Source organism: Vibrio sp. 1-Bac 57 (assembly GCF_037546855.1).
Lineage (GTDB): Bacteria > Pseudomonadota > Gammaproteobacteria > Enterobacterales > Psychromonadaceae > Psychromonas.
In genome coordinates this window covers 115,344-230,686 of sequence record NZ_JALAAC010000003.1, presented here as the reverse complement: position 1 = coordinate 230,686, position 115,343 = coordinate 115,344, and the positions used below count along the sequence as shown (strand labels likewise).

Genomic DNA, 115,343 nt, shown 5'->3' with positions numbered 1-115,343 from the left:
GCGGGGCAACAGGTGCGGGTGGAGAAGCACCGAAACTTTTGTTAAGACGTAGTAAAGATGATCTTGTCTGGATAGATACCTATCAAGAAAATACAAATGTGGACGATATGTATTATCTTGTTAAATTTCCAAGAGGGAATAAAAGGGGAGTTAACGATGCGGTACTCGTCACCGAATACCATTATTATCATGAGTTAACCGATATGGGGTTTATTACTATACCTGTAGCAAACATGAAATTAGAACAAGGTGAAAACTATCATTCACTTTGGTTGCCAAGGTTCGATATAGAGACTCAAGCAGATGGGACGACCAAACGTTATGGTATGGAATCTGTGTATTCAATGTTAAGAAAACAACCTGGTGCTATTTTAGATCATGGTGAAACAATACGTGATTTGATTACGCTGATCACTGAAAGTAATACGGTGAAAGAGAAAAAACTGCACTTTGATGTAGAGGCATTTATCATCGAATGGGTTCGTCGTGATCTGTTAAATGTTGCCTTTGGTAATAGTGATAACCACGGAAGAAATACATCATTCTATAAAGATGAAAAAGGAATAAGGTTAACACCCATCTATGACTTTGCACCTATGAAAGCAGATCCAGAAGGTATACCTCGAACAACTAAATGGGCTGCGTCAACTTTAGAGCTTGGTGGTGCATTTAACTTTGTTGAGATTGCATACTCCTTGAGTGATTTAATTGAACCAGAACACTTATTAAGCGAACTAAAGTCAACAGCGCGTCAGTTAGTAGGTTTAAAGCAGAGGTTAATAGTGCGTGGTGTTCCCGAACTAATAGTTAATATGCCTGCAATTGGATTTGACTTTCTTGATGAAAAATTAGAACAGTGGGGCTTGTTGTGAAAAATAAAAGTTTAACGGATACCGTCAACTTCTTAAAAAAGCATAATGCAGATAGGAATATGAAATTTAATAGTGAGGGTGAACGCATCAATGCTAAAAATGATGAGTCACAGAGGAAAGTTAAATTATCCGGTGTGCCTGTTGTTGTGCATAGTGGGGAAGCCGATGAAGTTAAAGTTAGGCAACGTTCGTCTAATAATACTGCCATTAAAGATGCTCAGTTACGCAAGGCGGTCATTAATAGTGTTATTGCTAAATTACTATTTTCTGAGATTACTCAAGGAGATGCTTTAATTCAGCTACGCATTCAAGTACTAGGTTTTAACCAAGAAAAGTATGCAAAATTAGTTAATGTTTCTCGTAAAAAACTTTCAGATATAGAAAATAATAGAAGCAACTCAAGCGTGGAGATCTTGAATAAAGTGTTTAAGCCTTTTGGTTTAAACGTAGGGCTGATTCCAATATCACCGACAGTATTAAAAGATGTGCTTGAGGATTATAATAACTTTACTGCTTATCTACCCGAGTAGTTAATAAATAAATGGCTTAATTATTTCTATGATAATGATGCTTCAATGTTTGAATCAAGCTTCAGCACCACAATAAAAAAGGCCTCAAGGTCGGTTAGAACGACAACATATAAAGAGCTGGACACCTAAGAGCTGGAGACACCTAAGAGCTGGACACCCACAAACTTTAATCAAGATTTATGCTTTACTAATAACGACTTAAAAATAATCTGATATTAAATACTTAACCTTCTTCACCCTTCGTGCCTTCGTGGTTAAGCCGCTTTTGACCTTAAAAAAGGCCTCTAGGTCGGTTAGAACGACAATGAAGCCAACAGGGTAAGGGGCCTTTAGGAAAGTTATTTAACGAGTTTTTTCATGCCTGATAGCATTTTCTCTGCTGTCTCATAATGATCACCTTCCCATAGCTGATCATTTAAAAATTCACCGGAATAGAAACCGTCATATCCTGTAGATTGGATAGCATCAATCCATTCCTGTAGTGGGATTTCACCTTCACCAATTAAGCAACCTCGTAACTCTTTTTCATCTACCCAAGGTTGGTTTTCACCAGGTCTTAGACCATCGGAAATATGTATGTTGTAAATTAGTTCTTTGTCTACTTTAGCGACTTGCTCTAAGGTTGCGCCTCGGCAAGACCAAAGATGCCAAGTATCTAATACAAAGCCAAAATTATCGCGGCCAACGGCATCATGTAAACGATGATAATCATCTAATTTTGCAATAGGTGTCCACGCTGCACCTTCAAATTGAAAGCGAATGTTATGTTCTTTGCCGATATCTGCAATGTGTGCAATATTTTGCGCGGTGATTTTTATGTTGTCTTCAACTGATAGGCCATTGAGCCCTTCAAATGAGTTTACTTGAATCGTGGGAGCGCCAATCTCGCTTGCAAATTGACATAGGGTTTCAACTTGTTTGAACACACTTTGTTGTGTCGCTTTATCAGGTGCTTCAACACTGCCGATGATATCAATTGCAGAGGGCAAAATGCCTGCATTATCTAGTTTCGCTTTTAGGTCGGCACTGCTTAAGCCACTATTTATATAACGCCATAATTTTTCCGTATGGATTTCCAAGCCTTGGTAGCCGGTTTCTTTTGCAAGACGAATATCGCTTACAATATTGTTATGTAAAGAACACATGCCGTGTAATGCAAATTTCATACAATCACCTATTCATTATCTTGAACTTAAATCCAAGCTTTTTGATAGCAAATAAGAAAATAAACCACTGTTGATTTACCTTCTTTAATACCAGTAGTTAACCATGTTGTTGATGGTTTATTTTTAACGTTTTAGTAGCGCACTTTTTATAATGTCACTGTTTTGTTAGTCTGTAATGACTCTAGTGCAGCATCTGCTAACGCCAGTGCTCTTTCACCATCTATACCTGGTGATAATGACTCTGCTCCACCTAAGACTTCAACAAAATGGTTCCATTCATTTTTGTAGGCTCCTGCATAACGTTGTAAAAAGAAGTATTCAGGGTTTGCTTCAATAGTCCCTTGGTCACCGAATTGTTTGACTGAGTTTTCATTGATGTTACCTGCAGTTAAGAGGCCTTTACTGCCATGTACTTCGATTCGTTGATCGTATCCGTAACCTGAGCGTCGACTATTATTAATAGTTGCAATCGCACCCGATGCAAAAGTTAAAACAACCACTGACGTATCAATATCACCGGCTTTAGCAATTTCAGGATCAACCATACAACTACCGTATGCGGTAATGCTAGTAGGTTCTTCATTCATTAAATAACGTGCCATATCGAAGTCATGAATAGTCATGTCTCGGTACATGCCACCTGAGATCTTAGTATATTCTGCTGGTGGAGCAGAAGGGTCTCGAGAGGTAATGATCAGTGACTCAATTTGTCCAATTGCATTTTCACTTAAGCGACCCTTTAATTCGTTAAAGTGCGCATCGTAACGACGATTAAAGGCGATAAATAAGATGGTATCGTGTTGCTCAACGACTTTGAGGCAATTACGTACTTTTGCTAAATCTAGATCGATGGGTTTTTCACAGAAGACTGCTTTACCATTGGCTGCCGCTAATTCTATAAGGTTGACGTGAGTGTGCGTTGCAGAGCAAATACAGATGGCATCTACATTTGGATCTGCCATTGCTTCTTCTGTAGTTTGAATTTTGGCATCGTACTTTTCAGATATCTCTTCTCGCCCTTCTACGTAGGGGTCAATAACCGAATAAAGATTAGTTTGAGCATGATCATGAATGTTTTGTCCATGAATGCGTCCAATTCTTCCAACTCCAAATAATGCAATATTAAACATACTGTGTTCCTTAAAGTGTCAATGTGCTGTCATTTATGATTTTGTGTTTACGTTGCTTTCGTTTTTAATCTTTTCCTGCTCTAACTGCCATTTATAAGGCTTAGAGAGGGCTTTAACCCGTTTACGGCTTACTCGTTTCGGTAAGTGCTGTTTATAGGTCTTTTTAAAATAAAAATTAATCTCTATTACTGGGTGTGCAAATAAAGTTTTTCAATAGAAAAATATTTTTCATTTTTATTGGTGGGTTGATATTATTGTTTATTTTATCAAAGCGCTATTTCTTTACTGTTTATTTTTATTGAAACGTTAAGCTTATCACGGGGTGTGAATTTAACAAAAAATAAACAAATTAAGTTGTTGTTTTATATGCTTTTTATTTTTAAATGGTTTTTTATGTTAATTTTTTGTTTTGCTTGAAAATAGAAGGTCAATAAATTTTTTCCAAAAAAAGTTGATAAAGCACTAAGTATTAATGGAAAAATATTTTCATTATATTTTTTTTGACGTATATTCGATTTGGCTAGCGACAAGTCAATGCTCATTAGGATTTAAAGCTTGTACGCTCAATTCATTCAGTAACCACAATTAATCCGGAGATAAGTATGAGTAAAGTTCAATATGGTATTAGCCCTTTAACTTGGACCAATGACGATATGCCAGAGCTAGGTGGCGATATCCCGCTAGAAACGTGTCTAAGTGAAATGGCTGAAGCCGGTTTTACAGGCACTGAGCTTGGCACTAAATATCCAAGAGATCCTGAAATATTAGTTCCTTTACTTAAAAGTCACGGTTTAGTTCTCGCATCTGGTTGGTTTAGCGGTAACTTAATGACCAACACTGCAGAGCAAGAAATTGAAGCGATGCAAACGCATATTAAATTATTGAAAGCCGCTGGTTGTAAAGCAATGGTATATGGCGAAGTGAGTAATTCTGTACATGGTGATATCGCCATTCCTGTTTCTAAACGTGTGATTTTAAACGATCAACAATGGCAAGAATATGGTCAAAAAATCACTGTTGTTGCTGACTATTTATTAAACGAGCATGGCATTAAGCTGTCTTTCCATCATCACGTGGGCACTATTTGTGAGACCGAAAAAGACATTGATACCTTTATGGAAGTGACGGGGCCTTCTGTCTTTTTAACCTTAGATACGGGTCATATTACTTACGGTGGTGGTAACCCCGTGAATATTATTAACCGCTGGGGTGATCGTATTGGGCATATGCATTTTAAAGATTTACGTTTAGAAGTGATGGAAGCGGCACGTGCTGCAGATAAATCATTTTTAAGTGCAGTATTAGATGGTGTATTTACTGTACCTGGTACCGGTGATGTTAATTACGATGATGTTTTCACTGCATTAAAAGCACGCGATTATGAAGGCTGGTTATTGGTTGAAGCGGAGCAAGATCCTGCCAAGGCTAATCCATTAGTTTTTGCTAAAACGGCTTATCAAAATATCTCTGGTTACGCACAAAAGTTTGGCCTGTAAAGCGCTGACTGTGTAACAAGGTTCCTTTGTTTGTTAGGAAATGAATGCGTATAGAAGGTTTAACGAAGTATGTTAGGCCTTTCATTAGTCGCTTGTAGTCGTTTTGTTTCCTGCTATTTAATGAAATGTGAGAACAACATGTTTAATGAAGAAAGTCATTTAAAACAGCCTATTCGTTGGGCGATGGTCGGCGGCGGTCGTGGTAGTCAAATTGGTTATTCGCATAGAAATGCAGCGCAACGAGATGGTTTATTTAAGCTTGTTGCCGGCTCCTTTGATTTAGATGCTGATCGCGGTCGTGATTTTGCGGTGAATTTAGGCATTGACGGAACGCGTTCATATGCAACTTATAAAGAGATGTTTGCACAGGAAAAATGCCGAGAAGATGGTATTCAAGCTGTCTCAATTGCGACACCTAACAGCACTCACTTTGAAATATGTAAAGCAGCATTAGAAGCTAAATTACATGTTATTTGTGAAAAACCGCTGACTTTTACCACGGATGAGGCGTATGTGCTTAAAGCGTTAGCTGCTGAAAATAACTGCCTTATTGGTGTGATGTACGGTTATTCAGGTTTCCCTATGATCCACCAAGCCCGTGAAATGGTTCGTCGTGGTGATCTCGGTGATATTCGTGTTGTTAATGCGCAATTTGCTCATGGTTTTCATAATGAAGAATATGAGAAAGATGATCCAAGTTTAAAGTGGCGTGTAACACCTGCCGCATCCGGCCCTACTTATGTATTGGGCGACCTAGGCACACATACTCATTTTTTATGTGAAATGATTACTGAGATGGAAGTTGAGAGCCTATGTTGCATGCGTCAAAGCTTTATTAAATCACGCGCACCATTGGAAGATAATGCGCATGTGATGCTTAAATTTAAAGGCGGTGCTGTTGGTACATTATGGGCATCTGCAATTAATTCAGGCTCTATGCATCAACAAAAAATTCGCATTGTTGGATCGAAAGCATCGATTGAATGGTGGGATGAATTTCCAAATCAACTTCGTTATGAAATTCAAGGTGAAGCGCCTCGTGTATTAGACCGAGGTATGCCGTATCTATACCAAGATGATCAAGGTGTTTCATGTAATCGAATCGGTGGTGGTCATGCTGAGGGTTATTTTGAATCTTGGGCTAATCTATATGCTCGTTTTGCCTATGCATTTAATGCCGTTGCAGAAAATGATCAAGCCGCTTTAGATAGCATGTGGTTTCCAGGTATTGATGCTGGTATTGAAGGTACCCGACTCTGTGAGAAATGTGCTGAGTCCGCAGATAACGGTTCGCAATGGGTTAATTTTAAAGACTAAGGAATAAATAATGGCACAAGTGAATTTTTTACAAGACAGAACGTTAGATGCAATTGTATTAGGGCGTGCAGGTGTTGATTTATATGCTCGTGAAGCGAATACGGATATTGCCGATGTCTCTGGTTTTGAAAAATATGTCGGTGGTTCTGCGGCTAATATTGCCGTAGCGATTAATAAGCTGGGTGCAAAGGTAGGTTTTATTGGTTGTGTCGCAGACGATTCATTTGGGCGTTATGTACAGGGTTATATGGAAAAACAGGGTATTAACCTTGATGGCATGATGGTTGATGGTAGTGGTTCGCGTACTTCCGTCGCCTTTACGGAAATGAAACCGAGTGATTGTGATGTTTTAATCTATCGCAATAATGCTTCGGATTTAATGCTGAAAACAGAACAAATTGACCCTGATTATATTAAAAAAAGTAAAACATTAATTGTTACCGGTACGGCATTGTCAGCAAGTCCAAGTCGTGAAGCTACCTTATTAGCAATGCAATATGCACGTAGTGTTGGCACCGTCGTGGTACTAGATGTGGACTATCGTCCAATGACTTGGCGCAGCGATGTTGATGCCTCTATTTATTATGGTATTGCAGCTAATCTATCGGACATTGTGATTGGTAATCGTGAAGAGTTCGACATGATGGAAACAGTGGTCGCACCCAGTAATACCGATGATGATCAAACTGCGGCCCGTTTTTTACAAGGAAATTCACAGATTGTGATCATTAAAGCGGGTGAACTAGGTTCGCGTGTTTATTGCAAAGATGGTCATCAATTTGAACAAGGTATCTATAGAGTTGAGGCGAAAAAACCATTTGGCTCAGGCGACTCTTTTGCTGGCGCGCTTATTTGGACATTAACGGCTGGCGGTACTTTAGAGCAAGGTGTTAGTAATGGTTCAGCTGCGGCTGCTATTAACGTAAGTGGCACCAGTTGTACTGAAGCTATGCCGACTAAAGACGAGCTGGAATCTTTTATTGCAACATTTGAACAAGCTGCTCGTTAAAACAAACAATATGATTTTGATTCACTAACTAAAACTAATTAGGAATATTAATATGGGAAAGCACATCGCACCTTTTGACAATAAGAACCAACCAATTATTGATGTAAATGATGATACGACACCTTTATGTTTTTTTAATCCAGTTAAGTTAAAAAAAGGTGAAACATTTACGCATCAAGTTGCCGGCTATGAAAGTGTTATCGTTTTAGGCGGAGGCACTTGTTCTATCGTTGTTGGTGATCAAACTTTCCCTAATATTGGTAAGCGTGCCAGCATTTGGGATGGAGATCCTGAATCTGTTTATGTGCCTGTTGGTATGGTTGCCGAAATCACTTGTGATAGTGATGAAGCGAATATCATGATTGCAGGTGGCCTTTACGATGAAGTCCTAGCGCCTTTTGCTGTTACTACCGTAGACAAAATTCAATACGGCTCTGACGATACTAAAACGCACCGTAAAATAAAGCATATTTTAGGGCAGGCAAATGCACCGAAGCGTGGCCGTTTATTAGTCAGTGAGTTATTTACTGTGGGTGCCGGCGGCTGGTCTGGTTTTCCTGCTCACAAACATGATTGTGACCGTGGCGAGTTAGAAACAAATTACGAAGAAGTTTATCAGTTCCAGTTTAACCCAGGACAAGGTTTTGGTGCGCAATTCCTTTATGAACATGAAGATGACTGTGGACCGGTTTATCACGTTAAATCAGGCAGTGTTATTGCTATCGATAAAGGCTATCACCCAAGTGTTGCTGCACCGGGTTATGAGATGTATTACTTCACTATTATTGTGGGTAAAACCTCTAAATCATTAGTGCAACATTTTGACCCTCATCATGAATATCAAGTACATACTATTCCTGGTATCAAAGACATGATTAATAAATTTAAATAAAAAGGATTTTTTTATGCTTGTTAATTTAAATGATGTTTTGCCTGATGCGGCGAATAGTGATTATGCAGTACCTTGCTTTAATATCTTTGGTTATGAAGATGCAAGGGCCATTGTAGATGCTGCTGAGGAAGTTAAAAAGCCGGTTATTTTGGCATGCAATAAAGATGTGATTGATTTTTATGGGCCTGTGATTGCAGCCACGATGTTTAATGAGTTAGCTAAAAATAGCTCACAAAAAGTAGTGTTGCATCTGGACCACACCTATGAAGAACATATCGTTTATCAAGCGATTAAGGCTGGCTTTAGCTCTGTGATGTTTGATGGTTCGCAACTTTCACTGGCAGATAATATTGCCCGCACCAAAAAAGTCGCTGAAGTAGCGCACGCATGTGGTGTAAGTGTTGAAGGTGAAATTGGATCTGTTCCTTATCAAGAAGGGCGCGACCATATCAAAACAATTGATACCAGTCCTTTAGAAGCGCAGCAATATGCAGAGCAAAGTGATTTGGACTGTATTGCGTTATCGATTGGTAACGTACATCGTTTAACGGAACCAACCAGTGTCATTGATTTTGAGTTGTTAAAGCAGGTTGAAGCATTAGTGACTAAACCTTTGGTTATTCACGGTACCAGTGGTATTCGCGATGAAGATATTTTAAAACTTAAAAAAACCAGAGTCTCAAAATTTAATATCGGCACTTCTTTACGACAAGCATTGGGGCATAATTTACGCGATTATATGAATGCTGAAGCTGAAAAATTTGATCGCCTGTATTTTATGAAGAAAGCCATGCCTCATGTCAGAGAAGAAGCGATTCGATGCTTTAAATTATTGTCTTAGACTGTGTTATTGGTTAACCTTTACTAACACCTAAGTAGTGACTTAGGTGTTTTTTTGAGAGTAAAAATAATGCCGAATAAAATTGAAGTTGCAACAACATTAGACACATTCAAAGATATCCTTGCCGACCGTTATGACAGCTTAAGTAATCGCCTTAAACAAGTGGCTGATTTTATTACTGAAGAACCGATGGTTGTCGCTTTTGAAACCATGTCAGTCATTTCAGTTAAAGCCGGTGTTCCTATCTCTACCTTAAGTCGCTTTGCTAATACTTTTGGCTTTGATGGCTTTAGTAAAATGCAATTACTGTTCAGTGATCAGTATTTTCATAAACCGCGAGATTACAAAGAACGTATTAAACGAGCAAAGCAAGAAGGCTCAATGCAAGTTGACTCTATCCAAGGCATATTTGAAAGTTTAGGTGATTCAAATATTAGAGCCATGGAAGATGTGTTGGTGGGGATTTCACCCTCTAAGTTAGAAGATGCAATCAAGTTACTTGCAAATGCGAGAACCATTTATGTGCAAGGTGCGCGACGAGCTTACCCCGTTGCTAGTTATCTTTCATATATGCTGATAAAAGAAGACTTAAACGTCGTCCTGTTAGATGGCCCCGGTGGTATGAGTTCGCCGATGCTAAAACAGATGAAAGACAGTGATGTATTGTTGATCACTACCTTTAAACCGCATGCGCAGGAATCTATTTCTGCTATTGAACGTGCAGATAAAGTTGGCGCTAAGATTGTTGCTATTACTGACCATCAAATGAGTGAGTATGGCCGAAAAGCAGATATTTGTTTTGAGATTGTTGAAAACGATGTGTTGGGTTTTCGCTCTTTAACCTGCGCGATGTTTATTGCTCAGACGCTAGCCGTAGGCTTAATGCTATAACCTATAACCTATAACCTATAACCTATAACCTATAACCTATAACCTATAACCTATAACCCTATAACAGATAACAGCTAGCAGAGTTGTCTAATAGGCACTTCAACCTTGATGTGGCTAAATAGCCGGTTATTTCTTATTTATCATTTATAAAATAACTCCTTTACTGTAAGGAGTTATTAGTACTCTTTTCGCCTCTTTTTATACATCCATTTATCCTTTCGCTTAAATAGAACCTATATTTCATTCGATCTCAATATTTTTAATTTTATCTATTGAAAAATATTTTCTATTTTTTGTTTTTGATATGTTTATTATAAGCAGTTATTGAGCTTTTCTTTATTCCCTATTTTCTGTTAATTGTATTGTAGTTATTTTTAGATAAGTGCTTAATATTATTGTTACTTTAAATATATTCATTTAAAACAGTATGTTGCATTGTTATTATTTTGTAGTTGTTAATATAACATGATGCGTTTAACACTTTTATATCAAACCACTATTAATCAACCCATTTCGTTAATATTATGCATTACGTTTGAAATTTATTTTCTATTTTGCATTTTTAATGTTTTGTATGGTTTGTAAAAAGCCTATTATTACCCTGGAGCAAATATATGAACACCTTTCGATTAACTACCGGACAAGCCTTAGTAAAGTTCTTAAATCAACAATATGTTGAGGTCGATGGCCAGCAAGAAAAATTTGTACATGGTGTGTTTACTATTTTTGGGCATGGCAATGTACTTGGGTTAGGCCAAGCTTTAGAGCAAGATCCTGGCGATTTAATCGTACATCAAGGTTGTAATGAACAGGGCATGGCACAAATAGCTGTAGGTTTTGCCAAACAACATAAAAGAAAGAAAATATATGCCGTTAGTGCCTCTGTAGGCCCTGGTAGTGCAAACATGATCACGGCAGCTGCTACGGCAACGGCTAATCGCATTCCTGTTTTACTGTTGCCTAGTGATGTATACGCTTCGCGCCAGCCTGATCCTGTTATTCAACAAATTGAACAGTTTCATGATTATTCAATCTCAACCAATGATGCGTTCCGTCCTGTTTCTAAATATTTCGACCGAGTTGTACGCCCTGAGCAATTAATGACCGCCATGATTAATGCTATGCGTGTGTTAACAGATCCTGCTGATACGGGTGCTGTGACTATCTCTCTCCCTCAAGATGTGCAAGGTGAAGCCTATGATTTCCCTGAATATTTCTTCAAAAAGCGTGTTCATCGTATTGAGCGTCGCCCTGCTTCAGAAGCCATGATTGAAGAAGCTGTAGAAGCATTTAAAGGCAAGAAAAAACCATTGTTAGTTTGTGGTGGTGGAGTACGTTATTCAGAAGCTCACGATGCATTTAAGGCCTTTGCTGAAAAATTTAATATTCCATTTGGTGAAACACAAGCAGGTAAAAGTGCGGTGCCTTTTGATCATCCATTAAACTGTGGCGGTATTGGTTCAACGGGCACTTATTCTGCCAATGTTTTAGCTAAAGATGCGGATATTATTATTGGTGTTGGTACGCGAATGACTGATTTCACTACGGCATCAAAATCACAATATCAACATCCAGATGTGAGCTTCATTAATATTAATGTAGCCAGTTTCGACGCTTATAAACTAGATGGCGTTCGTATTATTGCTGATGCTAAAGTGGCTTTAAATGCATTGTCTGACGCATTAGAGAAACAAGGTTACCAGTCTGAGTATACTGATCAGATTGTTAATGCTCGTAGTGCTTGGGCTACAGAACTTAACCGTCTTGATAATGTTAGTTATGACCAAGATAAATTTGAACCAGAAGTAGAAGGGCATTTAGATAATACAATTCTGGATGAGTATGCTGAAGTACTACAATCTAAATTATTGCAAACACGTGTATTAGGGCTTTTAAACCAAGAGCTATCCGATGATGCAATTATAGTAGGCGCAGCAGGATCATTGCCTTCTGATTTACAACGAGTCTGGCGACCTAAACAAAAAGATACTTACCATATGGAGTATGGTTACTCGTGTATGGGCTATGAAATTGCTGGTGCAATTGGCGCAAAAATAGCTTGTCCCGATCAACCTGTGTATGCGGTATTAGGTGATGGCTCTTACATGATGCTGCACTCTGAATTACAAACGGCGATTCAAGAGGGTATTAAAATCGATATCGTATTATTAGATAACATGAGTTTTGGTTGTATTAATAATTTACAAATGGACAACGGCATGGGCAGCTTTGGTACGGAAAATCGCTTTAGAGATGCCAAAACAGGTAAGTTAACGGGTAAGTCTGTGCCCGTTGATTTCGCTAAGAATGCCGAAAGCTACGGTTGCGTCACTTATACTGTACGTAACGATGAGGAGTTAATTGCAGCAATTGCTGATGCTAAAAAACAAACGGTTGCGACTTTAATCGATGTAAAAGTACTGCCTAAAAGTATGACTCATGGTTATGAATCTTGGTGGCGTTGTGGGATTGCAGAAGTAGCTGATAAACCTGAAATTAACCAAGCTGCTGATAAGATGAATGCGATGGTTAAAAAAGTCCGTCAATACTAAGCTTTTTGCTAGTTAGTGTTTAATTCTTGATGCTCATCAACAACAACTCTTTATAAATTATGTTGAACTTAAGGTACATACTTTAAGTTCAACATTGTCTTTTTAAGGACCGCTGTTTTAAAGCGATCATTATCTAAACCGATTATTACCATTATCATTACCATTACCATTATCATTACCATTATCATTACCATTACCATTACCATTACCATTACCATTACCATTACCATTACCATTACCATTATTATTCATTTCATTAATCCAATCACTTATCCGATATTTTATATAAACTAGTCAGATTCAGCCTAAAAACCTAGATTTAATAATAAATAATCTGAATACTGTTAATACTTAAGTGTTTACGTAAGGAGTTGTTATTTTGTCATCTAAGCCTTTTTTATTTCATGGACAAACTAAACAGTGGGTCACTCAACAGGACGATACACTCGTCATTCGCTTGTTGTGTCATGATCCTGAGCATTTAATTACTTCTCATTTTATTCGTTGTGAACCAGACAATGAAGATAGACTTATTGCCCTTGAGCTTATTCAAAATGACTTTCACCTAGGTGATGATGTTAATAGTGAGGGGTATGGTGAAGAGGATGGTAAGTTGGATGGTAAGTTGGATGGCAATACATATCGCCTTTACCAAGCTTCAATTCCTATCAGTACTCACATTGATAATACTTATTATGCGTTTAAGTGTTTAACCGAAAAAGGCCAAATTTGGTTGACTGCGGCGGGGCAATTTGAGCGTATTCCTGGGCGAGAAACTCACTTTAAATTTAATACTCAAGATAGACCTCCAGAATGGATCAAAGAGCAGGTTTTTTATCAGATTTTTCCAGATCGCTTTTGCCAAGGAAATGCTGACATTTCGGTGAAAACCGGTGAGTACCTGTATCGTGGAGGTGAAAATGCCATTATTGCTAAGCAATGGGGAGAGCCTGTTGCTAGTGCAGGGCATCAGTCCACGGGGGCGAGTGAATTTTATGGCGGTGACTTACAAGGTATTCAAAATAAGTTAGGTTATCTACAGGAGCTTGGTATCAGTGCTCTGTATTTAAATCCTATTTTTACTTCCCCTAGTAACCATAAATACGACACGACGGATTATCTTAATATTGACCCTCACTTTGGTGATAATGCTGATTTTGCAAAACTAAGCGATGATATTCATCGGCGTGGCATGAAAATAATGCTCGATGCTGTATTTAATCATACATCCTGTGAACATCCTTGGTTTGGTCGCTATCAACATTTTAAAGATAGTGCTTATCAGCACCCTGATTCTCCCTATCGCGACTATTATGTTTTTTTAGGTGAGCCGAATAGCAAAGAGGATTATTACTTTGCTTGGAAAGGGGTTGATAACCTACCAAAACTGAATTTTTTAAACGAACAAGTGCAAAATTATATTTATAAAGCAGAGTCATCGGTTGTAAAACACTGGTTAAAAGCACCTTATCATATAGATGGTTGGCGTTTTGATGTGATCCACATGCTAGGTGAAGGCACCAATGCTTATAATAATGCGCACTATGTCAGGGCGTTTAGGGAGTCTGCCAAAGCGGTTAATCCTGAGGCGTATATCGTGGGTGAGCATTTTTATGAGGCCACACAGTGGTTGCAAGGTGATCAAGAAGATGGCGCGATGAATTATTATGGTTTTGCTCATCCCGTCCGTGCTTTTTTTGCAGGTTTAGATATTACCTATCATAGGGTTGAGATAGATGCTCAAGCCTTTGATCACTGGTTAACTGAAAGTCGCGCTAAGATACCTTGGTTAAATCAATTAGCGCAACTCAATCAACTAGATAGCCATGATACATCTCGGTTTATTAATCAATTAAACGGGGATCTAAATAGGCTAAAGGCAGCCAGTATGATGTTGTTTAGTTATCCTGGAACACCTTGTTTGTATTATGGGACAGAAGTTGCTTTGCAAGGCGGAAATGACCCCGATAATCGCCGCTGTTTTCCTTGGGGCGACCTTGATAAAAATAGTGATATTTTTACTTTTTACCAACGTTTAATTAATCTAAGAAAAAGCAGAATAGAGCTTCAGCAGGGCTGTTATCATACGCTTTATGCGCAGGACAAAAGCTTTGTTTTTGGACGTTTTGAGCAAGGTAAAACAAGTATTTATGCAATTAATCTTGGACAAAAATCGGTGTCATTTACTTTCGAACGATTCGAGTTGATGACCAATGCTCAGTATTTTTCAGGATTTGATAATCACAGTGAAGATTGGCACCTCGAGGCACAACAACAATTGAGTTTCACCTTACCCGCAGAATGTGCTTTATTACTCGCTAGCGAAGAAGGATAAGTGGGAACAGAAAAGATAATAAAGATGATAAAGTAAATTACAATATAACGTTGATTTACTTTATCTTTTTACCTTTGTAATTTTAACTTCTCGTTTTACAACTCTTCATTTTACCTTATTTCATTACACTTTTTTATTGTTAGTAAATGACTAAAAAGTGTAATGATGCGGTTATTATTAGTTATAAATAAAGCCTTTCTAGTTCATGTGTCGGTAGCGGTTTATCAAAGTAATAACCTTGCATTTTATTAATGCCTAGTTTGATACACAGGTTAAGGTCTGCCTCTGTTTCAATGCCTTCGGCAATAATATTTAACTTTAAGGACTGGAGCATAACAACTAAGCCCGCTAAGAAGGGCTTGGTATTTTCTTCCGGAGAGGAGCTAGGCATTAGGCTTTTATCCACTTTTACGGTATTAATTGGAAAAGTGTGTAAATGTGAAATAGATGAGAATCCTGTACCAAAATCATCTAATGAAATTTTACAACCTAAGTCACTGATGCTTTGGATCATCTTCGTACTATTTTCCTGTTCAACTAATAAAGCCGTTTCGGTTAACTCAAATTCAATATTGCTAGCATCAACAGAATAAGTGCTTAAGGTAGATTTGATAAATTCAATTAACCCTTCATCGGTTAACTGTACTGAGGATAAGTTAATCGACATAGTGAATGCGGGATTAAGTGTTTTTTGCCAAATACTCAATTGCATAATGGCTTCTACTACCACCCAACGGCCAATCTCTATGATCAATCTAGATTTTTCAGCAATGGGAATGAATATATCTGGGCGCTGACTAACACCTTCAACATCAAATCGTATTAACGCTTCCACACCTGTTATTTTTGCCGTTAATGAGTCAATAACTGGTTGATAAAGTAAATAAAACCCTTTGTTTTCAAGCGTAGTGCGTAACTGCCTTTCAATTAAGAAATTTTCTAAAAATGCTTCCTGCATTTTGGCTTCAAAAAAACAGAACTGGCTACGACCATCACTTTTAGAACGATACATCGCAATATCTGCAAATTTAAATAGCTCTTTTACCTCACCGCTGTCACCAGGGCAAAGTGCAATGCCAATACTTGCACCGGAAGTGATCACATGAGAGCCTATTTCGAAAGGCTGCTGTAATGCTTCTATAATTCGTTTTGCTACAGTACTAGCTCCATACACTGACTCTAAATTAGTTAATGTAATAGCAAACTCATCGCCACCTAAACGTGCAAATAACTCACTCCCGCGCAAGCAAGCAGTGATCCGCTTAGTTACTGAAATTAATAATTGGTCACCTACATCATGCCCATAATTATCATTAACATATTTGAAATGATCTAAATCGATTAATAAAAGCGCGAGTGTACTTTTATCTCTTTGTTGTTTTTTTATTTCATGACTTAATGATTCGTCAAAATAGTAACGATTAGCTAAGCCGGTTAGATTGTCGCGTTCTGCAAGCTCTTTTGTGCGTTGATGGCTTAGTAATAGCTCTTTTTCTAGTGAAGCGCGTACTTGTGCATTAGCAATGGCTCTTTGCAGCCTAAAGGCATCGATCTCTGTTTTAACTAAGAAGTCCTGTGCACCGGCATTAATGCTATTAACGGCTAAGTCATCCTCTCTGGATGTACTGGTCATGATCACTACCGCTTTTTGTTTCGCCGGCATATCTTTTAATTCAATTAATAGCTCGATTCCCTTACGTTGCGGTAAGTTGTAATCTAGTAATACGACATCAAATGCAGTGTGAGCTAATATTTCAAGCGCTTGATCGACCATTTCAACTTGGGTGATATTACATAGAATATCGCTGCGCTTTAATGCTCTTATGATCATCTCTCTATCGATCATATCGTCATCAACAATGAGTATGTTCATTTTGCTACCATATCCTTAAATCCTATCTTTGAAGTAATGACGATTTTAATTTTAGATTTTATTCTTCGGTTAAATGAACAATTTCAAAATAATTTTCTAGCATGCTTACTAAGCCAGAGAATCTATCTCCGGTCTGGCCTTTTACAAAGTATCCTGCAATATGCTCGCCATAACTGGATATGATGTCTGACTTTGCTTTTGAGGTGGTCAAAACAAAAACCACTAAATTCGATAATTTTGGATCAGCACGTAATGTTTTTAAAAATTCAATGCCGCCCATTCTTGGCATTTGTAAGTCTAGGATAATCACCAATGGTGGAGCGACTTCGCCTTTTTTTAATAATGTTAACGCTTCGAGGCCATCGTAAACCCTTACTATCGGATTAGTAATATTTTGTTTTTTGAAACTACGTTGAATGGTCATCGCGTCGATGTCGTCATCTTCAACTAGTAACAACGTTATTTCATTTGTATTTTCCAATATTATTTAACCTTTTTAATGGATATTTTTATTTTCTAAGCGCTTTTATTTTGTCACAAATATTGGCAATGCTGTCAATTTTTTGTCATTGTTTGGGCTTGTTCTATGTTTCTTCATTCAACGGCCATAAAATATTTATGGTGGTACCGCGCTTTCCATCAGACACAATATTCATCCTGCCACGGTAATGTTCAACAATACGTTTAATCATAGCAAGCCCCATGCCACTTCCTTCTACTTTATCTCGAGACTGTAAAGTTTGAAACATCTCCATGGCTTTATTATGAAACTCTTCAGGGATGCCTGGGCCATCATCGTATAACGATATTTCATGGAAGTTATCTTTTTCAGTATAAGAAAGGATGATCTGACCAGTTGCTTTGTCGTGATGTTTTATCGAGTTAGAAATTAAGTTTCTTAATACTATTTCAAAGGGGGCCTGTGGAATATTGATATCAATATTTGGTGCAATACAAGTAAAGTTATCGTTGGTTTCCAGCAATGATAATATGTCTTGTGCTTTTTCAGCTAAATTGACCTTATTATTGGTAATGGTAGCTAGATTCAGACGAGAATAAGTTAATAGATCATCGAGCAGTTTAAGCATACGTTTACTGCGCTGACGTAATAAAACTAAATGTTTTTTAGAGTCATCGGGCAGTAGCTCTTCACAATCTTCTTCTATCCAGCTTGCTAATTGCTCGATGGCATTGAGAGGAGATTTAAGGTCGTGTGAGGCAACATAGGAAAACTGCTCTAAGTCACTATTAGATTTTTCTAAATCCTTATTTGATTTTTCCAAGTCTGCGATAGATTGTGCTAAATCCCCATTCGATTTTTCTAAATGTTTGGTTTGATCTTTTAACTCTGCTGTCATTTGATCCGCATATTTTAATGCTTGTCTGTTAGCCTTGGTTAAAAACAAAAATAACATCAGTAGTAAGGCATCAATGACTAAGCCGCCCACTAGAATGACTGAAGACTGATTTAAGCTTGTGTCTTGTCTAAAGCTAATATTTGACTGGATTAAAAATGTCCAAGTACGACCGTATAAGGATGTATCGATTTTATTAGAAAAAAGTGGATCAGGATCTGCTTCTGCGGTGTTGCCATTAGAATGATCATCAAATAATAGGTTTTCTCCATCCCATATCTGAATACTCACATGGCGGTTTTTTTCAGCCAGTGTTCCTTTCATTAGTTTTTCCATAATAAAAGGAGCATAGGTGACACCTGCAATCAATTCTCGGCGTTGCTTTATATTGTCAGGTTTAAGCCCATTTTGGTAAAATGGCGTATAAAAAAGGAAACCTGGTGTTTGCCTATCATCTTGCACTAGAGTGATCGGTGCTGTTAGTAATGCCTTTCCAGAATCTCTTGCTTTTTTTATTGATGAGTAACGATTATCTTCAAAGGCAACATCAAGTCCAACCGCTTGTTTGTTTGTCTCAACCGGCTCAACATAGGTGATCGGCCAATACTCAGGATTATCATGAGTTGGGTGTACTTTATAGTCTGGTCTTTGCATGCGTTGTGCTTGTAAGTACTCATCGAAATGTTTAGGTTGTACATTGTAAATAATACCAAAACCATTGATGCCAGGATAATTAGTATCTATTTTCAAGCTGTTTGAATAGGCAGACCATTGTTGATGAGTGATACTTGAATGCGCCACATCACTTGGATTAATAACATTATCTGAATTCACAGCGTCGATATAAGCAACACCGCCCCATAATACATTCTCATAAAGTGTCATTCGCTCTTTTACTGAATTAACGACTTTCTCTGCTTCACGTTTAAATTGAATCTCAAGTTTTTGTGCTTGTTGAAACTGCGAATAATACCAGGCACTAAAAGTTAGTATCACCGAAAGTAATACAATCAACCAATGTACCGCATGCATTTTACCTGCGCGAAGGAGCTTTTTTCTTTTTTCGCTTTTTTCTAATGCATGGTCCATTAATCGTCTCCAGAGGGATTTTATTGATAGCGATAAATTTAAATTAAGTTGTTTAGTAGGTAATACTTATTTCATGAGATGAAATAAAAGAAAATATTGTTGCTGGTTTATTGCTTAAAAAAAATTATTTAATTATTGAAATTGCGACTATTTACAATTTTATTGTAAGCATGGCACGCTGTATTTTTTATATTTAATTTAATTACTTTTATTGATAGTAGATTAAAAGCTTTAAAGTTCAGCAGCCTTTTAGTACCTAACCTTATGAGCTTGAATGTTAGTTTAATAGTGCGATTATAACCACCTATAATGAGTTGTTAAACACTGTTTTTTTGATTAATAGTTGTTTAAATTTATTTTTTTGTGGTTTAGAAGTGTTTTTAATTAAAACTTGTATGTTGGGGCAAGTATATCTAAATGATATGTAAGTGGATAAATACAGTAATCTAAATACAGTAACTTAAATACATAAACCTAGGGATTGTTGATGGAATGGTTAACTTGTCGAAATGGTTGTAAGTTATGAATATTATTACTTATTTTTTTAAAGCGTTTGCTAACAAAATTTAAAGCATCTTGTGGTATCTATACCTTAACAAGATAAGCTCACACTTTATTAATCGAGTATCAATCAGTTTATTTTAGGAAGTCAGTTTTGGAAAAAGAAAATATTCAAAAAAATGCCGTTTTTAATCATGTAATGACCCTCTGTGCATGGATAGCTTTTTTTCTTATCTTGTTGGTGCTAGTAAAAGGTGATGAAATCTTGCAATCAGTGGCGATTATTTATCCTGACTTTGCATTACCTGCCTTTTTTATTCCTTGGTTTTTATTAGTCATTACTAGCGTACAAAAGTTACGAGAAAGCCTGTCAAAAGCGCCGCTGCAAAGTTGGATTTTAAAAACGACAGTCCCTATTTTTATATTTGTATTACCTTTTTTTAGTACCTGGCTAACAAGCTCGCTTGCAAGTAATCATGAGACTATTGGCTTTGAAGGGTATTGTGTTTATTTGGCTATCTTGGTTTTGTTTATGGTGCATTTTTTACCTATTTTTAATGCCAAACAGACATTGGAAAAATAGATGATAGGATGACCCTGACGACGTGCGTTGCAATTTTTGTAGTCACGTTCGTCTCCATTTACGTCCTCATTTATGCCTCCATTTTCACTATTTTTAGCATCTTATCTCTACCTTGAATTCAAGTGCTAAGTGTAACCTTCACTATATAATCATAAGCTAGATCTAATAATTGAAATTAACCCTTAGATGAAAAATTGTAATCGTTTACACTTTTATTTTGCAGTGTACAATTTAAGAATTATATTGCTGTTTAGCTGCTCCCTTTGATGTTTATTATGTATTGTTTGTGTCGATTATATTGATTATCAGCTGTACATGTTACGCAGAAAAGTAAGTGATTTTAATCAGCAAGATAGATCCAGCAATTATTATCATTGAGCAAATGAGCCTATTTGAGAGAGGAATAAAATGAGAGCATTTTCGGAAATAATCAAAGCACGTGATTGGGAAAACCAGCATGTAACTGCACAAAATGTAATGCCTGCCCATGCACCTCTTCATGCATTTCACTCTTCAGAAGCGGCTCGTCACAAACAAGATTCTGAATTTCAGCATTTATTAAACGGACAATGGGCATTTCAATTATTCTCTAAGCCAGAATTAGTGCCAAGTGATTGTATTGATGTTGCCTTTGATGATAGTCATTGGCCTGAAATTACGGTACCTAGTAATTGGCAATTACAAGGGTACGATAAACCCATTTATACCAATCTTAAATATCCCTTTGAAGATAAACCTCCTTTTGTGCCTGCAGATAATCCAACCGGAGTTTACCGTGTGAATTTTGAACTACCTAAAGCATGGGTAGGGCGCCAGCAACGTATCAATTTTGATGGTGTAAACTCGGCTTTTCATCTTTGGTGTAATGGTATTTGGGTGGGTTACTCACAGGATAGTCGTTTAGCCAGTGAGTTCGACCTTTCGGAACATTTACGTGAAGGTAATAATCAATTAACGGTAATGGTGTTGCGCTGGTCTGACGGTTCTTACTTAGAAGACCAAGATATGTGGTGGTTAAGCGGTATTTTTCGTGATGTGTGTTTGCTCAGTAAACCCGTTGTAGCAATACAAGATGTGACTATCACAACCGATTTAGATGCATGTTTTAATCATGGCACACTACATGTATCAACCCAGTTAAGCAGCTTCAAAAATACACAAACTGCAAACTGTTATGTGCAAACTCAGCTTTTTGATGCTGACTTAAATGCAGTTACTGAGCCTATTGTAGCTAACTTTGGCGAACGGATAATCGATGAAAAAGGAGGCTTTAACAACCTCGCTGAACATCATATCAATGTTCCGTGCCCGCACAAATGGAGTGCTGAATCCCCATACTTATATCGTGTGGTTGTTTGTTTGCTTAGTGAGGATGGTGAAGTCCTTGACTCTGAAGCTTATCAAGTGGGCTTCAGAGTGATTGAAATCGAGCAAGGACAACTTAAATTAAATGGTAAAGCGTTGTTAATACGCGGGGTTAATCGTCATGAGCATCACCCTGAAAAAGGCCACGCTGTTTCTTACCAAGATATGTTGCTCGATATTAAGTTATTAAAACAAAATAATTTTAATGCGGTGCGCACCGCTCATTACCCTAATCACCCTATGTGGTATGAACTCTGTGACCAGTATGGTTTATATGTAGTAGATGAGGCCAATATTGAAACGCATGGTCAGTTTCCTATGTCGCGTTTGTCTAACGATTTGAGTTGGTTGAATGCTTATATGCGTCGCATGACACGTATGGTTGAAAGAGATAAAAATCATCCCTCTATTATCATTTGGTCATTAGGTAATGAGTCTGGTATTGGTCATAACCATCATGCTATGTATCAGTGGACTAAACTGAAAGATCCAACGCGTCCTGTGCAATATGAAGGTGGTGGAGCAAATACTGCGGCTACGGATATTATTGTGCCCATGTATGCACGAGTAGATGAAGATGTATTGCTGCCTAATGCAGCACAGGTAGTGCCTAAACATAGCATTAAAAAATGGTTATCACTGTCTAATGAACAACGCCCGTTGATCCTTTGTGAATATGCCCACGCGATGGGTAATAGCTTAGGTAGTTTCGATAAATATTGGCAGGCATTTCGAGAATATCCACGTTTACAGGGCGGATTCATCTGGGATTGGGTGGACCAAGGTATAACCAAAACAGATCCAAATGGTGTCGACTTCTGGGCCTATGGCGGTGATTTTGGTGATCAAATTAATGATCGACAATTTTGTATTAATGGATTGATGTTTCCCGATAGAACACCTCACCCTGGTTTACTTGATGTTAAGAAAGCGCAACAGTTTTATCAATTTGAGTTAATAAATGGTGAAAACATCAGTATTAAGGTGAACAGCGAAAACCTTTTTATTGATACTAATAATGAAACCATACACTGGACGATCACTGAAGACGGAGAAGTGATTGCTAGTGGCGATGTACCTCTTCAAGTAAGGGCTGAAAGTGAGCAAGTACTTACTTTGCTTGATGTTTATCCGCCGCAACGAGCTGGCAGTGATTATTTTCTTAATATTGAGGTGTTGTTAAGTGATGATACCGCCTGGGCTGAAAAAGGTTTTGTGGTTGCCACTGAACAGATGCCATTAAAAGCGGCTCTAGGATTAGCAGATATTGCTATCGAAAAAGGAAAAGCGCCTGAATTAGTTGAAACAGACCAAACGATTACGATTAACGGCATTGGATTTCAGGTTGAAATAGATAAACAACAGGGTTTGATTAGCAAATGGGTCGTTGATGGTGTTAATAAGCTATTACATGGGCCGACGGATAATTTTTACCGAGCACCATTAGACAATGATATCGGTACTAGCGAAGCCAACTGTGTTGATCCTAATGCTTGGACTACCCGCTGGCAGAATGCAGGTTTAGCAAATTTGTCTGTGCAGTGTATAGCAATAGAAGCGGTTACATTTATACATGAGGTTATTGTGAAGGTGCAATTTGGTTATTATTTTAATGATAACCTGTTGATCACTAGCCAGTGGCAATATGCCTTCAATAATCAAGGTCGCGCGTTAATTAATGTCAATGTACAAGCCGCTAAATCATTGCCTCCTCTGCCGCGAGTCGGGATGCAATTAGTTGTTGAAGATATCAATGAAGAAGTTAAATGGTTTGGTCGAGGCCCACTGGAAAATTATCCGGATCGTATTTTATCTGCGCACATTGGTCGTTATGCAAGTTCAATTGAAGCGATGCATACAGGGTATATATTCCCGTCTGAAAATGGTTTGCGTTGCGACGTTAAAGAAGCTTCAATTGGTAATTTACTGATTGCTGGTGATTTTCACTTTAGTGTTAGTCGTCATAGCCAAGCAAATTTAGCGGCGGCTAAGCATACAAATGAACTGGTGGCTGAACAGAAACTTTATGTGTGTTTAGATGGTTTTCATATGGGCGTTGGTGGCGACGATTCTTGGAGTCCAAGTGTGCATAAGGAGTTTCTACTAGATAAAGCACATTACCATTATCAACTATCACTGTGCTTTAATTAGCATTAGTTTTTAATAGTTTAAAAATGAAACCAAACGTTATCATTTCCGCTTGGTTTCATCAGATCTAGGCTATTTATTTTACTTTAAAATGCTCAACTACTTTCACTAATTGTGTTTTGTTATTTTTAATTTCATTGCTGTTGTTGAGCGTTTCTGCATCATTTTTCGCAAGCCCTATAACCCTACTTTGAATCATAGTCATATTGTGTGATATTTCATTGCTGATGACACTTTGTTGCTCAACTGCGGCTGCTATTTGCATATTAAGCGCGTTTATTTCCACAATTGTTGTCATTGAATCTAATGACGTCGTGCTTTCTTGTGTGGCCTTAGCGGAAGCCTGACAACCCGCTTTGGTGCTTTTTACTGCATTCACCGCCGAAGAGGTGGCTGCCTGTAATTTTACTCGTTGGCATTGGGGTAAAAGGTGAAAATGGTGAAGTTGGAGAGGATAAGAATAAAAATTAAGACTGAAAAATTTTACCTTTAAAAGATATGTAACGATTTCTTTTAAAATAGCTAAGGGCAAAGGTATTTCCTTTGCCCTTATAAGGTCAATAGACCCAAGCTAATTTTTATTTTTGGTTAGCATATTTCATTGAATCTAAGGCAACCGCAAAGATGATGATGCTACCTTTGATAATGTATTGCCAATATGGACTAACACCAATATAGGTCATACCGTAGTTGATAATGGTAAAGATAAGTACACCAGTAACCACACCAAGTACGCGACCAACACCACCTGCAAATGAAACCCCACCTACAACACAGGCGGCAATTGCATCAAGCTCATACATAAAGCCTAAGTTATTAGTTGCACTACCGATACGACCGGCTTCTAACATGCCCCCAAAAGCATAAAAGATACCTGATAATGCGTAGATTTTAAGTAATGTAACAGGCACATTTACGCCCGATACTTTAGCAGCTTCTGGATTACCACCAATGGCAAAGATATTTTTACCAAAAACAGTTTTATTCCAAATTATCCAGACAATGAAAATAGCGATAGCGGCATAGAAGGTTAAATAGGAGAGTTTAAAGTCACCTAAGCGAATGAAGCCCTGCGCAAAGTTAGAAAAACGATCGTCAAAACCTGCAATCGGTGATGCACCTACCGTATCAAAGTATAAAGAGTTAACACCATAAACGATGATCATAGTGCCTAAGGTTGCGATAAAGGGAGTTACCTTTAAATAGGCGACAATAATACCATTGATAAGTCCAATTAACGCGCCCACCGCACAAACTGCAATAATTACGGCAACAATTGGAATATCACCTAGGTCTGGAAATACTTTATTAACATTGTCCGCAGCCTGTAATAAAGTGGCCGATAATACTGCCGCTAAACCCACTTGGCGACCCGCTGATAAATCGGTGCCCTGGGTGACGATTAAGCCTGCTACACCTAATGCAATAATAATACGTACAGAAGATTGAGTTAAAATATTACTTAAATTTCGTAAACTTAAAAATGAGGGTTCTTGAATAACAATAATTGCTAACAAAATAAATAAAACCGCGTAGATACCACCTTCTTTGAGGTATCGCATCCCGCCGAGTTTCTTCAGTGTGTCCATGGTTAAATCCTTTTATAAATAGAGTGCTGCGAGCGCTAAAATTTCACTTTGAGTGGTTTCTTTGGTATTCACAATGCCAGCAACGCGGCCATTACTCATTACCAATATTCTGTCTGTGATACCTAACAGTTCAGGCATTTCAGATGAAATAATCATGATGCCTTTGTCTTTATTGGCGAGGCTGAGTATCAACTGGTAAATTTCAAACTTTGCGCCTACATCAATCCCACGTGTAGGTTCATCAAGCATTAAAATTTCAGGGTTAGTTAATAGCCATCGACCAATGATTACTTTCTGTTGATTACCACCAGAAAGAGATCCAATATTAGTTTCATGCGTTGGTGTTTTAACGCTCATTGAATCAATTACCCACTGTGTATCGCTTTTCATTTTTTTGTTGCTGAGCAAACCACTTTTCGTTTTATATTGCTCGACATTCGCGACCAAAGCGTTAAATGTTATGTCTAAATTGCTATAAATTCCGGTTGCTCGGCGCTCTTCTGTTACTAGTGCAAAGCCATTATTAATTGCAGCATGCGCATCTTTATTAGCAACGGATTTACCATGTAAAATGATTTCGCCTGAGCTACGTTCGCGGATACCAAATAAGGTTTCTACTATATCTGTTCGTTTTGCACCCACTAATCCAGCAACGCCTAATATTTCACCTTTATGTAGATTAAAATTGACATGATTAATGGAAGGTTGGTTGGTGGCAGTGAGATCTTTTACTTCTAAAATAACTTCTTTAACCACGTTGGTTTTTTCTGGGAATCGATGTGTTAAGTCACGGCCAACCATTTTATTAATGATCTGATCCATATCTAGGCCCGCTAAAGGACGAGTTTCAATCCAGACACCATCTCGTAAAATGGTTATTTCATCGCATATTTCAAAGATTTCTTCCATCTTGTGTGAAATATAAACAATGCCGCATCCTCTATCTTTTAACTTATTAATTATTTTGAATAAATGTCTGACTTCTTTTTCGCTGAGCGAAGAAGTTGGCTCATCCATGATCACTATTTTAGCGTCATATGAAAAGGCTTTGGCAATTTCTAACATTTGCATTTGAGAAACAGATAATGTCGCGACTTTAACTTTTGGATCGATATCAATATCTAATTCTTCAAAGATTTTCTTGGTGTCGGTGTACATTTTATTATGATCAACGAAGAAACCTTTTAATGGGTATCGACCTAACCAGATATTATCCATTACCGAACGTTGTAATACTTGATTTAGCTCTTGATGAACCATGGATACGCCGGATTCTAGCGCTTGTTTTGATGATTCAAAGTTAATTTCTTTTCCAAGAAAAACAATTTTTCCTTCATTTTTCTCATAAATGCCAAAGAGACATTTTAATAAAGTCGATTTACCCGCTCCATTCTCACCCATTAGTGCATGAATAGAGTGCGGACGAACTTTTAAATTCACTTTATCGAGTGCTTTCACACCGGGGAATTGTTTGCTGATCCCTGTCATTTCTAAGAGGAATTCATTTTCTATATTTGTGGTCATAATAGTGCTTCCCGTAGGATTAAATGGTGGAAAAGTTAACTTTTCCACCACAGTCAACAAAGGTTATTTCATTGTACTTTTATCAACACCCACATAAGGTACTCGAACTACTTTATTCACTAAATTCCATTCCGTGCCTTCTGCTGCTGGTTTGCCTTCAGCTAAGTTACGTGTTAATTCGTAAGTTGCTTTTGCTTGGTTAGGTGCATCATTTAGTACTGTACCTGCCATTTGGCCAGACTTAACCATTGCTAGCGCTTCATTTAATGCATCCACACCAAACACAGGTAAATCAGCTTTACCATTTGCTTTTAGTGACTCAACGGCTCCCATTGCCATGCCATCATTATTAGCGATAACGACTTCTATGTTGTTTCCATTTGGACCAGAAACCCATGCATCCATTTTGTCTTTTGCCATTGCGGTATCCCACATCGCGGTATCAAGATGTAGTTGCTCTGTTTTGTAACCTTTATCATTTAAAGTGCTTACTACATATTCAGAACGGGCTTCTGCATCTGGGTGTCCTGGTTCACCTTTTAATAATACAAACTGGATAACGCCATCACCGTTACGATCCCATTGTGGGTGTTCAGCCCATTGTTTCGCGATTAATTCACCTTGAATGATGCCAGCATCTTTAGAAACGGTACCAACAAAGTAGGCTTTATCGTAAGAGGCTAGATCTTTAGCTGAAGGTTCTTTGTTATAAAATACAATCGGTACGTTATCTTCTTTCGCTTTTCTGATAATCACTGGTGCAGCTGCTGGGTCAACTAAGTTAACAGCAAGTGCTTTGACACCACGTGAAAGTAAAATATCAATTTGGTCGTTTTGCATAGATTGGCTATTTTGAGAATCATTCATTAATAATTCAATATCAGCATCTTTCTCTGCTTCTTTTTCAATTGCTTGGCGTACAACAGACATGAAGTTGTCATCGTATTTGTAGACAGTAAAACCTAATTTTGTATCCGCCATCGCTGCATGACCAAAAGTCATTGAAGCACATAGAGTTGCTAACATAGTTAATTTTTTCATGATAAATCCTTTCTCAATTATTAATATTAATTACCTAAGACCTAAAAATGGTAAGAGTATTTCGAACACTCTTTAACCATTGAAGCGAGTCTAGATTAATAAATGTAAAGTAAATGTGACCATCTCTGCAAAACCATGTAAGCGTTTACATTGTTTCCTTTTTTGGGAGCTAATGAGGATTGTTACGCTTTATTACAAAGCGTTTTTGCTAAAATATTTGTATTTAGATATTTTAAAAATAGAATAGAGAGGTGAAACTAAATTGAAAAAATCAGTTTGTTTTTTTGATTTTATTTATTCTGTAAATTTTGTTTTTGTTTTTAAGTTAATGATTATTAAATATTAGTTTTTTATTTTTGATGATCTTAAATAAGGGGAAAGTTTATTTTTTATTTGAAAAAAGGCTGGTTGAGTTTGTTAGCTATAGGATTGTTTTAAGTAAAAACAAATTATAGGCCTCTATTTTTATGTATTTTACTAGTGGGCTGGATCACTTTTTAACAAAACAATAAAAAGCAAATTAAAACATTTCTAGATTCGCATAATAATATCTATTTTTATTGATTGTTAATAAATTGTTGACGGGTTATTAGTTTGTCGAATTTGATAATAAAAACATAAGAGTGAAGTTGAAAATAGTCCGTTAGGGGACTGGTTAAAATGTTTTTTAATTAAGTTGCCAGTACCTGAAAGAGTTTTTATCCTGAATTAAGCTAAGCCTTGATCTTTGTTACTGAGTTTCTGATCACGAGAGAGGGGGTAAAATGAAGGTGCTCAGGTTCAATATTGAGGCCATTGGCTAGTTTTAGTGCCAATAGTGCCGCTTTTTCTGCCATTAGTGCGATAGGGTAATGCACTGTCGTTAATGCTGGGTACAGGTAGTGAGCAAGTAAACCATCATCAAAGCCAATAATAGACAGTGCTTCCGGAATTGCGATTCCTTTGTCATGAATCACTGCTAGTGCACCCGCCGCCATGTAATCGTTATAGGCAACAATGGCCGTTATATTAATGGGCAATGTTAATAAATTTTTTGTCGCAGCCATGCCGCCATCGGCATCGGGATCGTTATAAGCGATATAATCATTTGATAAGCTAATACCGTTATCTTTCAAAGCCGCTAAATAACCTTTTTTTCTGTCTTTAGCATCTTCAATAGTATGGTTCGATGCAATACAAGCAATTTGTTTATGACCCTGTTGAATCAAGTAATCGGTGGCGAGGTAAGCACCGGTATAGTTATCAAGTGAGATACATCGGTCAGCGATTGCTTCGATATAACGGTTGATCACAACTAATCCCTTTATCTCTTGTGCATAGTCGATTAACTCTTGATCTGATAACCTTTTAGAATGAATAATTAAAGCGTCACAGCGATTTTTAATTAATAACTCTATCGCATCACGCTCTTTTTCTGGGTGGTGATAGCCATTTCCAATAAGTGTATGTTTACCATGCTCATGGGCGATTTTATCGACTGTTTTGATCAGTAAACCAAAAAAGGGATCAGAAACATCGCCCACTAACACACCTATGGTATTAGTCTTTTGACTCACTAAAGCTCTTGCGGATTCATTCGGGCGGTAGCCTAGTTTCTGCATTGCTTGAGTCACGGCTTCAATGGCAGATTTACTGGTCTTAGAGGATTTGTTTACAACTCGAGATACGGTGGCAATTGATACGCCGGCTTCCTTAGCTACGTCTTTTATTGTAGACATTACTTACCTTATAAAAATAAATATTAAATGGTTTTAACCCATTCTTATGTGATTTTAGTTATGTAGTTTTAGCGATGTAATTTTAACTATATGATTTTACTTATGTAGCTTTGGCTATGTAACTTTAAACTCAGCGTGCTCTTATTCGTCAACATAACCATGATAAGTCATATATACACTGAAATTATATTTAATGTTGAAAATAATAGCGTTTTATCAGTCTATTAACCCTATATTGGCGTGTGATAGTTCACTTTTATTAACCACATCGCAAACTTATCAATTGACGACTCATAAGGTGCTAATGCTTTAAAGATTGGATGTTGAAGATGTTATTGTTTATTTCATTTAATCATTTTTAATCGAAGCTTGAATTTAAGGAATAATATGATCCTATTGATACCGCTTCAGGGAGCGTTTAATGTCAGTCACGTTAAAACATAAAAATATTTTGGTAACCGGTGCAACATCTGGTATTGGTCGTTTGCTCACTGAGCGATTATCTACATTGGGATGTAATCTCGCTTTCTGTGGTCGCTCTAGTGAAAAGATGCAACAAGTTGTATCGAGTGTTACAAATTTGAACAGCGCGGCAAGCAAACACTATCATCAAGCTTTCGACATCAGTGATTACAATGCTATTGAACATTTTGTTAGCAATGCAACTTCGCATTTAGGTGACATCGATATTCTGATTAATTGTGCAGGAGCAAACACTTCTAGGGACTCAGTGGCAAACATTGATATTGAAGCGTTAGAGTGGATGCTGAAGGTTAACATGCTGGCACCTTGCGTATTCATGCAACAGGTTTATAAACAGTCTATGAAAGAGCAGCAAAAGGGCATGATTATTAATGTGATGTCAACGGTGTGTTCTTTTTCAAATGAAGGGATCGCCGGTTATACCGCTGCTAAATCTGGATTTGATGCGTTAACTAAAGTATTTAGAAAAGAAGTCAGAGAAGAGGGGATTAAGGTTTGTGCTATTTACCCTGGAGGTGTCGACACACCATTTCGAGATAGCGAACGACCTGAGTATCTTGAGCCTAATAGTGTTGTTGATGCGATCATCTATATGGCCAGTCAATCAAATAATGTCTGTGTTGATGAGTTGGTGGTGCGCCCTTTGATTGAGAAAAATTATTCATAAACAATCATTTATGTTTAGAAAATTAGAACGTGTTATGCAAGTACAGAAGTTGGTTATGGTTTATATCTATATTTTCTATAAACATAACAAAAACTCAAATATACTCAATACATCTATATAGTCACCTAGGGTTGTTCAATGCAAAACATAGAAAATGTAGAATTATCGATATTAAGTCTTGATGATTATCAGGAACTTAAAACGACCATGATTGAGGCTTACACCAATGTTTCTCTAGCGAGTGCTTATTGGGAAGAGCAGCATATTCAATCGTTAATTAGTAAATTCCCCGAAGGTCAGATAGTCATTAAAGTAAATAATCAGTTAGCTGGCTGTGCACTTTCTATACGCATTAATGATGCTGATTTTAATGATGCACATACCTATGATGATATTACAGGGACCGGAAAAGATACCTTTAACACTCATAATGACGACGGTGATACCTTGTATGGTATTGATGTCTTTATTAAAGCGGAGTTTAGAGGGTTACGCCTTGGTCGTCGTTTGTACGATTACCGTAAAGAGTTATGTGAAAGGTTGAATTTAAAAGGTATTACCTTTGGTGGTCGTATACCTAACTATCATAAATATTCAAATGAGTTATCTCCTAAGCAATACATTGATAAAGTAAAACGTAAAGAGATCCATGATCCGGTTTTAAACTTTCAAATCTCCAATGACTTTCATCCTGCTCGTATTTTAAAAGGTTATCTCGAGGGAGATAAAGGCTCTAATAATTATGCGGTATTGTTGAAATGGAACAATATTTATTATGAAGAGATAAATAAAAAAGAAGTGCCGACTAAAATGTTGGTACGCCTTGGTTTAATTCAATGGCAAATGCGACCTTATAAAAATCTTGATGAGTTAATGGAACAAGTTGAATATTTTGTTGATGCGGTCGCGGGTTATCGTTCAGACTTTGCACTGTTTCCTGAGTTTTTCAATGCACCTTTAATGGCTGAAAACAATCACCTAAGTGAACCACAAGCAATACGCGAGTTAGCTAAGCATACGGAAACTATTGTTCAAAAATTTACTGATTTAGCGATTAGTTACAATATTAATATTATCACTGGCAGCATGCCTGAAATTATAGGAGATCGTCTCTATAACGTCGGCTATCTATGTCGTCGAGATGGCACCAAAGAGCGTTTTGAAAAGCTTCACGTGACTCCCGATGAAGTTAAAGTTTGGGGAATGGACGGGGGCTCTCAATTACAAGCCTTTGATACGGATTGTGGAAAAATAGGTGTTTTAATTTGTTATGACTCAGAATTCCCTGAATTAAGCCGAATTCTAGCCGATGAAGGAATGGATATTTTATTTGTACCTTTCTTAACTGATACTCAAAATGGTTATTCTCGGGTGAGAAACTGTTCCCATGCTCGTGCGATTGAAAACGAATGTTATGTGGCGATTGCTGGTGGAGTAGGTAATTTACCTAAAGTGCATAATATGGATATTCAATACGCGCAGTCAGCTGTATTCACGCCTTGTGACTTCGCTTTCCCTGCTAACGGTATCAAAGCAGAAGCTACGCCCAATACTGAAATGATCTTGATTGCGGATGTTGATATTTATTTATTACGCGAACTTAATCAATTTGGAAGTGTGAAAAACTTAAAAGATAGACGTACAGATCTATTTGAATTGAGAAAGCGTTAATAGCTTGTACCTTCATAACCCGAACTTTTATAAATCGGGCCGTCATAGCCCATACTTTCATTAGTCGGGGCTCAGTAACAGTACGACGGTGAGTAAAGTTAACTCACCATCGTGCTTTTACTGAATACCGTTACTGAATACTGTTACTGAAAAATATTCAGCTTCTAATTATAGTAATTTCATTAAGTCTGTGAATAGCTATTTAGCAGAATCAGGATAAATCTCCGTTCTATTCCTGCCCTTTTCTTTAGCTAAATACAAGGCTTTATCTGCATCTTCGAACAGTGTCTCTTGGGTATCATTTGCGAGCATCGTTTTTACTCCAATGCTAATAGTCACCGAAATTGATTTACCAGCAAATGTAATGATCAAATCCTCTATACTTTTTCGAACCAACTCAGCGACTTTATAAGCTTGGTCTTTGCCACTTTCAGGTAAAAGAATTAAGAATTCTTCACCTCCCCATCGAAAAATAATATCAGATTCTCGAATATTTCTTTTGACGTCTTGTACTAAGGTTTTTAAAACTACATCCCCAGTCGGATGTCCGTAGGTATCGTTAATTTGTTTAAAATAATCAATATCTAACATCAGCGCGGATAATGAAGTTTGTGTTCTTTTTGATTGCGCGTGTGCTTGTTTAAATAGGGCGTCAAAAATTTGCCGATTAGCACAGCCTGTTAATTTATCCGTGGTAGCCATTGTTTCTAACTTCCTTTGATAGCCAGAGATAATTAAATGCACAAAGGCAACCAAAATAAGTGAAATCACAAAACTAACGCTTAAATTAAGGATTAACGTATTTTCAATTCGCTGTTCAGCTTCATTTTCTTTCTGCGCAACAATTAAGTACCAGTCAAATTCAGGTACAAAGCGACTATTAAGATAATGCTTTTGACCGTCTTCTTCGTACTCTATCGAATTTGTGGTTGTATCAAGTATCTGTGGTACAAATTCGGATAAACCTTTATTCTGATGGATATTAATATGTGTATTACTAGCAACGCCACTGAGTACTATCTCACCATTTTTATCAATAAAGTAGATTTCTCTGTTGTAACGATTTTTGTAATTTTCTATTAATTTTTGTACCGCATTAACGGCCAAGCCAACCCCAATTGCACCAATATAATTACCATCATAGTCATAAACTCGATAATTAATAAAGATAGTAAATGACGTGCGATTAGCTGTATCCACATCAACATTAATTTCATAATCTGACGTCATTTTTTGTACTCTAAAATACCAGTCGTCTTGCTTATCTAATGGGCTGACAGGTTTTAATATCCCCGTTGAATGGTAATAGTGACGAGTTTTATCCGAGACAAAGAAGCTGGTTACTGTACCGTAATGTAATTGCACTTCATTAAGGTATTTAATAATGGCTGTTTCATCCTCTTCCCCGTTTATTACCCAATCACGTACAAAGGTATCCTTAGCCATCATAGATGAAATAAAAATGGGTCTTAACAAATCTCGTTGAATTTCTGAATAAATATTATCACTGGTGAGTGGTAACGTGCTTTTGGCTATTTGTGTTCTGATCGATTCATTGGCTGTGTAGTAACTAACGAGGCTAATAAATAAAAAACCAGACATCAGTAAAGCAATTAACAATATAAACCGTAATTTTCTATTCCACATTAAAAGTCCTTTTCCTGTTACTTTATTCTTTCAGAGAGGAGCTGAAAGGTTGTATCGATATTATCCATTGTCGACTTTATTCGATCGACTATTGCGCTAACTTTACTAACCAATGATCTTTAAAAGTAAAGCATAACTTGTGCCATTAAATAATGTTTCAGCTTTTATCAACAGCTAAATTTTTTATGCAAGTTTGATCTTATGTCCTATAGCTTTCGTAGGTATATCCGTTACAAATCAAATGCGCTAGATAGAATATTAGCGTTAGACGTAACATGATGAATTTTCGAACGATTATCTTTGTCACTCCGATAACGGAATATTAGTGATAAATGACATTTTAAAGATGATATTAAAACTCATAAAGAGACTTTAATTTGATATTTGTACCTATAAATAGATAGTTTTTTGAAATTGTAATAATTTGAATATCATTTAAATATAAGGTGTTTTGATAGTAAACGTAATCTATTGAAGTATGGTGTTAACGTGTTGTTTTTACTTTTATTTCAATTTATTCAATGAGTTGGAAATTTGCTTTTATTTCCCAGTAATTTTAGGCTAAAAAAATAGATAAAATATCTAATTTTAGCTTTGCAAATCAATAACGACTATGATATTTTTTTACCTTAGTTTGATGGTACTTTTACCAGCTAAATTAACTATATGGAACATGGATATGATTAAACGTAAATTACCCCTTCTTGTTAGCGCATTGCTACTTGGCCAATTTCTTCCTGCTCATGCAGATCAACCTGATGCTGAAACGTTAGTCGGAAACGTTTACGGTGGTATTCACGGTGCTTACCTTAAAGCTGATAATGACCGTTTAGATGGTACTGGCGATCAATTCAATAACGCTGGCGGTGCTGGTGTTGAATTGGGTTATCGTGTTTCAGCTCCTCTAGAGCTGCGTTTATCTTACACAAACTTTACTGCTGATCTTAAGCAAGGTAGTGATCTTGATAACCTAAATAAATACTCGTTTGATGCTCTTTTCTTCCCAACAGGAAAGAACATTTATTTATTAGGTGGTGTTAGCGCATTAGATTTTGAAGCTGATGCTGAAGCAGCAGTTAATGTTGGTCTTGGTTACCGTCAATACTTCACTGACCAATTTGCTGGTTATGTTGAAGGTAAAGGTAGTTACCAATTTGACGAGAAATTTACTGATGCAATCGCTCAAGTAGGTTTAGTGTATTTCTTTGATAAAAATGATAAAGCATTACCACCAGTTAAAGCTGAACCAGTAGCTTACGTTGCACCTGTTGCAATGGATACTGATAAAGATAGTGTTGTTGACGGTACTGACCAATGTCCAGCTACACCTATGTCTAATAAAGTAGACGAAGTAGGTTGTACTATTTTTGCTGAAGAAAACCTTTCATACCGCTTAGCTGTTAACTTTGATAACAATAAAGCTGTTGTTAAACCTGAGTACTTTTCTGAGCTTGATAAAGTAGCAACATTCCTTAAAACTTACCCGCACGTAGACATTACGGTTGACGGTTACAGTTCAGTATTAGGTAAAGCAGATTACAACTTACAATTATCACAAAAACGTGCTGATGCAGTTGCTGCTATGTTGACTTCTAAATACGGTATTGATGCAAATCGCATGAAAGCTGTTGGTCACGGTGAAACAAACCTACTTGATACAAGTAATACTCGTGCAGCTCACAAAATGAATCGTCGTATCGAAATTAACATCGACGAAACTCGTAAAGTGCCAGTTACTCGTTAATATACTTGCATAATTAAACTCTCCTAACTTGTTGGGAGAGTTTTTCTTTTTTCTATAACTCTATAGCATTAAATCCACTCTATTTAACCCTATAAAAACGACCTCTTCCTTTTACCAAATCATTATAATTCATTGTTTTTGAATATTTATTAGCATGTGTTCATTGTTGCTTTCTGATCTCTCATCATTGATTTTATGAGTTTTTTTCGTGCACTATCCTCTGATGTACATATAATAGTTATCTGTATCTATACCCGTTACCATTCAAAATGAAAAAATAAGCAAACAGTGAGCTAAATAAGCTTCAGGTATGATACTGAGAGCGGACTGTTAAATTTTGTGAATAAGGTAATCATTTACATCAAATTACGTTTTGAGATAAGCGATTTTTTCTGTGCAATATTTACAACACTTATTTAATACAATTGGGTATAACAAGGATTTTTAAAAAGTGAATACATTTTCAATTAAGTCATTACTATTAGCGATTGTTATCAGTTTTCTTGGTATTTTCTCTACTTATACTATTTCATTAAAAGTAACCGAGCGGCTAAAAGCTGAAAGTTATCAAAAAATAGAAAATGTTGCGGAGCAGATTTCTATTCGCTTTCAAGATGCTATTGACAAGTCAATCAATGACTTGCAAGGTCTTCAGGCATTTTATAGTGCGAATAAGCAGCATTTATCCCTACTTGAATTTAATCAATACATGAAAGTGCTAAACATTAATGAGCGTGAATATATCCAAGCACTTAGCTGGGTTCCTCTGGTGAAATACAGCGATAAAGAACAACTTGAAACTGAAATAAAAGCACAGCAACCTGACTTTGAAATCTTAGAAAGAGGTGAGCAAGGTAAATTGGCGAGTAGTGCGATAAGACCCTATTACACCCCTGTTGTTTATGTTAGTAACTATGACGCTAATAAGAATGCTGTGGGATTTGACCTTAATAGTAATGAAATACGTAGCTACTCGCTAGAATTGGCAAGAGACAGCGGTAATATGACCACCACTGCAAAGATTCAGCTAATACAAGATAATGCAGCTTCTATTGGGGGAGCGGTTGGTGTTTTAATTATTGCACCGGTATATCAACAAGACCTTCCAACTGCAAACACCGAACAGCGTACTAGTGCCTTGATTGGTTATGTCACCGGTGTATTTAAAATTGATACATTAATGGAAAATGCAAAAGCCCGCGCCGATATCGAAGATTTAGAGTTGAGTTTGGTCGATCTTAATCAAGATAGTGGTGGATTACTTTATGGGCAGGCTAAGCATCAAGAATTTTTTAGTTTTGATATCACTATTCCTCAACGTAAATGGCAGTTGAATATTTCGCTAAAGGATATGCTACTAGAAGATATTGAGTCTCCAGCTGTGATTAAATTGATTTTATTCGGTGGCATTGTGATTAGCTTATTATTAGCTTTTGCTATTTATGCATTACAAGTTGCTGTTATTAGAGCTAAAAATATTAGTCATTTAAGTGAAGCACTGCAGAATCAAAATAGTCAATTGGAGAAAAAAGTGGTTGAGAGGACTCAATCTTTAGCCGATAAAAATGCACAACTAAAAGATAATATTGATGAGCTTACCGCACAGAGAGGCCTTTTATCTAGCTTAATGAAAGAAGCTGACGCTGCTAAGGTACTTGCTGAATTAAGGGCGGTTGACCTTGCTCGTTCAAATAAAGATCTAGACGAATTTGCTTATGTTGCATCACATGATTTAAAAGCACCATTACGTGGCATTGATCAGCTTGCTACGTGGGTTGTAGAGGATCTTGAGGAAGGAAATTTAGAAGAAATACCTTCACACCTTAAGATGATGCGTAATCGAATACAACGTTTGGAAACATTGTTAAATGATTTATTAACGTACTCACGAGCCAATCGCCAAGAAAAGAGCATCTCAAAAATTGATGCAAATATTGTTATTAATGATCTATTTCATTTAGTTGCGCCACTTGATGGCTTTAGCTTAATTATTAAAAACAACTTACCAACCTTTTTAACATATAGAGCTCCCTTTGAACAAGTGATTAGAAACTTGTTAAGTAATGCAATTAAGCACCATGATAAAAAACAAGGGAATATTAAAATAGGTTGTACAGAAACAGAGTTATTCTATCAATTTAGTATAGAAGATGATGGGCCAGGCATTGCATCTGATTACCATCAAGATATATTCAAAATGTTTAAAACGTTAAGGCCTCGCGATGAGACTGAAGGCAGTGGTATGGGGTTAGCGCTGATTAAAAAAATAGTTGAGCATTATTCCGGTGAAGTGACTGTCGAGTCTGCATTAGGTGAAGGCTGTACCTTTTACTTCACTTGGCCGAAGGGTGAAATAGAGTTCAATAAGATGGATCAGAGGTAGTTAAGGTATAATCACAATCACCATATCAATAAAGTACTGCTCTATTTAATGAAAATAACTATCTAGTGATTTTCTACGAAAACTAAATGTGGCGGTTCAATCAGGATAATATAGTTAAAAGGATATAGTTATAATGAGTAGTCATTATGGAGAAGTCAGCATTTTATTAGTAGAAGATGATGATATAGATGCAAAAGCAGTAGAGAGAGGCTTTGCTAAATTAAAGTTAGCTAATCCCATTATTAAAACTAAAAATGGCCTAGAGGCATTAGAGTTGTTGCGACAACCTGATGCAATACAGCGCCCATATCTGATTCTACTGGATCTTAATATGCCGATCATGGGTGGCTTAGAATTTCTAAAAATAATTCGTCAGGATGAAGAGTTAAAAAATACTATTATTTTTGTTTTAACTACATCATCGGCTGACCAAGACTTAGTCGCTGCTTATAATGAAAATATTGCCGGTTATATCGTTAAATCCGATGTAAAAGGTGGCTTTGATAAGGTCATTAAGTTGTTAGATTGTTATTGGCGAGTAGTAATGCTACCGACATAGCCTATATTTTTTAATATAGACTGCATAAGTGGTTAAATTACATGGCTATTTTATTCGCTTTTAATTTTATAGCCATCTGTAGCTTCTCGAATTCGATAGGATGGCTAAAATAGTAACCTTGATAATGATAACAACCTAGCTGAACTAGACAGTCTAACTCTTCTTTTTTCTCAACACCTTCTGCTATCACCGTCATGTTCAAACTTTTAGCTAACTCGATAATCATACCTGCAATCGCAGTATTACTTTTATCCTTGTGAATATCGGTCACAAAATAACGGTCAATCTTAAGTAATGTCGCAGGCAAGCGCTTTAAGTAAGCTAGTGAAGAATAACCTGTTCCAAAATCATCAATTGCGCATTCCACTCCAAAACGATGCAACTTTTCTAAGCTCTCTATGGATAACTCTATATCGCCCATCATTATACTTTCGGTAATTTCTATTTTTAAACGAGAAGGGGAGATTTGGCTTTCTTCTACCGCTGAAATAATGGTTTGCACAAAGTTGTGCTTTGCTAATTGTTTAGCACTGATATTAATTGAAATTTGCTTAAAAGAATCAGGTAGGTCGAGCTGCTCTAACTTTTTGATGTCAGCACATGCTTGCTTTAATACATAGCTCCCTATTTGTATAATCAGGTCACTTTCTTCTGCAATAGGGATGTAAATTCCCGGGGATTCGTAGCCCCGTAATGGATTATTCCAGCGCAGTAATGCCTCCGCTCCAACTATATTTTTAAGGTGGTCATATTGCGGTTGATAATGTAATTCAAAGTTATTATTTTTGAGGGCTTGCTTTATTTCCTGTGTATAAGTGATGTGTTCATTGAGTTGTACTGACATGTTATTGTTGTAGGCAAGCGCTTTGTTTTTACCTTTTTTAAAGGCTTCATACATGGCAATACTCGCATTCTTCAGTACATCCTGAACGCTCTTATTCGTATCATTAAATACTTCATAGCCAATGAAGCAGGAAACAGAAAAACGTCCTTCAGATAGCTCAAGCGGTATCTCAATGGCAAATACAATATCTGCGATAACACCATTAATAATTGATTTCATTTCAAGCGGGTTAACGGGTAAGCCTTTTAATAACACGATAAATTCATGGCCATCGAATCTTGCGACGGTAGCAAGGTTTCTTACAGTATTACGTAGTCTATTTGCCACTTGTCGTAATACTTTATCACCAACATGGTAGCCCATTACATCGTTTATATTTTTAAATTTATCTAAATTAATTAATAATATTGCACCTGTGTTTTCCTGTTGTGCGCAATTATCAATGGCTTTAGCTATGCGTTGCTGCATTTCCATTCGATTGAATAAACCGGTGAGAAAATCATGTGAGGCTTGGTAACTGATTTTTTCTTCAATCTGTTTTCTGGTTTTAATTTCTAATACTAGTGACCGGTGATTAATAGAGGCGATACTGCTTGTTGCCAGTTTTTTTAATACAGGGGTTAATGCATTTCGAATTGCTTCACCTAATTGCTGCTTTCGCTCAATAGCTAATACACCAAAATCACCAATTTTAAATAAATGATAAAGGCTCGATTCATATTCAATAACATCAATGACTAAGTTATCTGTAAAGAAAGCATTAACGATATTGGCGAGAGGTTGGTTATGACTTGCTAGCAATCCATGTTTTTTCATTGGAAAACTTAAATAATGACCTAATTTCACACTTGAATCTTTACTCTTTTGATGGACTGGATTTTTATTTTTATCTTGTACCAGAAAAACATGGCAATTAGTTGAATTTAAACTGAGGCAACAGAGGCGTAAAAATTGATGCAACATTTTTTTAAGATCGGAGTCTTTACCTATCGCCAGTACTAGCTGGTGTTGGATAGACATAATGTGCATCGCTGTATTCATAAGTTATCCAGAATAATTAAAAAGACCCGAGAACGGTTGATTTATTAAGTAAGCGTATTGAACCACAAGGGGTATTAGCTATTTCTCCTATTGCCATTGCACCGACTAAACAGGTGTTAGGAAACGGATGTTGTATTACTTCAAGTTCATCATTGATGCTATCGCCCATGAAAAAATCACGGCTGATACAATCAAATAATAATAGTGTATTGAGTGGGCCTTGCTGTAATAAATTTTGAGCGACTTCTTTACTTGCGTCGATCATTTTCTCTTGGCTACTTTGCAAGAGGTAGACCATTGAATTGACTGGTACATTTCCTACACACTCCAAATAGGAGCCATTTGTTTGAATAGGATCTCGGACTAATATTTCGCCATCTAAAGAGATAATGCCTAAAGGATGATTTTTCGCAAATGTGTCAAAGAAATCTGCGCACAGCGGCGTAGAAGATCTACTTTGTATTATTTCCTTATAAATATCAAAGGTTGGTTTATAATTTAATGAATAAACAAAATGTCCCTCCGATGACGTGACTAAATAAGGACCATCAAGCAGCTCCCAACCATGTCCAATACTATTGTTTATTGGGCAAGGCAAAGCAATGACTTGTGTTATGCCTCTTACTAATCCTTGATTGGTAAAAATAACGGGATTGTTTGCATCATCTAAAGATCCTGCTCCCCCACCTATGGTTGTTACACCCGAACCCATAAAATCATAAAAATGATCAATAAAATTCTCACTTTTACTGCATAACGCATCGGAGATAATGATGAAGTCCTGATAGCTTTCGATCTTTTCACTTTTTGTATGAATATAATGCTTTAAGTCTGGATCTGATTTATTAATCATAGAATAATTTACTATTTCAGGTTCTATCATTAACCCTATTACAATTGCGCCCTGTGTATAGTTTTTACCTTGGTAAATTATTTTAGGAAATATTCCTCCGCACAAAGGCAATGAGCATGCTACTAACATGCCATTTATTTTTTTAGCATCGTAAGCATTATTAATACAAGTAAGCAATAAAATGCCATTAGCACCATCTTCTATTACACTCTTTATGGCCTTACTTAATTCATCTAAAGAAGGGCTATTTGTAAATTTTATGATGGAAGCCGGGGACATGTCGTCAATTCCTAAGTTCAGAATATCAATTTTAGGGTATTAAAGTGATGACCTAATAAATTGATAAAATACATATATATACTCTATCTAATTTCTCTATAAAATCCTATAAAGTTTTGATTTGCATTCATTTGTTTGTGACTCATAACTCCCTTGAGAATAATTATCATTAACTTATTTCAATAATCTATTTAAATATTTCTTTTGCTGCATATTTATTGCTTTTTTATCTCCTTAACCTTCGCATAAGCATTCTTATTATTGCGGTAGCAATTGCTATTGAAGCAATTTATAAAGCGCTTTATAAATAAGGCTAGCCTAGGTATTATGTATAAAAAAATAGATCTTAATCACTGAAAAAATATTATAACTCCCACTTATTTACTGCTTTATTAATTATTTTATGAAGCAGATATACAACATTGGCTTTGTATCAACTTACTCATTTATGAAGTGATTGACCCTTTTCCTAACATTAACAATCCATATTCAACACTTATTAACAGGAAGATAAACAAAAAATGTCATACCAACTTGTATTGATCTGTATTGCGGCTTTAATTGGCATTGGTATTCTTTTACACCACCCATCACGGACTTTTGGTATCCCTTCGTTGCTTATTTTTATGGGGGTAGGCTTGTTATTTGGTAATGGTGAGTTTAATTTTGTTTATGATAATTTTGCTTTAACTTCTTTGGTAGGAAGTATTGCTCTGAACATTATTGTTTTTGTTGGGGGGTTAAATACATCTAAGGAAAGTGTCCGGATTGCTTATCGAGAAGGTGGCGTATTGTCAACGTTAGGGGTGTTACTGACGACCTTCTTTTTTGCCATTCTGCTTTCTTATTTTTTAGATTTTTCTTTTATTATCTGTTTGTTATTTGCGGCCATTGTTTCTTCAACAGATGCAGCGGCTGTCTTCTCCATATTACACTCTAAAAAAATTAAATTAAAAGAGCAAACTGATACGGTATTGGAGTTTGAATCAGCGACCAATGACCCTATAGCATTGATCTTGGTTGTTTTATTAACTGAGTTAGCGCTTGCCCCTGACAGTGGTGTTTCTGTAAGCCGTATTAGTATTGAATTAGTTACACAAATTTTTAGTGCATTATTTATCGCTTTTATTGTGGGTAAATTATGTGTGTGGTTACTTAACCATATTAAACTCGAAGAATATGGTCTAATTCCGGTTTTTGTTCTGGTCAGTTTTGTCTTAGCTACTTATGGTAGTGAGCTGGTTGGCGGTAATATTTTATTAGCGTCTTATGTGGCTGGTGTTGTGATTGGTAATGGCATTAAACGGGGCAAAGAAATTACTAAGCACTTTTTTAATAGTTTATCTTGGTTAGCGCAAGCATTAATGTTTATTGCGCTTGGTTTGCAAATGTTTCCGCATCATCTTTTCGATGTGCTTTATTCATCTTTATTACCCGCGCTATTATTAATTTTTGTAGCGAGACCGTTGGCGGTTCAAATTTGCTATCTGTTTTTCCCTAAAGCCAGTTGGCGGAAACGACTATTTATTTCATCTATAGGCCTTAAAGGAGCGACGCCAATTGTTTTTGCATTGATTCCCGCCGCTGCCGGTATTGAATCATCATTAACCATAGTCAATATGGTATTTTTTATTGTTTTAATCTCAGTGTTTTTTCAAGGGGCTGCGATTAAACCCCTGGCTAAAAAATTACAACTTAATATCGAACCAGGATAAAAATAGTTTGAGCTTTTATCGCCATTTTTTGTAGCAACTTACTCCTGTTTTATACAAAGCAGTTAAGTGAAAATGGCCATAAAATAAATTTAGATTTTATTAAGTCCAAGTGTGAACTGGATTGTTTCTTGGTCTGGTTGCGAGACTTCGATGGTGTAATTGTTCAGTAAACACAATTTTTTCACAATCGCTAATCCCAAACCATAATGTTGATTTTCAGTGCGCGCAGAATCTATTTGATAGAGAGGCTTAAAGAGTTGCTGTAATTGCTCTGGAGAAATCGGCTGTATTAATTTGTTCTGTATAATTATATATATTCTATGGTCATCTTGTTTAGTTATAGTTAAATCAACCGTTGAGTGAGCTGGGCTGTAAAATAGCGCATTGTTTATTAAGTTTGAGGTAATAATATTAAAGCTAATCACATCTAAATTAACTGATGATTTATTTAATAAATTAGTGAGTTTGATCCTATCTAAAGCACCTTGATTGGTACTTTCAATGGTCGTAATAATTTCATTGATTTGCTGGAGTAGCACAATATCCTCGTTCTGCTGTTTGAGTAAATATTGATCGCTCTGGTTTAACATCATTAAGTTATTAACGATATGCTTCATGCGTTGTGCGATGGACAACATATCCTGTGAGTAACTGTCTGAAATTCGATGATCATCAGGGTATTGTATATGTAGTTCACTGAGGCTAATAATCTCCGCAATAGGCGTTTTAAGTTCATGCGCAATATCCGCAGATAAACGTTTCTCTTCCTGCAATGTTTGTTGTGAAAACTCAATAAAACGTAACAATTCCGCTCGAATAGGCGCTATTTCAATATGTTCATTAGGGATTTTAGACAGCGACGACGTTGCTTTATCTATTTTTAAGTGGGCTATTTCATTGTTTAGTAAAATCAGGGGTTTTAATCCTTTATCTATCTGGGCAATGACCAAATAACGAATACCGATGATTAACGTAAAGAACAGTAACCAAAAGAGAATATCAAGCACAAGCAAAGCCTGAGAAAAGTCTTCATCGGAGACCGTGACTGTAAAAAAAGCAGTGTGTTGAAAAGGCGCCACAGTATTCCGTAAACGTTTGGGAACCTGTGGGTGAAAGTAACTCATTATGGCGCGACCCGAACGACCATCGGGTAATTCAACATCAATCATTTTTGAGCTATTAATCGGCAGAGCTTGTTTGACTAATTGCTCTTCCGGAAAGGCGCGTAAAGATCGCGATCTTTCAAAGGGTTTCTCATCAACCCATAATTGAAAATATTGAGATTTTTTTGGGTTTGAAAATTCCGGCATAAACTCATCGGAAAAGTCAAACTCGACACCATTTTTATTTACTTCTACCAATGTTTTTAGGTAGTTAGATTTAGTGGTTAAACTCTCATCAAATTTATCTTTTACCCAATCATCTAAGACAATATCGATAGCAATAAAAATGCTAAATAATATGATCGCTGGAATGATAGTGATCGCGCGAACAATATCTTTTTTTATTGATTTCATTCTGTTTGCTCTAATAAGTAACCAAAGCCACGTTTATTTTTGATCGGGAGTACACCACCAAGCAACTTAGTTTTTCGCCTTACCGATGATAAGTGCGCCTCGATACTATTTTTAGATAACTCATCAAAATGCCCAACGACTGCTTCACTTATTTTACTGGTGCTAACTATATTGCCTTTAGCACTAAAAATAGCTTCAATAATTTTAAACTCATTTTTAGTCAGGTCAATTGGACTATTTTGGTAAGCAAAACTTTTTTGTTGAGTATCGAGAACAAAATCATCTTGTCTAATAACATTGTTAAAGTGCGAGATTTCGCCTCTTTTTTGAATACTCATGATACGTGCATGCAGTTCATCAAATGAGAAAGGTTTAACTAAGTAATCATCGGCGCCTGCCAATAAACCATTAACGCGGTCATCCACGGTGACTCGTGCAGACAGAATAATTACCTTGCTGTGTATATTTTCTTGGCGCAGGGTTTTAAGTATGGTCATGCCGTCGATATTTGGCAGCATGAGGTCTAAAATAATAAGGTCAAAGGGATTATAAAGAGCGAGGTTTAAACCTTCACTACCGTCGCCTGTAGCTTCAACAGTGAAGCCTAAATTGCTCAAACCAACAATTAAGCTTCTGCGTAAATGTTGAGAATCTTCTATTACTAAAATTTTCATTTCAAATCTCTATACTAATTATTGCTGTTAGTTACTATTTATAGCGATGGACAATGACTAAGTGCTTACTTTACAGGTGTTAGTAATATCTAATGCACTTTGCCTTTGCTTGGTACTAACACCATAAAAACCTAATAAGGTATGAAATAGGTTGTCATGTGATACGGCATCATTGTGTGCTCGTTTTTCAAGACAGTTTTTATTGATGCCTTGATTGGTAAAGTAATCATCCGTTGCCCACATAAACCAAGGTACATGAGTTTGCTCATCGGGCGCGACAACATAAGGCGTTCCATGCAAATATAAACCATTTTCACCTAACGATTCCCCATGGTCCGAAAGGTAAAAAAGTGCAACATTGTAAGTGTCTTGATACTGCTTTAGCATGGTAATGGTTTCAGCCAATATAAAATCGGTATAGGCAATAGTATTATCATAAACATTTACAATCTCTTGGTCACTGCAATTCTCAATATCACTACGCTCACAAGTTGGTTTAAATAAAGCTTTATCCTGCGGGTAGCGTTGATAATAAGTAGGGCCGTGGCTACCGATTAAATGTAATGCAAATAGCTTATTCTGCTGTGGCTCTTGCTCTATTAGCCCTGGAAGCTGGCGTAATAAGACTTGGTCGTAACAGCTATGTTTATTACACAAATCGCTATTGTCTGCTTTATTAACCTCTAATTTTACTAAATTTTGTGCAACTTGTTTATCACCTCCATCATTATCTAACCACTTTACCTGTACACCGGCATAAGTTAATACATCTAATACATTATCTTGGTTTATCGCTCGTTCTTTTTTGTATTCTGAACGACTCATATTTGAAAATAAACAGGGTAATGACACTGCAGTAGCAGTACCACAAGTGGTGACATGTTGAAATGAAATAATGCCCATCTTCTGCGTATAAGGGTTGGTATTGCGCGTATAACCATTGTAAGCAATATTTTGCGCTCGGGCTGTTTCTCCGACAACAAAAACCATTAAGGTAGGCTTGTTATTAGTAGCTGGAACAAGCTTGGCGTCTTGCCCTAATTTTGAGTAGGCAATGGGTTTATTTAAGTAATTTTTCTTAACATATTTGAATGTATTATAAACATGAGCGGGGTTAATCATCTTGTTCAAATAACTGTTATTACGACCTATTGATGCATAATCTTTATAATAAAAAACAGCAATTAACGCAATAATACTAACCATTCCAATCAATAAAGCGGCTTTTAAGAATAAAGTTTTAAGTACGCTGTTGTTATAAGTTATTTTTACTTTTAACAGTAAAAAAGCAGGGAGCACTCCAAGTAAAATAAAAAATAAAACGGCACTTAAATTTAAATATGAAAATGCTTCTCCGCTATTTGTTTCAAAAATATTTTCCATCATGGTGTAATCAAACATGATGTTATATGTAGCACTCGCATAAAAAGCCAATGCAGAGGTTAATATTAATGGGATCACTATTATTTTAAATAAATAAGGCCAAGCTAACAGTGTAAAAATAATCACAAAAGCACAGATTAATAAAAGGTGACTTATTAAATATAGTGGCAAATCATATGCCGATAATTGATAAACCTTTTGAATAATAGGGTGGTTTAGTACGATTGCAAAATAGCTTGCGAGTAAGATAACGACAAGGTTTACATTTAAAGAAAATTGAGTCGATAACCCAAGCTTTTTAAGTACATCATTTTTCATTTTTAAATCCATATTCTAGGAGAATATGGACATGTTATGTGCCAAAACTTAAGGGAGTCTGAAGACAAACTGAAAGTCTACTGATCTTATACCCATCACCATTCAAAGTGCAAAAATCAAAAAGCCGTGAAATGGATAGATACCAGTTATAAAGGTAAAGATTTAACGGATTAAATCGAAACGTTATGTCCATTTTATAACAGAAGCTAAAATGCTTGGCTCATGACTTGCCTAGCGAGTCACCTACTCGAACACCAATACTGCGTTGTAGCATTCGATAAGGACTGGCCATTGTCATCCTGTTCGGCCTTGTCTTGCTGCCCTAGTTAGCGGCTGAATAATACATCTTGATTGGTAACGGGTATGGTTAAAGTATTCATTAAGCTTTTCGAATTTATACCTGACCACAATTAAAAAATCATTGAATACTGCTAATACTTAATAGCCGCATTCAATGATAATGTTCTCTTATTCCAGGCCTGTTTTTTGATGCTTAGATCTATATTGTGTCACTCTTAATTAGCGTTTTATTTAGCTTAAAAAGAAAAACCAACCATAAACTCTAATTGTGGATCTTCATCAAAATAGACAGGGTTGTTGGAAATGTATTTTTCTTGCTTGATACCTGCGCTTAATATCATTGGTGATTTAATATAAGAAACACCAAGTCGGTAACCGTAAGCATCAATATCAGAGCTATCTTCAACAAAATAATGGCTATATAACACACCTAAATAAGGTTTAATGTGTTGGTCTAATGAAAAATAATAGGTGGAATGTAAAGATGCTTTTGAAATAGTGGGCGACCCAGAGAACCAATACTCATAACCACCGCCTATGGCTAGGTTATCCAATGCAAAGTATTGTAACGAGGCACCGGCAACCGTATAGTTTTGATTACCGCTAGAAGCCGTACCTAACTTTATTGATACTGACTTACTGCCAGCAAATAATGACGCTGAATGTGCGCTGTTATTAAAGAAAAAAGAAATGCACGAGGCAATTAAGAGTACCTGTAATGGTGAGTAGAGTAGGGATGGCGTTATACGTATTAATTTCATTATTAACCCTTTATCAAATGAAGTGGAGCTTTAAGTTTATACTAATCTAAGTGCTTTTTGATTATTAAATGAGCAGGTTATTTCTAAATTAAAATTTTTTAACAATGTGTGTTATCTTTTATTTGACCTTTCCCTAGGGGGAGACTTTATTCTTAGTTTGTGAATTATTAATCTCTAGTTATTAGTCTCTAATTATTAGTCTCTAATTAATCGGTTACTATGTTTATCCATTTATCCATTTATTCATCAATATTAATGTTTAGTTAATGAAAAAACTCATCACAATACTTTTAATGATTACTATCCAAGTCACTTTTATGCAAAAAGTGATGGCCTCTGTGTCGTTGGTAGAAGATGAGATACAAACAACAATGCATTGCAAAGTCATGATGATGAGTCATTTAGATTGCTCAAATATGAATATGGCTACTAATATGAGCATGCAAGATTGCAATGATAACTGCGAGATGATGAATGTTGTTTCTATTACGCATTTTATCGAAAATACACCACTGCTCTCTTTTACTTATAATCGACTTAATTATCCTGCGTTAAAGCTGTCTATTCTGTCCTCTCTTCCTAAAAGCCTCTATCGTCCTCCTTTATTTAGTTAATCTTTTGAGCCGTGATCTCTCTATTTTTTGAGATGGCGCATTTCAGTATTTTAAAAGATTAATTAGTTATCCATTAACTGGATAAAAGGAAAATAGATGAAAATCTTTAATCTAGCTGTGCTGTTAAGCACAGTTGTTACATTGCATGTTTCTGCGTTGTCGTTACAACAAGCACAACGGGTCGCATTACAAGATGATCCTGGACAACAAGTTTATCAAGCTCAACAAGCTTCATTAATTGCAAAGGGAAATAGCAGTGCAACATTAGCTGACCCTACAATAAAGCTCGGTGTAGCCAATTTACCAACGGATAGTTTTTCACTCGATAATGAAGCAATGACCCAATTAACCGTGGGGATTGCTCAGCAATTTAGTCGAGGTGATTCATTAGCGATCTCTAAAAAAGGCTTTCATTTGCAGTCTGAAACAGTTGTTTTTCAAGGGTTAGACCGACGTTTGTTAGTGAAAAAAACAGTACGTGACTTATGGTTTAACATCCTCTTTATTGAAAAATCAGTTCAATTAGTTAGCCAAAATAAACAGCTATTTAGCAGCCTTTATCAAGATTTGGAGTCTCAGTACTCATTAGGCCTTATCGAAAATGAAGACCTTATTAATGCGAATATTGAACTTGGGTTATTAGATGAAAAACTCGCTAAATTGTCGCAGCAATCACTTACTTATCGTAGTTTATTAAGTGAATGGATAGGACAATTAGCTTATCAAAAATTATCAACGACTGCTCCTGCTTGGACTGATACCTTAACTTATATCAAAGCCAGTGAAACACGCAATATAGACCATTATCAGTTATTAACTAAACACCCTAAGGTTTTGGCTTTAAAGCAAAATATTTTAGTTGCAGGCAGCGGTGTTGATTTAGCAAAGCAGAATTATAAACCCAGCTTTAAAGTTGAATTAGGTTATGGACACCGTTTGTCTGAGTTTGATAATGGCAGCGCTCGACCAGATTTACTGAGTGGTTTTGTTTCTATGGATCTGCCGATTTTTACTGATCAACGCCAAGATCAGCAAATGATTGCTGCAGTACATAACAAAGGTCAAAAACAAGCTGAACATCGCCTTTTAATACGCCAACTTAATGCGAAGCTTAAAGCTGAAATTGTTAATTATCAGCAGCTTGCTTCACGTCAATTACGCTATAAAAATAGCTTATTAAAGCAAGCCAAGTCACGTGCTCAGGCTTTAGTGCAAAGTTATCAATCAAATACTCGTCCCTTTACTGACGTCATTCAGGCTTATATAGATGAATTGAATCTCTCTATTGAATATCAACAACTCTATTTTGATGGCCTGAAAAGCCTTTCTAACATTCGCTATTTTCAGGCACTTTAAGGAATAAATGATGCGCACTATATTATTACTGATCGCCGTATTATCAGCAGGGTTTGGTATTGGTTTTTTTACCAACCAAAGTGGAATATTACATTTCGGAATGAGCGATAAAAAATCAAATGATCAGCCTGATATTCTATATTGGGTTGCACCTATGGATGCGAATTACCGTCGTGATAAACCAGGCCAATCGCCAATGGGCATGGATTTAGTACCTGTTTATGCTGAAAAAAAGAAAGCAGAGCCTAAAACAGGACAAAAAGCGGAACCTAAAATAGGGAAAAAAGCAGAACCTAAAGTCAAATACTGGGTTGCACCGATGGATGCAAATTACCGTCGAGATAAGCCGGGGCAATCACCAATGGGCATGGATTTAGTACCTGTGTATGAAGACACTAATGGTAATAGCGAAGAGGGGACTGTGACTATTTCTCCTGCTGTTGAAAACAATCTCGGCGTACGTACTGCCACGGTAAAAAAAGGTAAGTTTGATTTAAATATTAAAAGTTTAGGTAGCGTACAAGCTAATCAAGATGCGTTATGGCAAATCAATAGTCGCGTGTCGGGATGGATAGAAAAGTTATACGTTAAGTCGGTTGGTATTGAAGTAGAAAAAGGGCAAAAGCTGTATTCACTTTATTCGCCTGAACTAGTGAAAGCACAAGAGTCGTTGTTGAATGCTGTTAAATTAAATCGTAGTGCATTAATTGGTTCATCAAAAGCGCGTTTAAAGGTATTGGGTATTAACACTTGGCAAATTAATCAATTGATTAAATCTAGGAAAGTAGCGCAACGGATTGATATCTATGCCCCTAAGAAAGGCACTATTACCGACTTAAACGTAAATGAAGGTGCGTTTATTTCGCCATCTACCACGGTGATTACTGCCGTTAATTTAGATACCGTTTGGGTCGATGTTGAAGTATTTGCTGCGCAAGTCTCTTTGATTAAATTAGACGATATGGCGAGCATGACATTAGATTATTTCCCAGGTAAAAAGTGGGAGGGGAAAGTTGGATTTATCTATCCTGAAATGAGTGAAAGTAACCGCACACTTCGTATCAGGTTACAGTTTGATAACCCTAACCAAATGCTTAAACCCAATATGTTTTCATCGGTTGTTATCGCGCCAAAAATGGATGAAGAGCGTTTATACATACCACGTGAAGCAGTGATTTATGCAGGTAATATGAATCGTGTTGTATTAGCGATGGGCGACGGTAAATTTAGGTCTGTACTGGTTAAAGTCGGTATTGAGAATCAACAGACAATCGAAATATTATCTGGTCTTGAAGTTGGGCAAAAAATAGTGACGTCGGCACAGTTTTTATTGGATAGTGAATCGAGTATCAATGCTGATTTTGATCGTATGTTAGAAGAGCAACAAGCAGATGAGGAAGCGAACTCGAGTCAAAATAGTTCAAGTAAAGATAGCTCAAGTAAAAATAATCTGGACTGGTTAGATGTCAGTGCTTTAGATGTTAATGATATATATACCAAAGATTTAGCTGCAAGCATTTTAAGAATGAACTCTCAAGTGGTGACTCTATGATTGCTCACGTTATTAATTGGTCGATAAAAAACCGTATTTTGGTACTGTTGATGACCGCTGTGATTGTCGCCTATGGTGTATTTTCATTACAAAAAACACCGATTGATGCCTTGCCAGATCTCTCAGATGTGCAGGTGATCATTAAAACAACTTATCCAGGCCAAGTACCACAAGTGGTTGAAGATCAAGTCACTTACCCATTAACCACTGCCATGTTAAGTGTGCCTGGCGCGGTTACTGTACGTGGTTATTCATTCTTTGGTGATTCCTATGTTTATATCATTTTTGATGACGATACTGATATCTATTGGGCTCGTTCACGCGTACTTGAATATTTGTCACAAGTCGCACCGAATCTACCACCTCAAGCAAGGTCAGCGTTAGGGCCTGATGCAACGGGGGTTGGTTGGATATTTAGTTATGCGTTAGTTGATAAAACCGGAAAACACGATTTAAGTGAACTACGTAGTTTACAAGATTGGTTCTTAAAATTTGAACTACAAACAGTTGCTGGTGTATCTGAGGTTGCTACCGTCGGCGGCATGGTGAAACAGTATCAAGTCCGTGTTGATCCTAATAAGTTACGTGCTTACAACCTGTCGCTAACCACTATTAGCAATGCGATAAAAAGTGCCAATCAAGAATCTGGTGCGAGTGTGATAGAGATGGCTGAAGCCGAATACATGGTACGTACTTCTGGTTATATTTCCTCTATTGATGACCTTAAAGTTATCCCTTTACGGGTGAATGATAACGGCACACCTTTATTATTGGGTGATGTTGCTGAAATTCGTTTAGGGCCTCAAATGCGCCGTGGTATTACTGAGCTTAATGGCGAAGGCGAAGTGGTCAGTGGTGTAGTGGTGATGCGCTTTGGTGAAAATGCCCAAGGGGTGATTGAAGCCGTTAAAGATAAATTAAATGAATTACAAAATGGTTTACCTGAAGGTGTTGAGATCATTCCAACTTATGATCGCTCTGAACTGATAAATTCAGCGGTAGAAAACCTTTACGATAAACTGCTTGAAGAGTTTATTGTGGTGGTTTTAGTCTGTGCTGCTTTCTTATTTCACTTTCGTTCATCGCTGGTGGTGTTACTCAGTTTACCTGTGGGTATTTTTGTCGCGTTCATTATCATGTCATGGCAAGGCATTAACGCGAATATCATGTCATTAGGCGGTATCGCCATTGCGATTGGTGCGATGGTAGATGGTGCGATAGTGATGATTGAAAATGTGCATAAACACATGGAGAAAACTGAGCTGACCGATGACAATCGTTGGCAGGTTATTGCTAAAGCGGCAACTGAAGTCGGGCCTGCTTTATTCTTTTCATTATTAATTATTACGTTTAGTTTCTTACCGGTTTTTGCCTTAGAAGGGCAATCAGGCAAGATGTTTTCACCGTTAGCTTTTACTAAAACCTATGCGATGGCGGCATCGGCGGGTTTAGCGATTACTTTGATTCCTGTACTAATGGGCTATTTTATTCGCGGTAAAGTACTGCCTGAACATAAAAACCCTTTAAATCGATTAGTGGTAGCAATCTATAAACCCTTTTTAGCCTTTAGTTTACGCTTTCCTAAGTTATTGATTATTTTTGCTTTGTGTTTATTAGCGGTAGGTTTTTACCCTGTGCATAAAATAGGTAGTGAATTTATACCGCCGTTAGATGAAGGCGATTTAATGTATATGCCAACCACTTATCCCGGTGTTTCAGTGGGTAAAGCGCGTCAAATACTTCAGCAAACTAATAAACTCATTAAAACCGTACCGGAAGTTAAAACAGTATGGGGAAAAATTGGCCGAGCAGAAACAGCCACCGATCCTGCTCCGTTAACCATGATTGAAACGACGATTCAATTTAAGCCTAAAAATGAATGGCGAGCTGGTATGACGAAAGATAAGTTAAAACAGGAGCTCGATAGTTTGATTCAGTTCCCCGGTTTAACCAATGCTTGGGTGATGCCGATTAAAACACGCATCGATATGTTAGCAACGGGCATTAAAACACCGATTGGCATCAAAATCGCTGGTGGAGATTTAGCTGAGATTGAAAAAATAGGCAAACAAGTCGAACAGATTTTAAAAGATGTGCCTGGTACTGCTTCGGTGTATGCCGAGCGAGTTAGTGGCGGACGTTATGTGAAAGTGGATATTGACCGTGAAAAAGCAGGGCGTTATGGACTTAATATTGCTGAAATTCAACAGTTGGTGGCCGTTGCGATTGGTGGGCAAAATATTACTGAAACTATTGAAGGGTTAGAGCGTTACCCTGTTAATTTACGCTATCCAAATGATTATCGTGATTCCGTGTCTGCGCTTAAATCATTGCCTATTATTACTCCATCAAAAATGACCATTAGCTTAAACGATGCTGCTAGGGTTTATATTGAATCGGGTGCACCGATGATAAAAACAGAAAATGCACGTTTAAACGGTTGGATCTTTGTTGATATTGAAGATCGTGATTTAGGATCTTATGTTAATGAAGCCCGCGATATTGTAAATGAGCAAATTAATTTACCTGCCGGTTATTCATTGGCATGGTCTGGTCAATATGAATATATGGAAAAAGCCAATGCACGGTTAGCAAAGGTTATTCCTATTACTATTTTGATTATTGTTATTTTGCTTTATTTAGCCTTTAGACGTGTAGGTGAAGTATTACTGATTTTATCTACCTTACCTTTTGCGTTAATGGGCGGTATTTGGTTGATGTTCATACTTGGATTTAACTTCTCGATTGCGGTTGGTGTTGGTTTTATTGCATTAGCCGGTGTTTCGATTGAGATAGGTGTGATCATGTTGTTGTATTTAAACCAATCGCTAGCGGCTAAAAAGTCTCAGCGTCTCGAACAGTTTTCGCTTGATGATTTAAAAGAGGCTGTTATGGAAGGGGCTGGATTGCGTGTACGCCCTGTGATGATGACTGTCGCAACAGTAGTTATTGGATTAGTGCCGATTATGATTAGCGACGGCACAGGATCAGAGGTGATGCAACGTATTGCGACCCCAATGATTGGTGGAATGGTCAGTGCAATTATTTTAACGCTATTGATTTTACCTGCTGTATATTTCCAATGGAAAAAAGTAAGTATGCGTAAACAATTACACTTATCATCACAACAATAAACTATCGTGACATCAAAAAAGTCATGAGATAAAAATTATCCCTTTTGTGAGTCTTTTGTTTGCCTGTTTATTTTATTGCTTTAATTGAGAATAAGGTAAACCAAAACATTTGGCTTGCATGGGGTTACCTTCTTTATAAATAACAACTTTATAAATAACAACGATGGCTATAAAAAATGACTTGGATTCAGATAATAAAAAAAACAATAATCAAAAAAACAAAACTAACATTCGTATTGGCTGGAGCACTATTACTCACATTACCAATGAGCCAAGCCTTTGCACATGCCGAACATTGTGAAAGCAAAGATACAGAGCTTGGTGAAACAATGAAGTACATGAAAAGTGAACTGAGGGCTTATGTGAAAGGGTTTAAAACTGATGACGCTAAAAAAATGCAAAAGCACTTGAATGAGCTATTAATGTTAAGTGACAAAGCTAGCCAATATATGCCAGTTATGATCACTAAAATGCAGCATGCTGATTCAGACAAAAGTAAAATGAAAGAGATGGATCATGCCAAGATGGATATGTCTGTTATGTCGAATATGCAAGGCATGAATGTTGAACAACATAATCAAAAGCAAAAGTACGTAACAGAGATAAAGCAGTTAAATAGCTTATTTAACGCATTAAATGCAACAAAAGACGAAACTGAAATCAAAGCGATTTTAAATAAAATTCAAACACAAACTAAAAAAGGTCACAAGCAATTTCGTCAAAATTGTAAAAAATAGTCAACTTAATTATCGACTGTGATGTGATCTCATATCAACGAAACTAGCGCTACATTTTTGTTTACAGCAGTGTTTACGCTATTGTCTACAACACTGCTTACTGGACGTTTATAAACGGGCTTACGTTCATTTTTAAAGTAAGCGTATGATTTGAATTTTGATTAGAAAAAGATTCAATATTTACTGACGTTACTATTAGATGACATTTAAAACTGAGTGTGTTTCAGTTGATTTTTTGGCTTCATAAACACATTTGTCAGCAATTTTTATTATCTCCTGAGGGCTTAGCATGCTTTCATTTTGATCTTTTATGGTGACTCCTCCAATCGCTGATTTTATTGGTAATTTAATATTAAAGTCTAAAAAAGGCGTTGCAAAAGAGTCGATGATTCGAGTAATAAATTGCGCTAGATTTTGTTCGTCGGTATTAGGTAATAGCATACAGAACTCATCACCGCCTAACCTTGCTAATGTATCTGTTTCTCTTTTTACTTGATTGAGACGTTGTACAAAATGTTTAAGAAATAAGTCTCCGACTTCATGCCCATAGGTGTCATTGACCTTTTTAAAACTATTTAAATCGAAATATAATAAGGAAAAAGATTCTTTATAGCGTTTAGATTTTTTGATCGTTTCATTCATGCGGTCATCAAATAAATAACGATTAGCTGCACCTGTCAATGCATCATAATGAGCAAGTCTCTGTAATCGCTTGGTTAATTTGTAGTCTTTTAATAAAGAGCGAGTGGCGTGCCGTAACGAGTAAATAGATAAGTTTTCTTTGACAATAGTATCAATAATTGTAAAAGCATCCTTGCTATCGCTGTTATTTACATAGCTATCTGCATAACTTTCAGCATAACTATCTGTCACCAACAATAATGGAAATTCATGTCCCATCGAAGCGTAATTACTACTGATTTTTTTGACGTTTTGTAAATAAAGTGCCTCTTGTATAATGAGTAACTGGTCGCAACTGGGTAATAGGCGTATTTCGGATAGTTTATCTATACTCACTCGCTTTATTGCATCGACCATCATATCTGAGACTTTAATTGTCGATGCAATCCAATTAAAAAAATACTCATCTTCGCAGATAATAATTATATGTAAGCGTTGCTCTATCATAAATATCCCTTTAACTGTATTTAAAATAACCAATCAAGCTAGCTGCGGGATGAGCTGAAAGTTTAACTACTGGTTGAGATGGAGGTGATGTTTCTATTGTCCCGAGGTTAAAGATTATCCGTAATTAGGCACGTTTGATAGGAGCAGTTTTGCATTTTCAGTGAAAGGCTAGGGGGGAAGCAGGCTTTGTATCAAATATTCACACAAAACCTACTTAATTTAATATTGAAATCAGCTTTTGGGTGTTGCTAAAAAAACCTTAGAAGGGTCAACTAATAAACGTTTACCAATTGCTTCACGGCCAAAAAGCATTAGATAATTCATATCAGTACGATCCGTTAACGAAATTTCTATTGGCCAAGTTTCTTTGCCTAATGTCATCGGTGTCTCGATAACATAACGTTGTTCTGCAGTGCCATTTGATGATTTTATTTTACGAATATCACTGATCACAGCTTTACATGAAATTAATTTTTCTACGTTATGAATATCTGGGTGAATATCAAACTTCACCCAAGGTTTACCGTTTTGCATATATTTAACAATATTATCTACATGCAGTGACGATGTTTTAGCGCCAGTATCGACCCTTACCTGCATATCATCAATACCTAAGTCAGGTAATGCAATTGACTCTAAGCGACCAATAATTGTTTTCTCTTTTGATACCATGTTATTGACCTCTTATTCCGCTCTTAATGCACTATGTGTATTCATATCATCTTCAGGACGCAGAAAATCTTGTACTGATTCAATGTGTTCCTGCACCGCTTCATCATCTTCTTTAAAATACGCAATGTGGAACATTGCTTCACCTTCTTGTACCAAAGGTATATTTTGTTGGCCGATCAAAATACCAGAGCGAGTGGCTTTAACAACACCTAAGATTTCACCGTAAGGGCTACCAATTTCAGCTAGTTTGTCACCTGCAGTTACGCGATCGCCTAGTTCTACTAAGTGCTTTACAACTCCACTAGCGTTAGCACGTAACCAACCACTGCTATTAGCAATATAGGGTTCATTTAATTTACGTTTAGAGGTTGTTTTACGCATCATCTTAAGATGGCGTAATACATTTTCTATTCCTTTGATACCCGCATGAATAGAGAAATCGTCAAAGCGCAATGCTTCACCTGCTTCATATAATAGTACTTTGGTGCCATTTTCGACGGCAGACTCACGTAAAGAACCATCTAGCACATTAGAGTGTAAAATAACTGGCACTGCAAAAACTTGTGCTAATTCTTTGGTTTCTGGGTCGGTCATATCACCACGGATTTGCGGTAAGTTGGAGCGATGAATCGCTCCCGTATGCAAATCAATGCCATAGTCACAGTGTTTTACAATCTGTGTTAAGAATATATGTGCAACACGCGCCGCTAAGGATCCCTTTGGAGATCCTGGGAAGCAACGATTTAAATCACGTCTATCGGGCATATAGCGACTTTGATTTACTACGCCATAAACATTAACCATAGGTACCGCGATCACGGTACCGCGAATAATTTTAAAATTAGGTTTGTTGATTAAACGCCTAATAATTTCAATACCATTTAACTCATCGCCATGTACAGCAGCACTAATAAAAATAGTTGGGCCATCTTTTGCGCCACGAATAATTTGTACGGGTAATGAAACATCGGCATCGGTATACAACTTTGCTACCGGCAGTTCAATTTTACACTGTGTACCAGGTAAAATATCAAAGTCACCTATGCGTAATTTTTTCATGCTCTATCCTTTACCACGAGTTTTATTGGTCACAGCTTTCGGTTTCTTTTCAATAAAGTCAAAGACCATCCCTGCAATGTTTTTCCCAGTCGCTTTCTCGATACCTTCTAAACCTGGTGATGAGTTTACTTCCATTACCATTGGGCCACTTTCTGCGCGTAATAAGTCAACACCACAGAAATTTAACCCCATAATTTTTGCCGCATTAATCGCTGTCTCACGTTCTTCTTTGGTTAGTTTAACTACCACAGCAGAACCACCTCGGTGTAAGTTAGAGCGGAACTCGCCCTCTGCACCTTGACGTTTCATTGCCGCAACAACTTTTCCGCCAATCACTAAACAACGAATATCAGCACCACCAGCTTCTTTGATGAACTCTTGTACTAAAATATTCGCTTGAAGGCCCATGAATGCTTCGATGATACTTTCAGCTGCTTTAGCTGTATCAGCCAATACCACACCGATCCCCTGTGTACCTTCAAGTAGCTTAATTACTACAGGTGCACCACCAACATTCTTGATTAAATCTTTAATGTTATCTGGTTTATTAGCAAACCCAGTACGTGGCATACCGATGCCTTTTCTAGACAATAATTGCATTGAACGCAATTTGTCACGTGAGCGGCTTATTGCTACAGATTCATTGACATTATAAGTGCCCATCATTTCAAATTGGCGTGCAACAGCAGTACCGTAAAATGTAACAGATGCACCAATACGCGGAATAATCGCATCGTAATGTGGTAGTTCTTTACCGTGATAACGAACAGTAGGGCGGCTACTGGTGATATCCATATAACAATGTAATGTATCGATAATATCCACTTCATGGCCTTGCGCTTCGCCAGCTTCTTTTAAGCGACGAGTAGAGTATAATTTTGGGTTTCTAGATAAAATTGCAATTTTCATAAGTGTTATTCCTGTATTTAATTCCATTAGTACGTTAAATGGTTAGCATGTTGATACTGAGTCTTAGCATTGTTTAAATAAGGTTGGGCTACACATGCAAACCAACACACTCACTGTTAAAAAGTGACTTTAAATTCGAACTCAGATTAAGTTCGTAGAGTGTATAAACAAAACGCTATATAATAAAATTAATTGTTTTCGGGTCTTTGATTAAAATTTTTGATTAGTGGGTAAGTGTATGAAAATAGAGTTATTAAAAACATTTCTAGAAGTGAGTCGCTCTTTACATTTTCGTATTGCATCAGAAAACTTGTTTATTACTCAATCTGCAGTGAGTGCGCGCATTAAGTTATTGGAAGATGACTTGGGTGTTTTACTCTTTGACCGCAGTAAAAAGCATTTAAAATTAACACCGGAGGGGCATCGTTTAATCAAACATGCCAACGAGCTAATTTTTATGTGGCAAAAGACCAAGCAAGATGTAGGGATCACCGCACAACACTCAATGCAGTTAGTGGTCGGCGCAAAAAGTACAATATGGGATATAGTTTTGCAAAATTGGCTGCAAAAAATCCATCTTAATATTGAAGATGTTAGCTTGTTAACCAGCACCTATAGCGCACCGGAATTACGCAAAAGTTTATTAAATCGTATTATCGATATCGGTTTCCTGTTTGAGCCTACTTTTGTAGGTGAAATTATCTCCGAAAAAGTGGCGACTGTCCCCTTACATTTAGTAACGACAGACCCTGAGCATGCGCGTAATGCAACGCCATTGAATGATTTTATTATGGTGGATTATGGTGAGTCTATTACGGCCCAATACTTACGTGAGTTTCAAGACGCTCCAGAAGCAAAGCACTTTATGAGCCAACCTAAGATCGCATTGAATTTTATTTTAGAAGTTGGTGGAGCTGCTTACTTACCGCGTCAAATAACGTTTAAGTATTTATCTGATAACCAACTCTTTTTAGTAGAAAACGCACCTGTATTCAGCCGTGATATTTATGCTAATTATTTAGCTAATAATCAAAAAAGAGAAACAATTGAACAAGCCTTAAAATTATTCCCTAATATTAGACAGTAAGCCTGTACGTTAAGATTACTTATTGTGCTGATGTGTTGCGAGTATCGAGAGAAAGTTTCCGCAACAGTGGCTAGTTATAAATAGTTTGATGGGTAATAAATAATCCAGTAATAAAGAGTTTGGTTAAGGTTTTGATGAAGAGGTAGGTAAAGAACCCGAGGCATTAACGGCTGTCATTAATTAATGCCTCTGGAAGATATATGTTTAGTCTTCAGCTATAGTAGCAACAAACTACCAAGTCCTAGGAATACAATAAATCCAAAAATATCGGTCACAGTGGTTAATACCACTGAGCCTGATAAAGCGGGATCAATATTAAATTTGCTCAATATCCAAGGTACCCAAACGCCCGATAAAGAGGCGATTAAAATATTACCTAAGATAGAAATAAAGATAGTCAATGAAAGCAGTGGGTTATCAAACCAAACAAAGGTGATAGCGCCAATCACAATCGCCCATAACACTCCGTTAATAGCTCCCACTTTAAGTTCTTTAGTGATGATATCTTTTTTATTGGCATCGTTAATTTGTCCAAGCGCTAAACCTCGTATGATTAAGGTAATCGTTTGGCTACCTGATATCCCACCCATTGAGGCAACCACTGGCATTAATACCGCCAAAGCAACTACTTGTTGAATGGTGGCTTCAAATAAACCAATAAACCAAGAGGCTAAGAAAGCCGTTACTAAGTTAATACCTAACCATACCGCGCGGTTTTTTGAGCTTTGCCAAACATTACCGAATAAATCTTCCTCTTCCACTAAACCGGCAGATTGAATTAATTGTGCTTCGATAATTTGTTCTTTATAACGATACGCAGTAGGTAAATCTAAACGTCCAGTTAAGCAACGGTTCTCATCAATAACCGGTAATGCAGACTTATCTGAGTCAATCAACATTTCAGATGCATCAGCAATGTCATCATTACTGCTAACAAACTCCACATCGGTATTAATTAAAGCGTGAAACTCTTCATCAGTATTCGCTTTAAAGACCGCATTTAATGCAATCTCACCAACTAATGCTGCGTTCTCATCGACGATATAAATAACATCAGTAAAAGAAGGTAAGTTCTTACTACATACTTTTTTTACCGTTGATAGCTTCAACTGTTGTGGTATTTGAACTTCAGTAAAGTTTTGCCAATGACCTACTTCATCAAGTGAATAATCACAGGATTTTTTATATAAACTACGTTGCTTTGCCGTCATGTTAGTGACAGCATAATCAACAAAACGATCATTTAGACTTTCAGATAACTCTAAAAGATCTACCGCGTCCAATTTAGTTAAAAGAGGAAAGCAGTCTTCATCTTCCAGAGTACCAAGTAGTAACTCCCTAGATTCATGCTTCATCACGATAAACACATTTTGCTGTGTTTCTTCAGCTAATGTTTTCCATAAGCTGATCCTGAGTTTAACGGGAAATGACTCTAATAAAATTGCAATTTGTTCATCGGATAACTGTTGCTCAATTTCTGCAACTAATGCGCTAATATCCTGCTCTGATTCAAAGCTATTATTAATTTTTTCAATGTAATCGGGTAATAGTTCTACTACCATAAACCCTCCTTTTTTTATTTGTGCTATGAATTTTATGCCGCTAGAAAAACGGGGTTATTTAGCTTTTTATTCAATCGTTTATTTGATTTTAACTTTGCCTAGTTATTTATTATTTTGCATTAATTGTTGTTGCTCAAACCACAATTTCATAAAGTCTGCGGTCAAGCTCTGTTCAATTTCTAGCGCACGGTCAGTGGGGCAGAAAATAGTAAATAATAATTGTGTATCTCCAATATCTGAAGTGGCCACTTGAATATGTGGCTCAGGGCCAGCGATGTGAACATCTAAACGATTTTCAATTAGTTGGTTGTAACGTATTGCTACATCGTTAAAATCTGCGCAGTAACTATGTGCTTTGTCATATAGTTCTTCTAAAAAAACAAAGGGATTAACACTGCCATCGCGTGTGATTGTAAAATGGTGCATGGCATATCGTTTTAGAAAGTTTAAGTTTTTAATGGATGAGGTAATTAATTTGCTATTAGGTACATACAAGGTTTTCCCTGTGTACTCATAGGCATCAATGTTGACCTCTAATAAGGTTAATTTAGCCCAGTCAATGGAATGCACTTCACCATAACTATCGCCTACTTGTATCCAGTCTCCGATACGAAAAGGTCGGCTTGATACAATATATAAAAAGCCAATAAAGCATTGAATAAACTCCCTCGTCGCAATCACAATAGCAACCACAAAGGCGGCAATTGAAATAGCAAATTCATGAAATTCGGCGGCCCAAATGTTAAAGATGCCAATAAAAATAAGTATCGTAATTGCATTATTTACAATATTCATTTTTAAGCGCTTATTAGATTTTCCTTTTTGCTGCAGCAATTTCAATATATAAATTTTACTGCCCATTAATACTAAAATGAGCAGGATAGTTAATACACTATTGCTGTTGATTAGTGCTTGAAAAAAAGCGTTACTTGTTAAATCAATTGAAAGGAATTGTTCAAACATAATTACGGGTGCTCGCTTAAATCTGGTGTATTTTTTTATTTAATGAAGTTTAACAACAACCTATTTTATTACTACCACTACTTACTCGTTAGTGGTGGTTAAACGTTTAATGCATCGCTATTTGTCATCGCTATTTGGGTGGTATTTATTGCTGGGTGTCGTCCATTAATCACAATGATGCGATTAATGGCCCGAACATGATTAAAAAATGTAAACAGTACGTATTATTTTTTAATGGAAACTCTCTCTCTATTAAGAGTTAATGAGCCGTCGATATGCAGGTCTCTTTGTGGATAAGCAACAACGATATTATGTTCTTCAAAGAGCTCTTCTAAACGAAATCGAATATTACTGCGCATCACCCTTAAACCGCCTTCTGTTGTTGAATCTAACCAAAAGGTAGCTTCAAACATGAGTGCGTTATCACCGAAGTCTTCAAAGGTAACAACAGGTGCTGGTGACATCACGATTTTTTGTTGTTCCTTAGTGGCTTGCATGATCAGATCCGCTACTTTTCTCGCTGGTGACCCATAAGCGACGCCTACTGTAACGGATGTTCTAACCAAGGTGTCAATTAAGGTCCAGTTAACAACGGTATTTTCCAATAATTTACTATTTGGAATAAGCAGGTGTACACCATCTACTCGACGTATTCGTGTAGAGCGAGTGTTGATTTCTTCAACGACTCCTTTCGCATCTTCAACTTCTAAAAAATCACCAATACGTATCGGGCGTTCCCACATTAATATCCAGCCACTAATGAAGTTATTAATAATGTTTTGTGCACCAAAACCAAAGCCAATTGCAATGGCACCGGATAAAAAAGCAAATGCGGTGATTGGCACGTTAATTAAATCTAGTGTTGTTATTAGTAAGATTGCCATTGCAATCACGTAGAACATACGTAGCAGCAAATGGATAATATTAGGATCCGTTTTCTTTGAGACTAAACGTTTAGTGATCAATTTTGCTATCCAGCGTGTTAATATTATCCCCATAATTAATACAGAAGGTATCAACAAAATACTGCCTAGGGTAATAGCGTGATCGGCTACGGTTAGGATCTTATACGATAAGATGTCGTTGATTTGTGTTAAGTTCATAAAAGTTCCTTTAGTCGCCTTTAAACGCCGGTGTAGTTTCAAACGCGGGTATAGTTTCGTAAGCTTTATCGTTTTTCAGCCGGCAAATGATTGTTATCGGTAGAGTCGCATTAATACGAACTTGGCTTTAGTGTTAATTTAACTTTTGACCGAAGTCGATGTTTTAATTTGCAGTTCTGGTGGTTGTATGCCTTTTAACAACAAGCCAAATATATCTGCGCCAGTAATAATGCGCTTGTTCTCTCCCCAAATAAGTAATACATCTCGTTCGATTGCGCCATCAAAAGACTTATCCACGGGCTCAATCATTTTCATTTTAATAATGGCATCGTTTAACATGGTTGATTCATCGTTAATGATGGTTGGACGATGACAATGTTTATACGGGTCAAAATTTTCTGTTTCAAAAAATACATCACGTAAGAAGCTATCTGAATCGACCACAACAAGAGGATCTCCTTGTGGGTTAGTTAATACTACCCAACGATGGCCTGATTTATTCATTAATCTTAAAAATTCATTATTCGGTGCGGACGTAATCTCTGGAATAATCGGTAAATCTAACTTGGTTGGCAAGGCAATAATAGAGTCAGGATCGATTACTTCTCCTTCTTCGATGACTGAAATCTTATCCAATTTAAAAAAGTTTAATGCACCGATACCTTCTACATGGTTAATATCTGTTTCTTCTGCTTCAATATGTTTACGGATAATGCTACTTAACTCACTCTCAGCTAAATAGGTGATACCTTCTTTACCCAACCAAGCGTCTAAAATTAACGCAGTAGGTTTAGCGACGGGGTAAAATAAAATCTGATAAAACTTGATCACCGGCGCTAATAAAGCGCCCATTTTCAGAGCATTTCTTGAGAAATAAGCTTGTGGCGTGATCTCACCAATGATGGTGATAGCGATCGTTGAAAATAGAAAAGCACTTATTCCTGCTAAGGCAGAATCAGATAATAAGGTTAATAATACATTGATTCCAACATTACCCCACAGGATCGTGGTTAATAAAAAGTTCGAGTCATTACGTAACCCTAATACTTTTTTAGCTTCTTTATTGCCTTTTGTTGATTCAACTTCGAGCTGTAATCGGCTTAATGAAAATAAGGCAATATTCAACCCTGAAAAAATAGCTGATTGCGAGATGCATAATGCAATGGCAACCCAGGTGATAATTTCTAAGGACATACTCCACCGAATAAATTTATAAAAGTTAAAATAAAGTTTATAACCTTTACCTAAACAAAGGAATTTATTATTGATAAACAATAAAAAGATGACACGAAGCGCAACCTAGCTCACTATACATATACCCATGCTACCTCAAGATGCAAAGTCAGCAAGGCAAATTGTACCGAGATGCTAGGCATAAAATTGAAGTATAGTTATTCTACATAGAGATTTTATAACAACGCAGATGGGTACAAGTTGCCTTGCCCTACGGGGCGCAACCTCTTACATCAGCCCTGCGTTGCAACAATCAAAAAGGGAATAACCATTGAAGGTGCTAAATGCTTGCATTTACACCTGCCGATAGAGGATTAACGAAGTTAATCTCTCGAAAGGCCTCATGTTGCGCCTTGCTCTGCTATCCGAGGTTTCGCCTGACAAAGCATCTTGAGGTGGCATGGGTATAGATAGTTATAAACAAGATTAAAAATCGTTTAAGTCATAAAAAGAGAATAATTATGATCAGATGTATGTTGTTAAAAGAAGATAAGTCATTCATTTATGGCGATGAGTCCTTAGTTGAGATTTGGAAGCAGAATCAAAATGATTCTTTATGGATAGATTTTGATTCCCATGATCAAGAGAAAGAGCGCTTATTCATGAAACAATTAGGGTGCCATTCTTTAGCGATTAAAGACGTACAACGTGATCGCCATCCACCAAAAATTGAATTGTTTGATGAATATATATTTATGCTTTATCGCGGTATTTTTCATCCCGGTGATGATTTAGTCTTTGAGCACTTACAAATTGGTATGTTTGTAGGCACTAATATTGTGATCACTTCGCATGCTAAAAAATCTATCTCTATTGATAAACTATTCAGTGTTGAAGGGGAAAAGTATCTATCAAAAAGCCCGATCACTTTAGCGCTCAGGATCTTTCATTATAGTTGTGGTATCTACCTTCAAAAACTATTTGAATTTGAAGAAAAACTAGAGTCCTTAGAAGATAAGTTTCAGATGGGAGGCGATGATAAAATGATGCAGGAAATTACTCTGTATCGTTCTCGTTTGACTAAGCTTAAACGCACGTTTAATTATCATAGCAATATCGGTAGTGAGCTGAAAATATTAGTGACGGATGAAACGCCTATCATCAACCAAGCTGAACTACATACGGTAACCGATGTTCACGAGCGTATTGAGCGCTTATTGAGTTTGTCGCAAATGCATTATGATATTTGTAGCGATCTGATCAATGGTTATTTATCCGTTACATCTCACCAGCTAAATGCCACCATGCGAGTATTAACGGTGATCACCGCTATCTTTATTCCGTTAGGTTTTTTAGCGGGATTATATGGTATGAATTTTGAATATATTCCTGAGTTAAAAGTAACCCACGGTTATTATTATTTGCTCAGCTTTATGGGCTTTATTTCATTAAGTTTAGTTATTTTATTTAAGAAAAAACGGTGGCTCTAGGTTTGTTGACGACATTACCCATTTCAATACGTCATCACGTTGTTTTATTTGTTCTAACTGCACTCATACTGGGTTTAGGGTATTACTTTTCCTTGATCCAGTTACTTGATACTGAGTGGTTTTCTCGGTCAGGTAGTGTGGTAGTGGTATTAGGTATTATTTCTGGTTTTTCTGGCATTATCGAAGAAAGGGTCTTAATGAGCCGGCTATCAATACGAAAACGCGTCGAAATATTACAAAAAAAACGTAAATTAAGATTATTAAATGCAACGCCAGACTATGTGCAAGAAGAGCTAGATGATATAGAAGAAAAATATCTCATACTAATCAAAGAGTCGATGCATTCAATTAAATTTAATGCGGGGATAAGTGAAGGTATTTTACTTATTTTAGGCACATTGACCTGGGGCTTTGGCGATATTGTTTTAACCTTTATTGTATAGTTTTGTATTCTATTAATGTGCAATGGTAATACTCAAGTCATCTTGATTTAGAACCTGTTTAACTCACGACTTGTTGGCTTTTGCATCTTGATTGATAACAGGTATATACTCGATCAACTCTCTATTAATGTGAATTTATATATGATTACAGAACAATTTATTTGGTTTATTGATAGTCGCTTTTATTACCAAACGACTTCATTAGATAAACTGGTTCATCTTATTCCGCCGCATCAAACAACGCTGAAAATAATCATCGATGCAAGTACACAATTAAAGGGGCGTGGTTATTGGCATCTATTCACTGAAAAAGATACTTTACTCGATGAATTAATGGCAAAAATAGAGTTAAAAAAAGCAAAATTAATTAAATTTTTTGACATGAATGCGATTAAGGTAGAGATAGTGATTAATCAATCTGCCGATTATCTTAAAGTCCTTAATACTGACATTAAACAGAATGCAAATAGCCTCGTTGTGATTGAAGATAATGTGGTTGAGAAACGACATTCAATCTTTCAAAAGTTAACGGATATCGGTTGTCCTGTGCTATTGCTCAACCATAAAGCCTGGAATGATCCTATTAAATTGGTGGCTGCTGTTGATCCATTACATGAGCATGCTAGGTCAGGTACTATCGACGAAAATATTATTGCATTAACTGAAAGTTGGTCGCGCCTATTAAAAGCAGGCTGGGTTGTTGCGCATTGTTATTATGTGACCTCAGTATTAGTGAAATACAAGCATAAAATATTAGCGATGCATCGAGATGGGTTAGCAGACTTTGCTAAGAAATATCGCGTCTCTTCTGGTAAATGCATTTTATTGGAGGGCGTGCCAGAGGTCGCACTAAGTGCATATATCACCAAAAATAATAGTAATATCTTAGTAATGGGGATGGTGACCAGAAATAAACTAGAGCAACTCTGGATCGGCAGCACCACAACCGCGCTATTAACCAAGTTGCCTTGCGATATTTTATTGGTTAAGAAGTAGCTAATCGTCTTAATGGCTACTTCTTTGAAGATACTCTATATAGATCCACTATACCGATAATCCAAAAAGCGAGTAGCGCATAAGAGTACATATTAAGAGTTTGCATACTTGCACCGGAGCTCATTAAAATAGCATCGCTGATCGCGTCGATAGTTAAGGGGATCTCTCCTCGTTGAATGTTTATTATTACTTGCTCTGTTTTAGTAAACATTTCTTTAATCAATAACCATAACGGTACAGAAAACCCCGCCATAATAATTGCACCCGTTATGTAGTACTTAAACAAAAAATGCCCTAATCCTGGATAGATGAAGGCTGACGTCAATACCGCTTTTAATCGTTTTTTCATAGGCTTGGGTAATCTTTAAAACCTAATTGAGATGACACATTTTTACCTGCTTGATGTAATAAGCCAACATAATAGCTGAGGCGATCTTCATCAAAACGTATTGTAGGTAGTGAAATTGAAATACCAGCTATCACTGTGCCAAATCGGTCATATATTGGTGTGGCAATACATCTTAATCCTGGTTCTTGCTCTTGGTTATCTTGTGCATAGTGTTGTTCTTTAACCAAGGTTAATTCTGCAATGAGTTGATCCGTGTTCTCTAATGTTTTCTCTGTGTGCTTAACAAATGTAACGCGAGATAATGTATCACGAATAAAATCCTGTTCACGTTCAGCTAATAACACTTTCCCAATAGCGGTACTATAAAGAGGGTTACGGCGACCGATCCTTGATTGCATTCTTAAGCTGTAATTAGAATCAATTTTATGAATATAAATAATTGAATCATCATCTAATGCACCTAAGTGTAATGCTTCATTAGTTTGCTCTGAAATGAATCGCATCTCTTTATCAGCTAAGCCAATTAAATCTACGTACTCTAGCGACTTCGCGCCTAATTCAAACAGTTTTAGGGTTAAAGCGTATCGATCCGCTTCCTCTTCTTGCGTTACATAACCGAGTGTTTTCATAGTTTGCAAAAATCGGTAAGTTGTTGCTTTAGACATCATTAAGCGTTGTGATAGCTCGGATACACCGATATTTTTTTGTTCACCCAGGGCTTGTAAAATACTAAATACCTTTAATACGGATGAGACTGATTCAGGCTGAGTTGGTTTATCCATTGTTTATCCTTATTAAGCACTATTTTATACATTATATAGTGTGGGATAGCGTAGTGCAGTATTTTTAAAAGTCCTTTTTAAAAATTTAAAAACAGTAATATTTTCTATCAGAAAGTAAGACACTTATTATTTTATGTTAATTATAAAACATCGTTTCAATAATATTTGTTGGTTGTGGTTTTTTTGTGTATATTGAAGCATGCTGTTTAGGGTTATTTCTTTGTTCAGGTGAAAGTAATTAAGGAAGATATTATGATTTTGGAATCATTTAGTTTACAAAATAAAGTGGCAATTGTGACTGGTTGTAATACTGGCTTAGGGCAGGCTATTGCACTAGGGTTGGCACAAGCTGGTTGTAAAGTGGTTGGCGTGAATCGTTCTGCTCCAGTACAGACTATGGAAAAAATGGAAGCTGCCGGTTATGAGTTTCTTGACCTGCGTGCTGACCTAATTAAACAAGATGGTATTGCGGATATCATTAAAGAAACACTACAGCGCTTTAATAAAATTGATATTTTGGTGAATAACGCCGGTATTATTCGCCGTGAAGATGCGCTCGATTTCTCAGAAGAAAACTGGGATGACGTAATGAATGTTAATACTAAGACTGCTTTTTTTATGTCTCAAGCCGTTGCCAAGCAGTTTATTGCACAGAAGCAGGGAGGAAAAATCATTAATATTGCTTCGATGCTTTCTTTCCAAGGTGGTATACGTGTCCCTTCTTATACTGCATCAAAGAGTGCATTAATGGGTATCACTAAAGCCATGGCGAATGAGTGGGCCAAATTTTCAATTAATGTTAATGCTATCGCGCCTGGATATATGGCAACAAATAATACGACGGCATTGAGAGCCGATGAAGCACGGAATACTGCGATCCTTGAGCGTATTCCTGCTGAGCGTTGGGGCACACCTGAAGATATTGCAGGGCCTTGCGTGTTTTTAGCTTCCGAGGCCGCAAACTATATCCATGGTTATACAATTGCCGTAGATGGTGGTTGGTTAGCACGATAAGTAAAGTATACAAGAGGGCGCTATTTAAGATCTGCTACAATTATTGAGGTTCGTTTAAGCTTTTCTATCAGTGACTATGAGCGATTTAAACTTTGCCTCTTTTTTAAGTATTTGCTTTCACATTTGCTTTCATAGCTACTTTCAATAAGTTGTTATCTTAAATTTAAGCAATAATTGCAACGGCTATAATAGCTATTAGCGTTTATTGTTATTAGGGAGAACGACTCAAGCGGTTTTATCGTTAAGTGCCTTTCGTTCTAATTGTGCGATCAGGCCGCCTAGTATGGCTAATCCCTGTAAAATTTTATCAATATTGATGGCAGAAAAACCTAACCTTATATAGTTTTTTGGGGCGTCTTGTTGCATAAATAAAGTATCGCCTGATTCAATTAAAATACCTTGTTGTGCAGCTACTTCACGTAATTTATGGCTAGTGATAGTTTTAGGCAATCCTATCCAGAAACAGAAGCTACCGGGTGTAGAGTGGATTTCACAATTCAATAAATACTGTTCAATACCTTGTTGCATCTGTAACCATTTTTTTTCATAGGTACGGCGCATACGGCGTACATGGCTATCGTAATAACCTTGGCTAATAAATAGAGCAGTAATACGTTGGTTGTTAGACGGTGGGTGGCGATAATGCAAAGTGCGTAATGTACGTAACTCGGTGATCAATGATCTATCCGCCACCATATAACCAATACGTATACCTGGTGTTAGCGACTTGGATAAACTGCCGGTGTAAATAACTCGACCATCTTGGTCATAGCTTTTTAAAGCGGGAAGCGGTTTTTCAATAAAGTTAACTTCACTTTCATAATCATCTTCAATAACAATAAAGTCATCCTTTGAAGCTTGCTCAAGCAAAGCTTTACGACGCTCTATACTCATGGTGACAGTCGTTGGGTATTGGTGACTCGGTGTCACACAGACATAATCACAATCATTAAGTTGTTCGCCTACTTTTAATCCCTGATGGTCAACTTCTAATGCCTTCATTGGGCTATCACATAGTGAAATGACATGCCGTAAATTTGCATATCCGGGATTTTCTACGCCGAAAGTCACTGACTTGTCTGCTAATAAGCTAGTTAATAAAAACAGAGAATTTTGTGTGCCAAGGGTAATTAATATTTCATCGGGATCTGCGCTAATGCCCCGTTTTGATAGAATTTGTTGGCGAATTTGCGATACCAACTGTGGATCATCCATGTCGATATAACCTTCAACCCATTCATGTAATTTGCCTTTGCTTTCTGCTATTCGTGAACATTCTCGCCATTGATAAAGCGGAAACTCACTGACGTCAATATGGCCATAAATAAAAGGGTAAGGATACTTGCTCCAGTTTTCATCTTTATTGAGGGTCGATAACTGGCTAGGGTGTTTTTGCAAGCGTTTAGACCAATTCGGTTGATTGAGGTTTGGTGTCTCTGCTAAATGGTTTTTTTGCACCGAATTGGGGAGGCGTTGCACCATAAGTAAGTCAGGGTGTACAAAAAATCCACTACGTTTACGCGCAATTAGAAAACCTTCATCGACTAAACTTTCATACACAAGTACGACCGTATTTCTGGATACTTTCAATAGTTGTGCCATCTTCCTACCTGAGGGTAAGGCCTTGTCACCAAAGGCATCTTGCTCGATTAGCTCGACTAATTTTTCACGGATCTGTTGTTGATAAGTGCTGTTTTGATGCAGCTCAATATTCATTAAAAAATCAACCATAGGGTACCTGCGTTAAAAGTTGGAGCGAATTTTGTTTATAAGTTTTCATGTGCTTAACAGTATTTCGGTTTGTTAATGCATTGTTAACGCAATTTTTGAGCCAACCTGTGTTTTAACCTTACTCTTGTTGTGGCTAATTACAGGTTGTGAAAGTGGTAGTTATGAAAATGGGCTTATAAAATTAAGTGATTAATCGTGGACCATGAATTTAAAAAACTGGCTCTGTATCTTATTTTTTTCACCGCGTAGTTTAAATAACGAAAGTTACGTCACATCCAGAGCATCAGATAAATAAGGAATTTTAAGATGAAAAAATCTAAACCAACCAAGTTAATGACAGCCATGGCAGCGCTATTATTTGCATCTACGGTAAGCGCAAAGGATGTCACTATCGGGTATATGGGCATGAATAACCCTTGGAAGCATGCGATTAATGAAAAGTTAATTGAAAAAGAAACGGGTTATGAGGTGAAATGGAAACGTTTTGACTCTGGTGCAAAAGTAATCACTGCGATGGCATCAGGTTCAATTGACCTTGCTTCTGCAGGTTCTAGCCCAATTGCTGCGGCGGTGAGTCGTGGTATCGAAGTTGAATTAGTTTGGATTTTAGAAAATATCGCCGATGCTGAGGCGTTAGTGGTACGTAAGGGAAGTGGTATTACTGCACCATCAGATCTTAAAGGTAAGCGTATTGCGGTTCCTTTTGTATCAACAACCCATTTCCATGCTCTGTTTGCATTGGAGCAATTTGGTTTATCGGATAAAGACGTTAAATTAACGAATATGCAACCTAATACTATCAACGCAGCATGGCAACGAGGTGATATTGACGGTGCATTTATCTGGGATCCAGTATTAGGCAATATCAAAAAAGATGGTGATGTATTAATTACCTCTAAAACCTTAAGTTCATGGGGAAAACCTACTTTTGACGGCTTGATCGTTGATAAAGAATTCGGCAAAGAAAATGCGGATTTTATGGCTAAGATATTGAAAATAGCCGGTGATCTTGATCAAGAATACCGTAGCAACAAAGATACCTTTGATGCGTCTCATCCCATTGCAAAATCAATCGCAAAAATATCTGGCAGTGATGTTAACCAAGTTGCAAGTGTATTAGGGCTTTATGAATTCCCTACTTTCACGCAACAATTATCATGTAATTGGTTGGGTTGTGGTGCCGATGGTGGTGCTGCAAAATCTTTAAAATCAACGTCAGAATTTTTGAAAAAAGAAAATAAAATTAACGATTTAATGCCTGATTATAGTGTCTTTGTTAATCCTGAATACGCAATTGCGGCATCAAAACTATAACTCATCAATTACGTTAAGAATATTAATTTAGGAGCGTTGTAATGAACACATTGAAAGTTTGCGAAGTCTCAGTTGTCTATCCCGGCTCAGAGGGTGGCGAGTCGGTGACAGCTTTATCAGATGTAAATCTGACCATGGAGCAAGGTGACTTAGTGGTTGCTTTAGGAGCATCAGGTTGTGGTAAAACAACGTTGCTAAATCTTATTGCTGGTTTTATTTCTCCAAGTAAAGGGTATCTAACCTTAGGTAACAGTAAAGTAAAAGGTTATCCAAGGGTGTTATGTGGCAAAGAGATTGGCGATGAAGTCACTGGGCCAGATGCCGACCGCGGAGTAGTGTTTCAAAAACACGCATTATTACCTTGGTTAAATGTGATTGAAAATACTGAGTTTGGTTTAAAACTGCAGGGGGTGGATAAAAAATTACGTCGTGAACGTGCTGCGGAATATCTAAAACTGGTTGGCTTAGAAGACTTTCATCAGCATAAGGTTTATCAACTTTCAGGTGGTATGCAGCAACGTGTTGGGATTGCTCGTGCGTTAACTAATGACCCTAAAATGTTGTTACTCGATGAGCCTTTAGGTGCACTGGATGCACTGACTCGCGAGTCATTACAAGAGTTATTGCTAGATGTGTGGCGTAAAACCAACAAGATGATGTTTTTTATTACGCATAGTGTTGATGAAGCCTTGTTATTAGCAACTAGATTAGTAGTGATGTCTCCTCGCCCTGGCCGTATCACACATCAATTCGAGTTAAATTTTAATCAACAATTCTTAGATTGCAGAGATGCAAGACAAGTTAAATCTAGCCCCGAATTTATAGCGATGCGTGAAAAAGTATTAGCCATTATTCATGGCGATGAATTGGCCGTAGCCTAAGGAACGATTATGACCAGTATGACTAAAGAAATGGGTTCAAGCTCGATCGGTGAATCCAAGAAAAAAATAGTAAACAGCAAAGCAGCTAAAGAGCCGCAAATGGTAGACACTAAAGAAGAACGTGAAAGTGCAGCCGCGTCGGTTTCATTGTTAGATAAAATACAACTTAAAATTAAAAAAATGACTGCGCCAAGTGCCGTACAAAGTGGTGAATATTTTGGTACACCCGGTGCTGGTGATAGTCGTTTAATTGGTGTTTTTTCAACTATTTTCTTTATTGCTATATGGGCTATTGCTACGGAAGGTGGATTTATTAAGCCAATCTTTTTACCTTCACCTGTTGATGTGGTGCAGCGTTTAATTGATATCACGGTTGATGGGTTTGCCGGTGCAACACTTGTTGAACATTTGAATGCGAGTTTAGTACGTATCTTTGGTGCCTTTTTACTAGCTTGTTTAATCGGTATTCCATTAGGTATTACGATTGGTTGTAATCGTGTTTTTCGTGGGATTTTTGATCCTTTAATTGAATTCTATCGTCCTCTTCCACCATTAGCTTATTTACCGCTTATTATTATTTGGTTAGGTATTGATGAGTCAAGTAAAGTGACGCTTATTTTCTTAGCCATGTTATCACCTATTGTACTCAGTGCTCGTTCTGGCGTGACATCGGTGCGTATTGAGCAAATCCAAGTTGCGTACTCAATGGGCGCAACACCATGGCAGGTGATCACGCAGGTTATCGCTCGAGGTGCAATGCCTGACATTATGACTGGGATGCGTATTGCTATCGGTTTTGGTTGGACAACCTTAGTTGCCGCTGAAATGGTCGCAGCAGAACGTGGTATTGGCTTTATGGTATTAAATGCCTCTGAATTCCTAGTGACTGATGTGGTGATCGCCGGCATTATTGTAATTGGTATTATCGCCTATTGTTTTGACCTGCTGATGCGCTATTTAGAATCTAAATTAATCCCTTGGAAAGGATACAATTAAAAAATAAGATATAAATCTACATTATTTGCCCGCTATTAGGTTCTAATAGCGGGCTTTTTTTATTAGGTAAATATAAATGAAAAGCGCACTGAAATTGCAATAGTCGTGCTTATTTTTAAGCATTAAAGCTATTTACAAGTTCTATTTGCAGGGGCTTATTGACAAGTATCAAATTGTTTTTAACTGTTTAATTATTCCACTACTTACCTACTTACCTACTTACCTACCTACTTAGCCTTTGACTACTGCAACAAAAAAGCCTTCCTGCTGTCCTGTAATTTACAGTAATAAGCCATTCCCATGATTCTTAACCTACTAATTTGCTAAGTTTTAACCTGCTGACTTTTAACAACTAAAGAAAGTTAATTTCTTATGACGAATACCGCTCGTTTTAGATTGCATATTGCATTAATAGCATCTGTTAATACTAAGCTGGGATTGTTTAGCTTGAGGTTCTTTTAGTTCTTCTTGGATTCAGGTCGTAAGTGCATCTAATAATAGTACCTCTAATGAGGCTTAACAGCGTTTATTAACAAAGCATTGCGACCACTTACATTGATAGCCTACTGCGCCTTTATGTCCTATATAGACTTTGTATCGTGGTTTATATACCCATTACCGACTAAGTAATGCACCTTGTGATTGGTAACGGCGCTGGTTAGTTTTGTATCGCTATACATCAGTAAAGCTACACATTAGCAAAAGAAGGCAGTTGATCCTGATGGTTGACTTATTCATAAATTTAAAAGGGCATGGTGCGCGGTTAATCGTATTTAAAACAGCTATATAGGGAGTATTTGAAGGGTATTATAATAAGGGATGGGTTGCATTTTTTATGCTAAATAAAGCCACTAGGTTCACTAGAACCAAGTGGTTCTCTGAAGGTTATGTTAATAAGGTATGTGCTGAATTTACTATGCCAAGTAAAGCCACTACAACCATGATAGGTAAGGCAAAACTTTTTAATGATTGAGGAGGTTTTTTGTTAAATAAGTATTGCCCATAATACACCGCTAACAAAGTTGGTAGAGTTAGTATTAATAATGCCTGGGGTAGCGTGTCATCCACTAGCCCACCACTAATAAGGGTGATCACAGTTAATGCTTCACTGGCAATAAAAAATAAAATCATCGTAGCGCGTTGGCTACTCGTTGGTAAATTACTTGATAACATGTAATACACAATCATTGGCCCACCGATTGATGCGCTGGCAGTACCGGCCCCTGATGCCAAACCAAAACCTACTTTAGTGATGTTTTTTTCTGCATTAAAAGGTCTGTAACTTGAGAAAAGCAAAGCGGCTAAAGTTAAAACACCTAAACAAATTAAGAGTTTTAGTGTTTCTGCAGGAATTAAAAGCAAAAAGCTGTAACCGATAGGAATACCGAATATAGACCCTATCACTAACCTTTTTAAGGCGGGAAAATTCGCCTGTTTAACGGCTTGTCGCCATAAATTTAGACTGCAAATTAGATCTAAAGATAAAACAATGGCAATGCTTTGCTGTGGCTCAAAAAAGAAGTTTAATCCCACCACTGCAATCACAGCAAAACCAAATCCACTATATCCTCGCACCACAGCCGCGAACATCACCACAGGCAATACATACCAAATTTGTTCCACTGATTTTCCTTAGTTTTATTTAATATTGGCCACACTATCACAATAATAACCAGTAACGGATAGAGCCAAAGATAAGCAATTGTAGTTCCACTTAAATAACACCTTAAAAATTCTATCTGGCTCTATCGAATAAAGTGGCTGGCGCTAATCGGAAGGTTAATTTATAAGTTAGGCTGAGTCATCGAAAATGACTACTTAGCATAGGGGAATAACATGATGGACTCAAAAACAGCAGAGATAATTGAAAAAGATCGTAACCATGTTTGGCACCATTTAAGCCAGCACAGCGTGTTAAAAAAACAAGACCCAATGGTGATGGTGAAAGGAGAAGGTTCACGCATTTGGGATGCTAAGGGTAATAGTTATTTAGATGCCTCTTCTGGTGGTGTTTGGTGTGTCAATGTTGGCTATGGGCGTACCGAAATTGCCGATGCTGTTCGCGATCAAATGGTAAAGCTTAACTTTTTTGCAAGTACCGCAGGTAACGAACCTAGTGCAGAGTTTGCTGAGAAATTACTACAAAAAATGCCTGGCATGAGCCGAGTGTATTATGCAAGCTCAGGTTCAGAAGCTAATGAAAAAGCTTTTAAAATAGTACGCCAAATTTCTCAACAGAAGTACGGTGGTAAAAAGAATAAAATTTTATACCGTGAGCGTGATTATCATGGCACAACCATCGCGACATTAAGTGCAACGGGCCAAGAAGAGCGTCGTTTACATTATGGTCCATTTGTACCTGGTTTTGTTGAATTCCCACATTGTTGTGAGTACAGAAGCCAATTTGGCGATGTCAAAGATTACGGAATTCTAGCAGCTAAAGAGTTGGAAAAAGTGATTCTACGTGAAGGTCCTGAAACAGTCGGTGCGGTTGTTTTTGAAACTATTACTGCTGGAGGAGGCGTGATCACTCCACCTGAAGGTTATTGGCCAGCCGTGATGGAGATTTGTAAAAAATATAATGTATTAATACACATGGATGAAGTTGTGTGTGGCATGGGTAGAACCGGTAAATGGTTTGGTTACCAACATTACGGTATTAAGCCTGATATTGTGACACTAGCGAAAGGTGTCGCATCAAGTTATGCCGCTATTTCATGTGTGGTCACAACAGAAGCTTTATTTGAAGAGTTTCTTGCTGACGGTGCTGACCGAGAAGCATACTTTCGAGATGTAAGTACATACGCAGGTTGTACCGCTGGTCCTGCCGCGGCATTGGCTAATTTGGCAATATTAGAGCGAGAAGACTTGATCACCAATAGCGCAGTCATGGGCGATTACTTGTTAACACAACTACAATTGTTAAAAACCAAGCATCCTATTATTGGTGATGTACGTGGTAAAGGGTTGTTATTAGGTCTTGAGTTAGTCAGTAACCGTGAAACTAAAACCCCTGTTGCAGAAGCGGTGGCGATCAAGGTTGCTGGGATGTGTATGCAAAAAGGATTAATTATAGGACGTACCAATCGTTCCTTTAAACACTTAAATAATACCTTGTGTTTATGTCCTGTATTAACCATTACACAGCAAGAAGCGGACTTTATTGTTGAAACATTGGATAGCGTGCTTTCAGAAGTGGATGCATAACTGCTTCAGATAAGTATAAATACTGCTATCAAAACCTCTTTTCGATAATCATTCGGGAAGAGGTTTTTTTATGCCCATAATACTTCAAGGTGCTAAATTTAACTTCCTCCTTTTAATAACGAATAAGTAATAGCGAATAAGTAATTAAAGTAGATTACTGCATTTGTTGATGTCTATTGTAAGTCCTTTCACCTTTCACCATGCACAACTCATTAATCATGAAGTCATTACTATCTCTGCCAATCGGAGTATGTCGTTACATTTATCCATTATCTATAGGGTAAGTGCAGTTATTATGCAGTGATTAACAGGGGGCCTGTAGTAGAACATTTTGCGTGGATAGTTAGGGGAGGGATTGTGAGGAGTGAAAGGAGTAGATCTAAAAACCAACCTATCTGATTAAAATAGATAGGTTGGTAATGGGTATTTATTTTATGAATTATCGTGATCGAAATGTTGCATAAATACCGCTAAGCTGGTGGCTTGTTGCTCAGTGACGCCGTTGTATAAGCTTGCTCTTAAATAATCACCAACACCAAATGGAGTTAAGGTACGCAGTCCAACCATGCCAAGTTCCCAGCTTTCGATAAGAAACTGATCAGTAAGCTCTAAGTTTCCACTTTTGATATTAAAGGGTGAATTCATGCGGCTTCTTAAGTTTTTATCGGTAATGGTTTGTTCAACGGACTTTGGTAGAGAAGTTGGGCTTGGCTTAAATTAATCACCTGTTCTGGTGATACATTAGGCGTTAATGAACCGAGTAAAGCTGGGTGAGGGCGGCTAACTTTGCTTTGTGTATTAGGCTGATTTTTTGTATCAGGCTGGATTCTTGTATCTAGGGTATCTGCTTGTATCACTTCTAATGTCATAAAAATATTCCTTTTTCGCTCAATAAACTCATGAGCATTTGTTTCATTTTTACGAATCAAAAGCATTAATAAATTTACCCTAAAGTGTATGTGCACTGGTATTTTCAGTTAGCGCCAGCATTCAGTTTTCTTAGGATTAAGTCGATTAAATTGAGTAACAAAAATTAATTTATAAGTTACTCTAGTAAGTTGATCTATAAGTTGATTCTGAGGTTGATACTACAAAAATGTAGTTCTGGCTCTATTACTATTGTCATCTACGTCATACTGTTTGAAACAGAAATTAAATAGTAAAACTGAGCATTAATGAAAATACACATGAAGTGAGAATAGTTTTCTATTAGTATTCGTAGAAGTATCAAACAGTATTGACTTTATTACGTATTTTAAAGGAATGTGAAATGACAGAACAAAGCCAAGCACAACAACATCCGGTAGTTTTAATTACAGGCGCGACTTCTGGGTTTGGATTAGCCACTGCGAAGAAATTTGCTCAACATGGTTACCCGTTAATTATCACTGGACGAAGAGAAGAGCGTTTACAAGCTTTGAGTGCAGAACTCTCTGAATTCACTGAAGTCTTTTATTCGGTATTAGATGTACGAGATAGTGAAGCGGTGATTGGCTTTGTTGAGCAATTACCAGAGCGTTTTAAACAAGTTGGGATATTAGTGAATAATGCGGGCCTTGCTTTAGGTGCAGAGCCTGCTGATAAAGCTGCTTTATCTGACTGGCATACAATGATTGATACTAATGTAACGGGTTTAGTCAATGTCACACACAGCCTTTTACCTATTTTACGTGCTCAAGCATCTGCAAGCATCATTAATCTAGCTAGTATTGCTGCTAATTGGGCTTATCCAGGTAGCCATGTTTATGGCGCAAGCAAAGCATTTGTCGCACAATTCTCTCGCAACTTACGTAGTGATTTTGCAGGGACGGGAGTGCGTGTAACAAGCTTAGAGCCGGGGTTAGCCGAGAGTGAGTTTAGCTTAGTGCGTTTTAAAGGCGATCAAGAAAAATACGATCAAATCTATAAAGGTGCTAGCGCGATACAACCGGAAGATATTGCTAACATTATATTCTGGATTGCTGAGCAACCTGCACATATTAATATTAATAGTTTAGAAGTGATGCCAACGTCTCAAGCTTGGGATAATTTTAAAATCATCAAACAGTAGGTATCTATTTTTAAAGGTTTTTTAAGGGGTTCTATTTAAGAACTACTATTTAAAAGTTACCATTTAAAAACAATGATTTAAAATAGCTCAATAAAAAGAGCTCGCTTAATGGGGTCAGTTCAGATTATTAAGCGGGCTCTTTTATTATTCAAGTCAAAGTCAAAGTTAAAATCTAAATCTTAAGTTAAGCCTAAATTTAGATTTATTGATTATTCAGCAACTTTAACCACTACACGACCACGTACTTTGCCTGCAATCAATTGCTCAGCTGTATCAATTGCTTCCTCTAGGGTGATCTCTTTTGCGATATCATCAAATACATCGGCTTCTAAAATAGTAGCAAGGCGCTCCCATGCTTCTACTCTGTCTTGTGTTGGACGCATAACACTATCAATACCTGCCAAAGTCACACCACGTAAAATAAATGGCATTACGGTTGCTGGTAGATCCATGCCCTGTGCTAAACCACAGGCAGCAACAACGCCACCATATTTTAAGCTAGCGCATATATTTGCTAAAGTATGGCTACCTGTAGAGTCAATCGCAGCTGCCCAGCGCTCTCTCGCTAATGGGCGACCTGGCTCTGATAATGTGGCACGGTCAATGACCTCTGTTGCGCCTAATTTTTTCAGGTATTCTGCTTGATCAACTCGACCCGTTGAAGCAACTACGGTGTAACCTAATTTAGCTAAAATGGTAATTGCAAAACTACCCACACCACCATTGGCGCCTGTTACTAATATCTCTCCTTTATCGGGAGTGATACCGTGTTTCTCTAAAGCAATTACACATAGCATTGCAGTATAACCTGCTGTACCTATTGACATTGCTTGGCGAGCAGAGAAAGCTGAAGGTAAAGGAATTAACCATTCACTTTTTAAACGCGCCGTTTCAGCCAATCCACCACAATGTGCTTCACCAACACCAAAACCGTTTAATAAAACATGATCACCGATTTTAAATTTATCACTGTCAGTTTGTTCAACAGTACCGACTAAATCGATACCAGGAACCATAGGGAAGTTACGTACAACTGGGCCTTTGCCTGTGATTGCTAAAGCGTCTTTATAGTTTAAAGTGCTATATGCAACCTTGATAGTGACATCACCCTCAGGCAATACACTTTCATCAATACTTTTAACTGCTGCTCTGTAACCTTGTTCATCTTTTTCAATTAAAATACCTTTGAACATATCTCTTCCCCTTTAGACCGATCGTCTATTAATGATTAAATTTTTTAGTTATAGGCGCTTACCTATAACTATTTATTGAAAGCTGTTTACTGATAACTGCTTACTTACAGGTGCTTGTATACCAATTACTTTTTCTATTAATTTACTACCTTCACCCTGTTATTATCGAGGCAAGCTAGCAATAAAATATTGGAAGTAGTTATCCAGTGGTGTTGCATTTCCCACTAAACGTGTTCGGCTTACCGCTCCTTCCCAACCTACCCAAAAACATTCAGCTAATTGCTCACAGTCTGCAGACTTCGATATATCACCACTGGCCTGTGCCAATTTAAGACAATCACTTATACGTTGCTGCCAAGATAGAAAAATATCTATCAAAATAGGTCTAAAACTTTCAGGCAATAAATGTACTTCTTGTCCAAGGTTTCCTACTAAGCAACCACGCGTAAAATGATGTCGTTCAAGCCCTGATTTTGCATTCTCAACAAAATGACTTATGCGCACTAATGGTGAATAAGTCTGATCTAATAAATAGGTATCTAGTTTATTTGCAAAATAATTTGCATAGCTTTCGATTACCGCTAATCCAAATACTTCTTTACTAGCAAAGTAGTGATAAAAAGAGCCCTTTGGTACACCGACTCTCTTTAAAATAGGGTCAATGCCAGAAGCTGCGAATCCACTCTCTGTTAGCTGCTCAAGTCCGCTGCGGATTAATTCCGCTTTTGTATCATGATTTTCTCGCGATACTTTTGGGGGTCTACCACGTCGTGGTTTTGTACTTAATAATGTCATATTGATATAATAGACCGATCGTCTAGTTAATTGCAATGACTTTATTTATTGAGCTCTAGAATAACGATTTACGGGCGTATCTTGCCTTAAAGAAGATTGCCCGTTGTGATCTAAGTCATTATTTTCTGTATTAACCAATCACTATTTGTCCTAACACATAACCAACAAGACAAGCTGAAATCACGCCTATCAAGCCCACTGACATAAATGAATGGTTAAAGTAATATTTGCCTATTTTAGTGGTGCCTGAACTATCAAAGTTGACCGTTGCAATATCTGAAGGATAATTTGGAATAAAGAAGTAACCATACACAGCAGGCATCAAACCAATTACTAAGGCAGGCTCTAAACCCAGCGCTAAACCAACAGGCAGCATCATTCGCGCGGTAGCAGCTTGCGAGTTAACCACCACTGATACGATGAATAGAGATAATGCAAAGGTCCAAGGATGCAGTGTCACCATATCAACAATCCCAGCTTTAAATTGTGGCATCGCGTATTGGAAGTAAGTGTCAGACATCCACGCAATACCAAAAATAGCAATGGCGGCAACCATACCTGATTTGAACACTACGCCATTAGGAACATCTCTAGGGTCAGTTTTAGTTGCTAATAGAATCACACCACCAAAAGCGAGCATCATCATTTGGATAACAACTGACATTTTGATTGGAGATGAGCCTTCGGTGATGGTGCGTATTTCCGGCAGCATAGCGATCAGCACAATAGAAACAATTGCTCCTAGGAAGATAAGTACCGCATTTCGCGCTTTACTGGGTAGCATTTCATCTAAAGAGGTTGAAGTCGTATTCTCTATTTTTTCACGCCAAACGGGATCTTTTAAACGTGCTTGGTAGTCTGGATCATCTGCTAATTCTTTGCCTCGACGTAAACTATAAAGTGCCAGCATCAAAGTACCGAATAAAGTAGAAGGCACGGTGACCATCAAAATTGACAATAAAGTAATGGAAGAGTCAATATCCACTAATTGCGCCAAATAATACACCACCGCGGCAGATAATGGGGAAGCTGTAATACCAATTTGCGAGGCGACGGAAGCAGCTGCCATGGGGCGTTCAGGGCGAATACCATTTTTCAGTGCAACGTCACCAATGATTGGCATGATTGAATAAACCGCGTGTCCAGTACCCAATAAAAATGTCATCGCATAAGTCACAAAAGGCGCGATAAGAGTGACTCGTTTCGGATTGTTTCTTAAAATACGCTCAGCAATTTGTAGCATATATTTTAATCCACCGGCGGCTTCTAGAATCGAGGCACAGGTAACAACGGCTAATATGATTAACATGACAGTTACAGGAGGGGAGGTCGGAGGCATTTTGAAAACAAAAACCTCAATAACTAAACCAATGCCTGATACAACACCTAACCCAATTCCACCAAACCGGGAGCCCACATACAGTACAAATAGCAAAAATATAAACTCGAAATACAGCATTTTTCCACCTCACTCATCATTTTTATAGGGGCAGATTAGCTTATTAAGGTGGGGCTCAAATTGAGCTGTTTCCTATATTGAGTAGAAGGAAATATTATTTGCACACTAATTGATATGAAATAACAATGGTTTAGTTAGCAAAACCAACATATAAAACTGTGATCGAGGTTTGAGTTAATTTAAATTTAACAAAAAACATAATTGATTATTCTTAAGTGGATTACTCTTGATTGGTATTGGTATTGGTATTGGCATTGGTATTGGTAAGGAAATGGAAATGGAAATGGGGTTTCAATAACGTATTTTTTGCTCTTAACAAGCAATAAAACACAAAAAACGTTAGCGTAAAGCAAACTTGACGCTAACGTTGACTACAAAATCAATCTACTAATTTATTAATATTTAAACTGACTCACTAATTTATTTAGCTCAAGTACATTATTTTTGAGGGTTTCTCCAGTTGTACTGACTGACTCAATATTGATGGCATTTGAATTAGATACGCCAGAAATATTAACAATACTGCGTTCAACCTCAGATACGACTTGGTTCTGTTCTGCTGCTGCAGTGGCAATCTGTTCGTTCATTTGACTTATATTTTTCACATTTTCGGCAATAACACTCAATGAATGAGTAAGCGCTTCCACCTTATTATGTGATTGGTTTGCGTTATCCCTACTTACTGCAAAAACTTCTACCACTTGCTCTACATTCTCGCGTAAGCGATTCACGATATTTTGAATATCCTGTGTCGACTCCTGAGAACGACCTGCTAAAGATCGTACTTCATCGGCTACCACCGCAAAACCACGGCCTTTTTCTCCGGCACGCGCTGCTTCAATAGCTGCATTAAGGGCGAGTAGATTCGTCTGTTGAGAGATGGCGACAATTACTTCTAACATAGCGCCTATATTGGCACTATCATCCCCTAAGCGCTTAACAACTTGTTGTGCTGAAGTCATTTTTTCAGATAACTCAGCCATTTGTACTGTGGCTGAGTTACATATGCTCATGCCGCTTTCGATATGTTCATTAACCACTGCTGTTTCATTTGAGGCATCAACAGTATATTGAGCTACTTCTTTAGAAGAAACGGTTAGTTCATTCATTGCACTCGCTGTTTGCTCTGTTTCCTTAAGTTGCATGGACATATCATGTTTTGTTTTTTGAGCTGAATCTTGTAACAAATCAGAGGTTTCATTAAGATCTTTAATGGTTAAACTAACCGTTTTAATGACTGCCTGTGTTTTTGTTATGAAGCTATTAATATGGTGTGAAGTAATACCTAGTTCGTCATTTTTAGACTCATTTAACCTTTTCGTTAAATCGCCTTCTCCATGGGCTAGGTCATCAGCCATCTTCATCATCGCATCAAGTGGTTTTAATAAGCCTTTACTAGTTAATAGATAGAAAGCGCTCAATATTATTAAAAATAGGGCTGAAAAGGCATAAACGGAGAATTCTATTGCTGCTGCATTTTCAGTTTGGTTGCTGAGGTTTTGTGCTGAACGCTCTCTGGACATCGACATTACTTGCTCGACTTGTTCTGTGATCGCGGCTGCGGCATCATCAAATGCTGGCATTATTTTATTACCGCCCGCAGGCCCTTGTTCAATATAAGCATTTGCCATTGATTTACCAGTCTCAAAGTAGTTCTCAAGCGTGGGCAGCATTTGTTGATAAAAGTCTGAATTCGCCGTATCGAGTATGCTTAATTCTTGAAGAAGGTTAACAGCAATCTCGTAATTTTCCCCTGCTACCTCAATACCGTCATTTAAGCCATCCAAGGCTCTTGTTGCACTAATATCTGTTACCCATTGTTGCACTTGTATCACTGCTATCTTTAACTCATAGTTTTTAAACAGGATGGGTTCAATAGTATCGGCTATTTTAATCGATGCATCATGGATACGACTACTCTGATAAATCATATAGGCTGATTGGATAAACAGTACCGCCATCAAAAAAAATAAAGCTAAGTACATTTTTTTTCTTATCGTCATAGTCGGTCTCTCTGTGTAAAATTAATGAAGGATTAATTTTTTAAATCGATGGGGTAAATTTAACTATGACTGTTACATGGCTGTAGATCTGTTGTGTAGTTTCAGATCAAAAGTAATAGTAAGTTAACTACAAGTTGATAGCTAAAAAGGAGTATTTTTATAACGATCCTAACAAAGTTAGTAAATTAACTAAAAATAGCAATTAAAAGTAAGATTATTTATTTTTTTCTACTTTTTATCTGCGCTTGAGCACTCTACTGTGAACTAATTCTTTGGTATTCCTGTACAGTTAAATGTGGAAGTAGCTGCTCATATAGGATTAAACACGACACTAATTCTCCTGAACATTCGAACATAGAGATCATTGTTATTTGCTAAAAAGAGTCGCTCTGTATGGTTTTTTCTGCGTACTCTGTCATTAATCCAAAGGGAGGGATTTTAAATAAATATAGAGCAGGAGGGCTTATACCGTCGTTGATATGTTTTTTATCAATAACTTTTTTTCACTCAGTTAACTTATATTCTTGGGAAAAGGTAATAAACTGCGCTGCGGGGATGGGTTTACTAAAATAATAACCCTGCACGAAATCGCATCCTAACTCCTCTAAAATTAGCAATTGTTGGTGCATTTCAACGCCTTCTGCGACAACCACTAATCCTAAACTATGCGCCATTGCAATCGCTGCTTTAACTAAGTTTCTATCTTCATCATTAAGCGTAATACCATTAATAAAACTGCGATCTATTTTTAAAACATCGAAAGCATATTGTCTTAAATAACTTAGCGAAGAGTAACCAGTACCAAAATCATCCATTGATAGCTTTACTCCAAGTTGATCAAATTGCAGTAAGGTATCGTCAACATAAGATTGACCTGTCATTAACACGCCTTCAGTAATTTCAAGCTCTAAGCTATGTGCCGGTATATTTTCATCTGTGAGCGTGTTTTTGATAAAATTAAACAGCTCTTTATCTCGGAACTGGCTAGGCGATAAATTAACTGCCATCACATATTTTTGTTGAGTGACATTTTGCCAGTGCGTCAAAAAACTGAGTGATTGCTTAATGACGTATCGACCAATGGCAACAATTAACCCAGTATGCTCGGCAATAGGTATGAACTCATCGGGGGTAATATGGCCTAGGGCGGCGTTATGCCAGCGTAACAGCGCCTCTGCACCAATAATTTGTTTTTTATTTACATCTAATAAGGGCTGATAATATATTTCAAATTCATTGCGTTCTAACGCGCCATGCATTTGTTCCTCAATTTCAAAGCGCCTCATCATTGATACATTCATTTCTTTAGTAAAAAATGAATAGGCGTTACGCCCTAATGCTTTTGCTTGATACATTGCAATATCAGAGTTACGTAACAATTCAGATGTGTTAGTTCCATTTTGTGGATACATAGCGATGCCAATACTTAAGGTAAGAATCAGCTCACGTCCATCAATGGATAAAGGCTCTCTAAAAATATTTAATAACGTGTCTGCTATCACCGAGGCATCGCTGTCGGAGTTTATATCTCGTATTAATATAATAAACTCATCTCCACCTAAGCGCCCAACAGTATCCTCTTTACGTATTGACTGGTTTAATCTATTTGCAGCTGCGATGAGTAGTTTATCGCCAATTTCGTGACCTAATGAATCATTCACTTTTTTGAAGTCATCTAAATCAATAAAGAATACCGCTGCACATTCTTCATTTCGCTCTGCTTCATTGAGCATTTGCGACAAACGATCCAATGCTAAAAAACGATTAGGTAATAAAGTTAGTGTATCGAAATAGGCATGTTGGCGAATGATTTCTGAAGACTTATGCTGTTCTGTAATATCACGAACAATACCTAAAATTTGATTGTGTTCAGGAAGGTGGCTAAGTCTTGCTTCATAATAAACAATGCCAAAGGGCATGGTTCATTCATATTCAAAACAAGTTTCGCCTACTTGTTTCAGTACTTTATCAAAATGCATTTGAAATTTGTTGGCAACCTGCTCCGGCAAAATATCAATCATCAATTTACCTGTAAACTGACTAGGAGAAATATACAGGCTCTTTGTATTATTGGCTCGATAGTCAATAATTCTGCCATCTTCTGACATTAAAAAAAACAAATCTGGGCTTGCTTCAAATACAGCTTCCAACATTTGTTCTTTAAATATAGCTTGTGCTTGCGCATAACGAACATCGCTTAAATCAATATCCACACAATACATTTGTTTGTGGTTATCTTGATTAATAAACATGACGTGGCTGGAAAAAACATTAATATCTTTACCTTTTTTGTTGAGTAAGGTGATTTCTGATGCGGGGATGGGGACATTGTTGTTAACCCAGTTGCTGTGTGCAGCAATTATATTTTCCCATATTGGCTTAGGAATTATCAATTCCTCTAGTTTTTTTCCTAAAGCTTCCTCTTTGCTATAACCATAAAGCGATTCGCTGCCCTTATTCCAGTAAATCACTCTGCGCTGCTCATCATATCCTTGCACAGAGATCGCTTCTACTTCATCAAACATTCTATGTAATGGATCGTTGGTTAAGTTGGGATGGAATATTGGTTTTTTGATTCTCATGTACTCCATATCGGGTTAGATGAAAAAAGTTAAGTTAGACGAAAAAAAGTTGAGCGAGATGAAAAAGACATTTTATTTATACTATACCTAAATAAAATATTTTTGTTTTTTTATTTAAATATATTCTAAAAATGGTAGAGATGAGTCAATATTTTGATTAAAGAATATTTTTATATTAACGAGACCCTGACAATAAATGTAACTCCTGATTAAGATCCGCAAATATCCGGTTCTGACATTTACGGTAACCTATTAAATAGCGATGCTATCAATCATTGTCATATGCTCGTTTACGACTCAGTGCTATTGTTTTTTAAGCTTTCTGAAAGAAATGAGGTAAATAACGCACCGTTACATACAACACCATGGCACTAGCAATCGCCAGTTCGATGTTAGCGAGTTGCTCGGTAATATTAACCCAATGTGTTGCAAAACCCTTCTCTAATAAAAACTCACTCATCTTCATCAATGCAACAGCGCCAACCACCAATGGAAAAGTGAAGGCAGAATATGCAGGCGTGTAGGAAAGACGTAGCAGGCTTTTAAATACAAGGTAAATATATAAAGTCATGCTCAAGGCTAAAACGAAAAGGCACCCTAGCAGTAAGTAGTTAGGCTGGCTAGTTGTTACAAGATATGCCAATAATAGTAAACTTGCAGGCGTGGCTAGGATCACGATAATCGGTTTTTCATTATCAGTGAGTACGCTACCAAATAATAATCGATATAGCACGATTGGCAGTAGTACCGCGTAAGAAAGTAAACCCAGCCCAAATATAAAGTGTATAAAAGCAGGTGCTAGTCCGCCGGGGTGGGTTATTAAAGCAAGGACTAGGCCTATCGGAGGAATAAACCAACTAGGTAATATTTGTTGAAACTGGAAAGCCTTACTGCGACTGAATATAAAATAACCCAAGAAATAAAGGTGTAAAACAATCGCTAGCCAACTGACTACTTGCCCTATCTGTAAATCATATAAAGCAATACTATTTGAGATAACCATCAATGCCATTGCTAAGGTTGGGATCACCGTACCTGCAATAGGGTGCTGTAAGTCTTGCTTCAATAGATGTGGATTGAAGATAAATTTGAGAAATAACAGTGTAATAATACAAGCAGCAATACTTGCTCCCAGGATCTGAGCTTTTCCCTGTAAAGGAATAAAATGCTCCCATGATAATCCTAAGCTAGCAATCGCTAATGCCAACCCAGAAGCGGCAGTTGGAATATTACAAAAATAGTGATGGAGACGGATAAATTGATTGGTTTTTAACATGTTTATTGTGGCTCATCTTCAAGGATATTTACTGTTTAATTTTTATTGCCGAAAAGGTTATTTGAAATAAAATAACTCAGCCGGAAAATAATAGCAGAGATTTCGAACTTTAAGAGGGGATAGGTCAAAGGAGCTGAGATTATTTAAGGTTCATGAGCAGGTAAAATTATCATTGTTGCTGGGCTGATACGTTAATTAGTTGATTAAGCAGCTGAACTTGTTATTGTCCACACCCAATTAATTAAGTCTTATCAATACAAAAAACAATAAGACAAAACAATAAAATAAAGGACAGGTATGGGTTATTGGTATTTAGCGATTGCAATTGTTTCAGAAGTGATTGCCACTCTCGCATTAAAAGCATCTGATGGATTCAGCCAACTTTTTTATAGTGCGATTTGTGTGATCGGCTATGTTGCTGCCTTTTATTTTCTGTCCCTTGTATTGAAAACAGTGCCAGTAGGTATCGCTTATGCTGTTTGGGCTGGAATGGGTATAATTCTAGTGGCTGCTATTAGCGCGATTATTTATAAACAGGTTCCAGATTTGCCTGCAATTATTGGGATGGGGTTAATTTTAGCCGGCGTTGCAGTTATGAACTTATATTCAAAAACAGCGGCACATTAAGTCTTATGCACAAGCACCATATAAAAAAGAAAAAGATCCTATAACCGCTTGCTAAATGTGGCCTATTTCAACTTAAACTGATGAAACAGCATTTCCACATTTCACGACACAATCCTTACCATTCGCTTTTGCGAAGTATAAATACTTATCGGCGGACTTAATCAGATCGTCAATACTAAGGTTAGCTTCGTCCTCACAAGTTGAACTAATACCAATGCTAACGCTTGCATTAAATGACACTGTATCTTGTTGATATTTTACTTGATTAAAGGCAATACGAATTGACTCCGCCATTTCAGCTGTTTTTGGGTTACTGATGTTAGGGATAAAAGCAATAAACTCTTCGCCTCCCCATCGTCCTACAACGCCATTAAATTTTTGTACTATTTTTTTGATGATCCCTGCCAATGTTTTGATCACCTGGTCACCCATTTGATGGCCATAGGTATCATTTACTTTTTTAAAGTCATCAATATCTATGAGCATACAAGTGATATCGGTACTTGTGTTGTAATGCGTACCTAACCAATCATAAATCGAACTACGATTATATAAGTCAGTGAGCTGATCATGGGATGCGCGGTAGGCTAAAGCTCGCTCATATTCAACTTTATCCGTAACATCTTCTAATACCACTTGAACCGCAGGTTCGCCTTCCCATTCAATTAAGTTGTCATAAATATTAAAAAAGCGTTTACTGCCATCGAAACAAATATTTTCGACAATATTACTCTTACTTGTTACTTCGCCATTGATCGTCTTAACATAATGTTCTTTTACTTCTGCATGCTTTTCGACAGGAATGAATTGCAAGATAGATTCAGTTTCCATGGCTTGTTGCAGTGATGATGCACGCATTTCATTCGCCCAAGCCTGATTCAGCATCAAGGGTTTAAAATTACGATGTACCATTATCCCTTGCCCTGAATTCATAATTAAGCGCTTAAACATTAAATCTTTTTCACGTATTTGTTTATTTGCTTCAACAACAATCGACAAATCAATCACAGTCACTTGAAGCGCTAACTCTCCTGCATATTCAATAAGGTGATCGATCGAGAATACCGTAAATTCTTTACCGTAACGGTCTATGTTGTGAAATGTATGGCCTCGAGGAGTGATTTTACCTGCAATGATATCAAGGTAATTTTGCTTGGCTAGTTCATGAAATTCTGGCGCAATAAGATCCAAGAACGAATCTATACTATTTAATAAATCATCTGGGCTATCATAGCCATAAAGTTTGGCATAGTTTTCATCAACATAAATCGCTTTAAGATTTTGGATGATGATCACACCATAAGTTGAATCAATATTAATATCAGGCATAAGAGTTACTATTTTAAGTGTAATTATTAAGGAGTAAATATAGCTATTTAAAGTTAGCTATTGGCATTTAATTACTTAAATATAGCTATTTTTTGAAATTAAGTATAACTAACTTGAAATTTAATCGAATTATTTTTGAGCTTTTATACCTTTCACATCACATCCCAAAAATACACTCGGTGCTTGATATTGGTTATTACAGGCATTGGATTAAATAGCTTTCATTGCTATGGTGATGCAAATCGCTGTTTCTGTTATTAACAATTAAATAGGTAGGTATTATGATCACGTTACACCACTTAAATAAATCACGCTCTAAACGTATTATTTGGCTCTTAGAAGAACTCGGTGTCGAGTACCAAATAAAGCCTTATTTACGAAATAGTGAAACATTTTTTGCGCCACCAGAGTTAAAAAATATTCATCCATTAGGTAAGTCACCGGTAATAGAAGACGATGGTCTAGTGATCAGCGAGTCAGGCGCTATTACGGAATATTTAATTGATAAATATGGACAAGGTAAGTTCGCACCAGCACGCGGTACTAATGCTTATGTTGAATATTCACAATGGTTACATTTTGCAGAAGGCTCGGCAATACTGCCGCTTTTGTTAAAAATATTTGTTGCTAAAGATGGCTGTAAAACTAACTTTTTAGCTGATTATGCTGATGCAGAAATGCTTAAAATACTGAGTTACGTAGAGCAATGCTTAGAAGGGAAAAAGTATTTAGTTGATGAGCAGTTAACCGGCGCAGATATTATGATGTCGATGATTGTTGAGAACTTGGTTGCTACAGGTGCTATCAGCAACTTTAGTAATTTGGGTCGTTATGCACAGCAGTTAGCATCCCATGATGCATTTAAAAAAGCAGATCAAGTAGAAGCTGAATATTCGTAGTTTCTAACATTGATTCATATGGGCTCATCGAGCCCATTTTTTTTGATCAGTTTTTGAGCTTGGTACTGATTCACCTGTGCTGATCGAGTTTTTTATTAATGTTTACTGCTTGGCGTTGTACCTTTTTAGCGACTTGGGAAAGCTCCACTGCAGGAGATGTAGCCAGATTTACTAATGTCTTAAGCTTATCTTTTTAATAGTGTTTTAGTGCTGTTAACTCCTCTTTTAAATGCAAATGATAATTAATACTATTTGTGTTGACGCGCAAAAGTCATTTTGATATCTTTATGTTATAATATAACATTATAGAGGTCATGATTTTGAAACCAAATATTCACCCTAACTATCAAAAAGTTGTTTTCCACGATACCGCAGCCGATACATATTTTTTGGTAGGCTCAACAATTAAAACCGATCGCACCATCGACTATGAAGGAAAAACATATCCTTATGTCACTATTGATATATCAAGCGTTTCGCATCCATTTTATACGGGTGAACAACGTGTGGCGAAAAAAGATGGTCGAGTTTCTAAGTTCAAAAATCGTTTTGGTAGCATAGGAAGTAAATAATGAAAGTATTAAGTTCTCTAAAAAGTGCGAAAAAGCGTCATCCCGATTGTCAAATAGTAAGGCGCCGTGGTCGCTCTTATGTAATTTGTAAATCAAATCCGAGATTCAAAGCCGTACAAGGAAAAAATAAGAAACGTTAATAGTTTGCAGTGATAAATTTAAAGGGCTGAGATACATTAACTCTCAGGTTCCTTTAGGTATTTTTCTATGTATGCTCTGTGCTTTCTCGCCTGTGTTCGTTGCGGCTTTACTAACATTAAGTGAATGACTTGGGAGAGCTCAACAGCAGACGTGTTGTAGCCATATTTGCTAATGTATTAAGCTTGGCTTTTTGAATAGTGATTAATTGAGTAGCGTTTTGGTGTTGTTGGTTCGTCTACGCTCATCGAGGCTTTATTTATAATGGTTGCTGTGTATTTCGCCCTTTCGGCGATCCTACTTTCTTTGAACAGCAAAGAAAGTAGGCAAAGAAAGCTGTCACCGATTCGCTTTCTGATCCAAGTAATCCAATTATTTTTAACGTACCGTTTCGGACGTGCATCCATGCACTAGCCTCAACTAATCCAAACATCCTGTTTGTCTTTACTAAAAATAAGTGACTTACTTGGGAAAGCTCAACGGTGGGAGTTGTAGCCATGTTGAGGATCGATATTGATTGTTAACTATTTGAGCTTATTAATATCAACCTTTGGATGTCCCGTATTTGGTATTTGTCTACCCGTATTTGTCTAATGCTTTTTCTGTGGATTTTAAATTATAACTCTATTACTTGGTCATCGCGAAAATGCTTTACTACTCTAAATTTTATTGATGTATTGTCATAGCTAATAATTTCAATACGAGCGCCTTTATAATTTATAAAATTAGATTTTTTCATGTCATACTCAACATTGTTAGTGAAAGCTGTTCTAGCTGAGTTGTTAGAGAATTCACGATAAGATATATTTATTTTTTCACCAACTGAACCGTTATATATAAGCGTCTGTTGAAATGCCTGACTATCAACTACCGTTTGTTCTTTTATTTGAAAGCTTCCTTCATAACAAGCGGCAGCCTGATAAGAAACCGATGTAACACACACCTCATTTTTACTATTAAGATGAAGAGCAATAGGTGTATCAACTAATCCGGCGGCATAAGAGATAGGCTGCCCTTTAGTTGTCGTTGGAGAAAAGTATGATGAACCTTTGTGTTCACCAATACGAGAATATGACCCTCTATGTATGTCGTATAGTGTCCCATCAATCGTTCTGTTTAATATTAAATAGTCTAAGGTTACAGATTTCCCCTGATCGATCATGTAATCGCCAACATAAACTTCCACAACTTGGTTTAGTGCTGGCTTAGAAAAATAATCAATTTTCGCTTCATAGTTGTAGTTTATAGTTGAGCAGCCAAACATTGTGGAAGTAAAAATTATCACTGAAAGTAATTTTATTAATTTCATTTGAAAACCTCATTTAATATTGATAGAAATTGCTAGATGGAGACTATTTAGTCTTATAACACCTTGAATATATAGAGTAAATTGGCGTTATTTTATTGTTTTTATTTCTGCAAAAATGGCGACAACGGTATCGAGTCTGCGAGCAGTAATTTGTTAGCTTTTTTTAGAAAGTGAAGCAAACTCATACGTCCCTTTAGGAATATATTCGGAATGGCATTTACTACAACTAAATTTTTCTAATTTCCTAACTTTTTCAATAGGAATTTCTAATAATGCCTTACAATTTGGGCAAGGTACATCATAGGTTTTGTAGGTAAATGTAATGCGGAGACTATCTACATTAGCTGTGAAAAAAGCTCCACATTTATAGTTGTGGCACTTTATTAATTCACCGTGTTTTATTTTTTGAGGTGAAAAAGCAAAATCATCTTTGCATATAGGACAACTGTTTATCTCAATGTTGTTATTTAAAACCAAAAGATTACCAGAAACATAGACCTCTAATTGTTTAACAATAAGTGAAACTTTATTTTTTATTTCTCGTTGATTTCCTGTTTCTATTTTAGATGGTTCGATAAGGTGAAGGAAGTTACCAAGCTTGTTATAACTTTTATTAAGCCATTTAATATTAGGAATTTTTTGCTCTCCTAATTTTAACCAATCGTCTACTGAGTGACTGCCATTATTGAGTAAGTTAATTTCTATTTTGCAGTCTGTCGACGTAAATTCATCAAAATCTAAAAGCATTTTCATTGCTTTATTCGGTTGCCAAGTTTTAATAATTGAATTAGGAATACTATCAATCCCATGCAAGAGTTTTTGGTAGACAATTGCTTCAATACAGAACCTTAACTCCAAGCATGCGTATATATGGTCCGAAATAGCATCAGAATCTAATAAGGCTTTGGCTCGTTGAAAATGTTCTTCTTTTTTATAAATACTAAATACTGACATGTACCCTCGAGAAAGCTAACAGTGTAACTAAACTGAGTAATTCCATATTTTCGGTTGAAATACGAAATATATCAATTTGTTAAAACTTTTTAACAATACTCTACTACAACAGTAAATCAAACAATTAAGGCTATCTATAAGCTGAAAATAAAATATTAATTATGTGGATGTGTGGAATTATTGGAAGTTTAATGTGGCTACGTCAATTCCCATTTTCGTTTTTCTGAATCAATCACTGCCTTTAGCAAGGTAAGGCATGGATGCCGTTGCTAGCTCAGCTCGCCACACGGACGTGGCGTATGAGCGGTGCGTTAAGAAGGCTGTTATTTATTCAGATTAAAAAAACGATATGGGCGAGTTTCTTTTGGTTCTGTTTTCTTTGTTCGTATAAAGAAAATGAACTCGCCGACAGGGCGAAAAGACAGCTAACAAAATTCGATTTGATCCGACGAGCGCAGACGAGCTAATACTTTCAAGTCATTACCATATATATTTCCACAAATAATCGTAGAAACAAGAAATAATAATATGCATTCCCACGGAGACCATGGGAACGAGAAAAAAGGATCAACCAGCAATCCTTTGCTGCATCATCCCTCTAGGATCCTAATCGAAATCGCTGCTGCCGAGGTGCGGTTATCCACCCCTAGCTTCTTATAGATCTGCTCTAAATGCTTGTTTACTGTGCGTGGACTCATTTCTAAAATCTGAGAAATTTCCCAACTGGTTTTCCCGTAAGAAACCCAATACAACACTTCTGATTCACGCTTGGTGATGGGTAGGTTTTCCTTTAAATCTTGTGCTGATTTTGGCGTCTTATTTTGTACAATACGCAATAAGTGCATCTCTTGCTGCTGACGCTCGTAAGCAATACTCATTTTTGCTGAAAAACAATCCACTGTTAATGCTTGGCTGGTGTCACCTAGTAACCAACTTTCGATTAAAGTGGCTAAGGTTGCCCATGGGCTTGCGTCGTCTTTAGAAATATTATCTACCAGCTCATGCACATGGGGTGTTGCCCAAGACAAACGGCCTAATTGACTGACACAGAAAACGGTTTTACCGGCATGGTCTAATGCATCCTGCGCACTTAATGCTAGTTTTGCGGTTTCAACATGACGTTTAATACGCACAATCACTTCGTCGGGCGAAATAGGTTTAGTCACATAATCCACGCCACCCGCTTCAATGCCTTTTACGATGTCTTCAACGTCGGTTAATCCAGTCATGAAAATAATCGGAGTGTTGGGTAATAGCTCTTTTAAACGGCGGCAGGTTTCAAAACCGTCCATTTCAGGCATCATCGCATCTAATAACACCACATCTGGCGGGACTTTTTCTGCGATGGCCAGCGCTTGTTGTCCGCTTAAGGCAACTAGTGCGGTATAACCTTGACTGTTCAGCGCTACATTGAGCATGCCTAATGATTCTGGCGAATCGTCGACAACCAATACAACATCACTGCTTTTAGGATCCATGGTTTAACTCGTTTAAATATTCAATAATTTTAGGGAAGTTACAGACTTCAACATATTCAAGTATCTGCGATGCGCTGTCTTCTGGAAAGTAATATTCTGCTTCTATCTGTGCAAATTTATCTTTAAACCCAGACAGGTAACCAATCTCTGCAAGTGCGATTAATGCTTTATATTGTTCGTCGCCGACACTTAGTTTATTACTGCTATTGGCGTCTTCAGTAGTTATATTATCAGTATTTTTATATTGCCATTGTAAGTTTAATAGTTGTGCAATTTTGCCTAATAATGCATCCAAATTGAGAGGCTTCGCAATATAACCATTATGAAAACCTTCCGCTTGAAGGTTATATTCTGCATCACGTGCATTGGCTGAAACCATTAATACGGGCATTTGATAATGCTGTTCACGCATACTTTTAACCATTTGCCAGCCGTTAATATCAGGCATTTGTACGTCCATTAATACCAGGTCGATATCATTTTCCTGCAATAATTCAAAACCCTGTTGTGCATGTTCCGCTAATAACACATTGAAACCAATCGGTGCGAGTAAATGCAACATCAGTTGGCGTTGGTTTTTATTATCGTCCACCACTAAAATGCTTTGCTTAGCACCATTATAACCAACGGCTTCTGATTTGGTGAGTTCAGGCTCTTTAGGGTCTTTGTTGAGTTTGAATAACATTAACCTGAAGTAAAAGGTGGAACCTTGCCCAACATTACTACTTAAACTTATTTCACCACCCATTAATTCCGCTAATGAGCGTGAGATGGTTAGCCCTAAACCTGTTCCACCGATAGATTGAGTATGGTTATTACGAATTTGTTCAAAGGGTTTAAAAATCAGTTCTTGGTTACTTTTAGCTATTCCCGCTCCGGTATCGATAATACTAAAGTTGGCGACTTCGCTGCGATAAGTGACCTTAAATGTTACCGAGCCTTTTTCAGTATATTTAATGGCATTAGAGATCAGGTTGATCAATATTTGTCTAAAGCGTTGCTTATCGGTTGCCACGTAATCAGGTAAGTTAGCGCTGGCAATATAGTGGAACTTAATACCTTTTTTACTGGCTTGCATTTGAAACATATCCACCAGCTGCTGCAAAATCGCTTTTAAATTAAACTCATCACGCTGCAAAGTGACACGGCCGGCTTCAATTTTAGACACCTCTAATAAGCTTTCAATTAAGTCTGCAAGGTGCTCTCCATTACGTCTTACAATCGCAATACTTTCGCGCTGTTTCGGTGGTAATTCTTGGTCGCGCATCAATAATTGTGCATAACCTAATAACACATTAAGCGGTGTACGTAGTTCATGACTCAAAGCTGCAAGGTAACGACTTTTGGCTTCGTTAGCTGATTCTGCAACTTCTTTTGCGCTTTGTAATGCTTCCGATGTTTGTTCGTGAGCATCGACCTCTTTGGCTAAAGCTTTAGTTTGTGAACGTAGTTCTTTTAATGCATGTTGATTGCCATCACGAGCGAGGATAAATAACCAACTGACGATGCCAATAATGATCATTAATAGGAAGAATATCTTAACTAAAGTGCTAGCAAAAACCTGTTTTACTTGTAAATCATCCAGTGGCACTTGTAGATAGACTAAGACTAAAATAGCAGCGCCGATCAAACTTAACCCTAATGTCAGTGCGATGAATTGCATCAAAGGAGTGGTTAATGCTTTTAGTACTTTGGCACTTAAGAAACGAGTGAAAAAATCATGAGCTTGTTGTGAAAGCGTGGCGTTAGGACGGCATTGATCTGAACAACGTACATCTAAACTACAACAGAGCGAACAAATAGCTTTGCCATAAGCAGGGCAGAACGTGATGTCTTCATGGTCAAAGCTATTTTCGCAAATATGACATTGTGTGAAGGTTTTAATTTCAGGTTGTTGGTTGGCTGCTAAATAGTATTTCCCTTTAGTTAACCAACCGATTAAAGGCACAGTAATAAAAGGTAAAAAACAGGCGATGAAAGACGCTAAAGCTTCAACTGTTTCACCATAAATACCCATATGCGCAGTAAAACCTGCTACCGATGCAATTAACATTGAACCCACGCCAACGGGGTTAATATCATAAAGGTGTGAGCGTTTGAATTCTATATGGCGCGGGCTTAGTCCCAATGGTTTATTAATGATTAAATCGGCAACAACGGAGCTTAACCAAGCTAATACAATGACCGAATACACGGACAACATACTGGCAATGGTTTGGTAAATGCCGAGCTCCATCAGTAGTAGTGCGATGGCGACATTAAATACCATCCACACTACGCGGCCTGGGTGGTTATGGGTAACACGCGAAAAAAAGTTAGACCATGCTAATGAGCCCGCATAAGCATTTGCGACATTGATTTTGAGTTGTGATAACACCACAAAGCTACAGGCAACAAAAACACTAATAGACGGGTTATCAAAGACATAGCTATAAGCAAGTTGATACATGTGCGCAGGGTCGCTAGCAAGATCCGGTGCAATGCCTTGTTTTAATGCAAAATAGGCTAAAAAAGATCCTAAAAAAAGTTTAAGCGCACCAAATACCATCCAACCTGGGCCACCGGCAATCAACGCCAGCCACCAACGCCAAGCACCTTTTTTAGGTTTCTCTGGTAAGAACCGTAGAAAATCTACTTGTTCACCAATTTGTGCCACCAGCGCTAACAATACCGCTGAAGCGCCACCAAATAATAAGAGATTAAAGGTTGCTCCTGATTCGCCTGCTTCACCGGTAAAGTTTACCCAATCGCTGAATTGTGTATCGTTATGGGTAAATACAAAGAACAGCGGCAGCAGTTGTAACGCCACCCAAATAGGAGATGTCCATACTTGAAAGCGGCTGATGTAGGTGATGCCGTGGGTCACTAGTGGAATGATTAATAGCGTACTAACGATATAACCCGCGGGTAAGGGCAGGCCAAATAATATCTTTAATGCCATAGCCATAATGGCGGCTTCAAGCGCAAAGAAAATAAAAGTAAAAGAGGCATAGATAAGTGAGGCGATGCTGGAGCCAATATAACCAAAGCCGGCACCTCGGCTGAGTAAGTCAATATCAACGCCATACTTAGCAGCGTAATAGCTGATGGGTAAACCCGTTAAAAACACTACTAATGTCACCGCCAAAATCGCCCATGCGGCATTTTCAAAACCATATCGCAGTGTGATTGCGCCGCCGATTGCTTCTAAAACCAAAAATGAAACGATACCCAGGGCGGTCATAGAGATGCGGTTTAGTGACCATTTTCTAGCCCGTTTTGCAGTAAAACGCAGTGCAAAGTCTTCCATCATCTCATTTGCAACAAGCTTGTTGTAGGTTCTACGCGCTTTAATTATTTTTTGGTTTGATTGCATGCATGCTCTTTTGCTATTTATTGGCTATCCGTACCCTTACTAATAGCGACTCCGCTCTTAGCATATCTCGCGCGCGTAGCTTACTTCAATAGCGCTTTCTTTTATATGCGCATAATTGCGTAGTCCATTGCGTGCTTTTGCGCATTTAATGCTTGCTCTAATTACTGGATACTTATCCCACTTGAAATAGGTTGGGATTGAGATTTTTATTCCGTTAAAAAGATCAATTATTGGATACTAAAAGGGAAAGGAACTATCTATGAAACTTAAAAAACTAATTGTTGCAAGTTCGATTGTTGCAACGGGGTTAATGACTAACTTTGCTTACGCGGCTGACAATATCAAAGTCGGTGTTTTACATTCTTTATCTGGCACTATGGCGATCAGTGAAACCACACTAAAAGACACTGTGTTGATGATGATTGAAGACCAAAATGCAAAGGGCGGTTTATTAGGTAAACAACTTGAGCCTGTGGTCGTTGACCCTGCGTCAAACTGGCCATTATTTGCAGAGAAAGGTCGTGAGTTATTAGCAAAAGATAAAGTAGATGTTATTTTTGGTAGTTGGACTTCGGTTTCTCGTAAATCAGTATTACCAGTACTTGAAGAGCTTAACGGTTTGATGTTCTATCCCGTTCAGTACGAAGGTGAAGAGTCATCTAAAAACGTATTCTATACCGGCGCTGCGCCAAACCAACAAGCAATTCCAGCGGTTGATTACCTTATTAATGATATTGGCGCGAAGCGTTTTGTATTGTTAGGTACCGATTACGTTTATCCACGTACAACCAATAAAATCTTAGAAGCATACTTGATGGCACAGGGCGTTAAGTCTGAAGATATCATGATTAACTACACGCCATTTGGTCATTCAGATTGGCAAAACATTGTTGCTGATGTGAAACGTTTTGGTTCTGAAGGTAAGCAAACAGCTGTTATTTCTACAGTAAACGGTGACGCAAACATTCCATTTTACAAAGAGTTAGGTAACCAAGGTATTTCTGCTGAAGATATTCCTGTTATTGCTTTCTCTGTAGGTGAAGAAGAACTGTCTGGTTTTGATGCAAAACCGTTAGTGGGTCACTTAGCGGCTTGGAACTACTTCCAAAGTGTTGAGACAGAAGAAAATGAAGCGTTTATTGCACAATGGAAAAAATATATTGGTGATGACAAACGTGTAACAAATGATCCAATGGAAGCAACTTATATTGGTTTTAAAATGTGGGTTAAGGCTGTTGAGAAAGCTGGTACTACTGATGTTGATGCTGTTGAACAAGCAATGATTGGTATTGCTGTACCTAACTTAACCGGTGGTATTGCGGTAATGAACTCTAACCATCATTTATCTAAGCCTGTATTAATTGGTGAAATCCAAGAAGATGGTCAGTTTGAAGTAGTTTGGGAAACGCCTGATACCGTAATTGGTGATGCATGGTCAGACTTCCTACCAAGCTCTAAAAACCTAGTATCTGATTGGACTGCTCCAATCAAATGCGGCAACTTTGATGTAACGACTGCAAAATGTTCTGGTCAAAAGTTTTAGTCATAACGTTCTAATGCATTAATTAACGTACAGAACAACTTAATGGGAGACACCGTTCTCCCATTTTATGAACTAAAAAACCAATATTAAGGAACAGCCCATGTTGCGTCTATTTCCCCTGTTACTTTTCTTTGTTATGTCATTCAACGCCTCAGCCGCTGTTAGTGAAACACAACAATCAGCTCTTCCTCAGTTAGTAGAGCAACTACCAAATACCAAATTAAATAAAATGGCGCCATTGATTGAACAAATCGCGGCGACATCTGCACCACAAGTACGTGCGATTTTACAACCATTGATGGATGGGGACCTGTATTACCTTAAAACCAATAAGCGTGTTGTATCAGTCTATAAAAATGAACAAAAACAATATCAGTTAACCGATGTATTAAGCGCTGAAGCATTGCCAGCAGTTAAAAAATCAGCGATTAAGAAAGTTAGAACCAATAACCGTTTACGTGGCCAAATTCGTGATTTATTAGCCAACCTAGATTTAACAAACGCTGATACAGATATCCGTATCGCGGCTTTGAAACAGCTATTAGATAACCCTAACCAAGCCGGCTTGGTTGCCGTCAATAAATTAATTAAAGCAGAGAAAGATGAAGATGCTCGCGAGTTAATGTCGGTCATTTTATTAATTGAACAATTACAAACCGGGTCAATAGCGGAGAAATTATCTGCTGCTAAACAACTCTCTAATCGTCTAGAGCCTACCGTTAAAAACGCATTAGTTAAGCAATTAGGTTCGTTACCAAGTAATGCAGCCGATGCAGAAACAAAGGAGTTAAAAACGGTCTTAAGCAATACAATAGATAGTATTGAGCAGCAAGCAAGTGTATTTAGCTTAGCGGAAAACCTGTTTTTTGGATTAAGCCTTGGCTCAGTGCTATTACTCGCTGCGATTGGTCTTGCTATCACCTTTGGTGTGATGGGCGTGATCAATATGGCGCACGGTGAAATGATGATGCTAGGTGCTTATACCACCTATGTTATCCAACAAACTTTCCCCAATTTAATTGAATACTCTTTATTAATGGCCGTGCCTGCCGCATTCCTTGTGTCTGGTTTTGTTGGGGTGTTAATTGAACGTGGTGTGATCCGTTTCTTAAAAGGTCGTCCGTTAGAAACTTTATTGGCTACCTTTGGTATCAGCTTAATCTTACAACAGTTAGTGCGTAGTGTTTTCTCTCCGCTTAATCGCCAAGTTGAAGCGCCGCAGTGGATGAGTGGTTCGTTAGAGATTAACCCGATTCTGTCGCTTACCTATAACCGTTTATACATCATCTTATTTGCATTAATGGTGTTCTTCTCATTGTTAATGATTTTGAAAAACTCTTCATTAGGTTTACACGTTCGTGCCGTTTCTCAAAACCGAGATATGGCCAGAGCCTTGAGTGTTAAAAGCTCATGGGTAGATGCAATCACCTTCGGGTTAGGTTCAGGTATCGCCGGTGTTGCAGGTGTTGCATTAAGTCAGTTAACCAATGTTGGACCGAACTTAGGACAGGCTTATATCATCGATTCATTTCTAGTGGTGGTATTTGGTGGGGTGGGTAACTTATGGGGTACGCTAGTTGCCGCGATGACCATGGGAACATTTAACAAAATATTAGAACCATCAATGGGACCTGTATTAGCCAATATTATTGTGCTAGTCAGTTTAGTGTTGTTTATTCAAAAACGACCTAAAGGACTGTTTCCGCAAAAAGGGAGAGCTGCAGAATAATGAAAACTTTAATTAATTCACCTAGCGTGAATAACATAACCAAAAAAATGAGTAGTTTGCATTTTGTTATTGCGATCTTATTTGTCTCAACCTTGTATGTCACTGTTTGTAACTTAATGTTTGCCGAGGGTTCGCTGCTGCATGTGAGCGATTACACTGTGAGCTTATTAGGTAAGTACCTTTGTTATGCTTTACTTGCTTTAGCCGTCGATTTGGTATGGGGATATTGCGGTATTTTAAGCTTAGGCCACGGTGCATTCTTTGCGCTAGGTGGTTACGCAATGGGCATGTACTTAATGCGTCAGATTGGTGACCGAGGTGTTTACGGTAACCCAGAACTACCCGATTTTATGGTGTTCTTGAACTGGACTGAATTACCTTGGTATTGGGCGGGATCTGATAATGCCTTAGTGATGATCTTATTAGTATTTGCTGGCCCTGGATTATTAGCTTACATCTTTGGTACGTTAGCATTCCGTTCACGCGTAAGCGGTGTGTACTTATCAATTATGACCCAGGCGATGACCTATGCGCTGTTATTATCTTTCTTCCGTAATGAAATGGGGTTTGGTGGTAACAATGGTTTAACGGATTTTAAAGAGATCTTTGGCTTCTCATTACAGTCTCCAAATACCAAGCTGGCTTTATTCGTAGCGACGGCAGTCATGTTAGCCATTGGTTATGCAATCAGTTATTTTATTGTTAATTCAAAAATGGGCCGTGTCGTCACTGCTATTCGAGATGCAGAGGACCGCGTGCGTTTTGTAGGTTATAAACCACAACATTATAAAGTGTGGATCTTCGTGGTATCGGCAATGTTAGCCGGCGTTGCAGGTGCGCTTTATGTACCACAAGTGGGCATTATTAATCCCGGTGAGTTCTCACCATTAAACTCCATTGAAATTGTTATTTGGGTAGCGATTGGTGGTCGTGGCACATTATATGGTGCGTTAGTTGGGGCGATTGTGGTGAGTTATGCCAAAACACGTTTCACTGCGATCATGCCGGAAGCTTGGTTATTTGGCTTAGGTGGTTTGTTTGTATTAGTCACCTTGTTATTACCTAAAGGCCTTGCAGGGTTAGTAACTAACTTAATGGATAAAATAGATCCACCATCCACAGACAACAAACCTAACAGCTCAGACGGCAGCGCTAACACAAGTACTAACAAAAGTGCTGACGATTCAATATTAACAGCGGAGAATAAATAATGATTGTAGATAAACACGGTTCACCGCTGTCATCCGTTGATAATTTAAAACCAGATACACGCCACGGTATGATTTTATACGTGGAAGATGTCAGTGTGAGTTTTGACGGTTTTAAAGCATTAAATGACTTGAATCTTTATATTGGCGATGGCGAATTACGTTGTTTAATTGGTGCCAATGGTGCCGGTAAAACAACATTAATGGATGTGATCACCGGTAAAACACGTCCAGACCAAGGTAAAGTTAGTTTTGGGCAACAAATTGATTTATTAGAGCTTGATGAATCTGAAATTGCACGTGCGGGTATCGGACGTAAGTTTCAGAAACCAACTGTATTTGAAGCATTGAGTGTGTTTGAAAATATTGAGTTAAGTTTGTCTGGTGATAAAGGGATCTGGACTGCACTGTTTCATAAACTCAGTGGCGAGCAAAAAGACAAAATAGATGAAGTCTTACAAACCATAGGTTTAACTGCCGAGCAGCACTATCCCGCTGGTCGTTTATCTCATGGCCAAAAGCAATGGTTAGAAATTGGTATGTTACTAGCCGCTGAACCGCGTTTATTGTTAGTTGATGAACCCGTTGCAGGCATGACCACGCAGGAAACAGAGCGTACCGCTGAGTTATTAACGTCATTAGCTGGTAAGCATTCGGTAGTGGTGGTTGAACATGACATGGCTTTTGTTAGGTCCATTGCACGTAAAGTAACAGTATTGCATCAAGGGACTGTATTAGCGGAAGGTTCGATGGATGAAATCCAAGCAAATAAAGCAGTACGTGAAGTTTATTTAGGTGAGGAGCAAGCTTGATCATGATTGAATTAACCGCAGTAAATCAAAAATACGGTGGGACACAGATCCTATGGGATCTCGACCTAAAGATTAAGAAAGGGTCTCGCACTTGTATCATGGGGCGTAACGGTGTGGGCAAAACCACACTATTAAAAACTATTATGGGATTACTGCCTATTAGCTCAGGTAATCTCGTTATTAATGACAAAGATATGAGTAAAAGCAGTGTCGAGCAACGCCCTGAAATTGGCGTGGGTTACGTGCCGCAGGGTCGTCATATCTTTCCGCAATTGACAGTTGAAGAAAATCTAAAAATAAGTTTAAATTGTTCAAGACAAAAAAGTAAAACCATTCCAAATCATATATTTAAGCTTTTTCCTGTTTTGGAAGAGATGTTACATCGTCGTGGTGGAGATTTGTCTGGTGGCCAGCAGCAACAATTAGCCATTGGACGTGCTTTAGTACTGAATCCGGATATTTTAATATTAGATGAGCCCAACGAAGGTATTCAACCTAATATTGTGCAATTAATTCGAGATGTGTTATTAAAGTTAAATAAAGAACAAGGCATGACCATTATTTTAGTGGAGCAGAAGTTACCCTTTGCTCGGGCAGTGGGGGAAAACTTCCATTTAATGGAAAAAGGGCAAGTGATTGCATCGGGTCCAATGGATGAGCTTGATGACGAATTAGTGAGTAAATATCTAGCCGTATAAACAGATAAAAGGATTTAATCAAATAAGCATGATGTCAATTATCGACGAGTCTACAACAGCTGCAACATTAAAAGCGCCAGTGAAAAATCACTGGCTTGCTCATCTATTTTTACAATTCAGTCATACTCCAGTAGGAACACAACTCACTCGTACTAAGCGTAAAGGGCCATTATCGGTTCAAAAAGCTTTTTATCCTGAAGGTCGAGATTGCGCGCATATCTATCTATTACATCCGCCAGCGGGCATTGTTTCTGGTGATGAGCTACGTATTAACGTTGATGTTCAGCAAGATGCGCATCTATTGTTTACTACACCAGGCGCAGGGCGTTTTTATCGTGCACGAACGAATCTGGAGATAGGCGATACTAAGCAATCGCAAATTACTCAATTACAGCTAGAAGCAGATGCTAAATGCGAAAATTTCCCACAGGAAACAATAGTTTATGAGGGTGCCGACGGTTTTAATACCGTTGATATTAAGCTCACAAGCAGCAGTGTTTATTTGGGATGGGATATTACTTGTTTAGGTTTACCTGATTCAGATGAACCTTTTTTGAATGGAAAGTACTGCCAATTGAATCGCTTATATTGCGATGAAATCTTGATTTACCATGATCGTATTGCGTTATCTCCCGCTAACCAATTATTAACACATCCTGCAGGTTTGGCCTGCAATAGCGTATTTGCAACTTTTTTAGCTTATGCTCCACAAAAATTAAAGCAACCACAGCAACGTGCAGAATTAGTCGCGTTATTACGTGACCAAGTTAAGCAACAAGATGCACAGACGTTGATCAGTATTAGTGATATTGATGGTTTATTAGTGATCCGCTATCTAGGCGCACAGGCGCAACAGTGCAAACAACTATTTATTAGCTTATGGGAAATATTGCGGCCGCTATTGATTGATAAAACCGCGCTACAACCTCGAGTTTGGCATACATAAAGAGCAAGTTTTAACTAATAATTAATACGTATTACCTAATAATCAATATCTAATAAATAACGTTATAACCTCGAATTTGGAATACATAAGAAGAGAATATTATGGATCTATTACCAAGAGAAAAAGATAAATTACTGCTTTTTACCGCGGCATTATTAGCCGAGCGTCGTTTAAAACGTGGTGTAAAACTAAATTATCCTGAAGCAATGGCTTATATCTCAATGGAGATCATGGAAGGTGCTCGTGACGGTAAAACCGTAGCTGAAATGATGGATTACGGACGTACGTTATTAACCCGTGATCAAGTAATGGACGGTATTGCAGAGTTAATTCCTGAAGTACAGGTCGAAGCAACATTTCCTGATGGCACTAAGTTAGTGACTGTCCATAACCCTATCATTTAGTTAATGGAGTAATCAGATGATTCCTGGTGAAATTATTACAGATGCGGGTGACCGCGAATTAAACGTCGGATCCGAGAAAATCATGGTTAGTGTAGCTAATTCTGGTGATCGTCCTATTCAAGTTGGCTCCCATTATCACTTTTACGAAGTGAATAGCGCTTTGGTTTTTGATCGTGAACTCACCAAAGGTTATCGTTTAGACATTACTTCAAGCACTGCGGTTCGTTTTGAACCCGGCCAAAAACGACAAGTCACACTTATTCCTTATCGCGGTAAGCGCCGTGTATTTGGCTTCCGTGGCGACATTCAAGGCGACATTGACGGTAAGAAAGAGGGAGAACAATAACCATGGCTAGTATTGATAAACATTCTTACGCACATATGTTTGGCCCAACTGTTGGTGACCGTGTTCGTTTAGCAGATACCAACTTATGGATCGAAGTAGAAAAAGATTTTACCGAGTACGGTGAAGAGGTCACTTTTGGTGGCGGTAAGGTTATTCGAGATGGAATGGGACAAAGCCAAGCATCTTGTGCTGAAACCGTTGACCTTGTTATCACCAACGCTTTGATCCTAGACCACTGGGGCATTGTAAAAGCCGATGTGGGTATTAAAGACGGACGTATCGCTATTATCGGTAAAGCCGGTAACCCTGATATTCAAGACAATATTGATATCGAAATAGGGGCGGGAACGGAAGTGATTGCGGGTGAAGGTCAAATCTTAACGGCTGGTGGAATAGACGCGCATATTCATTTTATTTGTCCACAGCAAATTGAAGAAGCACAAATGTCCGGTGTCACTACTATGATTGGTGGCGGTACAGGTCCAGCAACAGGGACTAAAGCAACCACCTGTACGCCGGGGCCTTGGAATATCCATAAAATGCTACAAGCAACCAATGACTTCGCCATGAATTTTGGATTTTTAGGCAAAGGAAACGTCAGTTTACCTAAAGCGTTAGAAGAACAAATTGAAGCGGGTGTTTGTGGTTTAAAATTACATGAAGATTGGGGCACAACCCCAGCAGCTATTGATAACTGTCTTTCTGTTGCTGAGCGATATGATGTGCAGGTTGCTATCCATACTGACACCTTAAATGAGTCGGGCTTTTTAGAAGATACACTGGGCGCATTTAAAGGCCGTACTATACATACTTACCATACTGAAGGTGCTGGTGGTGGTCATTCGCCAGATATTATTCGCGCTTGTGGTGAAGCCAATGTATTACCTTCATCCACTAATCCAACACGTCCCTATACGGTTAATACTATTGATGAACATTTAGATATGTTAATGGTTTGTCATCATCTAAACCCGTCGATTCCAGAAGATATTGCCTTTGCCGATTCACGTATTCGTAAAGAAAGTATTGCGGCGGAAGACATCATGCATGACTTAGGTGCAATCAGTATGATTTCTTCTGATTCTCAAGCAATGGGGCGCGTAGGTGAAATGATCACTCGCACTTGGCAAACTGCCCATAAGATGAAACAGCAACGTGGTCCGTTAGCACCAGATACAGAGCGAAACGATAATTTTCGTGCTAAGCGCTATATCGCTAAATACACTATTAATCCAGCCATTAGCCATGGTATCAGCCATGAAGTTGGCTCGATTGAAATAGGTAAACTGGCGGATTTAGTATTATGGAAGCCAGCGTTTTTTGGTATTAAACCTTCGATGATTATCAAGTCTGGCTTTATTGCTGCAGCTCCGATGGGCGACGCGAATGCCTCGATACCAACGCCACAGCCAGTTTATTATCGTCCAATGTTTGGTTCATTTGGCAGTGCCTCTGCGCAAACGTCAATGACCTTCTTGTCACAGGCTGCAATCGATAAAAACGTACCAGAAATTGCTGGAATGACGCGCTTAATCGGTGTGTGTAAAAATACCCGTAATGTGGGGAAAAAAGACATGATCCATAATGATTGGATGCCGAATATAGAGGTCGATTCACAAACCTATGAAGTACGAGCAAATGGCGAGTTATTGACCTGTGAGCCGGCGACGGAGTTACCACTAGCACAGCGCTATTGTTTGTTTTAAGTTAGGAAAAAACAATGTTACAAGTATTTGAAAGGTTGGATCATACGCATGATCAGATTAATGATTCGATTACCTTAGATCATGACACTCGCAAGAAATCACGTATCAAAGGCGTGACAGATAAAGGTGCTGATATTGGTATTTTTGTTGAACGTGGCCATCCCCTATTGGTGGGAGAAATATTAAAAACAGAATGTGGTTTATTGATTGAAGTGAAAGGGCAGGCTGAGGATGTTTCAACTGCGCTTGGCAAGGATTGGTTAACGTTTAGCAAAGTTTGTTATCACTTAGGTAACCGTCATACTACATTACAAGTGGGTGAGTTATGGGTACGTTTTAAACCTGACCATGTGCTAGAAGAGCTTGCTGAAAACTATGGTTTAACAATCGATAGAACACCTGCTGTTTTTGCTCCTGAGAATGGTGCTTATGGTAAGCGAAGTGGTCATTCTCATTCGCATAGTCACTCACACAACAATTCACATAGCCATTCAGATCATCACCATGAACATTAATATGGCCAGTCCGGTTAAGCTTAATCGATTACTGCAATTGTGCAGTGCTAATCTACCGGTTGGTGGCTTTTCGTTTTCGCAAGGGTTGGAATATGCAACGGAAATGGAATGGATCAACAACCAAAAAACGACCTTTGATTGGATTGAGTTAAATCTCAATGAATCCATCGCACGCACTGATCTAGCATTATTGAAACGACTTTATCATGCCTTAGAAAACAATGATTTTGAAAGTTTTAAGTTGCATAACCAACATCTAATTGCGTGTCGTGAAAGTAGCGAATTGCGCCTTGCTGATGTTGCGATGGGTAAAGCATTAATCCGTTTATTAAAGCAACTCGATGCTGTTGATAGCGAACCTTACAGTGAATTGTTTAAGCAACCAGATAGTAGCTTTGTGAGTGTTTTTACGATTGCAGCTTATCTTTGTGAATTAGATTTAATCTCTGCACAAAGTGGTTATTGTTGGACATATTTAGATAACCAAGTGGCTGCTGCGACTAAATTGGTGCCATTAGGGCAAACTCAAGCACAAAATTTATTGTTTGATTTAAGCGATAAAGTGGCAGGGGCTATTAGTGTTGCAAACCAAATTGAAGATGATGATATTGGGGCGAGTCTACCTCGATTAGCAATGGCTAGTGCTTGGCACGAAACGCAATACACCCGCTTGTTCAGATCTTAAAAATTAGATTCGTTTTAAGTACAGACAAACTATTTTAGAAATATGAGAGAAAGATAATGAGAAAAAAACAACTTTTACGTATCGGTGTGGGTGGCCCCGTCGGCTCAGGTAAAACGGCATTATTAAGTCAATTATGTTTAGCGTTACGCGATAAATATGAAATGGCCGTGGTTACTAACGATATTTATACTCATGAAGATGCACAGTTTTTAACACGTAACGATGCGCTATCGGCTGACCGTATTATGGGCGTTGAAACCGGTGGTTGTCCGCATACTGCGATTCGTGAAGATGCTTCTATGAACTTAGCTGCTATTGATGAATTACATGAGCGTCACCCTGATTTAGATTTTGTATTAGTGGAAAGCGGTGGTGATAACTTAAGCGCTACGTTTAGTCCTGAACTATCCGATTTAACTTTATATGTGATCGACGTTTCTGCAGGTGATAAAATACCGCGTAAAGGCGGTCCTGGTATCACTAAGTCTGACTTGTTAATCATTAATAAAATTGATGTTGCTGATTTAGTCGGGGCATCATTAGAGGTGATGGATAGAGATGCAAAGAAAATGCGTGGTGATAAACCATTTATTTTCAGTAACATGAAAACACAGCAAGGGTTAGCTGATATTATTGAGTTTATTGAAACACAAGGTATGCTTAAATAAGCAGTATCTAATTATTATTTTGAAAGGACCTATTTTGAAAGGAGTAACCATGAAATTTTTTACTTTAATTTTTACTTTGTTATTAAGCACACAAGCGTTTGCGCATAGCGATCATGCATTGGGTGAAGGTGCGTTACACTTACTTTACCATGTTGTTTTTTGGGGATTATTTGCCGTAGTTGCGGTGAAAGGTGTGCTTTATTTTAAAAATAAGAAAAAGTCTAAGCAATAAGAATTTGATCTAATTATATTTATGTAGATGAGGTGATGTAATGGTTTTTTATATTGCCCTGTCTACGCCTATTCACTTTCTTTAAACCAACCACAATCCATGCATTTTCTACCGTGTTGATAAAAAAACAGTGGAAAGCCTAATAATATGAATAAAACAAAAGCAGGCTTTTTTCCTTTGGTGTAATTGGCTAAATGAATGCTGTTACATTGAGGGCAATGTTCCGGTGTTGTTTCGAACGCTGAATCAACATCTGCTGAGAAATTTAATGCTAAGATTGCTTTTGCTTCAGTTTCAAATGTCTCCGCTACGTACAACCGAACACCCCCTATAGCATCAGAATAGAGCCACTGCATATTAACAGTATGCTCATCAGCTATATATGCTGGAATACCCTCACTCTCTAAACTCGCTTTGGCGATATGTGCATCCAAAGGAAATGAATATTTTGATACAACAACAAATTTGCTCATAACTATCCAAAAACATTATTAGTAGTGATGTAGGCTCAGCGTTTAACAGTAAGAAGTTAAACTAGGATATAAAACGTTTTTATAATAAATGCTTAGAGATAATCTTTGATATTTCTAGCATTGAAGACTGGCCTGTAAATTCAAATCTAACTTGGCCTATCGCCGAAAAATAGATTTCTAACTCTGAGTCAATGTCAAAGGTGCCTGATGTTTCAATAGAATAAGCGACGATATTTTTATAAGGCAGTGAGGTGAAATCTTTTTTACTTCCTGTAATACCTTGAACATTAACGGCAATAATTCTTTTGTCAGTAAATACCACACCGTCACGCATGGACTTATAAGCGTCAATTATTTGCTCATCATCTAGTAATAAGTCTTTTACTTTATCTGCAAAATCAGCATCCTGCTTAAGCTTGAAAAAACCTTTATTATTAAAATCTATCATCGAATATTCCTTAATTTCGTTTGAGTCATTCATTATGTAGCATTTATTGCTGCTATAGCCTGCTTAATTTTTTTACTGAAAATGTATAACGGTAATGTGAGCATAAAAACGGACAATATTTGATCTTTAATCCTAATCTATTGTTGACTTATTCAGGGAGATCTATACTATTCAACTCAGCAGAAATAAAGCCTATTGTTTACATTCTCCATTACGTTGTTTTATTAATAATACCTCGTCTGAAGTCTTTAAGTTCCAGTCTAATTTTTACGCTATTCAAGCCTATTGAAGGCAATTTTTATTAAATTTTACAGGATATTATTATGTCTAAAGTTCAAGGTACAGTTAAGTGGTTCAACGAGTCTAAAGGTTTTGGTTTCATCGAGCAAGCATCTGGTCCAGACGTATTCGCACACTTCAGTGCAATTGCAAGCGAAGGTTTCAAAACTTTAGCTGAAGGCCAAAAAGTAGAATTCACTGTAAGCCAAGGTCCTAAAGGCCCGCAAGCAGAAAATATCGTAGCTCTTTAAGCTGTGATATATTAGCGCCTTAATGCGCTAATTATTCTAAAAAAAGAATGGTAAATCTGAAAAGATTTGCCATTTTTTTTTGCTTTTAAAAAAGTGAAAAATACAACCATCATTAGCAAAACTATTAGTTGATTCAGTTTGATTAAATACACAGTATTAGCCAATAGAAAAAGAGTGCTGCTGTGAAATGATTAAGTAGTAGATAGTAGTTGGTAGGTAGCTATCAGGATTGAATGCAGTACAGAAATATTCTTTTTAACGACTAATAATGATCTGATTATTAGGGGATGATTGAGTAGTAGTTAGTAGTTGCTAGGTCGCTATCAAGATTGAATGCAGCACAGAAATATTCTTTTTAACGACTAAGAATGATTCGATTATTAGGGGATTAATATAGGTTGATTAGTGCTACTGATGAAGCAGCACATTTAATCTCGCACCATGAGGTGGCACGAGTTTTAATATATTGAAACTTAAGAAGTGTTACTGAGAAAAGCGATAAGGTTAGAGGCACCTTATTCAATTGCTAATTTTAAAAAATCTATTCAGTGCTGATATTATCTATTCAGACTGCTTGTTAACCGAGCGGGGCTAATCTGCTCTTGTTAAAAGTGCGACAGTATTTTCTAGTTATCTTTTGTTGTTTCTTTTTGTTCAATTATTTGTTGTTCATCTTTGTTCTGTTGGAACCAAAATCTTTTTCTACCTGTTGAGCGAGCCATATATTTCCTTATGGAGTTTAATTTTTTCGCCGTGATAATTTATCTTTTTTATCAAATGATACTTTTAATAAAACATCTAAAGCGGCTATTAGTTAGTAACGCAACATTGCGTAAAACTGGGATCGGAATTATTGAATGATTTGAGAAGCTAAAGGTAATTCTAAGGACAACGATAACGATGTAACTGAGGATAACTTGGACTTTATATGACATTAATAACTCTGATTTTCCAGAGCGGATTGAATACTAACCAATAAAAAGCTAAAAAGAAAGCATTATTTTTATTTCTTTTATATTTTAATCAGATAGTTAGCTATTAAGCTTTATTTTAATGAGTCCGTTGTTGGCTAAGCTATAACGCAAACTCAGTAATAATGTGATGCTTAACGACACACTGAGCATCACAAAAATAGCGATCAAGATAAGTAACTGATACTTGATGGCTACCATCGGCGTAACACCTCCTAATATTTGTCCTGTCATCATTCCGGGCAAAGTCACAATACCAGTGGTTGCCATCGACGCTAAAATAGGAGCTTGTGCTTTTTTCATTGCTTGTTGTAAAAAAGGAAACGATGCTTGATAAGGACTTGCACCTAATGCAATGGCGGCTTCATATTCATCCTGACGTTGTTTAAAGGCATCAAATAGAGTCTGTAATGCAACAATGTTACCGCTTAAACTATTGCCTAAAAGCATACCAGCTAAAGGGATCATATATTGTGCGTTGTAACGTGGCGAGGGTTGAATG

98 protein-coding genes (2 of these 98 cut by a window edge) are annotated in these 115,343 nt (G+C 37.4%); 51 read left to right on the top strand and 47 right to left on the bottom strand.

Going from position 1 to position 115,343, the window contains the following annotated elements; genetic code table 11:
• Positions 1-872: the 3' portion of a type II toxin-antitoxin system HipA family toxin gene (locus tag MT391_RS03540; protein WP_499496936.1), read on the top strand. Its footprint begins 502 nt before the window's first position; 872 of the gene's 1,374 nt are visible here — the last part of the coding sequence; its start codon lies off the left edge, out of view; its stop codon occupies positions 870-872.
• Entirely contained in the window at positions 869-1,402 is a 534-nt protein-coding gene (locus MT391_RS03535) for a helix-turn-helix transcriptional regulator (protein WP_346774305.1), read from the top strand. The genes MT391_RS03540 and MT391_RS03535 overlap by 4 nt, the downstream gene beginning before the upstream one ends.
• A gap of 338 nt (positions 1,403-1,740) precedes the next feature.
• On the opposite strand, the gene MT391_RS03530 is transcribed toward MT391_RS03535, so the two are convergent.
• Both MT391_RS03530 and iolG read right to left on the bottom strand, forming a co-directional pair.
• Positions 1,741-2,568 (bottom strand): sugar phosphate isomerase/epimerase family protein, encoded by an 828-nt coding sequence (locus tag MT391_RS03530; RefSeq protein WP_499496935.1) that lies wholly within the window; start codon positions 2,566-2,568, stop codon positions 1,741-1,743.
• A 146-nt stretch (positions 2,569-2,714) separates the two neighbouring features.
• On the bottom strand, positions 2,715-3,698 hold the full coding sequence (iolG, locus tag MT391_RS03525) for an inositol 2-dehydrogenase (protein WP_499496934.1): 984 nt from the start codon (positions 3,696-3,698) through the stop codon (positions 2,715-2,717).
• 602 nt (positions 3,699-4,300) lie between these two features.
• Here iolG and iolE point away from each other — a divergent pair.
• The 7 genes from iolE (at position 4,301) to iolD (ending at position 12,696) form a co-directional block, all read left to right on the top strand.
• On the top strand, positions 4,301-5,194 hold the full coding sequence (iolE, locus tag MT391_RS03520) for a myo-inosose-2 dehydratase (RefSeq protein WP_166368354.1): 894 nt from the start codon (positions 4,301-4,303) through the stop codon (positions 5,192-5,194).
• Between the two features lie 138 nt (positions 5,195-5,332).
• Positions 5,333-6,511 carry a Gfo/Idh/MocA family protein gene (locus MT391_RS03515; RefSeq protein WP_499496933.1) on the top strand — a complete coding sequence of 393 codons (1,179 nt, stop codon included), beginning with the start codon at positions 5,333-5,335 and terminating at the stop codon, positions 6,509-6,511.
• Positions 6,512-6,521: 10 nt separating this feature from the next.
• Positions 6,522-7,520, top strand: coding sequence for a 5-dehydro-2-deoxygluconokinase (gene iolC / locus MT391_RS03510; RefSeq protein ID WP_499496932.1), 999 nt, complete (start codon positions 6,522-6,524; stop codon positions 7,518-7,520).
• Between the two features lie 52 nt (positions 7,521-7,572).
• Positions 7,573-8,412 (top strand): 5-deoxy-glucuronate isomerase, encoded by an 840-nt coding sequence (locus tag MT391_RS03505; protein WP_166368348.1) that lies wholly within the window; start codon positions 7,573-7,575, stop codon positions 8,410-8,412.
• Positions 8,413-8,425: 13 nt separating this feature from the next.
• Complete coding sequence (locus MT391_RS03500) at positions 8,426-9,253, top strand: class II fructose-bisphosphate aldolase (protein ID WP_166368346.1); 828 nt, start codon at positions 8,426-8,428, stop codon at positions 9,251-9,253.
• Positions 9,254-9,322: 69 nt separating this feature from the next.
• Positions 9,323-10,144: a MurR/RpiR family transcriptional regulator gene (locus tag MT391_RS03495; protein ID WP_499439101.1), complete on the top strand. Its 822-nt coding sequence runs from the start codon at positions 9,323-9,325 to the stop codon at positions 10,142-10,144.
• 614 nt (positions 10,145-10,758) lie between these two features.
• Entirely contained in the window at positions 10,759-12,696 is a 1,938-nt protein-coding gene (gene iolD, locus MT391_RS03490; protein WP_499496931.1) for a 3D-(3,5/4)-trihydroxycyclohexane-1,2-dione acylhydrolase (decyclizing), read from the top strand.
• A 129-nt stretch (positions 12,697-12,825) separates the two neighbouring features.
• On the opposite strand, the gene MT391_RS03485 is transcribed toward iolD, so the two are convergent.
• Positions 12,826-12,948 (bottom strand): hypothetical protein, encoded by a 123-nt coding sequence (locus MT391_RS03485; RefSeq protein WP_499496930.1) that lies wholly within the window; start codon positions 12,946-12,948, stop codon positions 12,826-12,828.
• Positions 12,949-13,075: 127 nt separating this feature from the next.
• Here MT391_RS03485 and malZ point away from each other — a divergent pair, with 127 nt between their 5' ends.
• Positions 13,076-15,031 (top strand): maltodextrin glucosidase, encoded by a 1,956-nt coding sequence (malZ, locus tag MT391_RS03480; protein ID WP_499496929.1) that lies wholly within the window; start codon positions 13,076-13,078, stop codon positions 15,029-15,031.
• A gap of 181 nt (positions 15,032-15,212) precedes the next feature.
• On the opposite strand, the gene MT391_RS03475 is transcribed toward malZ, so the two are convergent.
• The 3 genes from MT391_RS03475 to MT391_RS03465 form a co-directional block, all read right to left on the bottom strand.
• Complete coding sequence (locus MT391_RS03475; RefSeq protein ID WP_499496928.1) at positions 15,213-16,904, bottom strand: two-component system response regulator; 1,692 nt, start codon at positions 16,902-16,904, stop codon at positions 15,213-15,215.
• Between the two features lie 58 nt (positions 16,905-16,962).
• Positions 16,963-17,385 carry a response regulator gene (locus MT391_RS03470; protein ID WP_166368336.1) on the bottom strand — a complete coding sequence of 141 codons (423 nt, stop codon included), beginning with the start codon at positions 17,383-17,385 and terminating at the stop codon, positions 16,963-16,965.
• Between the two features lie 103 nt (positions 17,386-17,488).
• On the bottom strand, positions 17,489-19,348 hold the full coding sequence (locus tag MT391_RS03465) for a CHASE domain-containing protein (RefSeq protein ID WP_499439095.1): 1,860 nt from the start codon (positions 19,346-19,348) through the stop codon (positions 17,489-17,491).
• A gap of 655 nt (positions 19,349-20,003) precedes the next feature.
• Here MT391_RS03465 and MT391_RS03460 point away from each other — a divergent pair.
• On the top strand, positions 20,004-20,432 hold the full coding sequence (locus MT391_RS03460) for a hypothetical protein (RefSeq protein ID WP_499496927.1): 429 nt from the start codon (positions 20,004-20,006) through the stop codon (positions 20,430-20,432).
• A gap of 408 nt (positions 20,433-20,840) precedes the next feature.
• Positions 20,841-23,948: a beta-galactosidase gene (locus tag MT391_RS03455; RefSeq protein ID WP_499496926.1), complete on the top strand. Its 3,108-nt coding sequence runs from the start codon at positions 20,841-20,843 to the stop codon at positions 23,946-23,948.
• Positions 23,949-24,021: 73 nt separating this feature from the next.
• On the opposite strand, the gene MT391_RS03450 is transcribed toward MT391_RS03455, so the two are convergent.
• From MT391_RS03450 to MT391_RS03430, 5 genes are all read right to left on the bottom strand, one after another.
• Positions 24,022-24,477, bottom strand: a complete 456-nt coding sequence (locus MT391_RS03450; RefSeq protein WP_499496925.1) for a hypothetical protein — start codon at positions 24,475-24,477, stop codon at positions 24,022-24,024.
• Between the two features lie 46 nt (positions 24,478-24,523).
• Positions 24,524-25,534 carry a galactose/methyl galactoside ABC transporter permease MglC gene (gene mglC, locus MT391_RS03445; RefSeq protein ID WP_166368326.1) on the bottom strand — a complete coding sequence of 337 codons (1,011 nt, stop codon included), beginning with the start codon at positions 25,532-25,534 and terminating at the stop codon, positions 24,524-24,526.
• A 12-nt stretch (positions 25,535-25,546) separates the two neighbouring features.
• Positions 25,547-27,058 carry a galactose/methyl galactoside ABC transporter ATP-binding protein MglA gene (mglA, locus tag MT391_RS03440; RefSeq protein WP_166368324.1) on the bottom strand — a complete coding sequence of 504 codons (1,512 nt, stop codon included), beginning with the start codon at positions 27,056-27,058 and terminating at the stop codon, positions 25,547-25,549.
• A gap of 63 nt (positions 27,059-27,121) precedes the next feature.
• On the bottom strand, positions 27,122-28,099 hold the full coding sequence (mglB, locus tag MT391_RS03435) for a galactose/glucose ABC transporter substrate-binding protein MglB (RefSeq protein ID WP_166368322.1): 978 nt from the start codon (positions 28,097-28,099) through the stop codon (positions 27,122-27,124).
• Between the two features lie 713 nt (positions 28,100-28,812).
• On the bottom strand, positions 28,813-29,817 hold the full coding sequence (locus MT391_RS03430; protein WP_499439089.1) for a substrate-binding domain-containing protein: 1,005 nt from the start codon (positions 29,815-29,817) through the stop codon (positions 28,813-28,815).
• 421 nt (positions 29,818-30,238) lie between these two features.
• Here MT391_RS03430 and MT391_RS03425 point away from each other — a divergent pair, with 421 nt between their 5' ends.
• Both MT391_RS03425 and MT391_RS03420 read left to right on the top strand, forming a co-directional pair.
• A complete protein-coding gene (locus MT391_RS03425) occupies positions 30,239-30,967 on the top strand; it encodes an SDR family oxidoreductase (protein ID WP_499496924.1) in 729 nt (242 codons plus the stop codon).
• A gap of 138 nt (positions 30,968-31,105) precedes the next feature.
• The gene (locus MT391_RS03420; RefSeq protein WP_166368316.1) at positions 31,106-32,638 is read left to right on the top strand and encodes a carbon-nitrogen hydrolase family protein; all 1,533 of its coding nucleotides are present in this window, start codon (positions 31,106-31,108) and stop codon (positions 32,636-32,638) included.
• Positions 32,639-32,836: 198 nt separating this feature from the next.
• Here MT391_RS03420 and MT391_RS03415 read toward each other — a convergent pair whose 3' ends face one another.
• The gene (locus MT391_RS03415) at positions 32,837-34,285 is read right to left on the bottom strand and encodes a sensor domain-containing diguanylate cyclase (protein ID WP_166368314.1); all 1,449 of its coding nucleotides are present in this window, start codon (positions 34,283-34,285) and stop codon (positions 32,837-32,839) included.
• 679 nt (positions 34,286-34,964) lie between these two features.
• On the opposite strand from MT391_RS03415, the gene MT391_RS03410 reads away from it, so the two are divergent.
• From MT391_RS03410 to MT391_RS03400, 3 genes are all read left to right on the top strand, one after another.
• Positions 34,965-36,029, top strand: a complete 1,065-nt coding sequence (locus MT391_RS03410) for an OmpA family protein (protein WP_499439082.1) — start codon at positions 34,965-34,967, stop codon at positions 36,027-36,029.
• Positions 36,030-36,480: 451 nt separating this feature from the next.
• The gene (locus MT391_RS03405) at positions 36,481-38,412 is read left to right on the top strand and encodes a sensor histidine kinase (protein ID WP_499496923.1); all 1,932 of its coding nucleotides are present in this window, start codon (positions 36,481-36,483) and stop codon (positions 38,410-38,412) included.
• 133 nt (positions 38,413-38,545) lie between these two features.
• Positions 38,546-38,971 carry a response regulator gene (locus MT391_RS03400; RefSeq protein ID WP_499496922.1) on the top strand — a complete coding sequence of 142 codons (426 nt, stop codon included), beginning with the start codon at positions 38,546-38,548 and terminating at the stop codon, positions 38,969-38,971.
• A gap of 37 nt (positions 38,972-39,008) precedes the next feature.
• Here MT391_RS03400 and MT391_RS03395 read toward each other — a convergent pair whose 3' ends face one another.
• Both MT391_RS03395 and MT391_RS03390 read right to left on the bottom strand, forming a co-directional pair.
• Positions 39,009-40,856 (bottom strand): putative bifunctional diguanylate cyclase/phosphodiesterase, encoded by a 1,848-nt coding sequence (locus tag MT391_RS03395; protein WP_499496921.1) that lies wholly within the window; start codon positions 40,854-40,856, stop codon positions 39,009-39,011.
• A 16-nt stretch (positions 40,857-40,872) separates the two neighbouring features.
• A complete protein-coding gene (locus MT391_RS03390) occupies positions 40,873-41,988 on the bottom strand; it encodes an FIST signal transduction protein (RefSeq protein ID WP_499496920.1) in 1,116 nt (371 codons plus the stop codon).
• Between the two features lie 521 nt (positions 41,989-42,509).
• On the opposite strand from MT391_RS03390, the gene MT391_RS03385 reads away from it, so the two are divergent.
• Positions 42,510-43,703, top strand: coding sequence for a potassium/proton antiporter (locus tag MT391_RS03385; protein ID WP_499496919.1), 1,194 nt, complete (start codon positions 42,510-42,512; stop codon positions 43,701-43,703).
• A gap of 89 nt (positions 43,704-43,792) precedes the next feature.
• Here the strand turns inward: MT391_RS03385 and MT391_RS03380 are convergent, their stop codons facing one another.
• From MT391_RS03380 to MT391_RS03365, 4 genes are all read right to left on the bottom strand, one after another.
• On the bottom strand, positions 43,793-45,220 hold the full coding sequence (locus MT391_RS03380) for a sensor histidine kinase (RefSeq protein ID WP_499496918.1): 1,428 nt from the start codon (positions 45,218-45,220) through the stop codon (positions 43,793-43,795).
• Complete coding sequence (locus MT391_RS03375; RefSeq protein ID WP_299662814.1) at positions 45,217-45,894, bottom strand: response regulator transcription factor; 678 nt, start codon at positions 45,892-45,894, stop codon at positions 45,217-45,219. Before MT391_RS03375 ends, MT391_RS03380 begins: the two co-directional genes overlap by 4 nt.
• Before the next feature lie 57 nt (positions 45,895-45,951).
• On the bottom strand, positions 45,952-47,595 hold the full coding sequence (locus MT391_RS03370; protein WP_499496917.1) for a phosphoethanolamine transferase: 1,644 nt from the start codon (positions 47,593-47,595) through the stop codon (positions 45,952-45,954).
• A gap of 536 nt (positions 47,596-48,131) precedes the next feature.
• Positions 48,132-48,656, bottom strand: a complete 525-nt coding sequence (locus MT391_RS03365) for a hypothetical protein (RefSeq protein ID WP_499496916.1) — start codon at positions 48,654-48,656, stop codon at positions 48,132-48,134.
• Between the two features lie 266 nt (positions 48,657-48,922).
• Here MT391_RS03365 and MT391_RS03360 point away from each other — a divergent pair, with 266 nt between their 5' ends.
• The 5 genes from MT391_RS03360 (at position 48,923) to MT391_RS03340 (ending at position 56,049) form a co-directional block, all read left to right on the top strand.
• The gene (locus MT391_RS03360) at positions 48,923-49,270 is read left to right on the top strand and encodes a hypothetical protein (RefSeq protein ID WP_166368294.1); all 348 of its coding nucleotides are present in this window, start codon (positions 48,923-48,925) and stop codon (positions 49,268-49,270) included.
• A gap of 96 nt (positions 49,271-49,366) precedes the next feature.
• Positions 49,367-50,626, top strand: coding sequence for a TolC family protein (locus tag MT391_RS03355; protein ID WP_499496915.1), 1,260 nt, complete (start codon positions 49,367-49,369; stop codon positions 50,624-50,626).
• A 7-nt stretch (positions 50,627-50,633) separates the two neighbouring features.
• Positions 50,634-52,178 carry an efflux RND transporter periplasmic adaptor subunit gene (locus MT391_RS03350; RefSeq protein ID WP_499496914.1) on the top strand — a complete coding sequence of 515 codons (1,545 nt, stop codon included), beginning with the start codon at positions 50,634-50,636 and terminating at the stop codon, positions 52,176-52,178.
• Positions 52,175-55,312, top strand: a complete 3,138-nt coding sequence (locus tag MT391_RS03345) for an efflux RND transporter permease subunit (RefSeq protein ID WP_499496913.1) — start codon at positions 52,175-52,177, stop codon at positions 55,310-55,312. The genes MT391_RS03350 and MT391_RS03345 overlap by 4 nt, the downstream gene beginning before the upstream one ends.
• Positions 55,313-55,488: 176 nt before the next feature.
• Positions 55,489-56,049 (top strand): hypothetical protein, encoded by a 561-nt coding sequence (locus tag MT391_RS03340; RefSeq protein ID WP_499496912.1) that lies wholly within the window; start codon positions 55,489-55,491, stop codon positions 56,047-56,049.
• Positions 56,050-56,244: 195 nt separating this feature from the next.
• Here MT391_RS03340 and MT391_RS03335 read toward each other — a convergent pair whose 3' ends face one another.
• The 4 genes from MT391_RS03335 to rimK all read right to left on the bottom strand — a co-directional run bounded on the left by MT391_RS03335 (position 56,245) and on the right by rimK (position 59,817).
• Positions 56,245-57,177: a GGDEF domain-containing protein gene (locus MT391_RS03335; protein WP_499496911.1), complete on the bottom strand. Its 933-nt coding sequence runs from the start codon at positions 57,175-57,177 to the stop codon at positions 56,245-56,247.
• A 231-nt stretch (positions 57,178-57,408) separates the two neighbouring features.
• Positions 57,409-57,849 (bottom strand): ATP-dependent zinc protease family protein, encoded by a 441-nt coding sequence (locus MT391_RS03330; RefSeq protein ID WP_499496910.1) that lies wholly within the window; start codon positions 57,847-57,849, stop codon positions 57,409-57,411.
• Between the two features lie 12 nt (positions 57,850-57,861).
• Positions 57,862-58,908 carry a succinylglutamate desuccinylase/aspartoacylase family protein gene (locus tag MT391_RS03325; protein WP_166368280.1) on the bottom strand — a complete coding sequence of 349 codons (1,047 nt, stop codon included), beginning with the start codon at positions 58,906-58,908 and terminating at the stop codon, positions 57,862-57,864.
• A gap of 3 nt (positions 58,909-58,911) precedes the next feature.
• Positions 58,912-59,817: a 30S ribosomal protein S6--L-glutamate ligase gene (gene rimK / locus MT391_RS03320; protein ID WP_166368278.1), complete on the bottom strand. Its 906-nt coding sequence runs from the start codon at positions 59,815-59,817 to the stop codon at positions 58,912-58,914.
• Positions 59,818-60,055: 238 nt separating this feature from the next.
• Between rimK and MT391_RS03315 the strand changes: the two genes are divergently transcribed.
• Positions 60,056-60,904 carry a LysR family transcriptional regulator gene (locus tag MT391_RS03315; protein ID WP_166368276.1) on the top strand — a complete coding sequence of 283 codons (849 nt, stop codon included), beginning with the start codon at positions 60,056-60,058 and terminating at the stop codon, positions 60,902-60,904.
• 215 nt (positions 60,905-61,119) lie between these two features.
• Here MT391_RS03315 and MT391_RS03310 read toward each other — a convergent pair whose 3' ends face one another.
• The 4 genes from MT391_RS03310 to MT391_RS03295 all read right to left on the bottom strand — a co-directional run bounded on the left by MT391_RS03310 (position 61,120) and on the right by MT391_RS03295 (position 65,726).
• Positions 61,120-62,466, bottom strand: a complete 1,347-nt coding sequence (locus MT391_RS03310) for a magnesium transporter (RefSeq protein WP_499439056.1) — start codon at positions 62,464-62,466, stop codon at positions 61,120-61,122.
• A 102-nt stretch (positions 62,467-62,568) separates the two neighbouring features.
• Positions 62,569-63,429 carry a mechanosensitive ion channel family protein gene (locus MT391_RS03305; protein ID WP_499496909.1) on the bottom strand — a complete coding sequence of 287 codons (861 nt, stop codon included), beginning with the start codon at positions 63,427-63,429 and terminating at the stop codon, positions 62,569-62,571.
• A 224-nt stretch (positions 63,430-63,653) separates the two neighbouring features.
• Entirely contained in the window at positions 63,654-64,532 is an 879-nt protein-coding gene (locus MT391_RS03300) for a mechanosensitive ion channel family protein (protein ID WP_499439052.1), read from the bottom strand.
• A 138-nt stretch (positions 64,533-64,670) separates the two neighbouring features.
• Positions 64,671-65,726 (bottom strand): DUF21 domain-containing protein, encoded by a 1,056-nt coding sequence (locus MT391_RS03295; RefSeq protein ID WP_499439050.1) that lies wholly within the window; start codon positions 65,724-65,726, stop codon positions 64,671-64,673.
• Positions 65,727-66,226: 500 nt separating this feature from the next.
• Between MT391_RS03295 and MT391_RS03290 the strand changes: the two genes are divergently transcribed.
• From MT391_RS03290 to MT391_RS03280, 3 genes are all read left to right on the top strand, one after another.
• Positions 66,227-67,195, top strand: coding sequence for a magnesium transporter CorA family protein (locus MT391_RS03290; RefSeq protein WP_499439049.1), 969 nt, complete (start codon positions 66,227-66,229; stop codon positions 67,193-67,195).
• Positions 67,186-67,638, top strand: a complete 453-nt coding sequence (locus MT391_RS03285; RefSeq protein ID WP_499496908.1) for a hypothetical protein — start codon at positions 67,186-67,188, stop codon at positions 67,636-67,638. The genes MT391_RS03290 and MT391_RS03285 overlap by 10 nt, the downstream gene beginning before the upstream one ends.
• A 141-nt stretch (positions 67,639-67,779) precedes the next feature.
• Positions 67,780-68,634, top strand: coding sequence for a universal stress protein (locus MT391_RS03280; protein WP_499496907.1), 855 nt, complete (start codon positions 67,780-67,782; stop codon positions 68,632-68,634).
• Positions 68,635-68,650: 16 nt separating this feature from the next.
• Here MT391_RS03280 and MT391_RS03275 read toward each other — a convergent pair whose 3' ends face one another.
• Positions 68,651-68,983, bottom strand: a complete 333-nt coding sequence (locus MT391_RS03275; RefSeq protein WP_499439044.1) for a hypothetical protein — start codon at positions 68,981-68,983, stop codon at positions 68,651-68,653.
• Entirely contained in the window at positions 68,980-69,765 is a 786-nt protein-coding gene (kdgR, locus tag MT391_RS03270) for a DNA-binding transcriptional regulator KdgR (RefSeq protein WP_299662861.1), read from the bottom strand. The genes MT391_RS03275 and kdgR overlap by 4 nt, the downstream gene beginning before the upstream one ends.
• A gap of 252 nt (positions 69,766-70,017) precedes the next feature.
• Between kdgR and kduD the strand changes: the two genes are divergently transcribed.
• A complete protein-coding gene (gene kduD / locus MT391_RS03265; RefSeq protein WP_499496906.1) occupies positions 70,018-70,779 on the top strand; it encodes a 2-dehydro-3-deoxy-D-gluconate 5-dehydrogenase KduD in 762 nt (253 codons plus the stop codon).
• A gap of 225 nt (positions 70,780-71,004) precedes the next feature.
• Here kduD and pdxR read toward each other — a convergent pair whose 3' ends face one another.
• Entirely contained in the window at positions 71,005-72,510 is a 1,506-nt protein-coding gene (pdxR, locus tag MT391_RS03260; RefSeq protein ID WP_499496905.1) for a MocR-like pyridoxine biosynthesis transcription factor PdxR, read from the bottom strand.
• Positions 72,511-72,816: 306 nt separating this feature from the next.
• On the opposite strand from pdxR, the gene tauA reads away from it, so the two are divergent.
• From tauA to MT391_RS03245, 3 genes are read left to right on the top strand one after another with little or no spacing between them, the layout of a single operon-like run.
• The gene (tauA, locus tag MT391_RS03255; protein WP_299662866.1) at positions 72,817-73,824 is read left to right on the top strand and encodes a taurine ABC transporter substrate-binding protein; all 1,008 of its coding nucleotides are present in this window, start codon (positions 72,817-72,819) and stop codon (positions 73,822-73,824) included.
• A gap of 41 nt (positions 73,825-73,865) precedes the next feature.
• Positions 73,866-74,705 carry a taurine ABC transporter ATP-binding protein gene (locus tag MT391_RS03250; RefSeq protein ID WP_166368250.1) on the top strand — a complete coding sequence of 280 codons (840 nt, stop codon included), beginning with the start codon at positions 73,866-73,868 and terminating at the stop codon, positions 74,703-74,705.
• 9 nt (positions 74,706-74,714) lie between these two features.
• Entirely contained in the window at positions 74,715-75,701 is a 987-nt protein-coding gene (locus MT391_RS03245; protein ID WP_205962913.1) for an ABC transporter permease subunit, read from the top strand.
• 885 nt (positions 75,702-76,586) lie between these two features.
• Here the strand turns inward: MT391_RS03245 and MT391_RS03240 are convergent.
• A complete protein-coding gene (locus MT391_RS03240; protein ID WP_499496904.1) occupies positions 76,587-77,324 on the bottom strand; it encodes a sulfite exporter TauE/SafE family protein in 738 nt (245 codons plus the stop codon).
• A 213-nt stretch (positions 77,325-77,537) separates the two neighbouring features.
• On the opposite strand from MT391_RS03240, the gene MT391_RS03235 reads away from it, so the two are divergent.
• Entirely contained in the window at positions 77,538-78,908 is a 1,371-nt protein-coding gene (locus tag MT391_RS03235; RefSeq protein WP_499496903.1) for an aminotransferase family protein, read from the top strand.
• Positions 78,909-79,340: 432 nt separating this feature from the next.
• Here MT391_RS03235 and MT391_RS03230 read toward each other — a convergent pair whose 3' ends face one another.
• The gene (locus MT391_RS03230; protein WP_499496902.1) at positions 79,341-79,553 is read right to left on the bottom strand and encodes a hypothetical protein; all 213 of its coding nucleotides are present in this window, start codon (positions 79,551-79,553) and stop codon (positions 79,341-79,343) included.
• A gap of 8 nt (positions 79,554-79,561) precedes the next feature.
• Positions 79,562-79,777, bottom strand: a complete 216-nt coding sequence (locus MT391_RS03225; RefSeq protein ID WP_499496901.1) for a hypothetical protein — start codon at positions 79,775-79,777, stop codon at positions 79,562-79,564.
• Between the two features lie 401 nt (positions 79,778-80,178).
• On the opposite strand from MT391_RS03225, the gene MT391_RS03220 reads away from it, so the two are divergent.
• The gene (locus MT391_RS03220; RefSeq protein ID WP_166368240.1) at positions 80,179-80,958 is read left to right on the top strand and encodes an SDR family NAD(P)-dependent oxidoreductase; all 780 of its coding nucleotides are present in this window, start codon (positions 80,179-80,181) and stop codon (positions 80,956-80,958) included.
• 209 nt (positions 80,959-81,167) lie between these two features.
• Here MT391_RS03220 and acuI read toward each other — a convergent pair whose 3' ends face one another.
• The 7 genes from acuI to MT391_RS03185 all read right to left on the bottom strand — a co-directional run bounded on the left by acuI (position 81,168) and on the right by MT391_RS03185 (position 90,266).
• Positions 81,168-82,151: an acrylyl-CoA reductase (NADPH) gene (acuI, locus tag MT391_RS03215; protein WP_499496900.1), complete on the bottom strand. Its 984-nt coding sequence runs from the start codon at positions 82,149-82,151 to the stop codon at positions 81,168-81,170.
• A 162-nt stretch (positions 82,152-82,313) separates the two neighbouring features.
• Complete coding sequence (acuR, locus tag MT391_RS03210) at positions 82,314-82,946, bottom strand: acrylate utilization transcriptional regulator AcuR (protein WP_499496899.1); 633 nt, start codon at positions 82,944-82,946, stop codon at positions 82,314-82,316.
• Between the two features lie 130 nt (positions 82,947-83,076).
• A complete protein-coding gene (locus tag MT391_RS03205) occupies positions 83,077-84,405 on the bottom strand; it encodes an anaerobic C4-dicarboxylate transporter (RefSeq protein ID WP_166368234.1) in 1,329 nt (442 codons plus the stop codon).
• A gap of 395 nt (positions 84,406-84,800) precedes the next feature.
• Entirely contained in the window at positions 84,801-86,408 is a 1,608-nt protein-coding gene (locus MT391_RS03200) for a methyl-accepting chemotaxis protein (protein ID WP_499439034.1), read from the bottom strand.
• A 503-nt stretch (positions 86,409-86,911) separates the two neighbouring features.
• Entirely contained in the window at positions 86,912-88,327 is a 1,416-nt protein-coding gene (locus MT391_RS03195) for a putative bifunctional diguanylate cyclase/phosphodiesterase (RefSeq protein ID WP_499496898.1), read from the bottom strand.
• 3 nt (positions 88,328-88,330) lie between these two features.
• The gene (locus MT391_RS03190; RefSeq protein ID WP_499496897.1) at positions 88,331-88,990 is read right to left on the bottom strand and encodes a PAS domain-containing protein; all 660 of its coding nucleotides are present in this window, start codon (positions 88,988-88,990) and stop codon (positions 88,331-88,333) included.
• A 313-nt stretch (positions 88,991-89,303) separates the two neighbouring features.
• A complete protein-coding gene (locus MT391_RS03185) occupies positions 89,304-90,266 on the bottom strand; it encodes a TDT family transporter (protein WP_499496896.1) in 963 nt (320 codons plus the stop codon).
• A gap of 297 nt (positions 90,267-90,563) precedes the next feature.
• Here MT391_RS03185 and MT391_RS03180 point away from each other — a divergent pair, with 297 nt between their 5' ends.
• Positions 90,564-90,893, top strand: coding sequence for a DMT family transporter (locus tag MT391_RS03180; protein ID WP_166368226.1), 330 nt, complete (start codon positions 90,564-90,566; stop codon positions 90,891-90,893).
• A gap of 72 nt (positions 90,894-90,965) precedes the next feature.
• On the opposite strand, the gene MT391_RS03175 is transcribed toward MT391_RS03180, so the two are convergent.
• Positions 90,966-92,222 carry a sensor domain-containing diguanylate cyclase gene (locus tag MT391_RS03175; RefSeq protein WP_499496895.1) on the bottom strand — a complete coding sequence of 419 codons (1,257 nt, stop codon included), beginning with the start codon at positions 92,220-92,222 and terminating at the stop codon, positions 90,966-90,968.
• Positions 92,223-92,503: 281 nt separating this feature from the next.
• On the opposite strand from MT391_RS03175, the gene MT391_RS03170 reads away from it, so the two are divergent.
• The 3 genes from MT391_RS03170 (at position 92,504) to ykgO (ending at position 93,833) form a co-directional block, all read left to right on the top strand.
• Positions 92,504-93,121 (top strand): glutathione S-transferase family protein, encoded by a 618-nt coding sequence (locus MT391_RS03170; protein WP_166368222.1) that lies wholly within the window; start codon positions 92,504-92,506, stop codon positions 93,119-93,121.
• 320 nt (positions 93,122-93,441) lie between these two features.
• Positions 93,442-93,693, top strand: coding sequence for a type B 50S ribosomal protein L31 (locus tag MT391_RS03165; RefSeq protein WP_499496894.1), 252 nt, complete (start codon positions 93,442-93,444; stop codon positions 93,691-93,693).
• Complete coding sequence (gene ykgO / locus MT391_RS03160) at positions 93,693-93,833, top strand: type B 50S ribosomal protein L36 (RefSeq protein WP_499496893.1); 141 nt, start codon at positions 93,693-93,695, stop codon at positions 93,831-93,833. Before MT391_RS03165 ends, ykgO begins: the two co-directional genes overlap by 1 nt.
• Positions 93,834-94,447: 614 nt before the next feature.
• Here the strand turns inward: ykgO and MT391_RS03155 are convergent.
• The 4 genes from MT391_RS03155 to MT391_RS03140 all read right to left on the bottom strand — a co-directional run bounded on the left by MT391_RS03155 (position 94,448) and on the right by MT391_RS03140 (position 100,927).
• The gene (locus tag MT391_RS03155) at positions 94,448-95,140 is read right to left on the bottom strand and encodes a hypothetical protein (RefSeq protein ID WP_499496892.1); all 693 of its coding nucleotides are present in this window, start codon (positions 95,138-95,140) and stop codon (positions 94,448-94,450) included.
• A 153-nt stretch (positions 95,141-95,293) separates the two neighbouring features.
• Positions 95,294-96,094: a hypothetical protein gene (locus MT391_RS03150; protein WP_499496891.1), complete on the bottom strand. Its 801-nt coding sequence runs from the start codon at positions 96,092-96,094 to the stop codon at positions 95,294-95,296.
• A 590-nt stretch (positions 96,095-96,684) separates the two neighbouring features.
• Complete coding sequence (locus MT391_RS03145; RefSeq protein WP_499496890.1) at positions 96,685-97,572, bottom strand: response regulator; 888 nt, start codon at positions 97,570-97,572, stop codon at positions 96,685-96,687.
• Positions 97,562-100,927, bottom strand: coding sequence for an ATP-binding protein (locus MT391_RS03140; RefSeq protein ID WP_499496889.1), 3,366 nt, complete (start codon positions 100,925-100,927; stop codon positions 97,562-97,564). Before MT391_RS03140 ends, MT391_RS03145 begins: the two co-directional genes overlap by 11 nt.
• 259 nt (positions 100,928-101,186) lie before the next feature.
• On the opposite strand from MT391_RS03140, the gene urtA reads away from it, so the two are divergent.
• The 13 genes from urtA (at position 101,187) to MT391_RS03075 (ending at position 112,419) form a co-directional block, all read left to right on the top strand.
• Positions 101,187-102,470: an urea ABC transporter substrate-binding protein gene (urtA, locus tag MT391_RS03135; RefSeq protein WP_499496888.1), complete on the top strand. Its 1,284-nt coding sequence runs from the start codon at positions 101,187-101,189 to the stop codon at positions 102,468-102,470.
• 100 nt (positions 102,471-102,570) lie between these two features.
• Positions 102,571-104,199: an urea ABC transporter permease subunit UrtB gene (gene urtB / locus MT391_RS03130; RefSeq protein WP_499496887.1), complete on the top strand. Its 1,629-nt coding sequence runs from the start codon at positions 102,571-102,573 to the stop codon at positions 104,197-104,199.
• Positions 104,200-104,246: 47 nt separating this feature from the next.
• On the top strand, positions 104,247-105,410 hold the full coding sequence (gene urtC, locus MT391_RS03125; protein ID WP_499496945.1) for an urea ABC transporter permease subunit UrtC: 1,164 nt from the start codon (positions 104,247-104,249) through the stop codon (positions 105,408-105,410).
• Positions 105,410-106,219 carry an urea ABC transporter ATP-binding protein UrtD gene (urtD, locus tag MT391_RS03120; RefSeq protein ID WP_166368208.1) on the top strand — a complete coding sequence of 270 codons (810 nt, stop codon included), beginning with the start codon at positions 105,410-105,412 and terminating at the stop codon, positions 106,217-106,219. Before urtC ends, urtD begins: the two co-directional genes overlap by 1 nt.
• A 2-nt stretch (positions 106,220-106,221) precedes the next feature.
• On the top strand, positions 106,222-106,917 hold the full coding sequence (gene urtE, locus MT391_RS03115) for an urea ABC transporter ATP-binding subunit UrtE (RefSeq protein WP_025566124.1): 696 nt from the start codon (positions 106,222-106,224) through the stop codon (positions 106,915-106,917).
• A gap of 28 nt (positions 106,918-106,945) precedes the next feature.
• Positions 106,946-107,863: an urease accessory protein UreD gene (locus MT391_RS03110; protein WP_499496886.1), complete on the top strand. Its 918-nt coding sequence runs from the start codon at positions 106,946-106,948 to the stop codon at positions 107,861-107,863.
• 101 nt (positions 107,864-107,964) lie between these two features.
• On the top strand, positions 107,965-108,267 hold the full coding sequence (gene ureA / locus MT391_RS03105; protein ID WP_166368204.1) for an urease subunit gamma: 303 nt from the start codon (positions 107,965-107,967) through the stop codon (positions 108,265-108,267).
• Positions 108,268-108,283: 16 nt separating this feature from the next.
• Positions 108,284-108,613 carry an urease subunit beta gene (locus MT391_RS03100; RefSeq protein ID WP_499439016.1) on the top strand — a complete coding sequence of 110 codons (330 nt, stop codon included), beginning with the start codon at positions 108,284-108,286 and terminating at the stop codon, positions 108,611-108,613.
• Between the two features lie 2 nt (positions 108,614-108,615).
• Positions 108,616-110,319, top strand: coding sequence for an urease subunit alpha (ureC, locus tag MT391_RS03095; protein ID WP_499439015.1), 1,704 nt, complete (start codon positions 108,616-108,618; stop codon positions 110,317-110,319).
• Between the two features lie 14 nt (positions 110,320-110,333).
• On the top strand, positions 110,334-110,834 hold the full coding sequence (ureE, locus tag MT391_RS03090; protein WP_499496885.1) for an urease accessory protein UreE: 501 nt from the start codon (positions 110,334-110,336) through the stop codon (positions 110,832-110,834).
• Positions 110,824-111,519 (top strand): urease accessory protein UreF, encoded by a 696-nt coding sequence (locus tag MT391_RS03085; protein ID WP_499496884.1) that lies wholly within the window; start codon positions 110,824-110,826, stop codon positions 111,517-111,519. Before ureE ends, MT391_RS03085 begins: the two co-directional genes overlap by 11 nt.
• A 56-nt stretch (positions 111,520-111,575) precedes the next feature.
• Positions 111,576-112,187 (top strand): urease accessory protein UreG, encoded by a 612-nt coding sequence (gene ureG / locus MT391_RS03080; RefSeq protein ID WP_166368194.1) that lies wholly within the window; start codon positions 111,576-111,578, stop codon positions 112,185-112,187.
• Positions 112,188-112,236: 49 nt separating this feature from the next.
• Entirely contained in the window at positions 112,237-112,419 is a 183-nt protein-coding gene (locus tag MT391_RS03075; RefSeq protein WP_166368192.1) for a hypothetical protein, read from the top strand.
• A gap of 68 nt (positions 112,420-112,487) precedes the next feature.
• Here the strand turns inward: MT391_RS03075 and MT391_RS03070 are convergent, their stop codons facing one another.
• Positions 112,488-112,892, bottom strand: coding sequence for a putative signal transducing protein (locus tag MT391_RS03070; protein ID WP_499496883.1), 405 nt, complete (start codon positions 112,890-112,892; stop codon positions 112,488-112,490).
• Between the two features lie 79 nt (positions 112,893-112,971).
• Positions 112,972-113,340, bottom strand: a complete 369-nt coding sequence (locus MT391_RS03065) for a PH domain-containing protein (RefSeq protein WP_499496882.1) — start codon at positions 113,338-113,340, stop codon at positions 112,972-112,974.
• A 323-nt stretch (positions 113,341-113,663) separates the two neighbouring features.
• Here MT391_RS03065 and MT391_RS03060 point away from each other — a divergent pair, with 323 nt between their 5' ends.
• Positions 113,664-113,870: a cold-shock protein gene (locus tag MT391_RS03060; protein WP_025566132.1), complete on the top strand. Its 207-nt coding sequence runs from the start codon at positions 113,664-113,666 to the stop codon at positions 113,868-113,870.
• 1,031 nt (positions 113,871-114,901) lie between these two features.
• On the opposite strand, the gene MT391_RS03055 is transcribed toward MT391_RS03060, so the two are convergent.
• On the bottom strand, positions 114,902-115,343 hold the 3' portion of the coding sequence (locus tag MT391_RS03055; RefSeq protein ID WP_166368186.1) for an ABC transporter permease. The gene runs 347 nt beyond the window's last position; 442 of the gene's 789 nt are visible here — the last part of the coding sequence; the start codon falls outside the window, past its right edge — the gene reads right to left on this strand; its stop codon occupies positions 114,902-114,904.

What these genes read in the sequence shown, in the direction of transcription:
- MT391_RS03530 (WP_499496935.1), bottom strand. Translation starts at nt 2,568, where the DNA reads ATGAAATTTGCATTACACGGCATGTGTTCTTTACATAACAATATTGTA.
- MT391_RS03225 (WP_499496901.1), bottom strand. Translation starts at nt 79,777, where the DNA reads ATGACATTAGAAGTGATACAAGCAGATACCCTAGATACAAGAATCCAG.
- iolG (WP_499496934.1), bottom strand. Translation starts at nt 3,698, where the DNA reads ATGTTTAATATTGCATTATTTGGAGTTGGAAGAATTGGACGCATTCAT.
- MT391_RS03305 (WP_499496909.1), bottom strand. Translation starts at nt 63,429, where the DNA reads ATGTTTGAACAATTCCTTTCAATTGATTTAACAAGTAACGCTTTTTTT.
- MT391_RS03330 (WP_499496910.1), bottom strand. Translation starts at nt 57,849, where the DNA reads ATGGTATCAAAAGAGAAAACAATTATTGGTCGCTTAGAGTCAATTGCA.
- MT391_RS03335 (WP_499496911.1), bottom strand. Translation starts at nt 57,177, where the DNA reads ATGATAGAGCAACGCTTACATATAATTATTATCTGCGAAGATGAGTAT.
- kduD (WP_499496906.1), top strand. Translation starts at nt 70,018, where the DNA reads ATGATTTTGGAATCATTTAGTTTACAAAATAAAGTGGCAATTGTGACT.
- MT391_RS03315 (WP_166368276.1), top strand. Translation starts at nt 60,056, where the DNA reads ATGAAAATAGAGTTATTAAAAACATTTCTAGAAGTGAGTCGCTCTTTA.
- MT391_RS03195 (WP_499496898.1), bottom strand. Translation starts at nt 88,327, where the DNA reads ATGCCCTTTGGCATTGTTTATTATGAAGCAAGACTTAGCCACCTTCCT.
- rimK (WP_166368278.1), bottom strand. Translation starts at nt 59,817, where the DNA reads ATGAAAATTGCAATTTTATCTAGAAACCCAAAATTATACTCTACTCGT.
- MT391_RS03420 (WP_166368316.1), top strand. Translation starts at nt 31,106, where the DNA reads ATGCAAAACATAGAAAATGTAGAATTATCGATATTAAGTCTTGATGAT.
- urtC (WP_499496945.1), top strand. Translation starts at nt 104,247, where the DNA reads ATGAGTAGTTTGCATTTTGTTATTGCGATCTTATTTGTCTCAACCTTG.
- MT391_RS03465 (WP_499439095.1), bottom strand. Translation starts at nt 19,348, where the DNA reads ATGGACCATGCATTAGAAAAAAGCGAAAAAAGAAAAAAGCTCCTTCGC.
- MT391_RS03410 (WP_499439082.1), top strand. Translation starts at nt 34,965, where the DNA reads ATGATTAAACGTAAATTACCCCTTCTTGTTAGCGCATTGCTACTTGGC.
- ureG (WP_166368194.1), top strand. Translation starts at nt 111,576, where the DNA reads ATGAGAAAAAAACAACTTTTACGTATCGGTGTGGGTGGCCCCGTCGGC.
- pdxR (WP_499496905.1), bottom strand. Translation starts at nt 72,510, where the DNA reads ATGGTTGATTTTTTAATGAATATTGAGCTGCATCAAAACAGCACTTAT.
- MT391_RS03415 (WP_166368314.1), bottom strand. Translation starts at nt 34,285, where the DNA reads ATGTGGAATAGAAAATTACGGTTTATATTGTTAATTGCTTTACTGATG.
- urtB (WP_499496887.1), top strand. Translation starts at nt 102,571, where the DNA reads ATGTTGCGTCTATTTCCCCTGTTACTTTTCTTTGTTATGTCATTCAAC.
- MT391_RS03345 (WP_499496913.1), top strand. Translation starts at nt 52,175, where the DNA reads ATGATTGCTCACGTTATTAATTGGTCGATAAAAAACCGTATTTTGGTA.
- MT391_RS03290 (WP_499439049.1), top strand. Translation starts at nt 66,227, where the DNA reads ATGATCAGATGTATGTTGTTAAAAGAAGATAAGTCATTCATTTATGGC.
- mglC (WP_166368326.1), bottom strand. Translation starts at nt 25,534, where the DNA reads ATGGACACACTGAAGAAACTCGGCGGGATGCGATACCTCAAAGAAGGT.
- urtE (WP_025566124.1), top strand. Translation starts at nt 106,222, where the DNA reads ATGATTGAATTAACCGCAGTAAATCAAAAATACGGTGGGACACAGATC.
- MT391_RS03275 (WP_499439044.1), bottom strand. Translation starts at nt 68,983, where the DNA reads ATGAAAAAACGATTAAAAGCGGTATTGACGTCAGCCTTCATCTATCCA.
- ureC (WP_499439015.1), top strand. Translation starts at nt 108,616, where the DNA reads ATGGCTAGTATTGATAAACATTCTTACGCACATATGTTTGGCCCAACT.
- mglB (WP_166368322.1), bottom strand. Translation starts at nt 28,099, where the DNA reads ATGAAAAAATTAACTATGTTAGCAACTCTATGTGCTTCAATGACTTTT.
- ureE (WP_499496885.1), top strand. Translation starts at nt 110,334, where the DNA reads ATGTTACAAGTATTTGAAAGGTTGGATCATACGCATGATCAGATTAAT.
- ykgO (WP_499496893.1), top strand. Translation starts at nt 93,693, where the DNA reads ATGAAAGTATTAAGTTCTCTAAAAAGTGCGAAAAAGCGTCATCCCGAT.
- MT391_RS03515 (WP_499496933.1), top strand. Translation starts at nt 5,333, where the DNA reads ATGTTTAATGAAGAAAGTCATTTAAAACAGCCTATTCGTTGGGCGATG.
- MT391_RS03295 (WP_499439050.1), bottom strand. Translation starts at nt 65,726, where the DNA reads ATGTCCTTAGAAATTATCACCTGGGTTGCCATTGCATTATGCATCTCG.
- iolD (WP_499496931.1), top strand. Translation starts at nt 10,759, where the DNA reads ATGAACACCTTTCGATTAACTACCGGACAAGCCTTAGTAAAGTTCTTA.
- MT391_RS03110 (WP_499496886.1), top strand. Translation starts at nt 106,946, where the DNA reads ATGATGTCAATTATCGACGAGTCTACAACAGCTGCAACATTAAAAGCG.
- MT391_RS03155 (WP_499496892.1), bottom strand. Translation starts at nt 95,140, where the DNA reads ATGAAATTAATAAAATTACTTTCAGTGATAATTTTTACTTCCACAATG.
- MT391_RS03485 (WP_499496930.1), bottom strand. Translation starts at nt 12,948, where the DNA reads ATGAATAATAATGGTAATGGTAATGGTAATGGTAATGGTAATGGTAAT.
- MT391_RS03250 (WP_166368250.1), top strand. Translation starts at nt 73,866, where the DNA reads ATGAACACATTGAAAGTTTGCGAAGTCTCAGTTGTCTATCCCGGCTCA.
- MT391_RS03475 (WP_499496928.1), bottom strand. Translation starts at nt 16,904, where the DNA reads ATGAACATACTCATTGTTGATGACGATATGATCGATAGAGAGATGATC.
- urtD (WP_166368208.1), top strand. Translation starts at nt 105,410, where the DNA reads ATGATTGTAGATAAACACGGTTCACCGCTGTCATCCGTTGATAATTTA.
- MT391_RS03400 (WP_499496922.1), top strand. Translation starts at nt 38,546, where the DNA reads ATGAGTAGTCATTATGGAGAAGTCAGCATTTTATTAGTAGAAGATGAT.
- ureA (WP_166368204.1), top strand. Translation starts at nt 107,965, where the DNA reads ATGGATCTATTACCAAGAGAAAAAGATAAATTACTGCTTTTTACCGCG.
- MT391_RS03145 (WP_499496890.1), bottom strand. Translation starts at nt 97,572, where the DNA reads ATGGATCCTAAAAGCAGTGATGTTGTATTGGTTGTCGACGATTCGCCA.
- kdgR (WP_299662861.1), bottom strand. Translation starts at nt 69,765, where the DNA reads ATGGATAAACCAACTCAGCCTGAATCAGTCTCATCCGTATTAAAGGTA.
- MT391_RS03200 (WP_499439034.1), bottom strand. Translation starts at nt 86,408, where the DNA reads ATGACGATAAGAAAAAAAATGTACTTAGCTTTATTTTTTTTGATGGCG.
- MT391_RS03385 (WP_499496919.1), top strand. Translation starts at nt 42,510, where the DNA reads ATGTCATACCAACTTGTATTGATCTGTATTGCGGCTTTAATTGGCATT.
- MT391_RS03455 (WP_499496926.1), top strand. Translation starts at nt 20,841, where the DNA reads ATGAGAGCATTTTCGGAAATAATCAAAGCACGTGATTGGGAAAACCAG.
- acuR (WP_499496899.1), bottom strand. Translation starts at nt 82,946, where the DNA reads ATGACATTATTAAGTACAAAACCACGACGTGGTAGACCCCCAAAAGTA.
- MT391_RS03085 (WP_499496884.1), top strand. Translation starts at nt 110,824, where the DNA reads ATGAACATTAATATGGCCAGTCCGGTTAAGCTTAATCGATTACTGCAA.
- urtA (WP_499496888.1), top strand. Translation starts at nt 101,187, where the DNA reads ATGAAACTTAAAAAACTAATTGTTGCAAGTTCGATTGTTGCAACGGGG.
- MT391_RS03060 (WP_025566132.1), top strand. Translation starts at nt 113,664, where the DNA reads ATGTCTAAAGTTCAAGGTACAGTTAAGTGGTTCAACGAGTCTAAAGGT.
- MT391_RS03395 (WP_499496921.1), bottom strand. Translation starts at nt 40,856, where the DNA reads ATGAATACAGCGATGCACATTATGTCTATCCAACACCAGCTAGTACTG.
- tauA (WP_299662866.1), top strand. Translation starts at nt 72,817, where the DNA reads ATGAAAAAATCTAAACCAACCAAGTTAATGACAGCCATGGCAGCGCTA.
- iolC (WP_499496932.1), top strand. Translation starts at nt 6,522, where the DNA reads ATGGCACAAGTGAATTTTTTACAAGACAGAACGTTAGATGCAATTGTA.
- MT391_RS03500 (WP_166368346.1), top strand. Translation starts at nt 8,426, where the DNA reads ATGCTTGTTAATTTAAATGATGTTTTGCCTGATGCGGCGAATAGTGAT.
- MT391_RS03280 (WP_499496907.1), top strand. Translation starts at nt 67,780, where the DNA reads ATGATTACAGAACAATTTATTTGGTTTATTGATAGTCGCTTTTATTAC.
- MT391_RS03495 (WP_499439101.1), top strand. Translation starts at nt 9,323, where the DNA reads ATGCCGAATAAAATTGAAGTTGCAACAACATTAGACACATTCAAAGAT.
- MT391_RS03185 (WP_499496896.1), bottom strand. Translation starts at nt 90,266, where the DNA reads ATGTTAAAAACCAATCAATTTATCCGTCTCCATCACTATTTTTGTAAT.
- MT391_RS03100 (WP_499439016.1), top strand. Translation starts at nt 108,284, where the DNA reads ATGATTCCTGGTGAAATTATTACAGATGCGGGTGACCGCGAATTAAAC.
- MT391_RS03390 (WP_499496920.1), bottom strand. Translation starts at nt 41,988, where the DNA reads ATGTCCCCGGCTTCCATCATAAAATTTACAAATAGCCCTTCTTTAGAT.
- MT391_RS03180 (WP_166368226.1), top strand. Translation starts at nt 90,564, where the DNA reads ATGGGTTATTGGTATTTAGCGATTGCAATTGTTTCAGAAGTGATTGCC.
- MT391_RS03350 (WP_499496914.1), top strand. Translation starts at nt 50,634, where the DNA reads ATGATGCGCACTATATTATTACTGATCGCCGTATTATCAGCAGGGTTT.
- MT391_RS03300 (WP_499439052.1), bottom strand. Translation starts at nt 64,532, where the DNA reads ATGAACTTAACACAAATCAACGACATCTTATCGTATAAGATCCTAACC.
- MT391_RS03140 (WP_499496889.1), bottom strand. Translation starts at nt 100,927, where the DNA reads ATGCAATCAAACCAAAAAATAATTAAAGCGCGTAGAACCTACAACAAG.
- MT391_RS03205 (WP_166368234.1), bottom strand. Translation starts at nt 84,405, where the DNA reads ATGCTGTATTTCGAGTTTATATTTTTGCTATTTGTACTGTATGTGGGC.
- MT391_RS03360 (WP_166368294.1), top strand. Translation starts at nt 48,923, where the DNA reads ATGAAAAAACTCATCACAATACTTTTAATGATTACTATCCAAGTCACT.
- MT391_RS03340 (WP_499496912.1), top strand. Translation starts at nt 55,489, where the DNA reads ATGACTTGGATTCAGATAATAAAAAAAACAATAATCAAAAAAACAAAA.
- MT391_RS03170 (WP_166368222.1), top strand. Translation starts at nt 92,504, where the DNA reads ATGATCACGTTACACCACTTAAATAAATCACGCTCTAAACGTATTATT.
- MT391_RS03505 (WP_166368348.1), top strand. Translation starts at nt 7,573, where the DNA reads ATGGGAAAGCACATCGCACCTTTTGACAATAAGAACCAACCAATTATT.
- MT391_RS03365 (WP_499496916.1), bottom strand. Translation starts at nt 48,656, where the DNA reads ATGAAATTAATACGTATAACGCCATCCCTACTCTACTCACCATTACAG.
- MT391_RS03425 (WP_499496924.1), top strand. Translation starts at nt 30,239, where the DNA reads ATGTCAGTCACGTTAAAACATAAAAATATTTTGGTAACCGGTGCAACA.
- MT391_RS03430 (WP_499439089.1), bottom strand. Translation starts at nt 29,817, where the DNA reads ATGTCTACAATAAAAGACGTAGCTAAGGAAGCCGGCGTATCAATTGCC.
- MT391_RS03245 (WP_205962913.1), top strand. Translation starts at nt 74,715, where the DNA reads ATGACCAGTATGACTAAAGAAATGGGTTCAAGCTCGATCGGTGAATCC.
- MT391_RS03150 (WP_499496891.1), bottom strand. Translation starts at nt 96,094, where the DNA reads ATGTCAGTATTTAGTATTTATAAAAAAGAAGAACATTTTCAACGAGCC.
- acuI (WP_499496900.1), bottom strand. Translation starts at nt 82,151, where the DNA reads ATGTTCAAAGGTATTTTAATTGAAAAAGATGAACAAGGTTACAGAGCA.
- MT391_RS03325 (WP_166368280.1), bottom strand. Translation starts at nt 58,908, where the DNA reads ATGAAAAAATTACGCATAGGTGACTTTGATATTTTACCTGGTACACAG.
- MT391_RS03220 (WP_166368240.1), top strand. Translation starts at nt 80,179, where the DNA reads ATGACAGAACAAAGCCAAGCACAACAACATCCGGTAGTTTTAATTACA.
- MT391_RS03230 (WP_499496902.1), bottom strand. Translation starts at nt 79,553, where the DNA reads ATGAATTCACCCTTTAATATCAAAAGTGGAAACTTAGAGCTTACTGAT.
- iolE (WP_166368354.1), top strand. Translation starts at nt 4,301, where the DNA reads ATGAGTAAAGTTCAATATGGTATTAGCCCTTTAACTTGGACCAATGAC.
- mglA (WP_166368324.1), bottom strand. Translation starts at nt 27,058, where the DNA reads ATGACCACAAATATAGAAAATGAATTCCTCTTAGAAATGACAGGGATC.
- MT391_RS03175 (WP_499496895.1), bottom strand. Translation starts at nt 92,222, where the DNA reads ATGCCTGATATTAATATTGATTCAACTTATGGTGTGATCATCATCCAA.
- MT391_RS03070 (WP_499496883.1), bottom strand. Translation starts at nt 112,892, where the DNA reads ATGAGCAAATTTGTTGTTGTATCAAAATATTCATTTCCTTTGGATGCA.
- MT391_RS03310 (WP_499439056.1), bottom strand. Translation starts at nt 62,466, where the DNA reads ATGGTAGTAGAACTATTACCCGATTACATTGAAAAAATTAATAATAGC.
- MT391_RS03370 (WP_499496917.1), bottom strand. Translation starts at nt 47,595, where the DNA reads ATGAAAAATGATGTACTTAAAAAGCTTGGGTTATCGACTCAATTTTCT.
- MT391_RS03075 (WP_166368192.1), top strand. Translation starts at nt 112,237, where the DNA reads ATGAAATTTTTTACTTTAATTTTTACTTTGTTATTAAGCACACAAGCG.
- MT391_RS03235 (WP_499496903.1), top strand. Translation starts at nt 77,538, where the DNA reads ATGATGGACTCAAAAACAGCAGAGATAATTGAAAAAGATCGTAACCAT.
- MT391_RS03380 (WP_499496918.1), bottom strand. Translation starts at nt 45,220, where the DNA reads ATGAAATCAATAAAAAAAGATATTGTTCGCGCGATCACTATCATTCCA.
- MT391_RS03375 (WP_299662814.1), bottom strand. Translation starts at nt 45,894, where the DNA reads ATGAAAATTTTAGTAATAGAAGATTCTCAACATTTACGCAGAAGCTTA.
- MT391_RS03355 (WP_499496915.1), top strand. Translation starts at nt 49,367, where the DNA reads ATGAAAATCTTTAATCTAGCTGTGCTGTTAAGCACAGTTGTTACATTG.
- MT391_RS03065 (WP_499496882.1), bottom strand. Translation starts at nt 113,340, where the DNA reads ATGATAGATTTTAATAATAAAGGTTTTTTCAAGCTTAAGCAGGATGCT.
- MT391_RS03190 (WP_499496897.1), bottom strand. Translation starts at nt 88,990, where the DNA reads ATGAGAATCAAAAAACCAATATTCCATCCCAACTTAACCAACGATCCA.